General features: G+C 69.0%; 113 protein-coding genes and 1 tRNA gene (1 of these 114 cut by a window edge). 53 read left to right on the forward strand and 61 right to left on the reverse strand.

Annotation, left to right across the window (positions count from 1 at the left end; genetic code table 11):
• Positions 1 to 2081, reverse strand: partial view of an alpha-glucan family phosphorylase gene (glgP, locus tag C8D81_RS05505; protein ID WP_094357204.1) — the 5' portion only. 514 nt of this gene lie to the left of the window's left edge; the window shows 2081 of its 2595 coding nt (coding positions 1-2081); it begins with the start codon at positions 2079 to 2081; its stop codon lies off the left edge, out of view.
• Positions 2082 to 2143: 62 nt separating this feature from the next.
• Between glgP and C8D81_RS05510 the strand changes: the two genes are divergently transcribed.
• The 6 genes from C8D81_RS05510 to C8D81_RS05535 all read left to right on the forward strand — a co-directional run bounded on the left by C8D81_RS05510 (position 2144) and on the right by C8D81_RS05535 (position 11553).
• Positions 2144 to 4225 carry an alpha-1,4-glucan--maltose-1-phosphate maltosyltransferase gene (locus C8D81_RS05510; protein ID WP_324252402.1) on the forward strand — a complete coding sequence of 694 codons (2082 nt, stop codon included), beginning with the start codon at positions 2144 to 2146 and terminating at the stop codon, positions 4223 to 4225.
• Positions 4226 to 4292: 67 nt separating this feature from the next.
• On the forward strand, positions 4293 to 6053 hold the full coding sequence (treS, locus tag C8D81_RS05515; protein ID WP_094431965.1) for a maltose alpha-D-glucosyltransferase: 1761 nt from the start codon (positions 4293 to 4295) through the stop codon (positions 6051 to 6053).
• A complete protein-coding gene (locus tag C8D81_RS05520) occupies positions 6034 to 7446 on the forward strand; it encodes a maltokinase N-terminal cap-like domain-containing protein (protein WP_094431778.1) in 1413 nt (470 codons plus the stop codon). Before treS ends, C8D81_RS05520 begins: the two co-directional genes overlap by 20 nt.
• Positions 7443 to 9377 (forward strand): 1,4-alpha-glucan branching protein GlgB, encoded by a 1935-nt coding sequence (gene glgB / locus C8D81_RS05525; protein WP_094431781.1) that lies wholly within the window; start codon positions 7443 to 7445, stop codon positions 9375 to 9377. The genes C8D81_RS05520 and glgB overlap by 4 nt, the downstream gene beginning before the upstream one ends.
• Positions 9378 to 9433: 56 nt before the next feature.
• The gene (locus C8D81_RS05530; protein ID WP_229119608.1) at positions 9434 to 10192 is read left to right on the forward strand and encodes an NUDIX hydrolase; all 759 of its coding nucleotides are present in this window, start codon (positions 9434 to 9436) and stop codon (positions 10190 to 10192) included.
• A gap of 314 nt (positions 10193 to 10506) precedes the next feature.
• Positions 10507 to 11553 carry a M14 family zinc carboxypeptidase gene (locus tag C8D81_RS05535; RefSeq protein ID WP_094400986.1) on the forward strand — a complete coding sequence of 349 codons (1047 nt, stop codon included), beginning with the start codon at positions 10507 to 10509 and terminating at the stop codon, positions 11551 to 11553.
• A gap of 135 nt (positions 11554 to 11688) precedes the next feature.
• On the opposite strand, the gene C8D81_RS05540 is transcribed toward C8D81_RS05535, so the two are convergent.
• Complete coding sequence (locus C8D81_RS05540) at positions 11689 to 12636, reverse strand: tetratricopeptide repeat protein (protein WP_133625683.1); 948 nt, start codon at positions 12634 to 12636, stop codon at positions 11689 to 11691.
• 42 nt (positions 12637 to 12678) lie between these two features.
• Here C8D81_RS05540 and pgm point away from each other — a divergent pair, with 42 nt between their 5' ends.
• The 11 genes from pgm (at position 12679) to C8D81_RS05595 (ending at position 24581) form a co-directional block, all read left to right on the forward strand.
• Entirely contained in the window at positions 12679 to 14310 is a 1632-nt protein-coding gene (pgm, locus tag C8D81_RS05545) for a phosphoglucomutase (alpha-D-glucose-1,6-bisphosphate-dependent) (RefSeq protein WP_094431786.1), read from the forward strand.
• 240 nt (positions 14311 to 14550) lie between these two features.
• Positions 14551 to 15294, forward strand: a complete 744-nt coding sequence (locus C8D81_RS05550) for a GntR family transcriptional regulator (protein WP_094400980.1) — start codon at positions 14551 to 14553, stop codon at positions 15292 to 15294.
• A gap of 40 nt (positions 15295 to 15334) precedes the next feature.
• The gene (locus C8D81_RS05555) at positions 15335 to 16366 is read left to right on the forward strand and encodes a DctP family TRAP transporter solute-binding subunit (RefSeq protein WP_094431788.1); all 1032 of its coding nucleotides are present in this window, start codon (positions 15335 to 15337) and stop codon (positions 16364 to 16366) included.
• A gap of 16 nt (positions 16367 to 16382) precedes the next feature.
• Complete coding sequence (locus tag C8D81_RS05560; protein ID WP_094355338.1) at positions 16383 to 16964, forward strand: TRAP transporter small permease; 582 nt, start codon at positions 16383 to 16385, stop codon at positions 16962 to 16964.
• Positions 16961 to 18253 (forward strand): TRAP transporter large permease, encoded by a 1293-nt coding sequence (locus tag C8D81_RS05565; protein ID WP_094431790.1) that lies wholly within the window; start codon positions 16961 to 16963, stop codon positions 18251 to 18253. The genes C8D81_RS05560 and C8D81_RS05565 overlap by 4 nt, the downstream gene beginning before the upstream one ends.
• Positions 18254 to 19432: a CaiB/BaiF CoA transferase family protein gene (locus C8D81_RS05570; RefSeq protein WP_229117765.1), complete on the forward strand. Its 1179-nt coding sequence runs from the start codon at positions 18254 to 18256 to the stop codon at positions 19430 to 19432.
• Entirely contained in the window at positions 19429 to 20646 is a 1218-nt protein-coding gene (locus tag C8D81_RS05575) for an MmgE/PrpD family protein (RefSeq protein ID WP_094431793.1), read from the forward strand. The genes C8D81_RS05570 and C8D81_RS05575 overlap by 4 nt, the downstream gene beginning before the upstream one ends.
• Positions 20643 to 21809 carry an acyl-CoA dehydrogenase family protein gene (locus C8D81_RS05580; protein WP_094355342.1) on the forward strand — a complete coding sequence of 389 codons (1167 nt, stop codon included), beginning with the start codon at positions 20643 to 20645 and terminating at the stop codon, positions 21807 to 21809. Before C8D81_RS05575 ends, C8D81_RS05580 begins: the two co-directional genes overlap by 4 nt.
• Positions 21806 to 22666, forward strand: a complete 861-nt coding sequence (locus C8D81_RS05585; protein WP_094431795.1) for an HpcH/HpaI aldolase/citrate lyase family protein — start codon at positions 21806 to 21808, stop codon at positions 22664 to 22666. The genes C8D81_RS05580 and C8D81_RS05585 overlap by 4 nt, the downstream gene beginning before the upstream one ends.
• The gene (locus tag C8D81_RS05590) at positions 22663 to 23475 is read left to right on the forward strand and encodes a hypothetical protein (RefSeq protein WP_094431797.1); all 813 of its coding nucleotides are present in this window, start codon (positions 22663 to 22665) and stop codon (positions 23473 to 23475) included. Before C8D81_RS05585 ends, C8D81_RS05590 begins: the two co-directional genes overlap by 4 nt.
• Positions 23476 to 23492: 17 nt before the next feature.
• Positions 23493 to 24581 carry a YihY/virulence factor BrkB family protein gene (locus C8D81_RS05595; protein ID WP_094431799.1) on the forward strand — a complete coding sequence of 363 codons (1089 nt, stop codon included), beginning with the start codon at positions 23493 to 23495 and terminating at the stop codon, positions 24579 to 24581.
• Between the two features lie 129 nt (positions 24582 to 24710).
• On the opposite strand, the gene C8D81_RS05600 is transcribed toward C8D81_RS05595, so the two are convergent.
• Positions 24711 to 26414: an acyl-CoA mutase large subunit family protein gene (locus tag C8D81_RS05600; RefSeq protein WP_094405199.1), complete on the reverse strand. Its 1704-nt coding sequence runs from the start codon at positions 26412 to 26414 to the stop codon at positions 24711 to 24713.
• A gap of 219 nt (positions 26415 to 26633) precedes the next feature.
• Between C8D81_RS05600 and C8D81_RS05605 the strand changes: the two genes are divergently transcribed.
• The 5 genes from C8D81_RS05605 to C8D81_RS05625 all read left to right on the forward strand — a co-directional run bounded on the left by C8D81_RS05605 (position 26634) and on the right by C8D81_RS05625 (position 34324).
• The gene (locus C8D81_RS05605; protein WP_208109119.1) at positions 26634 to 27863 is read left to right on the forward strand and encodes a phosphodiester glycosidase family protein; all 1230 of its coding nucleotides are present in this window, start codon (positions 26634 to 26636) and stop codon (positions 27861 to 27863) included.
• Positions 27864 to 27905: 42 nt separating this feature from the next.
• Positions 27906 to 29624, forward strand: coding sequence for an AMP-binding protein (locus tag C8D81_RS05610; RefSeq protein WP_094431801.1), 1719 nt, complete (start codon positions 27906 to 27908; stop codon positions 29622 to 29624).
• Between the two features lie 176 nt (positions 29625 to 29800).
• Positions 29801 to 30931, forward strand: a complete 1131-nt coding sequence (locus C8D81_RS21190) for a hypothetical protein (RefSeq protein WP_208109120.1) — start codon at positions 29801 to 29803, stop codon at positions 30929 to 30931.
• 237 nt (positions 30932 to 31168) lie between these two features.
• Positions 31169 to 32797 carry a DUF222 domain-containing protein gene (locus C8D81_RS05620; RefSeq protein ID WP_094431804.1) on the forward strand — a complete coding sequence of 543 codons (1629 nt, stop codon included), beginning with the start codon at positions 31169 to 31171 and terminating at the stop codon, positions 32795 to 32797.
• A 294-nt stretch (positions 32798 to 33091) separates the two neighbouring features.
• Entirely contained in the window at positions 33092 to 34324 is a 1233-nt protein-coding gene (locus C8D81_RS05625; RefSeq protein ID WP_094431806.1) for an acylneuraminate cytidylyltransferase, read from the forward strand.
• Here the strand turns inward: C8D81_RS05625 and C8D81_RS20835 are convergent.
• The 6 genes from C8D81_RS20835 to C8D81_RS05650 form a co-directional block, all read right to left on the reverse strand.
• Positions 34313 to 35476, reverse strand: coding sequence for a DUF6716 putative glycosyltransferase (locus C8D81_RS20835; protein ID WP_094431808.1), 1164 nt, complete (start codon positions 35474 to 35476; stop codon positions 34313 to 34315). The two genes, C8D81_RS05625 and C8D81_RS20835, sit on opposite strands and share 12 nt — an antisense overlap.
• A gap of 17 nt (positions 35477 to 35493) precedes the next feature.
• Positions 35494 to 35991: a MarR family winged helix-turn-helix transcriptional regulator gene (locus C8D81_RS05635; RefSeq protein WP_229117768.1), complete on the reverse strand. Its 498-nt coding sequence runs from the start codon at positions 35989 to 35991 to the stop codon at positions 35494 to 35496.
• Positions 35988 to 36524, reverse strand: coding sequence for a PH domain-containing protein (locus C8D81_RS05640; protein WP_094400962.1), 537 nt, complete (start codon positions 36522 to 36524; stop codon positions 35988 to 35990). Before C8D81_RS05640 ends, C8D81_RS05635 begins: the two co-directional genes overlap by 4 nt.
• Before the next feature lie 7 nt (positions 36525 to 36531).
• A complete protein-coding gene (locus tag C8D81_RS20840; RefSeq protein WP_166646683.1) occupies positions 36532 to 36687 on the reverse strand; it encodes a hypothetical protein in 156 nt (51 codons plus the stop codon).
• A gap of 119 nt (positions 36688 to 36806) precedes the next feature.
• Complete coding sequence (gene meaB, locus C8D81_RS05645; protein ID WP_094355351.1) at positions 36807 to 37781, reverse strand: methylmalonyl Co-A mutase-associated GTPase MeaB; 975 nt, start codon at positions 37779 to 37781, stop codon at positions 36807 to 36809.
• Positions 37778 to 38989 (reverse strand): acetyl-CoA C-acetyltransferase, encoded by a 1212-nt coding sequence (locus C8D81_RS05650; protein ID WP_172421918.1) that lies wholly within the window; start codon positions 38987 to 38989, stop codon positions 37778 to 37780. Before C8D81_RS05650 ends, meaB begins: the two co-directional genes overlap by 4 nt.
• A gap of 103 nt (positions 38990 to 39092) precedes the next feature.
• On the opposite strand from C8D81_RS05650, the gene mce reads away from it, so the two are divergent.
• From mce to C8D81_RS05665, 3 genes are all read left to right on the forward strand, one after another.
• Positions 39093 to 39536 carry a methylmalonyl-CoA epimerase gene (mce, locus tag C8D81_RS05655; protein WP_094431810.1) on the forward strand — a complete coding sequence of 148 codons (444 nt, stop codon included), beginning with the start codon at positions 39093 to 39095 and terminating at the stop codon, positions 39534 to 39536.
• 100 nt (positions 39537 to 39636) lie between these two features.
• Entirely contained in the window at positions 39637 to 40965 is a 1329-nt protein-coding gene (locus C8D81_RS05660) for a coiled-coil domain-containing protein (protein ID WP_094431812.1), read from the forward strand.
• The gene (locus tag C8D81_RS05665) at positions 40962 to 42185 is read left to right on the forward strand and encodes an AI-2E family transporter (protein WP_133625684.1); all 1224 of its coding nucleotides are present in this window, start codon (positions 40962 to 40964) and stop codon (positions 42183 to 42185) included. The genes C8D81_RS05660 and C8D81_RS05665 overlap by 4 nt, the downstream gene beginning before the upstream one ends.
• An 86-nt stretch (positions 42186 to 42271) precedes the next feature.
• On the opposite strand, the gene nucS is transcribed toward C8D81_RS05665, so the two are convergent.
• Genes nucS through C8D81_RS05705 form a run of 8 tightly spaced genes read right to left on the reverse strand, consistent with a single transcriptional unit; the run spans position 42272 to position 48448 of the window.
• Entirely contained in the window at positions 42272 to 42982 is a 711-nt protein-coding gene (gene nucS, locus C8D81_RS05670) for an endonuclease NucS (RefSeq protein WP_094355355.1), read from the reverse strand.
• Between the two features lie 16 nt (positions 42983 to 42998).
• The gene (locus tag C8D81_RS05675; protein WP_133625685.1) at positions 42999 to 43631 is read right to left on the reverse strand and encodes an LON peptidase substrate-binding domain-containing protein; all 633 of its coding nucleotides are present in this window, start codon (positions 43629 to 43631) and stop codon (positions 42999 to 43001) included.
• Positions 43632 to 43649: 18 nt separating this feature from the next.
• Positions 43650 to 44732, reverse strand: a complete 1083-nt coding sequence (locus tag C8D81_RS05680) for an NADH:ubiquinone reductase (Na(+)-transporting) subunit F (protein WP_133625686.1) — start codon at positions 44730 to 44732, stop codon at positions 43650 to 43652.
• 5 nt (positions 44733 to 44737) lie between these two features.
• Positions 44738 to 45082, reverse strand: a complete 345-nt coding sequence (locus C8D81_RS05685; RefSeq protein WP_166646684.1) for a phenol hydroxylase subunit P4 — start codon at positions 45080 to 45082, stop codon at positions 44738 to 44740.
• A 1-nt stretch (position 45083) separates the two neighbouring features.
• Positions 45084 to 46625 carry a YHS domain-containing protein gene (locus C8D81_RS05690; protein ID WP_133625688.1) on the reverse strand — a complete coding sequence of 514 codons (1542 nt, stop codon included), beginning with the start codon at positions 46623 to 46625 and terminating at the stop codon, positions 45084 to 45086.
• 2 nt (positions 46626 to 46627) lie between these two features.
• On the reverse strand, positions 46628 to 46948 hold the full coding sequence (locus C8D81_RS05695) for an MmoB/DmpM family protein (RefSeq protein ID WP_094355360.1): 321 nt from the start codon (positions 46946 to 46948) through the stop codon (positions 46628 to 46630).
• A 1-nt stretch (position 46949) separates the two neighbouring features.
• Entirely contained in the window at positions 46950 to 47996 is a 1047-nt protein-coding gene (locus tag C8D81_RS05700; RefSeq protein WP_094355361.1) for a ferritin family protein, read from the reverse strand.
• Positions 47997 to 48013: 17 nt separating this feature from the next.
• Complete coding sequence (locus tag C8D81_RS05705; RefSeq protein WP_094428511.1) at positions 48014 to 48448, reverse strand: hypothetical protein; 435 nt, start codon at positions 48446 to 48448, stop codon at positions 48014 to 48016.
• Between the two features lie 293 nt (positions 48449 to 48741).
• Between C8D81_RS05705 and C8D81_RS05710 the strand changes: the two genes are divergently transcribed.
• Positions 48742 to 51045, forward strand: coding sequence for an ATP-binding protein (locus C8D81_RS05710; protein ID WP_133625689.1), 2304 nt, complete (start codon positions 48742 to 48744; stop codon positions 51043 to 51045).
• Positions 51046 to 51396: 351 nt separating this feature from the next.
• Here the strand turns inward: C8D81_RS05710 and C8D81_RS20845 are convergent, their stop codons facing one another.
• A complete protein-coding gene (locus C8D81_RS20845; protein WP_166646685.1) occupies positions 51397 to 51540 on the reverse strand; it encodes a hypothetical protein in 144 nt (47 codons plus the stop codon).
• 256 nt (positions 51541 to 51796) lie between these two features.
• Here C8D81_RS20845 and C8D81_RS05715 point away from each other — a divergent pair, with 256 nt between their 5' ends.
• Complete coding sequence (locus C8D81_RS05715) at positions 51797 to 52402, forward strand: HNH endonuclease signature motif containing protein (protein WP_267873114.1); 606 nt, start codon at positions 51797 to 51799, stop codon at positions 52400 to 52402.
• A 54-nt stretch (positions 52403 to 52456) separates the two neighbouring features.
• Here the strand turns inward: C8D81_RS05715 and C8D81_RS05720 are convergent, their stop codons facing one another.
• From C8D81_RS05720 to C8D81_RS05740, 5 genes are read right to left on the reverse strand one after another with little or no spacing between them, the layout of a single operon-like run.
• Positions 52457 to 53239 carry an amino acid ABC transporter ATP-binding protein gene (locus C8D81_RS05720; RefSeq protein ID WP_133625691.1) on the reverse strand — a complete coding sequence of 261 codons (783 nt, stop codon included), beginning with the start codon at positions 53237 to 53239 and terminating at the stop codon, positions 52457 to 52459.
• Positions 53236 to 54210: an amino acid ABC transporter permease gene (locus tag C8D81_RS05725; RefSeq protein ID WP_133625692.1), complete on the reverse strand. Its 975-nt coding sequence runs from the start codon at positions 54208 to 54210 to the stop codon at positions 53236 to 53238. Before C8D81_RS05725 ends, C8D81_RS05720 begins: the two co-directional genes overlap by 4 nt.
• A 3-nt stretch (positions 54211 to 54213) precedes the next feature.
• A complete protein-coding gene (locus tag C8D81_RS05730; RefSeq protein ID WP_133625693.1) occupies positions 54214 to 55170 on the reverse strand; it encodes an ABC transporter substrate-binding protein in 957 nt (318 codons plus the stop codon).
• A 25-nt stretch (positions 55171 to 55195) separates the two neighbouring features.
• On the reverse strand, positions 55196 to 56011 hold the full coding sequence (locus C8D81_RS05735; protein ID WP_208109121.1) for a nitrilase-related carbon-nitrogen hydrolase: 816 nt from the start codon (positions 56009 to 56011) through the stop codon (positions 55196 to 55198).
• Positions 56008 to 56997: a substrate-binding domain-containing protein gene (locus tag C8D81_RS05740; RefSeq protein WP_133625694.1), complete on the reverse strand. Its 990-nt coding sequence runs from the start codon at positions 56995 to 56997 to the stop codon at positions 56008 to 56010. Before C8D81_RS05740 ends, C8D81_RS05735 begins: the two co-directional genes overlap by 4 nt.
• A gap of 86 nt (positions 56998 to 57083) precedes the next feature.
• Between C8D81_RS05740 and C8D81_RS05745 the strand changes: the two genes are divergently transcribed.
• The 6 genes from C8D81_RS05745 to C8D81_RS05770 are packed head-to-tail and all read left to right on the forward strand — an operon-like array spanning position 57084 to position 62722.
• The gene (locus C8D81_RS05745; protein ID WP_166646687.1) at positions 57084 to 58487 is read left to right on the forward strand and encodes an aminotransferase-like domain-containing protein; all 1404 of its coding nucleotides are present in this window, start codon (positions 57084 to 57086) and stop codon (positions 58485 to 58487) included.
• A complete protein-coding gene (locus C8D81_RS05750; RefSeq protein WP_208109122.1) occupies positions 58484 to 59710 on the forward strand; it encodes a 3-hydroxyacyl-CoA dehydrogenase in 1227 nt (408 codons plus the stop codon). Before C8D81_RS05745 ends, C8D81_RS05750 begins: the two co-directional genes overlap by 4 nt.
• A gap of 13 nt (positions 59711 to 59723) precedes the next feature.
• A complete protein-coding gene (locus C8D81_RS21510) occupies positions 59724 to 60002 on the forward strand; it encodes a hypothetical protein (RefSeq protein ID WP_094428523.1) in 279 nt (92 codons plus the stop codon).
• Between the two features lie 28 nt (positions 60003 to 60030).
• Positions 60031 to 60849: an alpha/beta fold hydrolase gene (locus tag C8D81_RS05760; protein ID WP_094428525.1), complete on the forward strand. Its 819-nt coding sequence runs from the start codon at positions 60031 to 60033 to the stop codon at positions 60847 to 60849.
• Positions 60846 to 62066 (forward strand): sensor histidine kinase, encoded by a 1221-nt coding sequence (locus tag C8D81_RS05765; RefSeq protein ID WP_094355372.1) that lies wholly within the window; start codon positions 60846 to 60848, stop codon positions 62064 to 62066. The genes C8D81_RS05760 and C8D81_RS05765 overlap by 4 nt, the downstream gene beginning before the upstream one ends.
• A complete protein-coding gene (locus C8D81_RS05770) occupies positions 62063 to 62722 on the forward strand; it encodes a response regulator transcription factor (protein WP_094428527.1) in 660 nt (219 codons plus the stop codon). Before C8D81_RS05765 ends, C8D81_RS05770 begins: the two co-directional genes overlap by 4 nt.
• A 93-nt stretch (positions 62723 to 62815) precedes the next feature.
• Here the strand turns inward: C8D81_RS05770 and C8D81_RS05775 are convergent, their stop codons facing one another.
• Together C8D81_RS05775 and C8D81_RS05780 are read right to left on the reverse strand one after the other, a co-directional pair.
• Positions 62816 to 63046 carry a type II toxin-antitoxin system Phd/YefM family antitoxin gene (locus tag C8D81_RS05775; protein WP_208109123.1) on the reverse strand — a complete coding sequence of 77 codons (231 nt, stop codon included), beginning with the start codon at positions 63044 to 63046 and terminating at the stop codon, positions 62816 to 62818.
• A 58-nt stretch (positions 63047 to 63104) separates the two neighbouring features.
• Complete coding sequence (locus tag C8D81_RS05780; protein ID WP_229119613.1) at positions 63105 to 63809, reverse strand: peptidylprolyl isomerase; 705 nt, start codon at positions 63807 to 63809, stop codon at positions 63105 to 63107.
• Positions 63810 to 63868: 59 nt separating this feature from the next.
• Here C8D81_RS05780 and C8D81_RS05785 point away from each other — a divergent pair, with 59 nt between their 5' ends.
• Both C8D81_RS05785 and C8D81_RS20850 read left to right on the forward strand, forming a co-directional pair.
• On the forward strand, positions 63869 to 64474 hold the full coding sequence (locus tag C8D81_RS05785) for a cob(I)yrinic acid a,c-diamide adenosyltransferase (protein ID WP_094428529.1): 606 nt from the start codon (positions 63869 to 63871) through the stop codon (positions 64472 to 64474).
• Entirely contained in the window at positions 64471 to 64647 is a 177-nt protein-coding gene (locus C8D81_RS20850) for a hypothetical protein (RefSeq protein WP_166646688.1), read from the forward strand. The genes C8D81_RS05785 and C8D81_RS20850 overlap by 4 nt, the downstream gene beginning before the upstream one ends.
• Before the next feature lie 13 nt (positions 64648 to 64660).
• Here C8D81_RS20850 and C8D81_RS05790 read toward each other — a convergent pair whose 3' ends face one another.
• From C8D81_RS05790 to rpmE, 20 genes are all read right to left on the reverse strand, one after another.
• Positions 64661 to 65113, reverse strand: a complete 453-nt coding sequence (locus C8D81_RS05790; RefSeq protein WP_094428531.1) for a DUF2550 domain-containing protein — start codon at positions 65111 to 65113, stop codon at positions 64661 to 64663.
• A gap of 177 nt (positions 65114 to 65290) precedes the next feature.
• Positions 65291 to 65710 (reverse strand): F0F1 ATP synthase subunit epsilon, encoded by a 420-nt coding sequence (locus C8D81_RS05795; RefSeq protein ID WP_094355378.1) that lies wholly within the window; start codon positions 65708 to 65710, stop codon positions 65291 to 65293.
• A gap of 5 nt (positions 65711 to 65715) precedes the next feature.
• Positions 65716 to 67173 (reverse strand): F0F1 ATP synthase subunit beta, encoded by a 1458-nt coding sequence (gene atpD, locus C8D81_RS05800; RefSeq protein ID WP_094355379.1) that lies wholly within the window; start codon positions 67171 to 67173, stop codon positions 65716 to 65718.
• Between the two features lie 3 nt (positions 67174 to 67176).
• Complete coding sequence (locus C8D81_RS05805; RefSeq protein WP_094355380.1) at positions 67177 to 68088, reverse strand: F0F1 ATP synthase subunit gamma; 912 nt, start codon at positions 68086 to 68088, stop codon at positions 67177 to 67179.
• 6 nt (positions 68089 to 68094) lie between these two features.
• Positions 68095 to 69735, reverse strand: coding sequence for a F0F1 ATP synthase subunit alpha (atpA, locus tag C8D81_RS05810; protein WP_094355381.1), 1641 nt, complete (start codon positions 69733 to 69735; stop codon positions 68095 to 68097).
• A 65-nt stretch (positions 69736 to 69800) separates the two neighbouring features.
• Positions 69801 to 70595 carry a F0F1 ATP synthase subunit delta gene (locus tag C8D81_RS05815; RefSeq protein ID WP_166646689.1) on the reverse strand — a complete coding sequence of 265 codons (795 nt, stop codon included), beginning with the start codon at positions 70593 to 70595 and terminating at the stop codon, positions 69801 to 69803.
• Between the two features lie 8 nt (positions 70596 to 70603).
• On the reverse strand, positions 70604 to 71161 hold the full coding sequence (locus C8D81_RS05820) for a F0F1 ATP synthase subunit B (protein ID WP_094428638.1): 558 nt from the start codon (positions 71159 to 71161) through the stop codon (positions 70604 to 70606).
• A gap of 31 nt (positions 71162 to 71192) precedes the next feature.
• Positions 71193 to 71414: an ATP synthase F0 subunit C gene (locus C8D81_RS05825; RefSeq protein ID WP_094355383.1), complete on the reverse strand. Its 222-nt coding sequence runs from the start codon at positions 71412 to 71414 to the stop codon at positions 71193 to 71195.
• Positions 71415 to 71474: 60 nt separating this feature from the next.
• Entirely contained in the window at positions 71475 to 72284 is an 810-nt protein-coding gene (atpB, locus tag C8D81_RS05830) for a F0F1 ATP synthase subunit A (RefSeq protein ID WP_094405217.1), read from the reverse strand.
• Positions 72281 to 72586 (reverse strand): AtpZ/AtpI family protein, encoded by a 306-nt coding sequence (locus C8D81_RS05835; protein WP_229117773.1) that lies wholly within the window; start codon positions 72584 to 72586, stop codon positions 72281 to 72283. The genes atpB and C8D81_RS05835 overlap by 4 nt, the downstream gene beginning before the upstream one ends.
• Positions 72587 to 72639: 53 nt before the next feature.
• Positions 72640 to 73122 (reverse strand): hypothetical protein, encoded by a 483-nt coding sequence (locus C8D81_RS05840; protein ID WP_094355385.1) that lies wholly within the window; start codon positions 73120 to 73122, stop codon positions 72640 to 72642.
• A 208-nt stretch (positions 73123 to 73330) separates the two neighbouring features.
• Entirely contained in the window at positions 73331 to 74494 is a 1164-nt protein-coding gene (locus C8D81_RS05845) for a glycosyltransferase family 4 protein (RefSeq protein WP_094355386.1), read from the reverse strand.
• A 3-nt stretch (positions 74495 to 74497) separates the two neighbouring features.
• Positions 74498 to 75298 carry an L-threonylcarbamoyladenylate synthase gene (locus tag C8D81_RS05850; protein WP_229119614.1) on the reverse strand — a complete coding sequence of 267 codons (801 nt, stop codon included), beginning with the start codon at positions 75296 to 75298 and terminating at the stop codon, positions 74498 to 74500.
• A 34-nt stretch (positions 75299 to 75332) separates the two neighbouring features.
• Positions 75333 to 76175: a peptide chain release factor N(5)-glutamine methyltransferase gene (prmC, locus tag C8D81_RS05855; protein ID WP_208109124.1), complete on the reverse strand. Its 843-nt coding sequence runs from the start codon at positions 76173 to 76175 to the stop codon at positions 75333 to 75335.
• Entirely contained in the window at positions 76172 to 76582 is a 411-nt protein-coding gene (locus tag C8D81_RS05860) for a DUF7674 family protein (protein ID WP_094431840.1), read from the reverse strand. The genes prmC and C8D81_RS05860 overlap by 4 nt, the downstream gene beginning before the upstream one ends.
• A gap of 1 nt (position 76583) precedes the next feature.
• Positions 76584 to 77078 carry a WXG100-like domain-containing protein gene (locus C8D81_RS05865; protein ID WP_094355389.1) on the reverse strand — a complete coding sequence of 165 codons (495 nt, stop codon included), beginning with the start codon at positions 77076 to 77078 and terminating at the stop codon, positions 76584 to 76586.
• On the reverse strand, positions 77078 to 77419 hold the full coding sequence (locus C8D81_RS05870; RefSeq protein WP_094355390.1) for a hypothetical protein: 342 nt from the start codon (positions 77417 to 77419) through the stop codon (positions 77078 to 77080). Before C8D81_RS05870 ends, C8D81_RS05865 begins: the two co-directional genes overlap by 1 nt.
• Positions 77412 to 77819 (reverse strand): hypothetical protein, encoded by a 408-nt coding sequence (locus tag C8D81_RS05875; RefSeq protein ID WP_094355391.1) that lies wholly within the window; start codon positions 77817 to 77819, stop codon positions 77412 to 77414. Before C8D81_RS05875 ends, C8D81_RS05870 begins: the two co-directional genes overlap by 8 nt.
• A gap of 18 nt (positions 77820 to 77837) precedes the next feature.
• Positions 77838 to 78917: a peptide chain release factor 1 gene (prfA, locus tag C8D81_RS05880; RefSeq protein ID WP_133625696.1), complete on the reverse strand. Its 1080-nt coding sequence runs from the start codon at positions 78915 to 78917 to the stop codon at positions 77838 to 77840.
• 89 nt (positions 78918 to 79006) lie between these two features.
• Positions 79007 to 79231, reverse strand: a complete 225-nt coding sequence (gene rpmE / locus C8D81_RS05885; protein ID WP_094355393.1) for a 50S ribosomal protein L31 — start codon at positions 79229 to 79231, stop codon at positions 79007 to 79009.
• A 195-nt stretch (positions 79232 to 79426) separates the two neighbouring features.
• Between rpmE and aqpZ the strand changes: the two genes are divergently transcribed.
• Positions 79427 to 80197, forward strand: coding sequence for an aquaporin Z (aqpZ, locus tag C8D81_RS05890; protein WP_133625697.1), 771 nt, complete (start codon positions 79427 to 79429; stop codon positions 80195 to 80197).
• On the opposite strand, the gene C8D81_RS05895 is transcribed toward aqpZ, so the two are convergent.
• Entirely contained in the window at positions 80185 to 81114 is a 930-nt protein-coding gene (locus tag C8D81_RS05895) for a LysR family transcriptional regulator (RefSeq protein ID WP_208109125.1), read from the reverse strand. The two genes, aqpZ and C8D81_RS05895, sit on opposite strands and share 13 nt — an antisense overlap.
• 64 nt (positions 81115 to 81178) lie before the next feature.
• On the opposite strand from C8D81_RS05895, the gene C8D81_RS05900 reads away from it, so the two are divergent.
• Positions 81179 to 82108: a DMT family transporter gene (locus C8D81_RS05900; protein WP_166646690.1), complete on the forward strand. Its 930-nt coding sequence runs from the start codon at positions 81179 to 81181 to the stop codon at positions 82106 to 82108.
• Here the strand turns inward: C8D81_RS05900 and C8D81_RS05905 are convergent.
• Entirely contained in the window at positions 82056 to 82613 is a 558-nt protein-coding gene (locus C8D81_RS05905; protein WP_094400909.1) for a TetR/AcrR family transcriptional regulator, read from the reverse strand. The two genes, C8D81_RS05900 and C8D81_RS05905, sit on opposite strands and share 53 nt — an antisense overlap.
• Before the next feature lie 61 nt (positions 82614 to 82674).
• On the opposite strand from C8D81_RS05905, the gene C8D81_RS05910 reads away from it, so the two are divergent.
• Both C8D81_RS05910 and C8D81_RS05915 read left to right on the forward strand, forming a co-directional pair.
• A complete protein-coding gene (locus tag C8D81_RS05910) occupies positions 82675 to 83175 on the forward strand; it encodes a hypothetical protein (RefSeq protein ID WP_094460049.1) in 501 nt (166 codons plus the stop codon).
• 4 nt (positions 83176 to 83179) lie between these two features.
• On the forward strand, positions 83180 to 83632 hold the full coding sequence (locus C8D81_RS05915; protein ID WP_094428553.1) for a DUF3806 domain-containing protein: 453 nt from the start codon (positions 83180 to 83182) through the stop codon (positions 83630 to 83632).
• Between the two features lie 96 nt (positions 83633 to 83728).
• On the opposite strand, the gene rho is transcribed toward C8D81_RS05915, so the two are convergent.
• The 4 genes from rho to lysA form a co-directional block, all read right to left on the reverse strand.
• Positions 83729 to 85693 carry a transcription termination factor Rho gene (gene rho, locus C8D81_RS05920; protein ID WP_407644065.1) on the reverse strand — a complete coding sequence of 655 codons (1965 nt, stop codon included), beginning with the start codon at positions 85691 to 85693 and terminating at the stop codon, positions 83729 to 83731.
• Positions 85694 to 85960: 267 nt separating this feature from the next.
• Complete coding sequence (gene thrB / locus C8D81_RS05925; protein ID WP_094431852.1) at positions 85961 to 86881, reverse strand: homoserine kinase; 921 nt, start codon at positions 86879 to 86881, stop codon at positions 85961 to 85963.
• Positions 86881 to 88203, reverse strand: coding sequence for a homoserine dehydrogenase (locus C8D81_RS05930; RefSeq protein WP_094355403.1), 1323 nt, complete (start codon positions 88201 to 88203; stop codon positions 86881 to 86883). The genes thrB and C8D81_RS05930 overlap by 1 nt, the downstream gene beginning before the upstream one ends.
• A gap of 64 nt (positions 88204 to 88267) precedes the next feature.
• Positions 88268 to 89692 carry a diaminopimelate decarboxylase gene (gene lysA / locus C8D81_RS05935; RefSeq protein WP_094431854.1) on the reverse strand — a complete coding sequence of 475 codons (1425 nt, stop codon included), beginning with the start codon at positions 89690 to 89692 and terminating at the stop codon, positions 88268 to 88270.
• A 64-nt stretch (positions 89693 to 89756) separates the two neighbouring features.
• Between lysA and C8D81_RS05940 the strand changes: the two genes are divergently transcribed.
• The 5 genes from C8D81_RS05940 to C8D81_RS05960 all read left to right on the forward strand — a co-directional run bounded on the left by C8D81_RS05940 (position 89757) and on the right by C8D81_RS05960 (position 97427).
• Positions 89757 to 89831, forward strand: a tRNA-Arg gene (locus tag C8D81_RS05940).
• Positions 89832 to 89921: 90 nt separating this feature from the next.
• Positions 89922 to 91241, forward strand: coding sequence for a DUF2029 domain-containing protein (locus C8D81_RS05945; RefSeq protein ID WP_166646691.1), 1320 nt, complete (start codon positions 89922 to 89924; stop codon positions 91239 to 91241).
• Positions 91242 to 91356: 115 nt separating this feature from the next.
• Positions 91357 to 95277, forward strand: a complete 3921-nt coding sequence (locus tag C8D81_RS05950) for a multifunctional oxoglutarate decarboxylase/oxoglutarate dehydrogenase thiamine pyrophosphate-binding subunit/dihydrolipoyllysine-residue succinyltransferase subunit (protein WP_229237922.1) — start codon at positions 91357 to 91359, stop codon at positions 95275 to 95277.
• Between the two features lies 1 nt (position 95278).
• Entirely contained in the window at positions 95279 to 95464 is a 186-nt protein-coding gene (locus C8D81_RS05955; protein ID WP_094355407.1) for a DUF6104 family protein, read from the forward strand.
• Positions 95465 to 95798: 334 nt separating this feature from the next.
• Complete coding sequence (locus C8D81_RS05960) at positions 95799 to 97427, forward strand: hypothetical protein (RefSeq protein WP_094431859.1); 1629 nt, start codon at positions 95799 to 95801, stop codon at positions 97425 to 97427.
• A gap of 93 nt (positions 97428 to 97520) precedes the next feature.
• Here the strand turns inward: C8D81_RS05960 and C8D81_RS05965 are convergent, their stop codons facing one another.
• On the reverse strand, positions 97521 to 98063 hold the full coding sequence (locus C8D81_RS05965; RefSeq protein ID WP_094431861.1) for a TetR family transcriptional regulator: 543 nt from the start codon (positions 98061 to 98063) through the stop codon (positions 97521 to 97523).
• 31 nt (positions 98064 to 98094) lie between these two features.
• Here C8D81_RS05965 and galK point away from each other — a divergent pair, with 31 nt between their 5' ends.
• The 4 genes from galK to C8D81_RS05985 all read left to right on the forward strand — a co-directional run bounded on the left by galK (position 98095) and on the right by C8D81_RS05985 (position 102008).
• Positions 98095 to 99243 (forward strand): galactokinase, encoded by a 1149-nt coding sequence (gene galK, locus C8D81_RS05970; protein ID WP_229237923.1) that lies wholly within the window; start codon positions 98095 to 98097, stop codon positions 99241 to 99243.
• 61 nt (positions 99244 to 99304) lie between these two features.
• Positions 99305 to 100222 carry an ABC transporter substrate-binding protein gene (locus C8D81_RS05975; protein WP_094355411.1) on the forward strand — a complete coding sequence of 306 codons (918 nt, stop codon included), beginning with the start codon at positions 99305 to 99307 and terminating at the stop codon, positions 100220 to 100222.
• 11 nt (positions 100223 to 100233) lie between these two features.
• The gene (locus C8D81_RS05980) at positions 100234 to 101205 is read left to right on the forward strand and encodes an amino acid ABC transporter permease (RefSeq protein ID WP_094355412.1); all 972 of its coding nucleotides are present in this window, start codon (positions 100234 to 100236) and stop codon (positions 101203 to 101205) included.
• Positions 101202 to 102008, forward strand: a complete 807-nt coding sequence (locus C8D81_RS05985) for an amino acid ABC transporter ATP-binding protein (protein ID WP_324614818.1) — start codon at positions 101202 to 101204, stop codon at positions 102006 to 102008. The genes C8D81_RS05980 and C8D81_RS05985 overlap by 4 nt, the downstream gene beginning before the upstream one ends.
• Before the next feature lie 23 nt (positions 102009 to 102031).
• On the opposite strand, the gene C8D81_RS05990 is transcribed toward C8D81_RS05985, so the two are convergent.
• The gene (locus C8D81_RS05990; RefSeq protein WP_094355414.1) at positions 102032 to 102442 is read right to left on the reverse strand and encodes a hypothetical protein; all 411 of its coding nucleotides are present in this window, start codon (positions 102440 to 102442) and stop codon (positions 102032 to 102034) included.
• 221 nt (positions 102443 to 102663) lie between these two features.
• Here C8D81_RS05990 and C8D81_RS05995 point away from each other — a divergent pair, with 221 nt between their 5' ends.
• Positions 102664 to 102915 (forward strand): WhiB family transcriptional regulator, encoded by a 252-nt coding sequence (locus C8D81_RS05995; RefSeq protein ID WP_094355415.1) that lies wholly within the window; start codon positions 102664 to 102666, stop codon positions 102913 to 102915.
• A 121-nt stretch (positions 102916 to 103036) separates the two neighbouring features.
• Here the strand turns inward: C8D81_RS05995 and C8D81_RS06000 are convergent, their stop codons facing one another.
• From C8D81_RS06000 to C8D81_RS06020, 6 genes are all read right to left on the reverse strand, one after another.
• A complete protein-coding gene (locus tag C8D81_RS06000; protein ID WP_094355416.1) occupies positions 103037 to 104503 on the reverse strand; it encodes a sensor histidine kinase in 1467 nt (488 codons plus the stop codon).
• Positions 104504 to 104580: 77 nt separating this feature from the next.
• On the reverse strand, positions 104581 to 104655 hold the full coding sequence (locus C8D81_RS21920) for a 50S ribosomal protein bL37 (protein ID WP_369797015.1): 75 nt from the start codon (positions 104653 to 104655) through the stop codon (positions 104581 to 104583).
• Between the two features lie 99 nt (positions 104656 to 104754).
• On the reverse strand, positions 104755 to 105081 hold the full coding sequence (rsrA, locus tag C8D81_RS06005; RefSeq protein WP_229117778.1) for a mycothiol system anti-sigma-R factor: 327 nt from the start codon (positions 105079 to 105081) through the stop codon (positions 104755 to 104757).
• Complete coding sequence (locus tag C8D81_RS06010; RefSeq protein WP_094355417.1) at positions 105078 to 105704, reverse strand: sigma-70 family RNA polymerase sigma factor; 627 nt, start codon at positions 105702 to 105704, stop codon at positions 105078 to 105080. The genes rsrA and C8D81_RS06010 overlap by 4 nt, the downstream gene beginning before the upstream one ends.
• Positions 105705 to 105775: 71 nt before the next feature.
• On the reverse strand, positions 105776 to 106456 hold the full coding sequence (locus C8D81_RS06015; RefSeq protein ID WP_208109126.1) for an alpha/beta hydrolase family protein: 681 nt from the start codon (positions 106454 to 106456) through the stop codon (positions 105776 to 105778).
• On the reverse strand, positions 106453 to 107184 hold the full coding sequence (locus C8D81_RS06020; protein ID WP_094431865.1) for an SOS response-associated peptidase: 732 nt from the start codon (positions 107182 to 107184) through the stop codon (positions 106453 to 106455). The genes C8D81_RS06015 and C8D81_RS06020 overlap by 4 nt, the downstream gene beginning before the upstream one ends.
• A 98-nt stretch (positions 107185 to 107282) precedes the next feature.
• Here C8D81_RS06020 and C8D81_RS06025 point away from each other — a divergent pair, with 98 nt between their 5' ends.
• The 4 genes from C8D81_RS06025 to C8D81_RS06040 are packed head-to-tail and all read left to right on the forward strand — an operon-like array spanning position 107283 to position 111184.
• Positions 107283 to 107876 carry a DoxX family protein gene (locus C8D81_RS06025; protein WP_094355419.1) on the forward strand — a complete coding sequence of 198 codons (594 nt, stop codon included), beginning with the start codon at positions 107283 to 107285 and terminating at the stop codon, positions 107874 to 107876.
• A gap of 17 nt (positions 107877 to 107893) precedes the next feature.
• Positions 107894 to 109294, forward strand: coding sequence for a 3-phosphoshikimate 1-carboxyvinyltransferase (gene aroA, locus C8D81_RS06030; protein WP_094431867.1), 1401 nt, complete (start codon positions 107894 to 107896; stop codon positions 109292 to 109294).
• Entirely contained in the window at positions 109291 to 110328 is a 1038-nt protein-coding gene (gene rsgA / locus C8D81_RS06035) for a ribosome small subunit-dependent GTPase A (RefSeq protein ID WP_407644066.1), read from the forward strand. Before aroA ends, rsgA begins: the two co-directional genes overlap by 4 nt.
• Positions 110329 to 110344: 16 nt before the next feature.
• Positions 110345 to 111184: an inositol monophosphatase family protein gene (locus C8D81_RS06040; RefSeq protein ID WP_094355421.1), complete on the forward strand. Its 840-nt coding sequence runs from the start codon at positions 110345 to 110347 to the stop codon at positions 111182 to 111184.
• On the opposite strand, the gene C8D81_RS06045 is transcribed toward C8D81_RS06040, so the two are convergent.
• Positions 111185 to 112201: an aldo/keto reductase gene (locus tag C8D81_RS06045; RefSeq protein WP_133625700.1), complete on the reverse strand. Its 1017-nt coding sequence runs from the start codon at positions 112199 to 112201 to the stop codon at positions 111185 to 111187. It lies immediately after the preceding gene.
• Entirely contained in the window at positions 112198 to 113400 is a 1203-nt protein-coding gene (gene serA, locus C8D81_RS06050; RefSeq protein WP_094400877.1) for a phosphoglycerate dehydrogenase, read from the reverse strand. Before serA ends, C8D81_RS06045 begins: the two co-directional genes overlap by 4 nt.
• Positions 113401 to 113479: the final 79 nt, after the last annotated feature.

Here is a 113479-nt window from a genome sequence, read left to right on the forward strand (position 1 = left end):
TCGCGGATCATCTGGATCCAGCGCTGCGGCAGGCCATTGGCGTCCACGTCGTAGTAGCGCGGCACGATCTCGTTCTCGATGATCTCGTAGAGCGAGCGCGCCTCGGCGGCGTCCCGGGCGGCCGGGTCGCTGATCCCCTCCGCGGACGGGATCTCCCAGCCCCAGCGCGGGTCGTACCACTCGTCCCACCAGCCGTCGCGGATCGACAGATTCGCCGCCCCGTTCAGCGCCGCCTTCATCCCCGAGGTGCCGCACGCCTCATAGGGCCGCAGCGGATTGTTCAGCCAGACATCACACCCCGGATAGAGCGGCCGGGCCAGCGAGATGTCGTAATCGGGCAGGAACACGATCCGGTGCCGGATCTCCTCGTCGTCGGCGAACTGCACCATCGTCTGGATCAGGGCCTTGCCGGTGTCGTCGGCCGGATGCGATTTGCCGGCGATCACGATCTGCACCGGCCGCTGCGGATCCAGCAGCAGCCGCTTCAGCCGGTCCCGGTCGGTGAGCATCAGCGTCAGCCGCTTGTAGGAGGCGCCGCGGCGGGCGAAGCCGATGGTGAGCACCTTCGGGTCCAGCGCGCCGCCCACCCAGTCGGCGGAGATGCCGCGGTTGCGGCAGGACGCCGCCAGCCGCTGTCGCGCCTCGGAGATCAGATCGCCGCGCATCTGCCGTTTCAGCGACCAGATGGTGTTGTCATCGACATCGTCCAGGCCGGACCAGTCGTAGCCGTCCAATACCGTGTCGGCGTCCCCGGTCGGGCTCTGCAGCAGCTCCAGCAGCTCGGGGTGGATCCAGGTGCGGTGGTGCACCCCGTTGGTGATCGCGCCGATCGGCACCTCGGAGACGTCGTAGGCCGGCCACAGGCCGTGGAACATCTCCCGGGACACCTCGCCGTGCAGCTGGGACACCCCGTTGGCGCGCTGGCCGAGCCGGAAGCCCATCACCGCCATGTTGAACCGGCCCGGGTCCCCGCCTTCGTAGTCCTCGGCGCCGAGCGCCAGGATCCGGTCCAGCGGCAGTCCGTCGAAGTGCTGGAACTGGTCGACGATCAGCTCGCGGGGGAACCGGTCGATACCGGCCGGTACCGGGGTGTGGGTGGTGAACACATTGCCCGCCCGGGTCCGTTCGACCGCGGCGTCGAAGTCCATCCCCTGGCCCAGATATTCGCGGATCCGTTCCAAGCCGAGGAATCCGGCGTGGCCCTCGTTGGCGTGGTGGACGTCGGGTTCCGGATGGCCGGTGATCCGGCAGTACGCGCGGACCGCGCGGACGCCGCCGATGCCGAGCAGCACCTCCTGGGCGAGCCGGTGCTCGGTGCCCCCGCCGTAGAGCCGGTCGGTGATCATCCGCTGGTCATCGGCATTGCCCTCGATGTCGGCGTCCATCAGCACCAGCGGCACTCGGCCGACCTGCACCACCCAGAGCGCGGCCCGCAGCGTCCGGTTGCGCACCTCGACCTCGATGGTCACCTGCTCACCGTTCTCGGTCAGCGGCGAGACGGGCAGCGCGCTGGCGTCCAGGGTCGGGTAGCGCTCCTGCTGCCAGCCGCTGGCATCCAGCGACTGCCGGAAGTAGCCGTGTCGATAGAACAGTCCGACACCGATGATCGGTACGCCCAGGTCGGAGGCCGCCTTGAGGTGGTCGCCGGCCAGGATGCCCAGGCCGCCGGAATAGATCGGCAGCACCTCGGAGATGCCGAATTCGGCGGAGAAGTACGCCACCGCCCGCGGCGCGGGCGTCCCGGCGGCGTCCCGGCCAGCGTCCTCGCCGTCCTGGCCCGCGGCGTACTGCTGGAACCACAGCTCGGCGGATCGGTATTCGGCCAGGTCCTCACGGGCCCGGTCCAGGTTGCGGACGAACTTGGGGTCGGCGCTCAGCTTCTGCAGCCGGGCCGGATCGACCTGGGAGAGCAGCCGGATCGGGTCGTGTCCGACGGCGTCCCACAGCTTCGGGTCGACCGCACGGAACAGTTCGCGGGTGCCCTGGTGCCAGGACCAGCGCAGATTGGTGGCGAGTTCTTCCAGGGGACGCAGCGGCTCGGGGAGGACCGGCTGCACGACGAAACGACGAATTGCACGCACGGGGTCAACCTACCGGCCGTCCCCATCCTGACAGCGTTCGACGTGGCCGCTACGTTGGTCACGTGACTGCCAACAGGCCCGACAGCACCCTGCCCGAGACGAACCAGCCGGCCCGGCGCGCCGTCGAGGAGACAAGCCCCGCGCCGCATGCGGACACGACCGTGGTCGCCGACCTCGGCCACATCATCGGCCGGATCCCGGTCAGCAAGGTTTCCCCGGTCATTGAAGGCGGCGCCTATTCGGCGAAGGCCACCGAGGGCGAGCGGATCCCGATCCGCGCGACCGTGCTCCGCGAGGGGCACGATTCGGTGAACGCCGCGGTGATCCTGACCGATCCCGATGGCGTCGAGCACCGCGTCGACATGGCCCCCGGTGAACCGGTCGGCTTCGACCGCTGGGAGGCGTACGTCCGCCCCGACCGGCCCGGGAACTGGACCTTCCGCATCGAGGGCTGGGACGACCCGTGGGCGACCTGGCTGCACCATGCCGAGATCAAGCTGCCGGTCGGGCTCGATGTGGCGCTGGTGCTCGCCGAGGGCAAGCAGTTGTACGCCGAGGCGGCGGCCGCCGCGCGGCAGGCCGGTGACGAGGCGGCCACCCGCCGGCTGGAGCAGCTCGAACCGCTCTGCGACCCGGACTCGCCGGTCGGCGACCGGCTGGAGCAGTTGACCCACCGGGACGTGCGCGCGCTGATGACGAAATACGGTCCGCGCCGGCTGGTCACCCCCACCCCGGACTACCCGTTGTTCGTGGATCGTCGCCGCGCGCTGTTCAGCGCCTGGTACGAGTTCTTCCCCCGCTCCCAGGGCGCCCGCTACGACCAGGAGAACAAGCGCTGGATCTCCGGCGGCTTCGACTCCTCCCACGAACGGCTCGAGGCGGCCGCCGAGATGGGCTTCGACGTCGTCTACCTGCCGCCGATCCACCCGATCGGCTCGCAGTTCCGCAAGGGCCCGAACAACACCCTCACCCCCGGCCCGGCCGACCCCGGCTCGCCGTGGGCGATCGGCAACACCGACGGCGGCCACGACGCCCTGCACCCCGAGCTCGGTGACTGGGACGCCTTCGACCGGTTCGTCGCCCGGGCCAACGAGCTGGGCCTGGAGGTGGCGATGGACTTCGCCCTGCAGGCCTCCCCGGACCACCCATGGGTCACCGAGCATCCCGAATGGTTCACCGAGCGCATCGACGGCACCATCGCGTACGCGGAGAATCCGCCGAAGAAGTACCAGGACATCTACCCGATCAACTTCGACCGGGACCGCTCCGGGATCTACAAGGAGTCGCTGCGGCTGCTGAAGCTGTGGATGTCGCATGGGGTGCGGATCTTCCGCGTCGACAACCCGCACACCAAGCCGGTGGAGTTCTGGGCCTGGCTGCTCGCCGAGGTCCGGCGCACCGATCCCGACGTGCTCTTCCTCGCCGAGGCGTTCACCAAGCCGGAGATGATGCACCTGCTCGGCAAGGTCGGCTACCAGCAGTCCTACACCTACTTCACCTGGCGCAACGAGAAGTGGGAGCTGGAGGAATACCTCGGTGAGCTGACCACCGAGATGGATTCCTTCTATCGGCCCAACTTCTGGGTGAACACCCCCGACATCAACCCGAAGTTCCTGCAGACCTCCGGGCCGGCCGGGTTCGCGATCCGCGCGGTGCTGGCGGCGACCCTGTCGCCGAACTGGGGACTGTATTCGGGCTACGAGCTGTTCGAGGGCGAGCCGCTGCGCGTCGGCGGCGAGGAATACCTCGATTCGGAGAAGTACCAGTTCCGACCGCGGGACTGGTCGGGTGGCGAGCAGGGCAACCTCAACGGGTTGATCACCATGCTCAACAAGGTCCGCAACGAGCAGCCGGCGCTGCAGCAATTGCGTGACATCACCTTCCACCACGTCCCGAACAGCCAGATCATCGCCTATTCCAAGACCGATGGGGATTCGACGGTGATCGTGGCCTGCAGTCTCGATCCGCACGCCACCCAGGAGTCCGAGGTCTATCTGGACATGGCCGCCCTGGGCCGCGCCCAGGACTCGGTGCTGGAGGTCCACGACGTCATCACCGGCCAGGATTTCCGTTGGGGTGCACGCAATTTCGTCCGACTGACCCCGGCCGACCCGGCCCACGTGCTGGTCGTCGAGAATCGGTGATCCATCTGTGACTGAGACGGTCGACACCCATCCGACGGAGGAGCCGCTGCTGCCCGCGGACGCCGGCATGGATCCCACGGACCACGAGTGGTTCAAGAAGGCGGTCTTCTACGAGGTCCTGGTCCGCAGCTTCCACGACTCCAACGGTGACGGCATCGGCGATTTCGCCGGCCTGGCAGAGAAACTCGACTATCTGCAGTGGCTCGGCGTGGACTGCCTGTGGCTGCCGCCGTTCTTCCCCTCCCCGCTGCTGGACGGCGGTTACGACGTCAGCGACTACACCTCGGTGCTGCCGCTGCTCGGCACCGTCGATGAGTTCCGGCAGTTCGTCGAGGGCGCCCACGAGCGCGGCATCCGGATCATCATCGACTTCGTGATGAACCACACCTCCGATCAGCATCCGTGGTTCCAGCAGTCCCGCAGCGATCCCGACGGGCCCTACGGCGACTACTACGTCTGGTCCGACGGCGGCCCCGCCGAGGGCCAGGTGCCCGAGGCGTACTCCGATGCCCGGATCATCTTCGTCGACACCGAGGCCTCCAACTGGACCTATGACGAGGTCCGCGGGCAGTACTTCTGGCACCGCTTCTATTCCCACCAGCCCGACCTCAACTTCGAGAACCCGAAGGTGCTGGTCGAGATGCTGGAGGCGATCCGCTTCTGGCTGCGGATGGGCATCGACGGCTTCCGGTTGGACGCGGTCCCCTATCTGATCGAGGAGGACGGCACCAACTGCGAGAACCTGGGCGGCACCCATCGGATCCTCAAGGCGGTGCGGCGGATGGTGGACACCGAGTTCCCCGGCCGGATCCTGCTCTGCGAGGCCAACCAGTGGCCGCATGATGTCGTCGAATATTTCGGCAACGACGACGAATGCCAGATGGCGTTCCACTTCCCGGTGATGCCGCGGCTCTACATGGGGCTGAAGCAGCAGTCCCGCGCCTGCATCTCCGAGATCCTCGCCGACACCCCCGAGATCCCGCCGGGCTGCCAGTGGGGCACCTTCCTGCGCAACCACGACGAGCTCACCCTGGAGATGGTCTCGGAGGAGGACCGCGACTACATCTGGTCCGAGTACGCCCCGGACCCGCGGATGAAGTGCAATATCGGCATCCGCCGCCGGCTGGCGCCGCTGGTCGACGGCGATCTCAAGCAGGTGCATCTGCTGCATGCGCTGCTGCTGGGTCTGCCCGGGTCGCCGGTGCTCTACTACGGCGACGAGATCGGGATGGGCGACAACATCTGGTTGCACGACCGCGACGGGGTGCGTACGCCGATGCAATGGTCCGCCGAGCCGGGCGCCGGTTTCTCCGAGGCCGAGGAGGATTCCTTCCATCTGCCGCTGGTCCAGGACCCGTGGTACGCCAAGGAGGGCGTCAACGTCGAGCAGCAGATGATGGATCCCGGTTCGCTGCTGATCTGGCTGCGCGCGATGCTGGTGATCCGGCGCAACCATCCGGTCTTCGGTCTGGGTGACTTCACCGACCTGGGCGGGGCGAACGAGAAGGTGTTCTCCTTCCTGCGTTCGCATCGCGGCGAGGACGGTACGCGGATGTCGGTGCTGTGTGTGAACAACCTCTCCCCCGATCCGCAGACCGTGCACCTGGATCTGTCCCGGTTCCGCGGGTTGGTGCCCTTCGACCTGCTCCGCGACGACGATCACCACCCGATCGACATCGAGACCGCGCACGACTACCAGATCGACATCGCCGGCCACGGGTTCCTCTGGCTGCGGATCATGGCCGACGATCCCGATCTGACCGAGCCCGAGCCGACCGAGCCCGAGCCGACCGAGCAGGAGGGTGCCGATGACCCCGAACCGTCCTGACCTGGAATCGCCGGAAACCCTGCTCTGGCAGCACATCCAGCAAGCTCGCTGGTATGCCGGCAAGGGCCGCGACGCCGAACTGGTCGCCCTGCACCCGCTGCCCTGGTTGACCCCGCCCGGGGGCGCCGGCGCGGTCCGGTTGCTGGTCGCCGAGGTCGCCAACCGCGACGGCGACGCCGAGACCCACCACTACCTGCTGGCGCTCAGCTACCACGGCGCCGACACCACCGGTGACGCCGATTCGGCGATCGGCCGCTGCGCCGACCCCGAGCTCGGCGAGGTCGTGCTGCACGACGCGACCCGCGACCCGTTGGCCCAGGAGCTGCTGCTGGCCGCCGTCCTCGGCGCCGGTGAACGCAGCGACGACGACGCCCGGCTGGTCGCCGAGTTCGTCGACGGCAGCGAGGTCTCGGCGAGCCTGCCGCCGCGGATCTTCGGCGGCGAACAGTCCAACACCTCGATCATGTATGGCGAGGTGGCGATGCTGAAGCTGTTCCGCCGCCTCGAGCTCGGCGACAACCTCGACATCGAGATCCATCGCGCGCTCGCCGACGGCCCGGCCGCGGCCGATGTGGCCCGGCTCTACGGCTGGCTGACCGCCGAATGGCACGACACCGGCGGGGCGAGCTGCCGGGCCGATGCGGCGATGCTGGTCGAGCAGCTGCGTGAGGTCAGCGACGGCTGGCAGGTCGCGGTCGCCGCCGCCGGCTCCGGCGACGACTTCACCGGCCCGGCCGAGGAACTGGGCCGGGCGCTGCGCCAGGTGCACGAGGCGCTCGCCACCGCCTTCGGCACCGGCAACCGCACCGGTGCCGGCGCCGCGGAGCAGATGATCCGCCGACTGGCGGCCGCGGTCCGCGAGGTGCCCGCGCTGGCGGCGTACCAACCGGGCCTGGCAGCGATCTTCGGCACCCTCGCCGACACCGAGCTGGACACCCAGCGGGTGCACGGGGACTTCCATCTGGGCCAGACCCTGGTCGGCGCCGACGGCGGCTGGAAGATCATCGACTTCGAGGGCGAACCACTGAAGACCCTCGACGAGCGGCGCGAACCCGATACCGGCTGGCGGGATGTGGCCGGGCTGCTACGGTCGCTGGACTACGCCGGTGGCTTCGCGGAGCGCAGCGCCGGCACCGACCCGGCGACCGCGCGGGGTTGGGTGCAGCAGAACAGCAACGCCTTCCTGCGCGGATACACCGCGGGGCGGGCACTGACCGACGCCGAGCACACCGTGGTGGCGGCGTACCAGGCGGACAAAGCGGTCTACGAGGTGGTCTACGAGGCCCGGAATCGACCAGACTGGCTACCGATCCCGCTGACCGCGCTCGGCGCCCTCGCCGAGCACCGGTCGACCGACGATCCGCCCCACCACGACAGGGAGGCAGCACGATGAGCACCGAGACCCTTGGCGGCCTGACCGGCACCGAGCTGGAGGGATTCCACTCCGGCGGCGACACCGAGGTGTGGCGCCGCCTCGGCGCGCATCTGGTGGAGCAGCCCGGTGCCGACGGCGTACCCGTGAGCGGGGTGCGCTTCGCGGTCTGGGCGCCGAACGCGAACGAGGTCCGCGTCTACGGTGACTTCAACGGCTGGGACGGTGACTCGCATCCGATGCAGCGCGTCCCCGGCACCGGGGTGTGGGCGCTGTTCGTGCCCGAGGCGCACGCCGGTTCGGTCTACAAGTTCCGGGTGCACGGCGCCGACGGCCGCTGGATCGACAAGGCCGACCCGATGGCCCGCTTCGCCCAGTCGGCACCGGAGACCGCCTCGATCGTCTTCGAGAGCTCCTATGAATGGAGCGACGACGAGTGGCTGGAGAGGCGCGCCAAAGCGCAGGCGCACGCCGAGCCGATGAGCATCTACGAGGTGCATCTGGGCGGTTGGCGACCGGGCAAGACCTATGTCGAGCTGGCGCATGAGCTGGTGGAATACGTGACCTGGCAGGGATTCACCCATGTCGAGTTCCTGCCGCTGGCCCAGCATCCGTACGCCCCCAGCTGGGGCTATCAGGTGACCGGCTACTTCGCACCGATGTCGCAGTTCGGCACGCCCGATGAGTTCCGCTACCTGGTGGACACTCTCCACCAGGCCGGTATCGGAGTGATCATGGACTGGGTGCCGGGCCATTTCCCCAAGGACGAATGGGCCCTCGGCCGCTTCGACGGCACCGCGCTCTATGAGCATGCCGATCCGCGACAGGGCGAGCAGCCCGACTGGGGCACCTATGTGTTCAACTTCGGCCGCAACGAGGTCAAGTCGTTCCTGGTCTCCAACGCGCTCTACTGGATCACCGAGTTCCACATCGACGGGTTGCGTGTCGACGCGGTCGCCTCGATGCTCTATCTCGACTACTCCCGTGGCGACAACTGGGTGCCGAATGTCCACGGTGGCAGGGAAAATCTCGAAGCGGTCGACCTGCTGCGCTATGTGAACTCGCACCTCTATGCGCGGGTGCCCGGGGTGATGACGATCGCCGAGGAGTCCACCTCCTGGCCGGGGGTGACCCGGCCGGTGCACCACGGCGGGCTGGGCTTCGGCTTCAAATGGAACATGGGTTGGATGAACGACACCCTGCGCTATCTGGAGGAGGAGCCGGTCCACCGGCAATACCACCACAACCTGATGACCTTCGCGATGGTCTATTCCTTCTCGGAGAACTTCGTGCTGCCGATCAGCCACGACGAGGTCGTGCACGGCAAGGGCTCGATGGTCAACAAGGTGCCCGGGGACGACTGGCAGAAGTTCGCCTCGCTGCGCGCCTACTACGCGTTCATGTGGTCCCATCCGGGCAAGCAGCTGATCTTCATGGGCAACGAGTTCGGGCAGCGCTCGGAGTTCGATGAGTCCAAGGGTCTGGAGTGGTGGGTCTCGGATCTGTGGGGCCATGACGGGCTGCAGAAGCTGTTCCGCGATCTCAACAAGACCTACAAGGAACTGCCCTCCCTGTGGAAGCTGGACAACGACCCCAAGGGCTTCCGCTGGATCGACGCCAACGACGCCCAGGGCAATGTCTTCTCCTATCTGCGCACCGATGACCAGGGCCAGTGCCTGGCGGTGGCGGTGAACTTCTCCCCTGTCCCGCGGACCGGTTACACCCTGGGCCTGCCGCATGCCGGCGTCTGGCGCGAGGTGCTGAACACCGATTCGCCGGATTACGACGGCACCGGTCAGTGGGGCAACCTGGGTCAGGTCGAAGCGCGGGAGGTGCCGGCGCACGGACTGGAAGCGAGTGCGGAGATCACCGTGCCGCCGCTGGGTGCGGTCTGGCTGCTCTGGGATCCGCGCGAGACCGCCGAGCTGCCCGGCGACCCGGGGCTGCAGTGAGCGATCAGGGGCCTGCGGGTCAAGAGCCACAGCAGCCGGGTGAGTTCACGATCAATGTGCAGGTCGTCGACGACGGTATCGGTGTGCTGCAGTGGAATGCCGCGACCGATTCGGACACCCTGACCCGCGGTGTCGGCCTGGCCGCCGACGATGCGCTGATCGGGCGCGGGTTGCGTCGGGTCGAGGTGGCGCTGCCGTCGACCGATGCGATGGCGCGGCGGGCGATGCATCGGGCGGGTTTCCGGCGCGAGGGGGTACGCCGCCAGGCCCTGCGGTTGGCGAACGGCGAGCTGGACGATGTGGTGCTCTATGCCCGGCTGGTCGATGACATCACCACCGGCCCGTCGGGCTTCTCCGGGGTGATGAACTCGGTGCTGCCGACCAAGCGGGTGATCGGGCATGTGATCTTCCGTGACTCGGCCGGCCGGGTGCTGTTGTGCGACACCCATTTCAAGGCCGACTGGGAATTGCCTGGCGGCGTGGTCGAGCCGCGGGAGTCGCCGCGGGTCGGCGCGATCCGCGAGGTCGCCGAGGAGCTGTCACTGGTCGTGGACCAGCTCCGGCTGCTGGTGGTGGACTGGATGCCGCCCTACCTCGGTTGGGACGACGCCCTGGAGTTCATCTTCGACGGCGGCGTGCTGACTCCCGAGCAGATCGCCTCGATCGTCAAGCAGGACAGCGAAATCGTCGCCGTGCACTGGGTCCCCGTGGAGCAGATCGCCGACCACGTCTCCGAGCTCTCCGCCCGCCGCCTGCAGATCGCGCTCTCGCTCTCCCCCGGTGAGGTCGCCCTCACTGAGAACGGCACCCGCTGACCCGACCTCCCGGTCCTCGAGTAGCAGTCCCGGCGCAGCGAAGCGGAGCCGGGACTGCGTGTCGAGAGGCCGCCCCACCTGATACCCGACCCCGCAACCCGTCTGCTGCGTACTCGGACGTGCAGTGCCCGCGCCGGTCCATGATCAAACCCAGTCCCACTGGGTTCCGACAGCAGGCTGGGCGAGGTACTGCACGTCCGATTACGCAACCTCCAGACCCCTGCCCGGGAGTGATCGGACAATTGACCCACTCCGGCGGTGTTGGTTGACTGGTCAGACAACTCCCCAGCGACCCCGATAAGGATCCCGTTTCAATGAAGAAATTCGCTGCCTCCCTTGCCGTCTGCGCCCTGATCGGCTCCGGCGCCGCACTCGCCACGACCCCTGCCAACGCCGTCGGTGGTGGACCGAACTGCTGCACCGGCACCGTCAACACCTCCATCCTGAGCACCCACGAGTCGATGGTGGCCGAGCTGAAGAAGCAGGACGCCAAGCAGTCCGCGATGGAACTGGAGGTGATCGGGCAGAGCGTCAAGGGCCGCGACCTGATGCTCGCCAAGTTCATCACCAACCCCGCCAACCCGACCGTGCTCTATTTCACCCAGCAGCACGGCAACGAGGCGCTGAACACCGAGGGCGCCCTGGACTTCATCAAGTCGCTCGGCAACTCCAACAAGCGCCTGCTGGACAAGGTGAACATCCTCGTGGTGCCGATGGTCAACCCCGATGGCGCGATGGGCGATGTGAACTTCCCGCTCGATGACTACATCGCCGCCGGTGACCGGAATCTCACCCGCTACAACGCGAACAAGGTCGACCTGAATCGCGACCACGTCGCCAAGTCCCAGCCGGAGACCCAGGCGCTGCACCGGATGATCACCAAGTACCAGGCGCAGCTCGGCATCGACTACGCCGTCGACCTGCACCATCAGGCCACCCGCTCGGCCACCGACGGCGAGCTGGTCTCCGGCTCGATCCTCTATCCGACCTCACCCGAGGTCGACCCGGCCGTGGTCGATGGCTCCAAGCGGCTCGGATCGGTTGTCTACAACGCGATCGAGCCGACCGGCTGGGGCCACATCGGCAAATACGACGGCGGCAGCGCGACCACCATCAGCCGCAATGGGATCGCCGCCGAATACGGGATCTCCACGCTGCTGTTCGAGATGCGCGGGATGGCCGATCACGAATACGAGCAGTACGTGCTCGGGCAGAAGTCGAACGGTTACCTGATCAAGCAGACCGTCGTCACGATGGAGTCCACCGCCAAGGCGATCGGCGACGGCTCGATCAACACCGCCGATACCAGCTTTTGGGACACCCTGCCGGTACAGGAGAACCTGCCGCCGAAGAAGGGCTGAACTGCCCAACGCACCAACTCATCTCGACACGCACCGCCGGCGTCGCTCCGCGGCGCCGGCGGTACTACTCGATGAACGTGATGAACCCTGGCTCCGCAGGCGGAGCCGGGGTTCTGCTACTCGATGAGCGTGGGGTCAGAAGAGGGCGGTGGAGAGCTTGCGGCGGAACTTGAGCACCACCGGGTTGCTGTTGCCCAGGGTCTCGAAGAGCTCGAGCAGGCGGAGGCGTACCTTCTCCCGATCATCACCGCTGGTGTTGCGCACCGTCTCGATCAACCGACCGAAGGCCGCCTCGGGGTCGCTGCCGACCAGCTCGGCGTCGGCGGCGGCGAGCTGGGCGTCGACATCGGTCGGCGCGGCGTCGGCCTTGCCGATCTCGGAGCCGTCCAGCTTGCTGCTGCGATCCAGCAGCCCGGCCTGCGCCCGCCCGGCGAGCGCCTCGGCATCACCCGGGCTCTGCGCCAGCACCTTGTCGAACTCGTCCCGGGCGGTGGCGAAGTCGCCCTTCTCCAGCGCTTCGTCGGCGGCGGCGAAGCGGGGATCGATGCCGCCGGCGCCATCTTCCTCACCGTCACCGTCGCCCTGACCGGCAGCCGGCCCGACCGGATCGGCCTTGCCCATCACGCCGCTGGCGGCCGCGGCCTGCAACACCTGGTCGAGCACCTGCTTGATGTTCTCCTTGGGCTGCACACCCTGGAACAGCGGGGCCAGCTGGCCGCCGATCACCGCAACCACCGTCGGCACCGCCTGGATGCCGAGCGCCTGGGCGATGTCGGGCGCGGACTCGGCCGCCACCCGCACCAGCAGGAACTTCCCGGCGTACTCGTCGGCGAGCGCGCTCAGGTCCGCCGACAGCTGCTCCGAACCCTGCGCCCGCGGGCTGTAGAACTCCACCACGATCGGGTACTGCATCGAGCGCTGCAGCAACTGCTCGAAGGCGGCGATGTCGGTGACCTCCATGACGTACGCCCCAGCGCCCCCGCCGCCCGGCGCGCCGGGAGCCCCCGGAGCGCCCGCGGAGGCCCGGGCCTTGAGCCCGGACAGGTCGATGGCACCGGGACGATTGAAACTCGCAGCAGTCATGGTGCCTATTCTTGCAGCCACCGGAAGTCCTAGGCTCATCCCATGGCACACGAACGCGCTGGTACGCCCGCACTCCCCGAGGACCTGATCGATGTCGGCGCGGTACTGGGCGCCTATTACGACCGCACGCCCGATCCGGACAACCCCGATCAGCAGGTCGTCTTCGGCACCTCCGGGCACCGCGGCTCGAGCCTGGACACCAAGTTCAACGAGGCGCACATCGCCGCCACCACGCAGGCGATCGTCGAATACCGCGCCGGCCAGGGCATCACCGGGCCGCTCTATCTCGGCAAGGACACCCACGCACTGTCCGGTCCGGCCTGGCAGACCGCGATCGAGGTGCTGGTCGCCAACGGGGTCGCCGTGCGTGCCGAGCGGATCGACCAGTACACCCCGACCCCGGCGGTGTCGCGGGCGATCATCGCGCACAATGCCACCGAGCCGCTGGCTCGGGCGGACGGCATCGTGGTCACCCCCTCGCACAACCCGCCCCGCGACGGCGGCTTCAAATACAACCCGCCGCACGGTGGTCCGGCCGATTCGGATGCCACCAGCTGGATCGCCGACCGGGCCAACCAGCTGCTCCGCGATCCCTCGAGCATCAAGCGGATTCCCTTCGACCGTGCGAAATCCGAGGTCGAGACCTTCGACTACCTGACCGCCTACGTCGACGACCTGCGCAACGCGATCGACATCGATGCGATCCGCAGCGCCGGCGTACACATCGGTGCCGATCCGATGGGTGGCGCCTCGGTCGAATACTGGGGCCGGATCGCCGAGCGGCTGGGGCTGAACCTGGAGGTGGTGAACCCGGTCGTCGATCCGCAGTTCGCGTTCATGACCCTGGACACCGACGGCAAGATCCGGATGGACTGCTCCTCCCCCGATGCGATGGCCAGCCTGATCCACAACAAGGACCGCTACGACATCGCCACCGGCAATGACGCCGATTCCGACCGGCACGGCATCGTCACCCCCGACGCCGGGTTGATGAACCCGAATGCCTATCTGGCCGTTGCGATCGAATATCTGTTCAGTCACCGCGACCAGTGGCCCGCCGAGGCGGGGGTCGGCAAGACGCTGGTCTCCTCCAGCCTGATCGACAAGGTGGCCGCCGAACTGGGCCGCACACTGGTCGAGGTCCCGGTCGGCTTCAAGTGGTTCGTGCCCGGGCTGCAGAGCGGCGAGATCGGCTTCGGCGGTGAGGAATCCGCCGGCGCCTCCTTCCTGACCCGGACCGGGAAGACCTGGACCACCGACAAGGACGGCATCCTGCTCGCCCTGCTGGCCAGCGAGATCAAGGCGGTCACCGGGTCCTCACCGAGCGAGCGGTACGCCGACATCGAGCGTCGGCACGGGTCCTCGGCGTACGCCCGGATCGACGCCGAGGCGAATCGTGAGGAGAAGGCCCGGCTGGCCGCGCTCTCCCCCGCCGACGTCACCGCCACCGAGCTGGCCGGCGAGCCGATCGAGAACATCCTCACCGAGGCGCCCGGCAACGGGGCCAAGATCGGCGGGCTGAAGGTGACCACCGCCGATGCCTGGTTCGCGGCCCGCCCCTCCGGCACCGAGGACAAGTACAAGATCTATGCCGAGTCGCTGAAGGGCCCCGAGCACCTCGCCGAGGTGCAGTCCGAGGCGAAGGCCGTCGTCGACCAGGTGCTCAAGGGCTGACGGACCCCCACGCTCATCGAGTAGCAGCCCATGCGGAGCGAAGCGGAGCAATGGGCTGCGTGTCGAGATGATCTGAGCCGGCCAGGCTCCTCTCGACACGGCAACCCCGGCTCCGCTCCGCTGCGCCGGGGTTGCCTACTCGAGGAGCGTGGGGGTCGCATCGTGAGACAACCCTTGCCGGATTTGTACGGCCAAATCTAGATTGGCCGCACATTTCATCGAGCAGGGGACGGGGAGGGCATGGACTGGGGTGAGCGACGCGTCGGCGAGACGGCGTACCAGCACCTGGCCCGCGAGCTCCGCGACCGGATCCTCGACAACGCCTTCCCACCCGACGAACCGCTGCCGACCGAGACCGCGCTGGCCCAGCAGTTCGGGCTGTCCCGGCAGACCGTGCGCCGGGCCTTCCTGGAACTGGTCAACGAGGGGCTCGTCACCCGGCGCGCCGGCCGCGGCACCTTCGCCTCTCCCCCGGGACGCCGCTACCAGCGCCATTTCGGCTCGATCGCCGATCTGATCGGGTTGAGCGCGGACAGCCAGCTCGAGGTGGTCACCCCGCTCGCCGGCGGCTACGACCCCCAGGCCGCCGAACGGCTCAAGGTCTCCGAGCGACTGCTCTACACCGTCACCTTCCGCCGTTGGCACGAGGGCGAGTGCTTCTGCGCCACCACGGTCTGGCTGCCGCCGAAGCAGGGTGCGGCGCTGGAACGCGTACCGGCGCTGAGCACCCCCGGCGCGCGCGTCGACCGCACGATCATCGGCCTGCTGGAGGAGCACGGATTCGCGCTCCGGGATGCCGAGCAGCGGATCACCGCCGCCCTGGCCACCGAGCAGGCCCGGGCCCTGCTCGACTGCCACAGCGGCGACCCGGTGCTGCACATCGAACGCACCTACACCGACCACACCGATACGCCGATGGAGTACGCCGTCAGCGACTATCTGCCCTCGCACTACACCCACGTGCTGCATCTCGGCCGAGCCTGAAACGCCAATCGACAAAGGAAAGACCACGACAGGAGGAACGATGAAGTTCCGCAGAACCCTCACCGCAGCAGCGGTCGCCGTGCTCAGTCTGAGCGCGACCGGCTGCGTCCGCGGCGCCCTGATGAACGCGGGCGGCACCTACACGATCAAGTTCGCCCACGTGACCACGGCCGCCACCCCCAAGGGTCAGGCCGCCGACTTCTTCGCCGCCGATGTGGAGAAGCGGACCAACGGCCGGGTCCGGGTACAGGTCTATCCGAACTCCGAGCTCTATGGCGACAAGGACGAGATGCAGGCCATCCAGTCCAACTCGGTGCAGATGCTCGCACCGGCCAGCGCCAAGTTCACCACCGTCGCCCCGGCCCTGCAGGTGCTCGATCTGCCCTATCTGTTCGAGACCCCGGACGAGATCCCGCAGGTCGCCGCCCCCGACACCCAGGTCGGCCGGGCGATCTATGCGAACAAGGATCTGGAGGCCAAGGGCATGAAGGTGCTCGGCCTGTGGGACTCCGGGATGAAGCAGATCCACTCGAACAACCGCACCGTCAGCCCGTCCGACATGGTCGGCAAGAAATACCGCATCCAGCCCTCGGACGTGCTGCGCACCCAGTTCGAGAAGTGGGGTGGAATCCCCACCCCACTGGCCTTCGCCGAGGTCTACAACGGGTTGCAGCAGGGTGTCATCGACGGTGGTGAGAACACCTGGTCCAACATCCAGTCACAGAAGATGCACACGGTGCAGAAATACATCACCGCCTCCGACCACGGCTACATCGGCTACGTGCTGATCATCAACAAGTCCTTCTTCGACGAGCTTCCCCCCGATCTGCAGCGCGATGTCGAGGCCAGTGCCACCGAGGCCAGCCGGGTGAACCGGGAACGCTCCGCCCAGCTCGAACTCGAATCCCGCAAGAAGATCGAGGCGACCGGGAACACCGAGATCGTCTCCCTCACCCCAGAGCAGCGGCAGACGCTGCGGGACGCGGTGCTGCCCTCGGTCTATCTGCAGTATCGCGACGCGATCGGCCCGGAGATCGTCGACGAACTGCTCGCCCGCAAGAAGCTGCGCTGAGGGAGGTGAGTCGATCATGAAGCAGTTGAACAGAATCCTCACGTCGGTGGAGAACACCCTGGCGGTGGCCACCCTGGCCGCCGCGGCGGTCATCGCGATCGTCTCGGTGGTGCTCCGCAACCTCACCGGCGCGGTCGTCTTCTGGGCCGAGGAGGCGACGATCTATCTGATCATCTACTCCACCTTCATCGGCGCGGTCGCCACCCTGCGCTCCGATGAACACGTCAACATCGACATCCTGCCGGTGCTGCTGAAAGGCACCGCCCGCAAGGCGATCACGCTGATCGGCCGGCTGGTCACCATCGGCTACATGGTCAGCCTGGCGGTGCTCTCCTGGATGCTGATCGCCGAACCGTTCTCCCGGCGCACCATCACCCCGGCTCTGAAGCTGCCGTTGTGGGTGCTGGAGCTGTCGGTGGCGATCGGTTTCACCCTGATGGCGCTGCGTTCGCTGGAGCTGGCCTGGCGGACCTGGCGTACGCCCCGCGACGAGATCGGTCGCGACGTGTACGCCGACGAGCTGGCCGCGGCCGGGTTCGACCAGAGCGATCTGGCCGCCCGGAATCCCAATCTCGACGGCGATCGGAGCGACCGATGACTCTCGCCACCATCCTGCTGCTGGTCCTGCTGTTCCTGCTGCTGCTGTCGTCCGCGCCGATCTCGGTGGCCCTGGGGCTCACCTCGATCTTCTACATCTTCTATTTCACGCTCACCCCGATGACCCAGGTCCCGGAGCGATTGTTCAACGCGTTGAACAGTTTCCCGTTGATGGCCATCCCGTTCTTCGTGCTGGCCGCCAACATCATGTCCCGGGGCGGGATCTCCAGACGGTTGACCGACTTCGGCGCCGCCCTGGTCGGTCATCTGCGTGGTGGGCTCGCGATCACCGCGGTGCTGTCCTGCATGTTCTTCGCCGCGGTCTCCGGCTCCTCACCGGCCACCGTCGTCGCGGTCGGCACGATCATGATTCCCGCGATGGTCGCGCACGGCTACAGCAAACAGTTCTCCACCGGCCTGATCGCCAGTTCCGGATCGCTGGGCATCCTCATCCCGCCGTCGATCCCGCTGATCGTCTTCGGCATCGCCACCGAGTCCAACATCGGTGACCTGTTCGTCGCCGGCATCATCCCCGGCATCCTGGCCGGGTTGATGCTGATCGCGGTCGCGCTGGTCATCTCCCGCCGCAAGGGTTACGGCGACAACTCCAGCACCCTCGGGGTGAAGTCCGCCAAGGACCGGTTCAAGGCATTCCAGAGCGCGATCCTGGCGCTGCTGCTGCCGGTCATCGTGCTGGGCGGCATCTACAACGGCTTCTTCACCCCCACCGAGGCGGCCGCGGTCGCGGTGCTCTATTCGCTGCTGGTCTCGCTGGTCATCTACCGCGAGCTGCCGTTCAAGCGGCTCGGTGAGATCACCCTGGCCTCGGCGAAGACCTCGGCGATGATCATGTTCATCATCGCCAACGGCATCCTGTTCTCCTTCGTGCTCACCCAGGAACGGATCCCGCTGCAGATCTCCGGGGCCATCGAGGAGATGAACCTGCGCCCGTGGCAGTTCCTGCTGCTGATCAACGTGATCCTGCTGATCGTCGGCTGTTTCATGGAGACCTCCTCGGCCATCTTGATCCTGGCCCCGATCCTGCTGCCGATCGCCACCCAGATGGGCATCAACCCGATCCATCTGGGCATCATCATGGTGATGAACCTGGAGATCGGCATGGTCACCCCGCCGCTCGGATTGAACCTGTTCGTCGCCTCCGGGCTGTCCCGGATGAGCGTGCTCAAAGTGGCCAAGGCAGCCCTGCCCTCGGCCCTGGTGCTGCTCGCCGGCCTGCTGATCGTCACCTTCGTACCCGCCCTGTCCACCGCTCTCATCGGGGGTCAATAGATGCCAGCGCTCGGAATGCGCGCCCTGGAAGGAATCACCGTCGTCGCCGTGGAGCAGGCCGTCGCCGCTCCGTTCGCCACCCGCCAGCTCGCCGATCAGGGCGCCCGGGTGCTCAAGATCGAGCGCCCCGAGGTCGGTGATTTCGCCCGCGGTTATGACGAGACCGTGCACGGGCTGGCCAGTCACTTCGTCTGGCTGAACCGCAGCAAGGAGTCGGTCGCCCTTGACCTGAAGAGCGACCGGGGCCGGGAAACGCTGCAGGCGTTGGTCGACCGGGCCGACGTGTTCATCCAGAACCTCGCCCCGGGTGCCGCCGACCGACTCGGTTTCGGTGCCGCGGAGCAGCGTGACCGCAGACCGGAACTGATCCATGTCTCGATCTCCGGTTACGGGTCCACCGGCCCGTACGCCACCAAGAAGGCCTACGACCTGCTGGTGCAGTGTGAGGCCGGTCTGGTCTCGCTGACCGGTACGCCGGAGACACCGAGCAAGGTCGGCATCTCGGTCGCCGACATCGCCGCCGGGATGTACGCCTATTCCGGCATCCTCTCTGCGCTGCTGCGCCGGGAGCGGGGTGGCGGCGGGGCGACCATCGAGGTGCCGATGCTGGAGGCCCTCGGCGAGTGGATGGGATTTCCCTACAACTACGCCGAATACGGCGATTCGCAACCGCCCCGAACGGGTGCCTCGCACGCCGCCATCGCCCCCTATGGGCCGTTCCACTGTGCCGAGCAGCAGCAGATCTTCCTCGGCATCCAGAACGAACGCGAGTGGGCGCGGTTCTGCGAACAGGTGCTGCGTCAGCCCGAGCTGGCCACCGATCCCCGGTTCGTCCGCAACAGCGACCGGGTCCGCAACCGGGCCGAGCTGACGGCATACCTGGAGGCCGTCTTCACCGAACTGCCGATCGATGAGGTGGAGCGCCGGTTGGAGGCCGCCCAGATCGCGAACGCCCGGTTGCGGGACATGGCACAGTTCTCCGCCCACCCACAGCTCGAAGCGCGGGATCGCTGGCGCAGCTACGACTCCCCCGCCGGACCGCTGCGTGCGCTGCGGCCGCCCGCGATGCTCGATGACCAGGAACCGGTGCTCGGTCCGATCCCGCGGGTGGGCGAGCACACCGATGCCGTGCTCGCCGAGTTCGGCGTACCGACCACCACCGAGGAGGAGGCCCGATGATGACCGCACGTGCCCTCGCCGACTGGGCCACCACGTTCGAACCGAGCACCGAGGATCTCGCGCTGGCCGACCGCCAACTGGTCGACACCGTCGCCGTCGGCCTGGCCGCGCATTCCCATCCGGTGCTGGAAAAGGTCGGCGCCCTCGATCAGGCGGGCCGGTGGGCGGTCGCCTGCCACGTGCTCGACTTCGACGATCTGCACATGCCGTCGACCACCCACATCTCCACCGTCTGCATCCCGGTGGTGCTCGCCCTCGGCGGTGGCCCGCGGGACTTCCTGGCCGGGGCCGGTGTGATGGCCCGGATCGGGACCGCACTGGGCTGGCGGCACTACTCCGCGGGCTGGCACGCCACCACCACCGCCGGTGCACTGGGTGCCGCCGCCGCGGCGGCCTCCTGCTTCGGCCTGGACACCGAGGCGACCATGATGGCGCTCGCCCTGGCCGTGCCCGCCGCCGGCGGGGTCCAGGACGCCTTCGGCACCGATGCCAAGTCGATCCAGATCGGGCTGGCCGCCGACGCCGGGATCCGCGCCGCCCGACTGGCCCGCGACGGCGCCCGCGCCAACCCGGCAGCGGTGCAGCGGTGGCTCACCCTGCTCGGCGGCGATCCGGCGGATCCGGTGCTCTCGCAGCGATCCCCGGCGGTCCCGGACGGTCTGGCGATCAAGATCCACCCCGCCTGCTATGCCCTGCAGCGGCCGATCACCGCGATCGCCGGGCTGCGCGAGGGTCTCGACCCGGAGTCGGTGACCGGCATCCGGCTGCGCACCCCGGCCGCCTCGGTAGTGCCGCTGCAGTCGCACCGACCGCAGACCGGGTTGGAGGGCAAGTTCTCCCTCGAGTACGCCGCCGCCACCGCCCTGCTGGACGACTTCCCCGGCTTCTGGGAGTTCGGCGACGAGGCGGTGAACCGGCCCGCGGCACAGCGCCTGCTGCAACTGGTCGAGACCGAACTCACCGACGGCGGTGAAGGTCTGCTGACCGGTCGGGTGCACATCACCGTCACCGAGGATCGGGGTGAACGCACCGCCGAGCTCGACCTGCCACCGGGCTCACCCACCCGGCCGCCGACCAAACAGGAGCTGCGCCGCAAGGTCGAAGAATGCCTGCGTGGCCTGGACATCCGGCCCGAACAGCTCACCTGGCAGGAATCCGCGGAGCTGTTCCGCGGCACCCTGCCCCGCCCACGAACCGAAGGAGAAACCGCATGACCGAGGAGGAGCGCGAGATCATCGCGGTGATCCGCGACTGGATCACCCGCGATGTCCGGCCGAAGGTCAACGAGGTCGAACACGCCAACAGCTACCCCGAAGAATGGATCGAGCAGATGAAGCAGCTCGGTATCTTCGGGCTGGCGATCCCCGAACCCTGGGGTGATACCGCACTCTCCACCCCGGCGTACTGCCAGATCACCGAAGAACTCGCCACCGGCTGGATGACGCTCGCCGGAGCGATGGGCGGGCACACCGTGGTGAGCAAGCTGCTGCTGGCCTACGGCACCGACGAGCAGAAGGACCGCTACCTGCCGCGGATGGCCACCGGGGAACTGCGTGCCACGATGGCGCTCACCGAACCCGGCGGGGGCTCGGATCTGCAGGCGATGCGCACCCATGCCCGGCGCGACGGTGACGACTATGTCGTGAACGGATCCAAGATGTGGATCACCAACGCCCGCCGCTCCGGGTTGATCGCGCTGCTCTGCAAGACCGACCGGGAGGCCGACCCGCCGCACCGCGGCATCTCGATCCTGCTGGTCGAGACCCACCCCGACGACGGTGGGCTGGCGGGGTTCACCGTCTCCCGGGATCTGTCCAAGCTGGGTTACAAGGGGGTGGAGACCTGCGAGCTGTCCTTCGACGGTGCCCGGGTCCCGGCCTCGGCCCTGCTCGGTGGTGAGGAGGGCCGCGGTTTCGCGCAGATGATGCGCGGGCTGGAGGTCGGCCGGTTGCAGGTCGCCTCCCGGGCGTTGGGCGTGGCCCGCGCCGCCCTGGAGGATTCGATGCGCTATGCCACCGAACGGGAGACCTTCGGCAAACCGATCTGGAAACACCAGGCGGTCGGCAACCTGCTGGCCGACATGGCGACCGAACTGGAGGCCGCCCGGCAGCTCACCCAGCATGCGGCCCGCCGCTACGACTCCGGTGAGCGCGCCGATCTCGAGGCGGGGATGGCGAAACTCTTCGCCTCCGAGGTCGGCCTGCGCAACGCGACCAGTGCGCTGCGGATCCACGGTGGCTATGGCTATTCCACCGAGTTCGATGTGGAGCGCTACTTCCGCGACGCCCCGCTGATGATCGTCGGCGAGGGCACCAACGAGATCCAGCGCAATGTCATCGTGGGCCAGCTGATGAAGCGTGGCACGGTGGCCCCGTGAGCGTGGCTCTCGGCTCGGCACGCTCGCTGCTGTTCGTACCGGGTGACCGCCCGGATCGCTTCGACAAGGCGCTCGCCGCCGGCGCCGATGCGGTGATCCTCGATCTGGAGGACGCGGTCGCCCCCGACCACAAGGACCAGGCCCGGGACGCGGTCACCACGGCGCTGGTTGAGCGACCGAGGAACGAGGGAGTCGAAGCCACCGGCGTGCCGATCGTGGTCCGCATCAACGCCGCCGGTACGCCCCAGCACGCCGCCGATCGTGCCGCCCTGACAGGGATTCCCGCCGACCGGCTGACGGCGGTGCTGCTGCCCAAGGCCGAGGATCCACAGCAGATCCGGTCCATCGCGGAGGCGACCGGCCGGCCCGTGCTGGCGCTGATCGAGACCGCGCTCGGCCTGCATCGGGCCGTCGAGGTCGCCGCCGAGCCGGCGGTCACCCGTCTCTGCCTGGGCCATCTCGATCTCGCCGCCGACCTGGGCTGCGCGCCCTCACGGACCGCCATGCTCACCGCCCGCAGCACCCTGGTGCTGGCCTCCCGGCTGGCGGACAAGCCGGCGCCGATCGACGGCGTCACCTCGGCCCTGGACGATCCCGCCGCCCTCACCGAAGACATCCACCATGCCGTCGAGCTGGGGTTCACCGGCAAGCTGCTGATCCACCCCCGGCAGGTCGAACCGACCCATGACGCCCTGCGTCCGGAGCCGGCCGAGCTGGACTGGGCCACCCGGGTGCTCGCCGCCGACGGCACGGGGGCGGCACGGGTGGACGGGGTGATGGTGGACGCCCCGGTGCTGACCCGCGCCCGGCAGCTGCTGGCCCGCGCAGATCCCACCGGGAAAGGAATCCGGCAATGACCGAACAACTCACCCGGACCGAGGTGCTGGCCCCCGAGCCCGCCGAGGCGCTGGCCGCGCTCCTCGACATCGACCCACCTGCGGACGAGCTGTTGCCGCCGTTGTGGCACTGGCTGCATCTGCTGCCGCGCCCCCGGACCGCCGACCTCTCCCCCGACGGCCACCCCACCACCGGCATCCCGGCACCCCCCGGACCCGGGCGGCGCCGGATGTTCGCCGGCGGCCGGATCACCACGCTGCGACCGCTGCGGCTCGGCGTACCCGCCACCAAGGTGACCGAAGTGGTCGACGTGCGGGAGAAGCAGGGCCGCTCCGGTCCGCTCACCTTCGCCACCGTGCGGAGCACGATCAGCCAGGCCGACCGACCCGGTGTCGTCGAGGAGCAGGACATCGTCTACCGCGCTCCCGGCGGCGCCGCGCTGCCGGCCGAGGATCCCGAACCCAGCAAGGAATCCTGGCCCGGCCCGCGGTTGGAGCTGGGCGTGGATGAGGCGCTGCTGTTCCGCTTCTCCGCCCTCACCTTCAACGCGCACCGGATCCACTACGACCTCGGCTGGGCCGCGCACGAGGGTTATCCGGGGCTGGTCGTGCACGGCCCGCTGCAGACCCTGCTGATGGCCGAACTGCTGCGCCGCGAGGGCATCGAGCTGGTCGGCCACACCTTCACCCACCGCCTGCTGGCACCGCTGGTCGGCGTACCCCGACCGCTGGTCGCGGCCGCCGGAACCGACGGGCTCGCTGCGGGCGTACGCGCCGGTGACGGCACCGGACTGGTGTCCGCGGTCGCCTCCCGGAGCAACCCCGGCTGACCTGCAAAAATGGCGGCATGGCAGTCGAAGGTTCCGCAGCGGTCCGGGCCAGCGCCCCGGATCCGGACGACCCGCGCAAGCCGCGCCGCTGGTACCAGCTGAGTCGCATCGGCTGGCGGTCCGCGGTGCGCCGGGCCGGTGCGGAGTTCCTCCGCGACGAGTGCACCGATCTGGCTGCCGGGCTCACATACTACGGCGTGCTGGCGCTCTTCCCGGCCCTGCTCGCGGTGGTGTCACTGCTCGGCCTGCTCGGTCAGGCGCGCAGCACGGTACCGGCGCTGCTGCAAGTGCTGACCGCGATCGCCCCGGCCGACATCGTCGGGATCATCGAGGGGTTGCTGCTCAGCCTGGTCCAGTCCGATTTCTCCGGTTGGACGCTGATCGCGGGTCTGCTCGGCGCGGTCTGGTCCGGGTCGGCCTATGTCGGCGCGTTCGCCCGGATGATGAACCGGGTCTACGAGGTCGACGAGGGCCGCCCGTTCCTCTGGCTGAAGGTGCAGCAGCTGGCGATCACCATCGTGGTGCTGGTGCTGGTCGCGGTGCTGCTGGTCGGCCTGGTGATCTCCGGCCCGATCGCCGAACGGGTCACCTGGCTGCTCGGTCTCGGCGTGCTCGGCCGGCAGGTGTTCAATCTGGTCAAGTGGCCGCTGCTGTTGCTGGTCGCGGTGGCACTGATCGCGGTGCTCTACTACTGGACGCCGAACGTGCGCCAGCCGAAGTTCCGCTGGCTCAGCCTCGGTGCCGGGATCGCGCTCGGCTCCTGGCTGCTGGTCTCGGCCGGCTTCGGCATCTATGTGTCGAATTTTTCCAACTACAACAAGATGTACGGCACCCTCGGCGGCATCATCGTCTTCCTGCTGTGGATCTGGCTGTCCAACTGTGCCCTGGTCTTCGGGGCCGAGTTCGACTCCGAACTGGAGCGCTCCCGCGAGCTGCAGGCGGGCCTGCATGCCGAGCGTACGCTGCAGCTGCCGCCCCGCGATGCGCGCGCCTCGACGGCGAACCGGCAGGCCCGCGAACGCCGGGTCGCGCGCGCCCGCAAGATCCGCGAACAGGCCGATGCCGAGCGGAAGAAGGCCGAACAGGTCACTCAGACCGAGGCTTGATCCGCACCCAGGATCCTCGAGTAGGCCGCCCGCGGCCGTGTCGAGAGGACTCGAGCGAGCGGAACCGGTTCATCTCGACACGCAGCCATTGCTCCGCAAGCTCCGCATGGACTGCTACTCGATGAACGTTCAGAAATTCGCGGGTTCGGTGTATTCGCCCCATTCGGCGCGCAGGGTGTTGCAAATCTCGCCGAGGGTGGCTTCGGCGCGGACCGCCTCGAGCATCGGTTCGATCATGTTCTCGCTGCCGCGGGCCGCGCCCAGCATCCGCTCCAGGGCGGCGTCCACCCGGGCCTGGTCGCGGGTACCGCGCCGCTCGGTGAGCAGGCGTACCTGCTCGCGCTCGACCTCGTGCGAGACCCGCAGGATCTCCAGCTCCCCGGTCACCGAGGAGGTGTGCGCATTGACGCCGACGATCCGCTTCTCGCCCTTCTCCAGCAGGGTCTGCGCGATGAACGCCGAATCGGCGATCTCACCGGTGAACCAGCCCTCCTCGATCCCGCGGAGCAGCCCGGAGGTGACCGGGCCGATCTCGTGCTCGCCGTCCGGCTGGGCCTGCTCGCCGAGCTTGAGGATCTGCGCGAAGATCTTCTCCGCCTCCGCCTCGATCCGGTCGGTGAGCGCCTCGACGTACCAGGAACCGCCGAGCGGGTCGGCCACGTTCAGCACCCCGGTCTCCTCGGCGATCACCTGCTGGGTGCGCAGCGCGATCTCGGCGGCCCGCTCACTGGGCAGCGCCAGGGTCTCGTCGAGGGCATTGGTGTGCAGCGAGTTGGTGCCGCCGAGGACCGCGCTGAGCGCCTCCAGCGCGGTGCGGACCACGTTGTTGTAGGGCTGCTGCGCGGTCAGCGAGACGCCGGCGGTCTGGGTGTGGAAGCGCAGCCACTGCGCCTTGGGCGAGGTGGCGCCGAAGTGGTCGCGCATCCAGCGCGCCCAGATCCGGCGGGCGGCGCGGAACTTGGCGATCTCCTCGAAGAAGTCGATGTGCGCGTCGAAGAAGAAGCTCAGCCCGGGCGCGAACACGTTGACGTCCAGCCCACGGGACAGGCCCAGCTCGACGTAGCCGAAACCGTCGGCGAGGGTGAACGCCAGCTCCTGGGCGGCGGTCGCCCCGGCCTCGCGGATGTGGTAGCCGGAGACCGACAGCGGCTTGTACGCCGGGATGTCGCGGGAGGTGTATTCCATCAGGTCGCCGATCAGCCGCAGATGCGGTTCGGGGGCGAACAGCCACTCCTTCTGGGCGATGTACTCCTTGAAGATGTCGGTCTGCAGGGTGCCGTTCAGCCTGGTGATGTCGCGGCCCTGCCGCTCGGCGGCGACCAGGTACATGCAGAACACCGGCACCGCGGGACCGGAGATGGTCATCGAGGTGGTGACCTGTTCCAGGTCGATCTCGTCGAACAGGATCTCCATGTCGGCGGCCGAGTCGATGGCCACCCCGCAGTGCCCGACCTCACCGAGCGAGCGGGGATCGTCGGAGTCGCGGCCCATCAACGTCGGCATGTCGAAGGCGACCGAGAGCCCGCCGCCGCCCGCGCCGAGGATCATCTTGTAGCGCTCGTTGGTCTGCCGGGCGTTGCCGAAGCCGGCGAACTGCCGGATCGTCCAGGGACGGCCGCGGTAGCCGGTGGCGTACAGACCGCGGGTGTAGGGGTACTCCCCCGGCCAGCCGATCCGTTCCATCCGCTCGTCCGCAGCCTCGTCGGCGGGACCGTAGACCGGTTCCACCTCGAGCCCCGACAGCGTGCTGAAGTCGGCGTCGCGCACCTTGCCCGAGTCGACGGCCTGCTGCCAGGCGGCGAGCCAGCGGTCGTGTCCGGTCGTCTCAGCCATCACTACCTCCGTCGGTACATGCCTCACGCACCATTGTGCGCGACATCTCACTCCAAAATACTAGGGCCTCCTACTATTTTCCATCCGCGGTGCGGCGAGGGTTCCCCGATGAGCCGAGTCTCACCAAGGCGTCACCTGCCGGACACCCGGAGTACGCCGGGATGCCGGTTTCCGCTGATGGATTGGGCACCGCTCGCACCCACCCCCAGGAGTCATCTGATGCGCGTACGCCCCGCCCGCCTGCTCGCCGGCGCCCTCACCTCGATGCTCGCCCTCACCCTCGGCGTACCCGCCGCGCAGGCCGCACCTGGCCCGAGCGCACCGATCGCCGACCGCCTGCGGCTCGGCGACGCCGATCTGCCGGAGACCCGCACCAGCACCGACCTGGCCCCCGGGGTCACGCTGACCCAGGTGGTGCGCGGCAGCGGGACCGCGGTGCCGGCGGAGTACGAGACCACCACCCGAGGCCCCTGGCGGGTCTGGGCGCTGCGGATCGATCCGCAGCGTGCGAAGGGCCAGCTCGTCGCCACCGACGGCCCGGACATCGCCCGCACCGAGACCGTGGACGTGCTGAACCGCTACGCCGGCGGACTGGCCGCGGTGAACGGCAGCTTCTTCACCTTCACCGCCGACCGGCAATACCCGGGCGATCCGGTGGGCCTGTCGGTGCGCGCCGGCGAACTGCTCAGCGAGCCGACGACCTATGACCGCGAGTCGGATCTGATCTTCGACGCCAAGCAGAACCGGTTGCGGATCACCCGAACCTCCTGGACCGGCACCCTGACCGACCGCGAGAGCGGCACCCGCACCCCACTGGAGGCGATCAACCATCCGCCGGCCGTCGACCAGACGGTGCGCTTCACCCCCGAGTTCGCGGCGCGTACGCCCGAGGGCGCGGGTCTGGAGCTGGTCCTGAACCGGGACAACTGCGTGGTGCGCAGCGCTCCGGTCCGCGGCACCGCTCTGGCCGCCGGGGAGACCTCGATCCAGGCGACCGGTGCGGACGTGGCCGCCCTGCAGCAACTCGCCACCGGCTGCATCGACATCGCCAGCCAGCTGCGCGACGCCGCGGGTGAGCCGATCAAGCTGAAGCCGCACACCTATGCGGTCAACGGCCGCGTGGAGCTGCTCCGCGACGGCAAGGACCTGACCACACCGATCCCCGGGGATTCCTTCTATGCCAGGAATCCGCGCACCGTCGCCGGTACCGACGCCAACGGCGTCATCACCCTGATCGTGATCGACGGTCGCCAGCCGACCAGCGTCGGCACCACGATTCCGGAGACCGCGCAGGTGGCCCGCGACTTCGGGTTGACCGATGCGCTCAACCTGGACGGCGGCGGTTCCTCGACGATGGTCGCCCCCGATCAGATCGTGAATCAGCCGAGTGGCACCGCACCGCGACCGGTCGGTGACGCCCTGGTCTGGCTCCCCCGCCGCGGCAACTGACGGGTCTCGTGGGCCCGGGTGGCCCTGTGGTTTCATGACGATGTGAGCGACAGCGACGTCAACGACAGCCAGCCGAACGACCCCACGACGGCCTACCGGGCCGCCCGCGACCAGCTGCTGCGGCTGCGCACCGATCAGCCGCGCGCGGTGGCCGAGTTCACCTGGCCACGGATCGGCGACCGCTTCAACTGGGCCCATGACTGGTTCGATGTGGTCGCCGCCGAGCATCCGGAGCGGGCGGCGCTGACCATCGTCGAGGACGACCTGTCGGCGCACCAGGCAAGTTATGGCGAGCTGTCCCGCCGCTCCCACCAGCTCGCCCGCTGGCTGTCCGAGCTGGGCATCGGCCGCGGTGATGCGGTGTTGGTGATGCTGGGCAACCAGACCGAGCTGTGGGAGATCATGCTGGCGGTCTTCAAGCTCGGCGCGGTGGTGCTGCCGACGACGACCGCGCTCGGGTCGGCCGACCTGGCGGACCGGGTGCAGCGCGGCAACGTCCGCGCGGTCGTCTGCACCCCCGACGAGGTGGCGAAGTTCGACGGACTGGCCGATGATCTGGTGCGGATCTGTGTCGGTGCGGCACCGGCGGGCTGGCAGGCGTACGCCGATGCGGACCGGGTGGACGATGCACCGGTGCCGCATCCGGGGACCGCCCCGGATGATCGGATGCTGCTCTACTTCACCTCTGGCACCACCAGCCGGCCGAAGCTGGTCGAGCACACCCAGGTTTCCTATCCGGTCGGGCATTTCTCGACGATGTACTGGCTCGGACTGCAGCCGGGCGATGTGCATCTGAACGTCTCCTCGCCGGGCTGGGCCAAGCACGCCTGGTCGAACTTCTTCGCACCGTGGATCGCGCAGGCCACCGCGGTGGTGTTCAACTACGCCCGGTTCGACGCCGCGACCCTGTTGCGGGTGCTGACCGAGCAGGGGGTCACCTCCTTCTGCGCACCGCCGACGGTGTGGCGGATGCTGATCAAGAACGATCTCGGCGAGCGGCCGGGTTCGCTGCGCGAGGCACTCGCCGCGGGTGAGCCGCTGAACCCCGAGGTGATCGCCCAGGTGGATCAGCACTGGGGGCTGACGGTGCGCGACGGGTTCGGCCAGACCGAGACCACCGCGCAGCTGGCGAACGCTCCGGGGCAACCGGTACGCCCCGGTTCGATGGGCCGGCCGCTGCCCGGAATCCCTTCGGTGCTTGTGGATCCGGTCAGCGGGGAGCGTGTCGACGGGGTCGGTGAGGGCGAGTTGTGCCTGGATCTGGCCGACCACCCACTGGCGCTGATGACCGGTTATCTGGGTGACGACGGCCGCAATGACGAGGCGATGGCCGGCGGCTTTTATCACACCGGTGATGTGGCCAGTCGGGACGCGGAGGGTTACATCACCTACATCGGGCGTACCGACGATGTCTTCAAGGCCAGCGATTACAAGATCTCGCCGTTCGAGCTGGAGTCGGTGCTGATCGAGCATCCGGCGGTCGCCGAGGCGGCTGTCGTGCCGGCGAGCGATCCGGTACGCCTGGCGGTGCCGAAGGCGTACGTCGCGCTGGCCGCCGGTCACGAACCGAGCGAGGAGACCGCGCTGGCGATCCTCACCTTCGCCCGGGAACGATTGGCACCCTTCCAGCGGATCCGGAAGCTGGAGTTCTTCGAACTGCCGAAGACCGTGTCCGGCAAGATCCGCCGCGTCGAACTGCGGGCCCGCGAGGAACAGGGCTCCGCCGGCCCCGAATACACCGACGACTCCCTGCGCGGCTGATTCACGCTCATCGAGTAGCGCGGCATGCGCAGCGAAGCGGAGCAATGCCGAGCGTGTCGAGATGAGAGGCGCGGAGAAGCGGTGAGCCACATCGTGAAACACCGTTCCACAACTCTGGACGAACCCGGGGTCAGGGTGGCACGGTGGTACGGGTCACCAGCGATCCGAGGAGAACCATGCCGATCACCCGTCGTACCCTGCTGGCCGCCACCTCGCTCGGCGCACTCGCCGCCGGTGGCTTCACGCTGACCGCGAAGGCGGCTGCGACGTTCTACGCCAAGATCGTCCAGGAACCCGGTGACTACGAGGCCCGCTTCCCCGACATCCTGAAGCTGAACGACGGCCGATTGATGGCCGTCTGGCACCGCGCCACCTCACACGCCGGCAGCATCGGCACGATCCAGCTCTCCTTCGGTTCCACCGATGGCAGAACCTGGTCCACACCGACGCCCGCGCTGGCCAACCCCGGCACGATGTCCGGCATCGACACCCGCGATCCGAAGATCGGCAAGATGAACGACGGCAGCGTGGTGATGACCTTCTTCACCCCCGCCGGCAAGGTCTATCAATCCGCCTGGAAGCCCGGCTGGACCCGGTTCACCGATCCCGTCGAGGTCGTCACCAGCGGCATCACCGTGAAGTATTCGCACGGCTCCCCACTCGCGCTGGCCGCCAGCGGCACTCGCACCAACGAGGTGCTGGTGCCGTTCTACACCACCGGTACCAGCGGCGGTGCCTGGTTCGTCCGGACCCGCTGGGATGCACCGACGAACAAGCTCATCACGATCGAATCGCCCCAGCGGATCATCCAGAACAACAACCCCGTCGGCCGTGCCTACCAGGAACCCAGCTTCGTCCAGTTCGGCAACACCATCGTCTGCGGCGTCCGGGCCGAGCAGGACGGCGGTGGCTCGCCGGTCATCATCGCCTGGTGGGACGCCTATGTGGCCACCCCGACCTACCGCTACCAGTCCTTCACCGGCGTACTCGCCAACTCCCACCATCTGCTCAAGACCAGCGACGGCAAGGTCCTGTTCACCTATGGCGACAAGGCACAGGCCCGCCGACCCACCGTCGGGATGATGATCAGCAACCCCACCCAGAACTGGGTCAAGGGCACGGTGGTGCCGATCTACGACTCCGGTGCCGACGACCAGGCGAATCCCTCGAGCGTCGAACTGTCCGCCGGCACCTACCTCACCCTCGGTTACAACGCCAAGGCCAAGGGGACCACCGACACCGCCTCCACCTCACCGAGCGGTGGCACGTTGTGGGTGCTGCGCACCACCAGCGCCGACTACGCCTGAGGCCCACGTTCATCGAGTAGGTCGCCCAGCGACCGTGTCGAGATGAACCCCGCACACCCCCACGTTCATCGAGTAGGTCGCCCAGCGACCGTGTCGAGATGAACCCGAGTACGCCGGTTGAGCGAGGAGCGCAGCGACGAGTCGAAACCAAGCCCCAGAAAAGATCAAAACCTTTGGGTGCAGAGTCGTACATGTGTGCTATTGTTAGACGTGGCAGATGAGAGGAGGTGACCAGAGATGACCACCAACCCACGAGCCGAAGTGTTCGCCGCGATCCGCGCCGAAAGCGAGCAGATCGCCCAGACCGAAGCCCGCCGCCTCGTTGCGATCGCCGCCGCCTGCGACACCTACTCCGGCCTCAACACCCACACCGACGAACTCACCGCGAGAGTCCTGCACGGCGAACAGCTCGTCTTCCCCGGCGCGGACGGCACCCCCGGCATCACCGAGTTCTTCCACCTCGAATTGGCGATGTCACTGGGCTGCTCGCCCGAGACGGCGCAGGTCTGGACCGCCGACGTACTCAACCTGCGGCATCGGCATCCGATCCTGTGGCAGGCCACCTTGGACTGCGACATCCCCGTCTGGGTCGCCCGCGATGTCTCCCGCGCCGCGCTGCAGCTGTCCTTCACCCAGGCCCGCGAGTTCGACTCCCTGTGGTCACTCCGGCTGGTGCCCCTCACTCCGAAGCGCGCGGTCGCGACGACCGAGGCCCAGGTCGCGTTGATGCTCAACGACAACAAAGAAGCCGAACGCCAGGCCGCGAAGAAGCAACGCCGCGTCGAATTCACCCCCAGCCGGCATACTCCCGGCATCACCGACCTCTACGCCAACCTCGACGCCGGTGACGCCGCCCACCTGAACGGCACCCTGGATCGCCTCGCCGACATCCTCAAAGCCGGCGGTGCCGACGGGTCCAGGGACGAACTCCGCGCCGAAGCCCTCGGCCATCTCGCGCATCCCGACCGGGCCCGGCAACTGCTCCAGCCCTCGCTGTTCGACGGCGCGACCGTCACGCCTACGGGTGAGGTGGTCAACAAGCACGGGGAGATCGTCACACCCACCTCCGAACGGTGCCGGCACGGCGCGGAGCTGATCCTGCACGTCCACCAGAAAGACCTCGCCAACCGCCGCGGCGGCGAAGGCGAAAAGCTCGGCCCGGTCACCCTCCAGCACCTGAAGGAACTGCTGGAGCGCTGCACCGGGACCGTGAAAGTGCGGCCGGTGATCGATCTGGCCGCCCCGGTGATGGTGAACACCTACCGACCCAGCGACGAGCTCGCCATGCGCGTCAAACTCCGCGACCGGTATGTGATGTTCCCCCGCTCGAATCGCTCCGCGTTCGGCCGCGGCATCGACCTCGATCACACGATCCCCGCACCCGAGGGTCCGACCAGCTCGGACAACCTCGGACCGTTGAACCGGACCTCGCACCGCGCCAGAACCCACGCCGGGTTCATTCTCGAGCAACCCTCACCCGGGGTGTTCCACTGGAAAACACCCGCAGGGCAGGAAGCATGGGTCAGCCACCACGGCACCTGGAACCATCCACCACCCGATCACCTGATCAACGACCCGGCCGCCTCACTCTCCCGAACCGAACAACTCCTCCGCGACACCCTCGGCAACGGGCGAACCCAGCTGGATAGGGAACAGGCCGAAGCCGAACAAGCAGCCGACGAAGCCCGCGAACGCGAGCGACTCCGCCGCGCCCGCAAGAACCAACGCCTCCGCGACCTACGCCAGGCTGCCCGCGACCAGGCAAACCACCGAGCCGCATCGGAGCAGTCCGCGAAGCAGACGAAGCGACCAAAGAAGCCGGCTCCGCCGGAATCCCAACCTGCCCTGATTCCCCACCAGGAATAGGATTCCGCACGCTCTCGCCCGCTCAGCCCACCGAAATTTGCGGCTCGATCTCCAACCGGTACCCAGATCGGCCGATTCTGCGATCGAGCCGCAGATTTCGCAGACCGCTCTGGTAGGACCGGGCCCAGCACACCAGGGCCCGGGGCGGTGCAGCCGTCCCGATCACGCGGCCAACACAACCAGGCCAGCCACCGCCACGGCACCACCACCATGACTGCCCATGCCCAGATCCCTTCGACTCGCTGGCGCTCGCTCAGCCGGCGCGGGCGGGCATCTGCCCTAGATTAGGGGCCTATGAGTGTGGTGGCGATCATCCCTGCCCGCGGCGGCTCCGTCGGCGTCCCGGGCAAGAACCTGCGGCCGATCGGCGGCATCCCGCTGGTCGCGCGGGCCGTCCGGGCCTGCCGAGCGGCGCGGCGGATCGACCGGATCTTCGTCAGCACCGACGATGCCGAGATCGCCCGGGTGGCCCGCGAAGCCGGTGCCGAGATCATCGAGCGGCCGGCGGATCTGTCGGGCAGCACCGCCAGCAGCGAATCGGCCCTGCTGCACGGCCTGACCGTGATCACCGAGCGGGGGGTCGATCCGACCACACTGGTCTTCGTGCAGTGCACCAGCCCCTTCATCTCGGGGCAGGACCTGGACACCGGCGTCGAGCTGGTGGCCGGCGGCCGGGCCGATTCGGCCTTCTCCGGGGTCGAGACCTATGAGTTCCTGTGGCGGGACGCCGATCCGGGTGTCGAACCCGGCACCGGCACGATGGTCGGTCAGAACCACGACGCCGCGTTCCGACCCCGCCGCCAGGACCGCCGCCCCGACTACCGGGAGACCGGTGCGTTCTATGTGATGCGGGTGGACGGGTTCCAGGCCGCCCAGCACCGCTTCTTCGGGCGTACCGAGGTCGTCAAGGTCTCCGAGCTGGCCTCGCTGGAGATCGACACCGCCGAGGAACTGGCCCTCGCCGATGCCTTCGCCGGCGTCCTGGATCGAGTGCCGGCCGCCGACGGCCAGGGCCCGGTGGACGCCATCGACGTGGCCGCGGTGATCACCGATTTCGACGGCGTGCACACCCCCGACACCGCCTACCTCGGGCAGGACGGGCACGAATCGGTCCGGGTCTCCCGCTCCGACGGGATGGGTGTCTCGCTGCTGCGCCGCGCCGGGATTCCGCTGCTCATCCTTTCCAGGGAAAGGAATCCGGTGGTCACCGCCCGCGCCGCGAAGCTCGGTGTCGAGGTGCTGCAGGCGGTCGACGACAAGTCCCGCGCGGTCCGCGAGTGGGCCGAGGGCGCCGGCATTCCGCTGCAGCGGATCGCCTATGCCGGCAACGACGTGAACGATCTCGGCCCGATGTCCCTGGTCGGCTGGCCGGTCGCGGTCGCCGACGCGCATCCGCAGGTGCGCAGCCGGGCCCGGGTGGTGCTGCAGCACAACGGTGGCGAGGGTGCGGTCCGCGAGCTCTGCGAACGGGTGCTCGCCGCCCATCCCGACGGCGCCCGGGTGCTCCAGGAGATCTCAACCAGCTGAGCGATTCCGCGGATCCGGCAGCAGGCGCAGGAACCGACGTGCCTGCGGAAGCAACCCGCCCAGCCCGCGAAACCGCACCGGCGGCAGCGCGGATCGCTGCTGGACAAGGGTTTCCAGCCGTTCCCGCCAGGTGTTGTCGGACTCGGGCTGGAAGTAGTTGTCCCGCAGCCAGCTCGGATCGGGATCGCGGAACCGCCCGGCCGACAGGTCGTCGAGGGTGCCGATCAGGCCGGAATCGGTGAACACCAGATTGATCAGCTCGGCACTCACCCCGAAGTCACCGAGCACCAGACTGGGCACGCCGGCCGCGATCGCCTCGATCGCGGCGGTCGAGGAGACGGTGGCGAACCCGTACGCCCCGGCCAGCGCGTCGGCCATCCGGCCGGCCCGGAAATCCAACTTCCGCAGGTGATCCGGGCGTTCCGCCCAGAGCCGCTGATAGGGGTACGCCTCATTGTGCGCCTGCCGCTCCCCCGCCACCGCTCGCACCTTGACCACCGGATCGAGCTCGGTCGGCAACCGCTCCAGCGCGGTGAGGATGCGCTGCCGGTCCGCGGGTGCCGCCGGCACCAGCGACTGGGCCGCGAACACCACCGCCCGCCGATCCCGCACCGGGGCCGCCGATGCCAGCCCCCGGCGCACCTCGGCCAGGAACGGGAGCGTCGCCAGTGCCAGCTCGGGGCCGCCGAGGCGCCCCACCACCTCGGCGTAGGCCGCCACCTCACGATGCGAGTGCAGCAGCATCAGGTCCAGATCGCGGCGGTGCCGGATCGCCAGATCGTTGGCCGGATAGGAGATCCCGGGCAGACCGCCGACCAGCACCGGCCGCGGTCGCCCCGGCCGCGCCCGCAGCGCACCACTGCGCGCCAGCACCGACATCACGACCTCCAGCGCCGGCCCCGTGCACGCCAGCACGATCGCATCGGGCCGACGCCCCGCCGGCCCGGAACCACCGGCCAGCTCGACCAACCGGCGTACCCCGCCCCGCTCGGTCGGGAACCCGCCACGCACCGCGGCCACCTGGGCCGCCGACGGCGCGATCACGTTGTCCAGCACCAGATGCCGCACCCGCCAGTCCGCGGGCACCTCCTCGAAGGTGGCCGTGGCCCATTTCAGGAAGGAGTCGGAGTCACTGACGGTGAGGATCCGCATCGGGCGCTCCGCCCCGCTCAGAAGTCGCCGGCGGCCGAACGGGCGTCGGCCAGGATCGCGGACAGCTGGTCGCACTGCTCCTCGCTCAGCGCACCCAGCCCGAACCGGGCCCCGACGATCGCCGCGGTGGCCTGCTCCAGCACCGCACGCCCGCGATCGGTCAACGAGGCGAGCACCGCCCGGCCGTCCTCGGGATGCGGTCGGCGATCGATCAACCCCGCCTCGGCCAGCCGCTTCACCACCGGCGTCACCGAGGTGGCATGCACCTGCAGCCGTTCGGAGATCTTGCCCAGCGGCAGCGATCCGCGCCGGGAGAAGGACAGCAGCACCAGCACCTCATAGCGCGCGAAGGTCAGCCCGAAAGGACGGACCAGCTCATCCAGCTCGGTCAGCAGCAGCTGCTGCACCCGCATCAGTGAGGTGACCGCCCGCATCCGTGGCATCTCGCCATAGGTGCGCTCCCACTGCTCGGCACCCCGCTCGATCGGGTCGAACGGCAACGGCCCCCGACTCACTGGGTCCCGCCGAGGTTGGTGAAGCTGCGGCGGGCACCGGAGCGCTGGATCACCCGCTGGATGGTCAGATCCCGCTCGTCGGGGCGACCGACGAAGCGGATGTCACGCAGGCCCTGGTCCTGGGCCGCGGACTCGAAGATGAAATGCCCGTAGCCGAAGATCCGACCCAGCAGGGGCTTGTTCACCGCGATGTCGAGGATCCGCTGCATCGGCATGGTGGCGGTGTGCTGGGAGAACACCCCATGCACCCGGAAGACCCGCATGTTGGTGATCACGAACCGGTCCATGTGCTCGGAATGGATCCGCCACAGGCAGCGGGCCAGCAGCGCGATCCCGATCACCCCGGGGATGAACCAGGCCTGCCCGAGATAGGGCATCGCGATGAACAGCACCATGCAGCCGAACAGCCCGACCACCGGCCAGGCGATCGCCATCGGATGCCGGCGGACCTCGTCGACGATGACCTCACCCTCGTCGGCGATCAGGTGACGCTCGACCTGCGGGTCGAAGAACTGCGTCAGCGCGCCGAACACCGCGGCCTCACCGGGCCAGTGTGGTGAAGAACCGGAACAGGGCGTCGAAGGCGCCGAAGAACCCCCGGACCGCGTTCGCCGCATCCTCGGGCCGGGTCACCAGGTAGAACAGGCAGAAACCGACGACCAGGAACACCAGGATCTTTTTCACTGCGCCTGACATACACCCTCCGTCTGTGCCGCGGCATGGGGAAGTAGGGAAGTGCCGCAGTACTGGGGCCCCTTTCTACCGCAATCGCGGCGATCCCCCGGTCAGGGCACGCCGGGCGGGACCGATCGACATCAGCTGGTGATCTCCACCTGGTCGGCGCCGACCTCGGCCAGCAACCGGTCCGCTGCGGCGTACGGGTCGAGGCTGCCGTCGCGCACCTGGGCCGCCAGCTCGTCCAGCCCGCGGCGGCCGCCGGCCAGGAAGCTGGCCCGGACGCTGGCCAGCGCCAGCTGCTGGATCTCGTCCCGGGAGCGGGCCAGTCGACGTTCGGCGAGCCGCCCGGTCTCCTCACCGTGCGCGCGGTGGGCGGCGATCTTCTCGACCAGTTCGTCGATGCCCTCCCCCGCGCTGGCCACGGTCCGCACGATCGGCGGCTTCCAGTCCTCGGGTGTCCGCTCGGCCATCGCGATCATCGTGCGCAGCTCCCGGACCAGGTTCTGCGCACCGTCCCGGTCGGCCTTGTTGACCACGAAGAGGTCACCGATCTCCAGGATCCCGGCCTTCGCGGCCTGGATCCCATCCCCCATCCCGGGGGCCAGCAGGACCAGCGTGGTGTCCGCGGTGCCGGCGATCTCGACCTCGGACTGCCCCACGCCGACGGTCTCGACCAGCACCACGTCGAAGCCGGCCAGGTCGAAGACGCGCAGCGCCTGCGGGGCGGCGGTGGACAGGCCGCCGAGGTGCCCACGGGAGGCCATCGAGCGGATGTAGACCCCGGAATCGGTGGAGTGCTTCTGCATCCGCACCCGGTCGCCGAGCACGGCGCCGCCGGAGAAGGGTGAGGACGGGTCGACGGCGAGTACGCCGACCTTCAGCCCCTGGTCGCGGTACGCCGCGACGAGGGCCGTGGTGGTGGTCGACTTGCCCACCCCGGGCGATCCGGTCAGGCCGATCACATGTGCACGCCCGGTGTGCGGCGCGAGCAGCCGCAGCACCTCCGGCAGTTCCGGGGCGTTGTTCTCGACCAGGCTGATCAACCGGGCGATGGCCCGGACCCGGCCGGCCCGGGCCGCCTCGACCAGCTCGGCCACCCGGGAATCGGTCACGCCGGGTTCGACTTCTCGCCGGGCACGGTGATGATCAGCGCATCGCCCTGGCCGCCGCCACCGCAGAGCGCGGCCACGCCGGTGCCGCCGCCACGGCGCTGCAGTTCCTTGGCCAGGGTGTAGACCAGTCGCGCACCGGACATCCCGATCGGGTGGCCGAGCGCGATCGCACCGCCGTTGACGTTGACCTTCTCATCGATCTCGGTGTCGCTCATCCCCAGATCGCGGCCGCAGGCCAGTCCGACCGCGGCGAACGCCTCGTTGACCTCGTAGAGATCGAACTTCACCGGGTCGACACCCTGCTTCTTGGCGGCGGCGACGATGGCGTGCGAGGGCTGCAGTTGCAGCGAGGAGTCGGGGCCGGCGACCATGCCGTGGGCGCCGATCTCGGCCAGCACCTCGACGCCCAGCTCGGCGGCCTTCTCCTTGCTCATCACCACGACCGCGCAGGCACCGTCGGAGATCGGCGAGGACGAGCCGGCGGTGATCTCGCCGTCCTTGGCGAAGGCCGGGCGGAGCTTGCCCAGTCCCTCGGCGGTGGTGTCGCCGCGGATGCCCTCGTCGGCGGTCACCACGATGTCGTCGCCGCGGCGCTGCGGGATGCGCACCTCGACGATCTCCTCGGCGAGCTTGTCCTTCGCCGCCGCGGCCCGCTGGTGCGAGCGGGCGCCGAAGGCATCCATCTCGGCCCGGGTGAAGTGCGGCTGCTTGTCCTTGTTGACCTCTTCGGTCAGCGCACCCATCGACTGGTCGGTGAGCGCGTCCCAGAGCCCGTCGTGGGACATCGAGTCCTGCAGCGTCGCATCGCCGTATTTCACGCCCTCCCGGGACTTCGGCAGCAGATGCGGGGCATTGGTCATCGACTCCATGCCACCGGCGACCACGATGTCGGCTTCACCGGCGCGGATCAGCTGGTCGGCCATTGCGATCGCATTCAGTCCCGACAGGCACACCTTGTTGATGTTCACCGCCGGGGTGGACATCGGGATGCCGGCCTTCACCGCGGCCTGCCGCGCGGGCATCTGGCCGGCGCCGGCCTGCAGCACCTGGCCCATGATCACGTACTCCACCTGATCGGGGGCCACGCCGGCGCGCTCCAGGGCACCGGAGATCGCCACCGCACCGAGGTCGACGCCGCTGAGCGACTTCAGCTCACCGAGCAACTTGCCCATCGGCGTACGCGCACCACCGACGATCACCGAACCCATCAGATTGCCTCCTCCCGGGCAGCAGTGCCCGCGCCTGCGAAACGATCGTTGCCAGCCCACCCTAGCGCTGCGTACCCGGTCGCGACGTGCCAGTGTTGGGCCCATGCAGAACATCAGCGACCTCTTCGTGTGCATCGATCACGTCGGGCTGGCGGTGCCCGACCTGGATGAGGCGATCCGCTTCCACACCGAGACCCTCGGCTGGCGGTTGCTGCACCGGGAGCGGAACGAGGAGCAGGGTGTCGAGGAGGCGATGCTGGGCACTGGTGCGCAGCAGCCGGAGAGCGCCCAGCTGCAGCTGCTGGCGCCGATCAGCGAGAGCTCGGCGATCGCGAAGTTCCTGGACCGCTCGGGTGCCGGAATCCAGCAGCTCGCGTACCGGGTCGAGGACGTCGACCGGGTGGGCGCCGTGCTCCGCGAACGGGGGCTGCGGCTGCTCTATGACGCACCCCGGCGGGGTACCGCGGGGTCGCGGATCAACTTCGTCCATCCCAAGGACACCGGTGGGGTGTTGCTGGAACTCGTCGAACCGGCACGGCAACCCTGATTCGCGGCCCGATCCGGGTAGGGTTTCCGCGTCGAGCCAGCGCCGGCGCACACCGCGGGCGTGAATGCTTCCGGGGCCGACAGGGTACGGAGGAGGAACCATGAGTGACGAATCGGGGCTGAGCCTTTTCGACAACACCGCGAGCGCCGCCGGCCACTTTCCCTCGGCCCGCCGCGGTTATCACCGCGAGGCCGTCGATGAATACGTGCTCAATCTCGAGGGCCAGCGCAGCAAGCTCCGCGATCAGGTCGCCCAGTTGCAGACACAGCTCCGCGAGCTGACCAATCGCCCCGCGCCGCGGCCGGAGGACGCCGACTACACCCACCTCGGCGGGCATGCCACCGAGATGCTGCGGATCGCCCAGGTGCAGGCCAAGGAGCTGGTCGACAAGGCCCATGGCGAGGCCGCGCGGATCAAGGAGGAGGCGCGCCGGGAGGGTCAGCAGGCCCGCGCGCTGAGCGAGCGCGAGGCCGAGGACATCCGGATGACCTCGATCGGCGAGCTGCGCCAGCTCCGCGCCAACCTGGAGCGTCAGGTCGGCGAGCAGGTCAGCATGGCCCGCGCCGAGGGCGAGCAGCTGGTCGTCTCCGCGCAGCAGCATGCCGAGGCCGTGGTCCGCGAGGCGCAGCGCAAGTCCGGTGCGATGCTCGAGGCGGCGCGCCGGGAGGCGGCCTCGATCCGCCAGACCGCCGAGGCGGAGGCCGCACAGGTGCGCGCCAGCTCGGCCGCCGAGCGTGAGCAGCTGCTCGCCCGGTTGGCCAGCGAGCACGAGGAGGCGACCCAGCGCACCCAGCAGCTGCTCGCCGACAGCACCCGGGCGCATGAGGAGGCGCAGCGGTTGCTGAGCTCGGAGATCGAGCACGCCACCCGGGTCCGCACCGAGTCACTGGCCGAGGCGGAGCGGGTCCGCATCCAGGCCGCCCGCGAGGGTGACGCGCATCTGGCCGCGTCCCATCAGAAGGCCACCGAGCTGATGCAGCAGACCGAGCAGAAGGCCGCCTGGCGCGCCGATGAGCTGAACCGCGAGAACGAGCGGCTGTTGCAGCGCAAGGAGTCGATCCTGGCCCAGCTGAACAGCCTGTCCTCGCTGGCGGACCAGACCGCCAACGAGCAGCAACAGTTCCTCGACGACGCCCGGCCCCAGCAGCAGACGCCGCGGGATTCCCAACCCCAGCAGCCGATCCCGCCGCGTCCGGGTGGTCAGTCGGGTCAGTCGGGTCAGTCGGGGCAGTCCGGTGCGTCCGGTCAGTCCGCGCCGTCCGCGCGGTCGGCCCAGTCCGCCCCCCGATCGGCCCAGTCCGCCCCCCGATCGGCCCAGTCCGCACCGCCGACCCAGCAGCGGACGGGGCAGAAGCAGCCGGGTACGAACCGGCAGCCCCAGCAGGGTCCGCAGGGGCGTACGGGTGAGGGCGGGCAACCGCGTCGATGACCGAGACCCCAGCCCACCCCGAGCCCTCGGAATCCGAACCGGAGCGGAACGGACGCCGCACCGGCCGCCTGCTGCGCCGACTGAAGCGGGGCGCGATGGCGACCGTCGAGGGACCACGGGGATCGGCCGAGGAGGTCACCGAGCCGCCTCCGGTCCCGACCGGCGACGACTCAGATCGCGGCTTCAGCCTGGCCCGGATGTCGCCCTTCGCGATCGGCTTCTTCGGCACCCTCGGCGCGGTGGTGGCGTACGCCCTGATGATGATGCTGGGCGAGGTCCAGACGCTGCTGGTGCTGGTGGTGGTCTCGCTCTATCTGGCGCTCGGTCTGAACCCGCTGGTCGAACTGCTGAACCGGCAGGGCCTGCGCCGTGGGATCGGCGTGCTGGTGGTCGCCGTGCTCAGCCTCGGGGTGCTGGTGCTGATCGGTTCGGCGGTGCTGCCGGTGTTCACCGAGCAGGTGACCACCCTGGCCACCAACGCACCGAGTCTGCTGCAGGGGTTGCGGGAGAACCATCAGATCAGCGAGCTCGACGAGCGTTTCGGGATCATTGACAAGATCACCACCTTCCTGTCCGGGGAGAACCTGGTCAACAACGTGCTCGGGGGGTTGCTGGGCGCCGGCCGGGTGGTCGCCAACGCGGTCTTCTCGATCGTGGTGACCCTGGTGCTGACGCTCTACTTCCTGGCCTCGCTGCCCTCGATCAAGGACACCATCTATCGGCTCGCGCCGGCCTCCCGGCGGCCGCGGGTGCGCTATCTGGCCGATGAGATGTTCCGCCGGATCGGTGGCTACCTGAGCGGCATGTTCGTGGTGGTGCTCTGCTCGGGCACCTGCTCGTTCATCTTCATGAACATCATCGGCCTGGGGAAGTACGCCCTGGCGCTGGCGGTGATGACGGCACTGTTCGCTTTCATCCCGCTGATCGGTACCAACATCTCGATGGTGCTGGTCGCCCTGGTCGCGCTCTCGGTGCTCGGCCCGATCCAGGCACTGATCACCGTGGCCTACTACCTGCTCTACCAGCAGTTGGAGGCCTACATCATCCAGCCGCGGGTGATGCGCCGCTCGGTCGACGTGCCGGGCCCGGTGGTGATCGTGGTGGCGCTGGCCGGTGGCGCGCTGTTCGGCATCGTCGGCGCGCTGATCGCGATCCCGACCGCGGCCGCCCTGCTGCTGCTCTACCGCGAGGTGCTGATCCCCCGCCTCGACCGCAGCTGAGGGCTACGTTCATCGAGTAGCCCAGCGGTGCCGCAGCGAAGCAAGGCAGCGCTGGGCGTGTCGAGATGAGCGCCTGACGCGCGGGCTCAGAACAACCGGTCCTCGGCGTTGTCCATCCCGCGCAGGGCGTCGTAATCGACGGTGACACAGGAGATCCCGCGATCGGTCGCCAGCACCTTGGCCTGCGGTTTGATCTGCTGGGCCGCGAAGATCCCGCGTACCTCACCGAGCAGCGGATCGCGATTCAGCAGCTCCAGATAGCGGGTCAACTGCTCGACGCCGTCGATCTCGCCGCGGCGTTTCACCTCGACCGCGATGTGCGCCCCGTCGGGGTCGCGGTACATCAGATCGACCGGGCCGATCGCGGTCGGATACTCGCGCCGGACCAGCGTCCAGCCCTCGCCGAAGGTCGCCGGCTGCTCGGCCAGCAGCTCCTGCAGGTGGGCCTCCACGCCGTCCTTCTGTAGGCCCGGATCGACACCGAGCTCATGGCTGGAATCGTGCAGCACCTCGAAGATCGAGATCTGCAGGGTGTCACCATCGCGGCCGGTCACCTCCCAGACCTCGCTGACCTGGTCATCCAGGTCGGCGGTCACCGCGGCCTCGTCGGCCTCCGGTTCGCGGACCTTGAGCGTGCACGGCGGGCTCATCCAGTTCAACGGCTTGTACGCCCGGTCGTCGGCATGGATGGAGACCGAGCCGTCCGCCTTGACCAGGATCAACCGCTTCGCGGGCGGCAGATGGGCGGTCAGTCGGCCGGCGTAGTCGACCTGGCAACGGGCAATCAGCAGACGCACCGGGACACCCTACCGCTCAGCTGCGGTCCATCCGGAACGGGACGCTGTGGGTGTGGGTGACCAGGGCGGTCTCCCGCTGCAGGGCCTTGGTGAGGACCCGCAGCCGGTGCACCGGGTCGGGGTCGGCGAGCAGCTCCACCCCGGTGCTCAACGGGAACGGCCCGTCGCGGGCGATCAACCAGGCCAGCTCGTCGGGTGCTTCGGGCAGCTCGAGATCGTCCGCGCCGAGCGCCGCGGCGTACGCCTGCATCGCCTGACGCAACCGCTCCGCCGGCGCGACCAGCTCCTCCGGGCTGACCTCCCGGTCCCGGATCCGGGTCACCTCGGCGGTCAGATAGGGCTTGTCGGGGTCCTCAAGCAGCCGGTCGATGCTGAACCGCCAACTGCCTGCCGCGGTGACCAGCATCCGCTCCCCCGCCGGCTGCGCGCTCAGGATCCGGACCGCGCACCCGGCCTCGGCGATCGACTGCAGATTCTCCGGACCGACCTCGTGGCCCTGCCGGATCGGTACCACGCCGAACTCCCGCTGCTCGGGGGACAACTCGGACAGGTCGGAGAGCAGTTCCAGATAGCGCGGTTCGAAGATCTGCAGCCGCAGCACCGCCCCCGGCACCTGCAGCGTGCCCAGCGGGAACAGTGGGAACTCCATACCCCAACGATAGGTGGCTCACCGTTTGATCAGCGGCGACCCCACCCCCGACGCCTTGTCGCCCTCGTTGAAGAAGTCCTCATGGAAGATGTCGCGCGGGAACAATCGCTTGCCCATCATCGACTTCAGGCAGGCCTCCACCATCCCCGGCGACCCGCACATGTAGCCCTGGTAACCCTTGAGGTTCTCGAAGTCCGCCTCCATCACCTGGTTCACGAAACCGACCCGGTAACCGTCGCCCTCCTCACCCTCGGCCCCGCCCCCATCGGCGACGCAGGCATGGAAGGTGAACTGGTCGGCGTACTCCTCGGCGAGCTCGCGGAAGACCTCGACGTCGTAGAGGTGGTCCCGGGTCGCGGCACCGGCGTAGAGCACGATCTCCCCCTCGTACGCCTCGTTCTCCAGCGCGTGCCGGACCATCGACGCCAGCGGCGCCAGCCCGGTGCCGCCGGCGAGCATCACGATCGGCTTGTCCTCCTCCCAGGTGCGCAGCACGAACCGGCCATAGGGCCCGGAGAGCTTCACCTGATCGCCGACCGCGGCGTTCTTCCACAGCCAACCCTCGGTGGCCAACCCGCCGGGCACCAGGCGTACCTGGAACTCCACGATCCGGCTCTCGGTGGGTGGGTTGGCCATCGACCAGGTGCGGTCGATTCCGTCGGTGCCGGGCACCTCGACCCGCAGGTACTGGCCCGCATTGAAACCGAGGTCGCGGTCCAACTCGATCCGCAGCCGCTTCACATCGGCGGAGATGTCGGCGAGTTCGACGATGGTGCCGGCGAAGTCCTCCACGGGGAAGACCTCGAGCTCCTCGTCCACGTCGATGTCGGCCTCCAGGGTGACATCGGTCTCCGGCCGGGCGCAGCAGGTCAGCGTCTTGCCCTCCTCGCGTTCGAAGTCCATCAGCGCGAACCCGGAGGCCTCGCCGTGGTCCACGTCGCCGTCGAGCAGCTCCACCTTGCAGGTCGCGCAGGTGCCCTGCGTGCAGGAGTGTGGCAGCCACACCCCCGCCCGCAGGCAGGCGTCCAGGATCGTCTGGTCCTCCCGGCACTGCACCTCGCGACCGAGCGGCTCCACCGTGATGGTGTGGGTCCCGGTCATCGTTCTCAGCCCTTCGTGTTTCCGACCGGCGCGATGTCGATCGAGACGGTGTTCTTGTGCCGGATGCCCAGTTCGGCCAGCGTCTTGTCGTCGCTGGGGGTGAAGTCCTCCTCGACGAGCTGCCAGCGGAACGGGCCCTCGGCGTCGAAGTCCGGATCGGAGGTGCACCAGGGCAGCACCTGGCTGTCCACGAATTCCTTCCAGGTCATCGTCTGGGGCACCCGGACCGCGACCGCGGAGCAGAAGAGCATCGAGTCGCGCCGCAACACGTGCACGAGCATGTCGTCGCCGTAGAGCTTCTGCGCCGAGCGGGATTCGAACTCATACGGCGCCAGGGACTTGATGGCCATCTCAGGACTCCTTCTGCTGTGCGTGCCACTGCCGCCAGTGGCGCTGGTCCAGCGAGCCTTCGTACTCGCCGTTGTCACCGTCTTGGATTCCGTACCACTGCAGGACATCCGGGACGGTCGGCCCGCCGCAGTTGCCCTGGAAGATCTGGTGCACCGGCAACCAGGCCTGCACGAACTTCTCCGGCTCCCGGTCGAAGATCCACTGGCAACCGTCGGAGCAGAAGTTGAAGTGCTCCCCGTTGTAGTCGCTGCTGCGCTGGCAGATCTTGGTCGGGTCGCCGTGCTCGGGGAACGCCATCGGGATCTGGCAGACCTGGCAGAGCTGCGGCAGCCCGGGGAAGAAGAATCGGTTGCCGTCGGCGGCCATCTTCTCGAGCTTGTCCCAGCGCGGCTTGTAGTGCTCCTCGTAGGTGTCGGGGTACGCCTCCGCGAGCCACCTGCTGTGCTCGGCACTCGGTGTGCTGGTGGTGAAGTTGGCGGCGAAGGAGAACTGGTAGAGCACGTTGTAGGTGACGTGGCTCAGGTGGTCCTTCTCCCAGATCGCCTGGTCCACGTGCTTCGGCGGCCGGATGCCGTAGTACTCCAGATCCGGGAACAGCCCGCCGAGCATCTGCTGCTCGAAGTAGAGCTCGAAGGCCTCCTTCCAGCTCATCACCGGACGCGGCAGCATGTAGTCCAGCATCTGCGCGATGATCGCGGTCACCCGGTAGCCGCGCCAGAACCACTTGTCCACCCACTCCTGGACGATCGGCACGTTGTCCTCGTCCTGCTCCAGCAGGAATTTGATCGCCTCCAGACCGAGGGTCATGTGCCGGGATTCGTCCGACTGGGCGGAGAAGCCGAAGGTCATCGTCGGCAGGTCACCGTTGAAGGAGGCGGCCGACATGAACGGCACGAACAGCAGGTTGGTCAGCAGGTATTCGAAGGAGAACCCGATCGCGATCAGGAACTCGAACGGCCCCGCGGACAGCGCGTCGTCGAAATAGGACTTCGGCACCGACAGGTACCAGACCCGGTCGTGCTGCTGGGCGAAGTTGTGGAAGCCCGAGTAGTACTTGTTGTAGTTCGACAGCGTGTGGATCTCGGTCTGCGCGTGCCGCATCTCGTCGGTCGACTGGCAGAGTGCGGCGAATCGCGGGCCGGGGCCGTTGTAATGCCTTGCCAGGTAGGCGAAATGCCGATGCGCCTGGTATTCCAGCGGCGTCACCCCACCGAGGAAGACCTTCATCGCGTTCAGGTAGCTGGCCTCGGAGAGCGTCAGGTGCCCCTGGGCCTGGGCGAAGCCGTCGAGCACCGAGTAGAGCCGCTTGTCCTTCTCGGCCTGGTAGCGGTAGTAGGCGTCCACGGTCAGCCGGAACGGGTCGTCCCACTTGGACCAGTCATGGATCTTGATGCCCTCGTAACGGGTGTGCGGGAAGAGCTCCTCCTCCGAGACGTAGCTGGGCTCCCAGTCGAGGTCGCGGGTCAGCGCCGAGTAGCGTTGCTTCATCGACAGCTTCTTGGGCGGTCGCTGGGCCTTCGGGGTTTCCTTGATGTCGGTCATGCTCAGTACTCCTCGTCCTCGTCGTCGGCCACCGCGTGTCCCCAGGACACGACGATCCGGTCTTCGTCCCATTCGCTGATGTTCCCGGCCAGCGACACGACGGCCATCTGGAACTCGTGCGTCTCCCAGGGCCGGCCCAGCCGGCTCTCCACGCTCTCCCGGTTGATCTCCAACCGGCCGGGTGCCTGCAGCTTCACCAGGCCCGGGAAGTGCTGGGCGACGCTCTGTTCGTTGTCGGCCTCGATCGCATCGATCAGGGCCCGGTTGTCCTCGGTCTCCTGCAGATCGACACTGACGATCCGCTCACTCGCATCCACGACCATCTCAGTTCTCCTGTCCCTGCAGCGATTGCGGGCTCTGCTGGATCTCCAGCCCGAGCTCCCGGTATTCGGCGGCGATCTGGTCGGCGGCGGCGCGGACCGCCTCGACGCAGTTGGCGTCGACGATGCCGTCGGCCTTCTCGGCGAGCAGGGTGACCGCGGCCACCGCCTGCGGGAACCAGGTGTCGACCGCCTCGGTGAAGTGGGCGCGGTTCTGTTCGCCGTACTGCTCATCGGCCAGCCAGGTCCGGTAGAGCGCATCCAGCCACTTGCGCTGGTCGGCGTACCAGGTGCCGATGTGCTGGGCGAGCAGCGAGTACGCCCCGGCGCCGCCCATGATCGCCTCCTCGTCGAGGTTGCGATAGATCATCGCGTCGAGCAGCTTGTCGATCAGGTCCAGCCCGATCACCGCGACCGCCCAGTCCTCGACGACCAGCAGTTCCTCGATCATCTTCCGCAGACCCTGCCAGGCGGGGTCGGAGACCCAACCCTGCTTGGCGCTCTTCAGCACCGACGCGGTCTGCTCACCGAGCGCGATCCCGATCCGGCTGAGCAACTGGGCGTTGCCGATCCGGTCGAAACCGGCGTACCCGCAGCACTGGGAGATCGTGGTGCCATAGGCGAACCGGCAGGCACCGGAGTAGAGCATCTGGGCACCCGACTCGAGATGCCGCAGCGGGATGATCACCTCGGCGATCAGCCGCTGCCACTCCTGGGGGGCGCGGCCCAGCAGATCCTTGTCGCTGACGTAGTCCAGCGACTTGCCGAACCCCTCATGCATCGCGGAGCGATTGGTCACGTATGGGGTGTAGTAGTACTGCCGCGGATCTGCGTAGGAGTAGGGATCGGCGAGCTTGAAGTTGCTGTAGTCGGCGTCGTAGAGCTCCTTGTCCGGAGCCCAGGTCGGGCGGTAGTGGAAGTTCTCCACCGGCTGCAGGTCGTAGGTGCCCTCCTGGTAGCGGGTGGCGGGCTTGTCACCGAAGCGCTTGGCGATGTGATCGAAGGTCTGCCGATCGGGTTCGATGATCTGGGTCTTCAACTCGTATTGCATCGGGCCGTCTCCTCTTGTCAGCTCAACTGCGTCGTTCGCTTGTTCTGCAGGCCGGCGACCAGGCAGAGTCGGATGATCAGATCCGGCAGGGCCTCCGGGCCTTCGAGTTCGTACGCCTCGGCGCCCGGCAGATCCGCCGAGATGATCTGGCCATAGGCGGTGTCGGCCTCGATCAGCGTGCTCACCCGGGCCAGGTGGTCGCGGCAGCTGACCACGAAGGCCAGCTCGTTGCCGCCGACCTCGTCGCGCAGCTCGAGGTGATCGGCCGGGTCCTCGATCACCGCATTCGCCTCGCTGACGTACTGCTCGGCCAGCGACCGCAGGATCACCTGCTTGTCCACCCCGTCACCACGCGCACCGGGCCGGCTCGGCCGCAGCTGCGGGGCGGGGATCTCGTCATCGCTCGGCCTGGTGCCCAGCACCTCGGCCAGTCGCTCCATGAAGAAGGTCACCGAACTCCTCCTCGAGTTCGTCGGATCATGTGCCAAGAACGCTAGGCCGCGGGGTCCGGCGCCCACTACCCGTAGAACTACCCGTCTTTGCCCGACCCTCCCACACGCTCATCGAGTAGCCAGCCATGCGGAGCGCCAGCGGAGCAATGGCCGGCGACCCACACGCTCATCGAGTAGCCAGCCATGCGGAGCGCCAGCGGAGCAATGGCTGGCGTGTCGAGATGACTCCGTTCATCTACCATGGGCCCCACCTCGGCCACACCACGGCGGTGCGGCCGTTTGCGGGAGGTGCGGTGGAACCCAGTCATGGTGGACAGCTGGCCGCGCCGATGACCCGCTTCATCGGCCGCCGCAGCACCGTGCCCCAGGCCGAGCAACTGATCCGCGAGCACCGCCTGGTCTCGCTGACCGGGCCCGGCGGGATCGGCAAGACCCGGTTGGCGCTGGAGCTCGCCGGCCGCCTCGGTGAGGAGTTCGCCGACGGCCATGTGGTGGTGGCCCTCGATGTGGTCACCGAGGGTGACGGTGTCGCCTGGCGGGCCGCCTCGGCGCTGGAGATCACCGATCTGGCCAGCCGGACCGCGACCGAGCAGCTCACCCGCTTCCTGTCCGACCGCGAGCTGCTGCTGGTGCTGGACAACTGCGAGCACCTGCTGAGTGCGGCGGCCGAGCTGGTGCTGACGATCCTGACCGCCTGCCCGGGCGTACGGGTGCTGACCACCTCCCGGGAGCCGCTCGGCCTGCCCGGTGAGCACGTGCTCGGCGTACCCCCGCTGCAGCTGCCCGATCCGGAGGCGGAGCTGGCCGAGGTGGCCGCCGCCGAGTCGGTGGTGCTGTTGCTGGAGCGGGCCGAGCAGGCCGGCGGTCCGGTGACGTTGACCGAGGACAACCGGGCCGAGGTGGGTGAGCTGGTACGCCGGTTGGACGGGATGCCGTTGGCGCTGGAACTGGCCGCGGTACGCCTGCGCAGCCTGTCCCCCGGTGAGGTGCTGGAACGCCTGGACTCGCGCTATTCGTTGCTCCGCGGCACCGGCCGGGGCGTACTCCCCCGGCACCAGACGCTGCGCGGCCTGGTCGACTGGTCCTATGAACTGTGCACCCCGGCCGAGCAGCTGCTCTGGGCGCGGATGTCGGTCTTCGCCGCCGGCTGCGATCTGGCGGCCGCGGAGGCGGTGGCCGGTTTCGGCGAACTGCGGCCCGAGGACGTGCTCGATCTGCTCGATTCGCTGGTCGCGAAGTCGATCGTGATCGCCGAACACGGCGGCCTGGGTACCCGTTATCGGCAGCTGGTCACGATCCGCGACTACGGTGGGGAACTGGCCGAGGCGGCCGGGGAGACCGCCGAGCTGCGGCGCCGGCATCGCGACCTGCTGCTCACCCGGACCCGGGCGATGCTGCGCGACTGGGTGGGCCCGGACCAGCAGCGCTCGCTGGCCCTGCTGCGCGCCTGGCACGCCGACGCGGTGCTCGCGCTCGAGTGGAGCCTCGGCGTACCCGGGGAAGCCGTGCCCGGTGCCGAACTGGCGTCACTGCTCCGCTTCCACTGGGTGTCCGGGCGCTTCCTGACCGCCGGCTGGCACCGGTTGGCGCGGGTGCTGGATTCGGCGGAGGTGACCGGGCGGCCGCGTGCGGAGGTGCTCTGGGTGATGGCCTGGGTGACGCTGATCTCCGGCCACCACGACGAGACCGCGGGCCTGTTGCGCGAGGCCGCCGAGCTGGCCGAGGAGCTCGACGACGACGGGTTGCGCGGCCAGGTGCACAACTGGGGCGGGCTGCTGGATCTGTTCACCGGGGACGCGGTCGGCGCGGTGGCGCACTACCGGGAGGCGGATCGGATCTTCACCACCAGTGGGGATCTGGCCGCCCTGGGCACCGCACTGTTCCAGCGAGCGCTGTCGGAGGTCTATGGCGACTCCCCCGGTGCGGCGCTGGCGACCTGCGAGCGATTGATCGCGCTGAGCCGGGAGCACGGTGAGACCTGGTTCCAGGCGTACGCCTGGTGGGTACGCGGGTTGGCGCTGACCAAGCAGGGTGACCTCACCGGGGCCCGGGAGGCGGTGCTCGCCGCGCTGGGCATCCAGGCCGACAATCTCGATGGGATCAGCATCGCGCACCTGATCACCCTGGCCGCCCAGATCGCGGTCGCCTCCGGGGATCCGCGCCGCGCAGCCCGGTTGCACGGGCTGGCCGACCGCACCTGGCACACCCTCGGTACCGAGGTGGCCGCCTTCGGGCCGGCGCTGGCGACCGACGATCAGCAGGCGCGCTCGCGGACCCGGAAGGGGTTGTCCGCCGACGCCCATCGTGAGGCGCTGGCCTGGGGCACCTCGCACGCCACCGATCACCGCGCCGCGGTCGCCGGCGCGCTGGCCGAGCTCGGTGCGCTCACCCCGCCCGCCAACGGCCACCCCGCCGGCCTCACCCGCCGCGAGGCGCAGATCGCCGAACTGGTCGCCGACGGCCTGTCCAACAAGGAGATCGGCGCCCGGCTGACCATCTCCACCCGCACCGTCGACGGCCACGTGGAGAAGATCCTGCACAAGTTCGACGTGCACACCCGCGCCCAGGTCGCGGTCCGGATGCGCCAGGGCGGTTGACCCCACGCTCATCGAGTAGGTCGCGCAGCGACCGTGTCGAGATGCCCCCACGTTCATCGAGTAGCCAGCCATGCGGAGCGAAGCGGAGCAATGGCTGGCGTGTCGAGATGAACCCGTACGTCGGCGGAGCGACGAGGAACGAGGAGACGAAGCCACTTCCCCGAAAAGTTGTCCACAGATTTCAAAATCTTCTTCGTGGGCAGGGAATCCGGCCGAAAACTGTCAGACCCCTCCTCTTGAATAGAAGGCATGAACGGCAGCGCAGCCACCCTCCTCGAGACCGTCACCACGGTCAACGAGTTGCTGCGTTCTGCCCTCGCCCAGACCGACGAACTCTTCACCGACGAACAACTACTCGAACTCGGCGAACTCAACGAACAGCTCACCGCCCGCACCCATGCCCTGACCACCCGCACCCTGGCCAGCATCGAGACCCGCGAAGCCGCCCAGCACGTCCACGGAGTCCGCACCACGACCTGGCTGCGGGAACGCCATGGCTACGCGTCGAACCAGGCCGCCGGCGTACTGCGCGAGGCGATCCGCACGGTGCGCGCACCGATCGTCTGGCAGGCGTTGGCCGACGCCGCCATCTCACCGCGGCAGGCGACCGCGATCCACCGCCGAAGGCGAAAAGCTCACCGCCCTGCTCGACTCTGTGGTGGAGAAGAACCAGACCGACGAACCGCCACCGTGCGGATCGTTCTGTCCCGGCCCCTCCTGCGGGCTGTGCGGCGGCCGCCCGTCGCGGGCGATGCGCCGCGCCGACGCACTGATGGAACTCGCCCAGGCGTACGCCGACGCGAACCACTCCGCTGCCCGTGGCTCCGATCGCGCTCGGGTGAACGTGACCGTCGACCTCGACACCCTCCGCCGCGGCATCGGCTGCACCGAAACCACCGCCGGACCGATGTCGGCCCAACAGCTCCGGCTGCTCGCCTGTGATGCCGAGATCATCCCGATGGTCCTGGGTGGCCTCGGCATCCCCTTGGATGTGGGTCAGCTCCACCGGTTCTTCGACGGCGAGCTTCGTGCCGCCCTCGTGGCCCGCGACGCTGGCTGCGTCTTCCCCGGCTGCGACCAACCCGCCCGGCGTTGCGATGCCCACCACATCAGACCGTTCTGGTGGGGCGGATCGACCTCCCTCGACAACGGCGTCCTGCTCTGCCCTCACCACCACGCTCTTGTCGAACCCTCGCATACCCAACTGCACAACAAGAACCGCTGGGAAGTGAGACTCAACCCCGAAGACCGCCTGCCGGAGTTCCTACCACCACAGGCACTGGACCCGAACCGGCGACCCCGACGCCACCTGCGGCATCGCCTTCGGCAGCACCCCATCGGGGACGAGGATCATTGACCGGTTCATCTTGACACGGTCGCTGCGCGACCTACTCGATGAACGTGAACGGGGTCAGAGGAAGCGGGCCAGGAACTCTCGGGTCCGCTCGTGCTGCGGATCGCGCAGCACCTGGTCCGGGGAGCCCTCCTCCAGGACCCGACCCTCGTCCATGAAGATCACCCGGTCGGCGGCCTGGGCGGCGAAGTTGATCTCGTGGGTGACCACGATCATCGTGTATCCCTCGGCGGCCAGTTGACGCATCGTGCCCAGCACCTCACCGACCAGCTCGGGGTCGAGCGCCGAGGTCGGTTCGTCGAAGAGCAGCAACTGCGGCTGGATGGCCAGCGCACGCGCGATCGCGACCCGCTGCTGCTGGCCGCCGGAAAGCTGTTTGGGATAGGACTTCTCGCGGCCGCCCAGGCCGACCAGGTCGAGCAGCTTGCCGGCCCGCTGGACGGCCTCGGCCCGGCGTACCCCATGGATCCCGACCGGGGCCTCGATCAGATTCTCCAGCACCGTCATGTGCGGGAAGAGGTTGAACTGCTGGAACACCATGCCGATGCTGGTGCGCTGCCGGGCCTCGACCTTCGAGGAGACCCGGACCAGGCGATCACCGTGCCGCTGGTAGCCGATCTGGGTGCCGTTGACGGTGATCGACCCGGAATCCATCTCCTCCAACCGATTGATGCAGCGCAGGAAGGTGGACTTCCCCGACCCGGAGGGACCGAGGATCACGATCACCTCACCGCGGCGCACCGTCAGGTCGATCCCGCGCAGCACCTCCAGCGGCCCGAAGGACTTGTGCACATCGTGGGCCACCACGACCGCCGACTCTTTCGTCTCCGGCACACTCATCGCTGGTCCCCCACTTCGGTCTCGGCCACCGGGGCGGCCACCGGTCGGCGCCGCCCGGCGAAGCGCTCCATCACGATCGCGGCCAGCGTCCGCTGCTGCCCGGCCGATCCGCGCGCGTAGTGGTATTCGATGAAGGACTGCACCACGTTCAGCACCGAGGTGACGATCAGATACCACAGCACCGCGACCACCAGCAGCGGGATCGTCTGGAAGGTGCGGTTGTAGACCGACTGCACGGTGTAGAGCAGATCGCTCATCGCGATCACCGACACCTGCGAGGTCGCCTTCACCATGCTGATCAGCTGATTGCCCGTGGCCGGTACGATCGAGCGCATCGCCTGCGGCAGCACGACCCGGCGCAGCGCGCGCAGCGGCGTCATTCCGTACGCCGCAGCGGCCTCCCGCTGCCCATGGTCGACCGAGAGCAGCCCGCCGCGGACGATCTCGGCCATGTAGGCCGCCTCGTTGAGCGCCAGCCCGAGGATCGCCGCGGTGAGCGGGGTGATCACGGTGTTGGTGCTCCACTCGATCAGCATCGGCCCGCCGAACGGGACACCGATGCCCAAGGTCGGCTGCAGCGCGGCCAGGTTGTACCAGAAGATCAGCTGCACCAGCAGCGGCGTACCCCGGAAGAACCAGATATAGGCACCGGCGATCCCCGACAACAATCGGTTGTGCGACATCCGCATCACCGCGAGCACCACGCCGAGCAGCGAACCGAGCACCATCGACACGGCGGCCAGCCCGAGGGTCACCCCGAGCGCCTTGGTGATCGACGGCGCCCGGAACCAGGCGAACACCACGTTCCATTCGAGGCGATCGTTGGTGATCAGGAAATGCGCCAGCATCGCGGCCAGCAGCAGGGCGACGGCGCGGCCCAGCCACTGCCCCCAGTGGATCGGCTGGTGCGCCGCGGCGACGTCGATCCCGACCGGGTCCGGGGCCGTGGGCGGAGCGGTGGAGGAAGCCATGGCTCAGCTGACCGCCAGATTCTTGCCCGGCTTGTCGATCATGTTGCCCTCCAGGCCCCACTTCTTCATGATCGTCTCGTAGGTGCCGTTGTCGTAGAGCACCTGCAGGGAATCCTGAAGCACCGGCCCGAGCTCGGACCCCTTCTTCACCACTGCACCCTGGTAGAGCTTGTCGAATCCATTCGCCTGGCCGGTACCGGCGAGCTCGAGCTTGCCGCCGGCCTCCTTCACGAAGTACGTCAGCGGGGCCTGCGACGAGAAGAAGGCGTCGGCCCGGCCGGACTGCACGGCCAGGATCGATTGCGGCTGATCCTTGTAGGACTGGACTTCCAGCGGTTTTCCCTGCTGTTCACACTTGGTGGCCTGGTCCTTGATCACCTTCTCGGCCGAGCCGCCGGCCTGGACGGCGATCTTGGTGCCGCAGGTGGTGTCCAGTCCGGTGATCTGCTTCGGATTGCCGCTCAGCACGGCGAAGACGACGAACTCCTGCACATAGTCGATGAAGTCGTTCTGTGCCTGCCGGGACTTGAAATCCCCGATCGGGCCGAAGGCGAGCTGGTAGCGGTCCGCGGACAGCCCGGTGAGGATCGAGGAGAGCCCGTCGACGGTCTGGTGCTCGACCTTCACCCCCCACAACTCCCCGACCGCCTTCATCAGATCGGCGCTCGCCCCGGTGGGTTCGGCTCCGGTCTGGATGATCTCATACGGCGGGAACGAACCGGAGTTCACCGCGGTGATCGTCCCCGCGTCCCGGATGGAGGCGGGCAATCGGTTGCGCAGGTCCTCGTTGCGTTGCTGGGTCTGCGCCTGCGCACCCGGTTGGGCCGAGGCGGCGGGCCGGGCATCCGGATCCTGGGCCGAGCATCCGGCCAGGAGCAGGGCGAGTACGCCGGCGCCGACCGCGGCGCGGCGCCAACCAGTGCGGGTCGAAACGGCGGAATTGCTGGGTGTGCGGGACATGGTGACTCCTCCGGCGATGTGTTGGTCAGCGGCGCGTCGGCTCGGGGCTGGGCTCTGGTTGGCCGGGTGCGGGCAGGCGGCGGTTGGCCAGCACCGGCAGTCGGCGGCGGGCCTCGGCGACCCGCTCGGTGTCGATCTCGGTGATGAACAGGGTGGGTTCGGCTCCGGCGCCGGCGACCCGGACACCGAGCGGATCGACCACCAGCGAGTTGCCGATGTTCCGGGCACTGGCCTCACCGGCGCCGATCACCCAGCAGGTGCTGTCCAGGGCTCGGGCGGTGACCAGGGTCTCCCAGTGGTGCTCCTTCAGCGGTCCGCGCACCCATGCGGCCGGGCAGAGCAGCACCTCCGCCCCGGCCAGCGCCAGGGCCACCGACAGATCGGGGAACCGCAGGTCATAGCAGATGATCGGTGCCAGGCGTACGCCGTCGAGCTCGACCACCTCGGGCAGCCGGTCGCCGGGTGCCACCCGCTCGGATTCCCTGTCACCGAAGGCATCGTAGGGATGCAGCTTCTGGTACGAGCCGAGCGTGGTGCCGCGATCCAGCAGCAGGAAGACGTTCCGCACCCGCCCGTCGGGTTCGCGCAGGTGCACGGTGCCGGCGAGCGCGATCCCTGCCTGGGCGCTGATCCGGCGCAGTCCCTCAACGAACGGACCTTCCGCGTCCTGGGCCATCTCCGCGGTGTATCCGTTGTCCGCCGGGTCGCGGGCGATGATCCCCTCGGGCAGCACCAGCAACCGCGCATCCGCGGCGGCGGCCCGGGCGGCCCAGTCGGCGATGGTGGCCAGGTTCTGCTCCGGGTCGCGCTGCACCTGCAGCTGACCGACGGCTATCTTCACGATGTCCCCTCCAGGAGTCGATGGTCGATGGCGGTGGCGAACAGTTCCTCCGGGTCGGCGACACGGTCGGTGATCCCCTGATCGCGCTGCTGCCGGGTGAACTCGGCGATCCCGGCCCGTTGCGCGCCGAACTCCGGGGCGTCCCAGTCGGGCGGCAACCGCTCCGCCTCGGTGAGCAGATCGGCAGCCAACCACATCGAGGTCTCGGCATAGCGGCGCCGTCGCTCCCGCCAGATCCGGCGGCTCTCGGCCAGGGCCCGGGAGACCGCCGCCGCCAGGTCGGGATCGAATCCATCCGCGGCGAACCCCAACAGATGGTGCACCGGCACCAACCCCCACCGGTCGGCGTAGTCCAACTCGGCGGCGCGGACATCGGCGTACAGGGGCCGCCAGGGCGCGTCCGGAGCGAAGAAGCCCGGCGGCATGAACGGCGTGCAGACCGCATCCAGTTCCCCCGCACTGAGCAGCGCGGTCATCCAGGAACCGGCGGGTGCCGCCTCGATCCAACCGGGTCGGCCGTGCCCGTCGAGGCGATCCTGTTCGGGGTGCGCGGCGGTGAGCCGGCCGGCGACCCAGCGGGCCGCGGAGATCGGTACGCCGGCATCGGCCAGCACGGCGCGGGTCCAGGTGTTGCCGGAGTCGATCCAGCCGGTCACCCCGATCCGCCCGCCGCGCAGATCCTGCGGGGTCTGGAACGGGCTGTCCCGGGCGACGATCAAGCAGCGCTGCCGGAACGACTGCATCAGCGGATGCGGCAGCGCCACCACCCGATGGTCACCGGTGAGCACGGCACGGTTCAGCCGTGCGAGCGAGATCTCGAAACCGGCGTACGGGCCCGGCCCGTCCTGCCAGGGATCGATCAGCGTGCCCACCCGGTCGATGACCAACCGTGCCTCGAGGGCGTCCAGGGCCGGGGTCGGCACCTCGTGCAGCAGCAGGGGCGTGAGCCAGTCCCAGTCCCGCAGCGCCAGCCTGACCGTGTGCACCCTCGTCACCCCTTTTCGCGTTCGAACGAAAGTACATTCCAGATCGGGTGATGTACATTGTTTATTTGTTCTTGTACATTACGTCTGTGTCTCAGGTACCCACCCCGTGGCTGTCCGCGCGACTCAACGACCCCTCCGCGCAGGGGATCGCGGCCGATGTCGGCCAGCTGATCAAGCACGGCGATCTGGCCACCGGCGCCCGGATGCCCCCGGTCCGCGAACTGGCCGCCGCCCTCGGCACCAGCCCCTCGACCGTGTCCGGTGCCTGGCGACAACTGCGGGCCCGCGGCATGCTCACCGGTGGCGGACGGGCCGGGATGGTGGTCGGTGATGACGTCCGGACCCCCCGACCGATCCGTTACGGCGACGACGGCCAGGAGGGTGACTGGGGCCAGGGGGCCCGCTTCCCGCTGAACCGCTCGGTGCCCGACCCGGGGTTGCTGCCCGACCTGCACACCGCGTTGATCGAGGCGCCCGCCTCCGACGACCTGAACCACTACACCCGGATCCCGATCGTGCCGCGCCTGGCGGCGGCGGCCCGCGCCGAGTGGCCCTATCCCGCGGGTGACCTGATGGTCGCCAACGGTGGTTACGAGGGCCTGATGCTGGCCGTGCACACCTTCCTGCGCCCCGGTGACCACGTGCTGCTGGACAACCCCGCCACCCCACGCACCCGGGACATCCTGGACGCGGTCGGTTGCCGGATCCACTTCCTGGACAGGGATTCCGAAGGCATCCGACCCGACGCACTGGCCGCAGCGCTGCCGCTGCGCCCGGCCGCTCTGCTGCTGCAGCCGGCCTGGCACAACCCGGCCGGCACGATGATGAGCGAGCGTCGCCGCGACGAACTCGCGGCCATCATCGCCGACCATCCGCTGCTGGTGATCGAGGACGACGGTCACGGTCCGTTGGTGGGTGAACCGGTGCACTGCCTGGGCGCGGTGCTGGATCAACAGCATCTGCTGGTCCGCTCCTATTCGAAATCGCACGGCCCCGACCTGCGCATCGCGATCGTCGAGGGCGACCGGGACTCGATCGAGCGGGTCCGCGCATTCCGTGACTACGGGTCGGGCTGGACCAGCCGGCCGCTGCAGGAGGCGCTGGCCTGGCTGCTCACCGACCCCGCCACCCAGCGCTCGGTGGCGCGGGCGCGGGACACCTACCACCGGCGGCGGCGGGCCCTGCACGCCGAACTGGTCCGCCGGGGCGTACCGGTCGAGGAGGGGTGCGGGCTCGAACTGTGGGTGCCGGTGCGGGACGAGCGGTACGCGGTGGTCACCCTCGCCGCCCATCAGATCGCGGTGGTCTCCGGCTCCCGGTTCACCCCGGCCGATCGCCCACCCCACGTCCGGGTCTCCACCGGCACCCTGGCCGAGGCGGATGCTCCCGAGGTGGCGGAGGCGCTGGCGAGGGCGGCCCAGCTGCCCTTCGACTCGTCGCTGCGCTCCTCGCTCAGGGAACGTGGCGGGTCGATAGACTCACGCGGGTGACGACTGAAACCCCGACCAACGATCAGATCCGTACCGTCGCCGTGATCGGCCTGGGCACGATGGGGGCCGGCATCGTCGAGGTGTTCGCTCGCGCCGGGCTGACCGTGCGCGGCATCGAATACAACGACCAGGCGCTGGAGCGCGGCCGGGCCATCCTGCAGAAGTCCACCGATCGCGCGGTGGCCAAGGAAAAGCTGACCGCCGACGAGCAGGCCGCCCTGCTCGGCCGGATCGAGTTCACCACCGACACCGCGGCCGGGGTCACCGACGCCGACCTGGTGATCGAGGCGGTGAACGAGAACCTCGAGCTGAAGACCAGCATCTTCCAGACCATCGACGAGGCCGCCCCGAAGACCGCGATCCTGGCCAGCAACACCTCCTCGCTGTCGGTCACCGCGATCGCTGCCGCGGTCGCCGACCCGAGCCGGGTGCTCGGCGTGCACTTCTTCAACCCCGCCCCGGTGCAGACCCTGGTCGAACTGATCCGTACCGTGCACACCAGCGACCAGACCATCCAGCGGATGGCCGACCTGCTGCGCGGCCTCGGCAAGTCGCCGATCGTCTGCGGTGACCGCGCCGGGTTCATCGTGAACGCGCTTCTGGTCCCCTACCTCGGTTCGGCGATCCGGCTCTATGAGAACGGTTTCTGCACCCGCGAGGAGCTCGACCAGGCGATGGTCGAACAGGCCGGCTACCCGATGGGCCCGCTCACCCTGACCGATCTGGTCGGCAACGACGTCACCCTGGCGGTGCTGGAGCGGATGTATGACGAGACCAAGGACCGGCTCACCGCTCCCCCGTCGCTGCTGCGTCAACTGGTCACCGCCGGTTGGCACGGCCGCAAGTCCGGCCGCGGCTTCTATTCGTACGCCGCGGAGGGCGCCGACGATCCCGGCCCGGTGCCGCCGCCGCGCGGCAGCCGCGCCGGCGAGCTGCCCGATCGGCTTGTCGCGGAATATCTGAACAACTGCCTGCGGATGGTCGAGGTCGGTTACGCCTCGGTCGACGACATCGACACCGGGATGGTCGAGGGCTGCCGGATGCCGCCGCCGTTCGAGGTGCTCGCCACCCTCGGCCCGAAGCACGTCCTCGACGTGCAGCGGCGCACCTTCGACGAGACCGCCGAACCCGGCCACCGGCCCGCGCTGCTGCTCGAACAGCTTGCCCAGGTGGAGAATCCGGCCGCCGCCATCGACGAGCTCCGTCGCGCGACGGCGGCCTGACCCGGAGCTCACGGTGCCGAACGGTCGCCGCCGCTCCAAGCACACCCGGGAAGCCCGACCGCTGTCCGGGCACCATCCGATCGCCGAGACCCGCGGCGACGGCGAATGGCTGGTGCGCGGGATTCCGGCCGAGCGGGCGCTGAAGGCGTACACCTGTCCCGGGTGCGGCGGCATCATCCCCCCGGGCACCGCGCACGTCGTGGCCTGGCCGCGGACCCCCTCGATCGGCAGCGCCTCGGCCGTCGAGGAACGGCGGCACTGGCACAAGCATTGCTGGCAGCGCCGCCGCTGACCGCTTTCCCAAGCAGCCAAGGAGAATCATGGATCTGCACGCCACCCGTATCGGCGACGGCCCGGGACGGCTGGTGGTGTTCTGCCACGGGGTGTTCGGGCAGGGCAAGAACTGGACCTCGATCGCCCGCGCGCTGGCCACCGACACCGACGGGCCGCCGCACCGCAGCCTGCTGCTGGACATGCCGAACCACGGCCGCTCGGGCTGGTCGGAGACGATGGACTATCCGACGATGGCCGATCAGGTGGCCGCCGCGATCGAGGCCGAACCGAGCCGCGACGGTGAGCCGGTCGCCCTGGTCGGGCATTCCATGGGCGGCAAGATCGCGATGCATCTCACCCTGCGCCACCCGGAGCTGGTCGACCGGCTCTGCGTGGTCGACATCTCCCCCGTCGGCTACGGCTCGATGCGCGACTTCCACCGTTATGTGCAGGCGATGAGCTCGCTGGACCTGACCGGACTGCGCAACCGCGACCAGGCCGAGGCCCACCTCGGTGAGAACGGCGTCGACACCGCGGGGGTCCGCTCCTTCCTGCTGCAGAACCTGCGCCGGGACCAGCAGGACGGTCAGGTGCAGTGGCGGTGGCAGCCCAATCTGGCGTTGATCCGGGAGGCGATGGCGGACCTGGGTGACTGGGTCGAGCCGACCGAACCGGCCTGGCCCGGTCCGGTGCTCTGGGTCGCCGGCGCGGACTCCGAATACGTCCGGCCGGAGTACGCCGAGGCGATGCACACGCTCTTCCCGCGGACCCGGTTGGTCACCATCAAGAACGCCGCCCACTGGGTGCACGCGGACCAGCCGAAGATCTTCACCTCGGTGCTGCGCCGGTTCCTGGACACTCCGTGACCGAGCAGCGGACCGGCACCCTGCGGCTGCTCACCTGGGCCCTGCACGCCGCGGTGGCGGTCCTGCTGCTGATCGGGGTGATCCGGTTGCTCGGCGGCCCGAGCGGGGGCGCCACCGAACGCGGTGGCTGGCAGATCGCGCTCGGCTGTGCCACCGCGGTGCTGTTCGCCCTGGCGTACGCCTGGGGTTCGGTGCCGAACCGGTTCACCAGCCCGCGGGCGGCGCGCTGGTGGCTGGCCGGGGTGACCGCCTGCTGGGTGCTGCTGATGGTCTTCGCCGCAGAGTTCGCCTGGCTGGCGTTCCCGCTGTTCTTCCTGCACCTGCACCTGTTGCGCCGCTGGCATGCGGTGGTAGCGATCGTGGTGATGACGATCATGGTGATCGCCGCCCAGGGGCTGCACGCCGGCCGGTTGCAGGTCGCGATGGTGCTCGGGCCGATCGTCGGGGCGGCGTTCTCGGTGGTCGGCGCGCTCGCCTACGAGGCCCTGTACGCCGAGTCGGCGGCCCGGGCCGCCTCACTGGCCGAGCTGCGCGCGACCCGCGCCGAACTGGCCCGCAGCCAGCGGGAGGCCGGCCGCCTGGGCGAGCAGGAGCGACTGGCCCGCGAGATCCACGACACCCTCGCCCAGGGCCTCAGCTCGCTGGTGCTGCTGGGCCGCAGTGCCCGCACCGAGCTCGCCGCCGGCACCCCGGAGGGGCGGGACCGGGCGGCGGGGTTGCTCGCCGAGATCGAGCAGGTGGCCGGCGACAACCTCGGTGAGGCCCGCCGTTTCGTCCGCGAGCTCACCCCACCGGATCTGGGCGAGGGTGACCTGGTCGCCGCCATCGGCCGGCTGGTGGACCGCGAACAAGCGAGTTCGCAGTTGCGTTGCGAGCTGCGGGTGACCGGCCGGCCGACCGTGTTGCCGACGCCGATCGCGACCGGTCTGCTGCGCGCCGCGCAGGCCAGTCTGGCGAACGTGCGCCAGCATGCCCGGGCCGCGCATTGCGTGCTGACACTGGGATTCCTCGGTGATCAGGTGACCCTGGACGTCTTCGACGACGGCATCGGTTTCGATCCCGAGCGGGCCGCCTCGCCGGAGAGTTTCGGGCTGCCGGGGATGCGGGGCCGGATCGAGCAGCTGGGTGGCCGGGTCGAGGTCGAGTCGGCACCGGGTGCCGGCACCGTGATCGGCATCCGGGTCCCGCTGCCGACCGGGCATGGTTCGACATCGTGAGCACGCTGCGGTTGCTGCTGGTCGACGATCATCCGGTGGTACGCCGGGGACTGCGGGCGGTCTGCACCGACCCGGGTGCCCGCAGCGGCGTACCCGAACTGGCGGAGGTGCTCGTCGTCGGCGAGGCCGGCGATGGCCAGCAGGCCCTCGACCTGCTCTTCGGCCCGGCGCCGCTACCGGTGGACGTGGTGCTGATGGATCTGCAGATGCCGGTGCTGGACGGGGTGACCACGATCGGCCGGATCACCGCACACGAGCCGCATCCGGCGGTCCTGGTGCTCACCACCTACGACTCGGATGCCGACCTGGCCGCCGCGCTCGATGCGGGTGCCTCCGGATATCTGCTCAAGGACGCCGCTGCCAACGACATCGTCGCGGCCGCCTGGGCCGCTGCGCGCGGCGAACGCGCCCTGGCACCCGAACTGGAACGCCGGCTCGCCGCCCGAGCCACGGCACCGGACCTCACGCTGACCGCCCGTGAGCTGGAGATCCTCACCGCGATCGCCACCGGGCAGAGCAACCGTGAGGTCGCCCGCGAACTGTTCATCTCCGAGGCGACCGTGAAGACCCACCTGGTGCACATCTTCGACAAGCTCGGGGTGGACAACCGCACCCAGGCGGTCCGGGTCGCCCGCGAGCGGCGGATCCTGCGCTGAGACGGATGTCGCCGAGGCTCAACCGTCGGTGGTCGCCGCCCAGGGATCGATCGCTGCGGAATTCGCTGAGGACAGTGGCGCCCAGCAGGTACGTCACACCTCAGGCACCCGCAACCGCAGGTCGACCGGATCGAACTCGACGTCCAGGTCGTTATCCATGCTCAACCGTTCCACCAGATTCGCGCCCCACTCGCCCAGCCGGCGGTACTCCTCGATCGAGAGCAGTACGAATGCGGGCTCGCCGCGATCGGTGATCACCACCGGACCGTCAGCGGCCTTCCGCTTGGCCGCGCTCACGTCTCGATTGAACTCGCCGGCGGTCATGGTCGTAATCACCGCTCCCCCAATGTAGGTACGTACCCACGTTACCTCCCCGCCTGCGCTAGCTCTTCTCGGCGACCGAGATGATCCGCGCCTCGTTGTTGGGCTTGCCGGAACCGTCCTGGCTGGAGCCGTCCTGGCCCTCGGCGGCGATCCGGGCGACCACACCGAGCGACTCCTGATCCATCCGGCCGAAGACGGTGTAGTCGGGCGGCAGCTGGGAATCCGCGTACACCAGGAAGAACTGGGAACCGTTGGTGTCCGGACCGGCGTTCGCCATCGCGACGGTGCCGGCCGGGTAGCGGTCGCTGCTGGAGACCTCGTCGGGGAACTGATAACCGGGACCGCCGCGGCCGGTACCGGTCGGGTCACCGCACTGCAGCACGAAGATGCCGGAATCGACCAGCCGGTGGCACTGGGTGTTGTCGAAGTACTTCTGCTTGGCCAGCGACTCGAAGGAGTGCACCGTGCAGGGCGTCCGCGAGCGGTCCATGGTGATCGTGATCGGACCCTGATTGGTGGTCAGCGTCCACACCGCCTCACCGGTGGTCTGCACATCGGTGGTCGACGGCGGATCGACGGGCTTGGCCGGCTCCCCCGCCGGCTGGTAGACGCAGCCACCCGGCCCCGCCGAGGCGGCAGCACTCGCCCCGGCACCGGTCGACGAACCGCCCGAGCCACCGGGCGTCGACGGCGCACAGCCGACCAGACCGAGCGGCAGCAGAACGACGGCCGAGGCGGCCAGGACACGCAGGGGAAGACTCACCCGGGCAGCATAGCCAGCGGGGTACGCCGCCAGCGCGTCCGCCGCGCTAGAGTCGCAGCATGGTGGTGCTGAATCGGATCTACACCCGTACCGGCGATGGGGGCGAAACGCGGCTCTCCGACATGTCGGTGGCCCGCAAGACCGACCTGCGCGTGCAGGCGTACGGCGATGTCGATGAGACCAACTCGGTGATCGGGGTGGCCCTGGCCACCGGCGGCATCGCCGAGCCGATCGCCCGGGCGCTCGCGGTGGTGCAGAACGAGCTGTTCGATCTCGGCGCCGATCTGTCCAACCCGTTGCGCGCCGATCCGAAATATCCGCCGCTGCGGATCGAGCAGGCCTCGGTGGACCGGCTCGAGGGCTGGTGCGACGAGTTCGGCGACCCACTGCCCAAGCTGCGCTCGTTCATCCTCCCCGGTGGCAACCCCGCCGGCGCCCAGCTGCATCTGGCCCGGACCATCTGCCGGCGCGCGGAACGCTCCGCGTGGCTGGCGCTGGAGGCGTACGGCACCGACGAGGTGCCCGCCGACGACGACCGCCCCGGCGGGGTCAACCCGATCGCGGTCACCTATCTGAACCGGCTCTCGGATCTGCTGTTCATCGCCAGCCGTGCGGTCAACGGCACCGACGACGAGGTGCTCTGGGTCCCCGGCGGCGACCGGTGACCTATTTCCGGGTCGGCGTCGGGCTCACCCTGCTCTTCGGCCTGCTCTGCGCCCTGGTCCAGGCCTCCGGCCGGCAGGACTGGTGGGGCGGCCCGGCGATGGCCGGGGTGATGGTCGCCCTCTACTGGGCGCTCGGCCGGGAACTCTTCCCCGAAAGGGAAAACGGCAAGTAGGGCGCGCTCGGCGTCACTGCTGGAAGCGGCCGATCCCGGGCGGTGCGGCCTCCAGCCAGGAGAGCAGGCCGGTGGTCGATTCCGGGGCCATCGCCAGCTCCCAGCTGTGCTGGCCGCCGACGAGCACGGTGGACTCCAGGCGCACGACCCGCGGCGTACCGTAGAGCACCTCGATCTCACCGGGCTGGGCGTGGCGCTGGGTGTCCACGGTGGTGCTGGTACGCCGGAAGCGCACCTTGGGGCGGAGCGAGAGCGAGAGCGCCCGGAACCACTCCAGGTCCTCGCCCTGGTACCGGGCCACTCCCAGCGCCCAGCGGCTGCCACCCTGCGGGGATTTCAACGCACAATCAAAAATGCCGCCCTGGCGGGAGAGCCAGCGGCGGCGGAGGAAGAGCCAGACGAGCGGGATCAGGCAGGCGAGCAGGAGGGCACCAATCACCAGCTCGGCAATGATCTCCCACCCCATAGCGGCACATTAGCCACCCCATTGGCCAAAGACAAAAATGAGGGCGACAAGCAACCGTCTCACCGGTCGCCGAACGATCCGGCCAGCCACCGATCGATCCGGTCCGACCCCACACACGCGACAGGGCCGCCGCACCCGGGTGGGTACGGCGGCCCTGTCGGCCGGCTGGTTCGATGCTCAGCCGAGGGTGTTGCTGCCCTGTCGCTTCTGGGCGGCCTTCAGCTGGCCGGCCGCGCGCAGGTAGTGGCGGCGGGTCTCCTCGGAGTCGTCACCCTCGTCCATCTTGCGATTGGCGTCGGCGAGTTCCTTCTCGGCCTGGTCGAGGGAGATCTCCTCGCCCAGCTTGGCGTACTCGCTGAGGATCGAGACCCGGTTGTGGTCGACCGAGATGAAGCCGCCGTCGACGGCCACGATCTCCCGCTCCCCGTGGGTGGCGAAGATCACCACCGCGCTGGGCACCAGCACGCCCAGCATCGGCGAGTGGTTGGGCAGGATGCCGGTGTCGCCCTCGCTGGTCCGGGCGATCACCTGGTCGGCCTCACCGGACCAGACCTCGCGGTCCGCGGCGACGACCTTGACCTGCAGGGTGTCGGCCATCCGGATCAGCCCTCCTTCTGCATCTTGTCCCAGTTCTCCATCACCATGTCCATGCCACCGACGTTGAAGAAGGCCTGCTCGGCGATGTGGTCCACGTCGCCGTTGCAGATCATCTGGAAGCCCTCGATGGTGTCCTCCAGCGGCACGGTGGAACCGGGCACGTTGGTGAACTTCTCGGCCATGTAGGTGTTCTGCGACAGGAACTGCTGGATCCGGCGGGCCCGGTTGACGACGATCTTGTCCTCTTCGGAGAGCTCGTCGACACCCAGGATCGCGATGATGTCCTGGAGTTCCTTGTTGCGCTGCAGGATCTGCTTGACCTGCACCGCGGTGTCGTAGTGGGTCTGACCGATGTACTGCGGGTCCAGGATCCGCGAGGACGAGGTCAGCGGGTCCACCGCCGGGTAGAGACCACGCGAGGCGATCTCTCGGGAGAGCTCGGTGGTCGCGTCCAGGTGGGCGAAGGTGGTCGCCGGGGCCGGGTCGGTGTAGTCGTCGGCGGGCACGTAGATGGCCTGCATCGAGGTGATCGAGTGACCCCGGACCGAGGTGATCCGCTCCTGCAGCTGGCCCATCTCGTCGGCCAGGTTGGGCTGGTAACCCACCGCGGACGGCATCCGGCCCAGCAGGGTGGACACCTCCGAACCGGCCTGGGTGAACCGGAAGATGTTGTCGATGAACAGCAGCACGTCCTGGTTCTGCACATCGCGGAAGTACTCCGCCATGGTCAGCGCGGACAGCGCCACCCGCAGCCGGGTGCCCGGCGGCTCGTCCATCTGGCCGAAGACCAGGGCGGTGTCCTTGAACACCCCGGCCTCTTCCATCTCGTTGATCAGGTCGTTGCCCTCACGGGTCCGCTCCCCCACACCGGCGAACACCGAGGTGCCACCGAAGTTGTGCGCGATGCGGTAGATCATCTCCTGGATGAGCACGGTCTTGCCCACGCCGGCGCCGCCGAACAGGCCGATCTTGCCGCCCTGCACGTACGGGGTCAGCAGGTCGAGCACCTTGATGCCGGTGTTCAACATCTCGGTCTTCGACTCGAGCGCGTCGAACTTCGGCGGCTCGCGGTGGATCGGCCAGCGCTCGTCGATCTGCAGGGTGGCCGGGTCGGCATTCAGCACATCGCCGGTGGCGTTCCAGACGTGGCCCTTGGTGACATCACCGACGGGCACGGTGATCGGGGCGCCGGAGTCGCGCACCTCCTGGCCGCGGCGCAGGCCGTCGGTCGGCTTCAGCGAGATGGCGCGGACGATGTTGTCGCCCACGTGCAGCTCGACCTCGAGCACCATGGTGCGCTTCTCGCCGTCGGTCTCCACATCGACGTGCAGCGCGTTCATGATGTCGGGCATCTGGTCCGGCGGGAACTCGACATCGACGACCGGGCCGATCACTCGCGCGATCCGACCGATCTGGATGTCCTTGCCCTCGGTGCTGTTGGCATCGTTGACGGTGGCGGTCATCTCTCACTCACTCTCTGCTGTCGCGTCGGCCAGCGCGTTCACGCCACCCACGATCTCACTGATTTCCTGGGTGATCTGCGCCTGGCGGGCCTGGTTCGCCTCACGGGTCAGACGTTCGATCAGTTGCTCGGCGTTGTCGGTCGCCGACTTCATCGCACGCTGCTTGCTCGCCAGCTCGGAGGCCGCGGCCTGCAACAGGCAGAACTGGATCCGGCTGGCCACATAGAGCGGCAGCAGCTCGTCCAGCACCGTCTCGGCGTCCGGTTCGAAGTCGTAGAGCGGGAAGGTGTCCTCATCCTCCACCGGCTCCGCGGCCTCGACGACCTCCAGCGGCAGCAACCGGATCACGGTCGGCTGCTGGGTGATCATCGAGACGAACCGCGTGAAGACGATGTGGATCTCATCCACCCCGCCCTCGCTGGTCGGGGTCAGGAACTTCCCGATCAGCGCGTCGGCGATCTCCCGGGCATTGGCATAGGTCGGGGAATCGGAGAACCCGTCCCAGGTCTGCTCCACGTAGCGGTTGCGGAACTGGTAGAAGCCGATGCCCTTGCGTCCGCAGAGGTAGGGCACGACCTCCTTGCCCTCACCGTGCAGCAGCTCGGTCAGCTGCTCGCCCTGCTTGATCACCGAGGAGCTGTACGCCCCCGCGAGACCGCGGTCGGAGGTGATCAGCAGCACCGCGGCCCGGGAGGGGTTCTCCTTCTCGGTGGTCAGCGGATGGTCCACGTTCGAGAACGTGGCCACCGCCGACACCGCCCGGGTCAGCTCGCGGGCGTACGGGGCCGCCGCATTGGCCCGCTGCTGGGCCTTGACGATCCGGGACGCCGCGATGAGCTCCATCGCGCGGGTGATCTTCTTGGTCGTGGAGACCGAGTTCCTCCGCGACCGCAGCTCACGAAGACTGGCTGGCATCTGGTATCAGCCCCGCTTCTGCTTGACGATCTGCTCCTGATCGACCTCATCCGACTCCAGCGCCTCGTGCTCCTCGCGACCGGCCTTCAGCATCTTGCCGTCCGAGGTCTGGAAGCCCTGCTTGAACTTGTCGATCTCGGTGCCGAGCGCGTTCGCGGTGTCGTCGTCGAACTTGTTGGTCTCACCGAGGGTGGTCAGGATGTTGGTGTTGTGCCGCAGGTGATCGAGCAGCTCCTGCTCGAAGCGCAGCACGTCGTCCACCGGCACGTCGTCGAAGTAGCCGTTGGTACCGGCCCACACGCTGACGACCTGGTCGGCCACCGGGTACGGGTGGTACTGGCCCTGACGCAGCAGCTCGGTGAGCCGGGCACCGCGATCGAGCTGGCGCCGGGAGGCGGCGTCCAGGTCGGAGGCGAACATCGCGAACGCCTGCATGTCGCGGTACTGCGCCAGGTTGATCTTCAGGGTGCCGGCCACGGTCTTCATCGCCTTCACCTGGGCGGCGCCACCGACGCGGGACACCGAGATGCCCACGTCCACGGCGGGCCGCTGGTTGGCGTTGAACAGGTCGGACTGCAGGAAGATCTGGCCGTCGGTGATCGAGATGACGTTGGTCGGGATGAACGCCGACACGTCGTTGGCCTTGGTCTCGATGATCGGCAGACCGGTCATCGAGCCGGCGCCCAGCTCGTCGGAGAGTTTGGCGCAACGCTCCAGCAGACGGGAGTGGAGGTAGAACACGTCACCGGGGTACGCCTCACGGCCCGGCGGGCGGCGCAGCAGCAGCGACATCGCCCGGTACGCCTCGGCCTGCTTGGTCAGGTCGTCGAAGACGATCAGCACGTGCTTGCCCTGGTACATCCAGTGCTGGCCGATCGAGGAACCCGAGTAGGGCGCGAGGTACTTGAAGCCGGCCGGCGCGGACGCCGGGGCGTGCACGATGGTGGTGTAGTCCATCGCACCGGCCTCTTCGAGGACACCCTTCACCTCGGCGACGGTGGAGCCCTTCTGGCCGACCGCGACGTAGATGCAGCGCACCTGCTTGGTCGGGTCACCGGACTCCCAGTTCGCCTTCTGGTTGATGATGGTGTCCAGCGCGATCGCGGTCTTGCCGGTCTTGCGGTCACCGATGATCAGCTGCCGCTGGCCGCGGCCGATCGGGATCATCGCGTCGATCGCCTTGATACCGGTCTGCAGCGGCTGGCGGACCTCCTGGCGATCCATCACGCCGGCGGCCTGCAGCTCCAGCTGCCGGCGGCCGTCGATCGGGGTGATCTCGCCGAGACCGTCGATCGGGTTGCCGATCGCATCCACGACGCGGCCGAGGAAGCCGTCGCCGACGGGCACCGAGAGCACCTCGCCGGTGCCCTTGACCTTGGAGCCCTCCTCGATGCCCTCGGAGTTGCCGAGCACCACGACGCCGATCTCGCGGACGTCGAGGTTCAGCGCGATACCCATCACGCCGTTCTCGAACTCCAGCAGCTCGTTGGCCATGCAGGACGGCAGGCCCTCGACCCGGGCGATGCCGTCACCGGAGGTGACCACGGTGCCGACCTCTTCGCGCGAGGAGGTCTCCGGCGTGTAGTCCTGGACGAAGGAGTCCAGCGCGTTCCGGATCTCCTCCGGACGAATTGTGAGTTCCGCCATCGTTGCGTCCCTGCTCTCGTTTCCCAGTTGCGTTGGTCTAGTTGTTGTTGGGGGCGTACGCCGGCTCAGCCGAGCCTGCGCCGCGCCTGATCGAGCTTGCCGGCCACGGTGCCCTCGATGACCTCGTCACCGAGCTGGACCCGCACGCCGCCGAGGACCTGGGGGTCCACGATGACCTGCAGATCGACCTCGCGGCCCACCTGCCGGCTGAGCGCCGCGCGCAGCCGTTCGTGCTGCTCGCTGCTCAGCGGCTGGGCCACGTGCACGGTGGCGATGCCGCGGTTGCGCAGCGCCGCCGCCTGGCCCAGGTAGTCCTCGATCGTGTTGCCGTAGTTGCCGCTGCGGGAACCGACCGCACGCCGGGCCAGCACCAGGGTGGCCTCGTTGACGCGGCCGTCCAGCAGCCGGGTGACCAGCGTCTCGCGCCGCGCCGCCGGCACGCTGCGATTGCCGAGCGTCTCCACCAGTCCCGGGTCACCGGACACGGTGCGGGCGAAGCGGAACAGCTCGTCCTCGGTGTCGTCGAGCTGCCCGGCGGCCTGGGCCGCCCGCAGTTCGGCGCGTACGCCCAGTCGCTCGAGCGCCGCGGCGAAGGATCGCCCGCCGCCCCAGCGCAGGGCCGCGGTCTCCTCGACCAGACGCACCGCCTGGTCGGAGACCTTGCCCGTGAGCAGCTGCCGGGCCAGCCCCTTGCGCTGGTCGACCGACAGTCCGGGGTCGGTGAGGCCGCGACGCAGACCGGGCTGCGCCTCCACCGCATCGACCACCGCGAACAGCTCACCGGCCAGCGTCGAGTTGGGCTCCTGGGCGTCCAGGACGCGATCCAGGGAACCCAGCCGGGCCTCCTCGGCAGAGCTCACGGGGGCGCTCACAGCGACCCCGTCCCCTGGCCCGCGGAATCCCGGTTCGGCTGCGACTCGAGGTCGGCGATGAAGCGGTCGATCGTGCGCCGGGCCCGCTCATCGTCATCGAGGGACTCCCCGACGATCCGACCGGCCAGGGTGGTGGCCAGGCCGCCCACCTCGGTACGCAGCTGGTTCACCACCTGGGTACGCTCCGCCTCGATCTGGGCGGTGGCGTTGGCCACGATCCGAGCGGACTCGGACTCGGCCTGTTCACGCATCTCGGCCTTGATCCGGGCGCCCTCGTTCTTGGCGTCCTCCCGGATCCGGGCGGCCTCCTGGCGCGCCTCGGCGAGCTGCTCCTGGTACTGGCGCAGCGCGGCCTCGGCCTCCTCCTGCGCCTTCTCGGCCTTCTCCATCCCGCCCTGGATGGCCGTTGCACGCTCGGCGTACATCTTCTCGAAGGCGGGCACCACCTTCGCCCGCAGCACCAGGTAGATGAGGATCATGAGAATGATACCCATGATCACCTCGGAGAGGTGGGCCGGCGCGAGCGGGCCGAGGTTGATTGCCATCGGCACCATCATCGTCGTCCTTTCGACAGCCTCGGTGGGATCAGTTGATGACGAAGGCGAAGGCGAGCGCCAGGATGAACAGGGCCTCGACGATGGCCATGCCGATCCAGGCGGTGCCCATCATGGCGCCACGGGCCTCGGGCTGACGGGCGGTGCCCTGGATGACGGAGGCGAAGATCAGGCCTACGCCGATACCGGAGCCGATGGCCGCCAGGCCGGCGCCGATCATGTTCACCGAGCCGGCGATTTCCATGGGGGTCATGTGGGTTTCCTTTCGGATTTCCGTTTTATTGGACGGTCTTTGTGGTGGTCAGGTGGGCGGTCAGTGTTCCTCGGCGAGCGAGGAGGCGACGTACTGAGCGGTCAGCACGGTGAAGATGTAGGCCTGCAGGGTCGCGACCAGCAGCTCGAGGGCGAAGATCGCGAAGCTGAACACCAGCGACACCCCGCCGGCGAACTTGTAGAACAGGCCCTGGGACTCGGTCAGCAGGTAGGTGCCGCCGACGACGAACACCAGCACCACCAGGTGGCCGGCGAACATGTTGCCGAAGAGTCGCAGACCGAGGGTGACCGGGCGGACGATGAAGTTCGACAGCAGCTCGATCGGGGTGATCAGGATGTAGAGCGGGGCCGGGACGCCGGCCGGGAAGAGGCTGTTCTTGAAGTACTTCCCGCCGTGCCGGGCGATGCCGGCGGCGTTGTAGATGATCCAGCTGAGGATGGCCAGACCCCAGGCGTACCCGACATTGGAGAAGGTCGGGAACATGAACAGCGGGAAGACCCCGAAGACGTTGTTCACCCAGATGAAGGAGAACAGCCCGAGCAGGTAGGGCAGGTAGCGCCGGAAATCGTGACCCAGCGCATCGCGGGCGACCCCGTTGCGGATGAAGTCGTAGATGTACTCCCAGAAGAACTGGCGCTTGCTGGGCAGCACGGTGAGCTTGCGGGAGGCGAGCAGCCAGACCACGATCACCAGCACCGCAGCGATCACGGCCATCACGAAGGGCTTGTTCAGCCACGCCGGGGCGGAGTCCCACCAGCCGGGCAGACCGTTGAATCTGAAGTCCTCGAGGCTCGGCGGCTTGTAGCCCCCGCCGCCTTCGAGCGGGAGCAGCGGCGTGGACGGGTTCACCGGCGTTCCTTCCCAGTGGTAGTGGACTTTCCGTCCGTCGCAGTCTCGGACTGCTCGTGCGACATCCGGCGAATCACGATGTAGACACCCAGTCCGGCGCCGAGCACCAGACCGATCGGCATCAAGAAGCTTGTCTGCAACCAGCGGTCCAACAACCACCCGAGCCCGCCGTAGCAGAGCAGTCCGGCGATCAGGTAGGACAGCACCCGCATGGCCTCGTTCTGACCCCGGGCATCGGCGGCCCGATCGGCCGAGGAGCGCGCCTGCGGCTCGCGATCGTCGCGTGCGGTGGCCAAGGTCACCGATCCCTCCTGCTGGTTCCGCAGCGGAACATTATCAGTCCGTACGCCGATGGTCACTTCGCCTCACCCCCACTGGGGTCTGATGAGTCGGGCGCCTGGGTCGGCTCATCGAAGTAGGGCACGCGGAGCCGGTGCAGGGCGTACGCCTCGGCCGCCAGCCACCCGGTGACGGTCAGCGCGGCGCTGACCACCAGCGGCACCCGGGCCAGGCTGGCCGGGTCGCTGGCCAGGTTGAACCAGGCGTACAGCACGAAGAGCATCAACCCGACGCGGAAGCCGAAGGAGGCCAGCGTGGCGGCCAGCACGGTACGGGTGTCGGCGGCGGCGAAGCGGACCTGGACGGCCTGCCCGATCACCTGGAAGACGATCACCAGTGCGGCGCCGAAGAGGGCGGCGAACAGGCCCCGCTTCCCCATCGCGACGGCCGAGACGCCGATCGCGAGCAGGGCGGCGGCGTGGGCGCCGAGCAGACCGGCGAAGAGCAGGGTACGGGCACGCTGGATCGCGATGACACCACCGCCGTGGGAGGCACCCACGGAGGAGGCTGGCCCAGGGGGCACGGCACCGGTCACAGTCGTCATCGTCCCGCACATCTCGAGGTCATTCCACCCCGGCGGGGCCCGCCGGAGGATTGCTTGTGAAACTTAGCACAAACGGTCGGGGTGCTGCGACACGGCACACTCCTCCACCGTCCCGACCCCGGAGGTCGGGGTTCTACCAGGTGGTCAGGCGCGGCGGGGTGCCTCAGACGGGCGGGGTCTCCTGGACGCGGGCCTCGGCCTCGCGTTCGGCCTGCCGGGTCGCCACCGAGGAACCGGGGGTGCCGCCGGGGGCGCCGAGCGTGAAATAAGTCACCACACCGATCAGCCCGACGACGATGGCGACGATCTCCCAGCGCGGGGTGATGCCGATCGCGATCACGCCGAAGGAGATCAGCGCGGTCCAGACATACATCAGCAGCACCGCGCGCCGGTGTGAGTGCCCGCGCTCCAGCAACCGGTGGTGCAGGTGTTGCTTGTCCGCCACCCAGAACCACCTGCCGGCGTACGTCCGCCTGATGAAGGCCAGCAGGAAATCCAGGAACGGCAGCGCCAGGATCGCCAGCGGCAGGATCAGCGGCAGGTAGGCCGCCATCAACCCCGACCCCTCGGCCTGCAGCTTGGCGGAGTCGATCTGGCCGGTCAGCGAGATCGTGGTGGTGGCCAGCATCAACCCGAGCAGCATCGCCCCGGAGTCACCCATGAACATCCGCGCCGGGAAGTAATTGTGCGGCAGGAAGCCGATGCAGATGCCGGCGATCGCGATGCTCAACAGGCTGGCGGTCTGCGCCCGCGGCAGTGCCTGGGTGTAGACCAGCTGATAGGAGTAGGTGAAGAAGGCCATCGCCCCGATCGCGACGACTCCGGCGGCCAGCCCGTCGAGCCCGTCGACGTAGTTGACCGCATTGGTGCAGAGCACGATGAAGAACACCGTGATCGCGATGGATTCCGAATCGCCCAGCGAGATGATCGTGTTCGGCAGCGGGATCCAGAGCATCTTCACGCCCTGGGCGACGACCAGGCCGGCGGCGAGCACCTGCCCGGCGAGCTTGGCGATCGCATTCAGCTCGAACAGGTCGTCGAGGACACCGACGATCGAGATCACCACCGCGGCCAGCAGGATCGCCCGGAAATCGTGCTGGATCAAGACATTGCGGCCGAGGAACGGCAGATGGGTGGACAGCACGTAGGCCGCACCCACGCCGAGCAGCATCGCGACCCCGCCGAAATACGGGATCGGGATCGCGTGCACATCGCGGTCCCGGACCTTGGCGACCGCCCCGGTGCGCAGCGCGACGCGACGCGCCAACCCGCTGAGCAGGTAGGTCGTCGCCGCCGTCACCAGCAGCACCAGGAGATATTCGCGCATCGCTCAGCCGGCCCCGTTGCTCTCGTTCTCGTTCTCGGCGATCGGCCCGGGGGCGGGCTCGGGCTCGACCTCGGGACCGGCGGAGGCCGGTGCCGGTGCCCGGTCGTCGAGATAGGGCACGGTACGCCGCAGCTCGTCGATGCTCAGCGCGCCGTGGCGGACCACCGCCCCGTAGTCGGAGCGGGTGAAGTCGACGATGGTGGACGACTCGGCACCGCGGGTCGGCCCGTCGTCGAGGTAGACCGCGACCCGGTCGCCGAGCTGGTCGGCGGCGACCTCGGCATCGGTGGCGGCGGGCCGGCCGGTGCGGTTGGCACTGGAGACCGCCAGCGGGCCGGTGGCCCGGAGCAGCTCCCGGGCCAGCTCGTGGTCGGGTACCCGGACCGCGATGGTGCCACGGGTCTCCCCCAGGTCCATCTGCAGCGACGGCTGGGCCTGCAGGATGATCGTCAACGGACCCGGCCAGTGCTGCTCGGCGAGCCGCTTGGCCGGCTCGGGGATGTCCCGGCCGAGCGCCATCATCACCGACGGCTCGGCGATCAGCACCGGTGGCGGCATGTCGCGGCCCCGGCCCTTGGCGTCCAACAGCCGCTGCACCGCGCTGGCGGAGAAGGAGTTGGCGCCGATGCCATAGACGGTGTCGGTCGGCAGCACCACGCACTCCCCCGCCTCCACGGCTCGCCGGGCCGCGTCGATGCCGGCGGCGCGCTGGTCGGGCTCGCGGCAGTCGAAGCGCTGGTAGCTCGGTGCGTCATCGGGCGCGGCGGCGCCGATGGGCTCGTTCTCGGGTTCCTCCTCGGTCACGGCGTCAATCCTGCCACCTCGGCGGCCCCGCCACTCACCGGCGACGCGCGGTGACGAAGCGCGGCCGGTCGGTCAGGTCGCGGTGATCGCGGACCTGATCGAACCCGCCATGGGCGAGGAACACCTCCGCGGCGCTGCGCTGCTGCACCTCGGCGTGCTCGGCGCAGACCAGCCCGCCGGGCCGCAACAGTCGGGCGGCGACGTCGGTGAGCACCCGGATCGCGTCCAGCCCGTCGGTGCCGGAGAAGAGGGCGAGTTCGGGATCGTGGTCACGGACCTCGGCCGGTACGCCCTCCCAGGCGGTGAGCGGGATGTAGGGCGGGTTGCAGATCACCAGGTCGACGGTGCCGTCCAGATCGCCGAAGGCGTCGGCCATGTCACCCTGGCGCAGGTCGACCCCGGTGCCGGTGAGGTTGCGCGCCGCCCAGGCGTACGCCTCCTCGGAGAGTTCGACCGCGTGCAGCTCGGTCTCCGGCGCCTCGGCGTGCAGGGCCAGGGAGATCGCCCCGGACCCGGTGCAGGGTTCGACGACCCGCGGCCGCTCGGCGCCGGCGGCGCGCAGTTCGGCGAGCCGGTCGAGCGCCCAGCCGGTCATCACCTCGGTCTCCGGGCGGGGTACGAACACGCCCGGGCCGACCGCCAGGCGTACCGTCCGGAAATGCGCCTCGCCGGTGAGGTGCTGCAGCGGCGTACCGGCCGCCCGCTCGTGAATCAACTCGTCGAACAGTGCCTGCTGGTCGGGGGTCGGATCGTCGGCGAGCACCAGCCGCGTCGTGGGTACGCCGAGCACGTGCGCCAGCAGGGTCCGCGCCTCGGCGTCGGCCGACGGCCCGGGCAGCCGACCGGCCGCCGCCCGGATCAGCTCCGGGATCCTCACAGCAGTTCGTCGCAGAGCGCGGCCAACAGTGGCGGAGCGATCCGCCGCACCTCTGCCGCGTACGTTTCGCCGCCGAGGCTCTCCACGAACCCGACCGAGATCAGGTTGTCCGATTCGGCGGGATGGTCCCGCAGTTCCTGCTCCAACGCGTCGAGTACCGGCCTGGCTCGGCCGGGATGCCCCTCCGAAACCTGCTCACCCACCCAATCGGCCACCTCGGCAAGGACGACCGTCGGAAGGATCTCGCCGTAGTAATCGACGTGTCGACCCAGCAGGCGACGAATCGGCTCGGCGCTGGCCAACCGGTCGATCACCCTCACGTCCTGTGGATCGACTTCATCCGGTACGGGCTCGTTGAGCCACGATCGGGGGCCGATGAAGCCCATCCCCGCCTTCCCGAGCTTCATCTCAAGCGAGCAACTTCTCGATGGTGAAGTTGATCGCGAACTGGATGGCCCGGCCGGCGATGATCTTGGCGACCGGGATCCAGGCCAGGGAGGCGCCGGCGGTCGGTACGGCGGCGGCGATGGCGGAGGCGATCTGGATGGCCAGGGCGACCAGCTGCACCACCACGACGATCTTCAGCGCGATCACCAGGGCGCCGATCACGAACAGGCAGCCGCCGATGATCCCGGCCGCGGAGCCGAGATCGGTGACGACCTGCATCACGTTGTCCTGGCTCTCGTAGAACTGCTTCTTGAACGCCTCCATGCCGGCGTCGCGGTTCTCCAGCAGCGCGGTCCGGGCGCCCTCGTCGGCGCCGCCGCGCGGGCCCTGCACCTCGTTGCAGAACGAGACCCAGCGCCCACCCCAGTCGAACATCTTGTCCTCGTTGACCTCGGGCCATTCGAAGCCGAGCAGGTTCAGCAGATGCGAGACCTCACCCGGGAGCATCACCGCCATCAGACGGCCCTCGTCCCGCCACCACTCGAGGTGGAGTTGGCGATCTGGCTGTTGTCCTGCTCGCCCTGATCGTAGATGTCGGCGGCCAGGTTCATCTTCTCGCCGAAGTCCTTGTAGGACCCGGCCGAGCTCTGCACGGTCTCGGTGACCCGTTCCAGCACGGCCTGGTAGATCATCTGGGCGATCGGGCCGACGGTGTCATTGCCCGGGCCGAAGACCGACATGTCGCTGCACTCGTTGAGCAGGTTCTGGAACTTCTGCTCCAGGTCGGCGCCGGCGTCGCTGACGCCCTTGCCGCCGGCACGCAGCTGCGCGGTGTTGTAGTTGAGCTGGTCAGCCATTGCGCTTCACCTGGTTCAGGGCGTCGAACAGGGATTCGGTGTAGGCCTTCATCGCGCGCAGGCTGTCGTTCTGCAGCTGCCGGGTGGAGGTCATCAGCGACCCGAAGTCGGTGGTCTCGGTCTCGGTCAGCGCGGCGGTGATCTTCTCCGCGTAGTCGGCGAGCGCCGCGTTCACCGCGGTGGTCACGTGTTCGGCCAGGTCGGCGTTGCTGAGCCGCATGGCGAGGGGCTGGATCTCCAGGTCGGTCACCTTGCCGGCGCGTACCTTGACGCTGATCCGGTCGTCGTAGGCGGCGGCCTCGCCCTCGACCTCGGGCAGCTCACCCAGCTCGGGCGAGGTGGCGGCCTGATCGACGGTGTCGTTGAGCCGGGACAACACGTCCTCGAAGTCAGCGGTCATGGCAGCGAGGGTATCGGCTCAGGGGTTCTGCCCGGCGGCCTGCAACCGGGCGGAAAGATCCGCTTCCTGCAGGGCTGCGACGACCCCGGACAGGTCGCCGGCGAGCACCTGGTCGAGGTTGTAGGCCTTGTAGCCGATCCGGTGGTCGGCGATCCGGTTCTCGGGGAAGTTGTAGGTGCGGATCCGCTCCGAGCGGTCGACGGTACGCACCTGCGAGGCGCGGGCGGTGGACGCCTCGGCGGCGGCCTGTTCCTCGGCGACGGCGGCGAGCCGGGCGCGCAGCACCCGCATCGCCTGCTGCTTGTTCTGCAGCTGGGAGCGTTCGTTCTGGCAGGAGACGACGGTGCCGGTGGGCAGGTGGGTGATCCGGACCGCGGAGTCGGTGGTGTTGACACCCTGGCCGCCCTTGCCGGAAGAGCGGAAGACGTCGATGCGCAGGTCCTTCTCGTCGATCTCGACGTCGGTCTCCTCGACCTCGGGCATCACCAGGACACCGGCCGCGGAGGTGTGGATGCGGCCCTGGGTCTCGGTCACCGGGACCCGCTGCACCCGGTGCACCCCGCCCTCGAACTTCAACACCCCGTAGGGCAGGTTGTCCGGGTCGGCGTCACCGCGGGCCTTCACCGCGACGGTGACCGATTTGAACCCGCCCAGGTCGGTCTCCTGGGAGTCGAGCACCTCGAGGTTCCAACCGCGGGTCTCGGCATAGCGGGTGTACATCCGCAGCAGGTCGCCGGCGAACAGCGCCGATTCCTCCCCGCCCTCACCGGACTTGATCTCCAGCAGCGCATCGGCGGAGTCGTTGGGGTCGCGGGGGGCGAGCAACCGGGTGAGCCGTTCGGTCACCTCGCTCAGGCGTACGCCGAGGGTGTCGGCCTCCGCGGCGAAACCGGGGTCCTCGGCGGCGAGCTCCTGGGCGGCGGCCAGGTCGTCGGTGATCCGGGCGTGTTCGTCGAGGGCCTTCACCACCGGCATCAGCTCGGCGTAACGGCGGCCGGTACGCCGGGCGCGCACCGGGTCGGCGTGCACCTCGGGGTCGGCCAGGGCACGCTCCAACTCGGCGTACTCGGCCCGCAACGGCTCCGCCGACTCGAACACCCGATCTCCGTTCCTGCTCCGACCTGCTGACCAACGACGAGGCGCCGGGTCCGGACCACTGTCCGACCCCGGCGCCCGCGATGAAGAAGTTACTTCTTCTTGTTCGCACCGGCCTTGGCGTAGCGCTTCTCGAACCGGGCGACGCGGCCGCCGGTGTCGAGGATCTTCTGCTTGCCGGTGTAGAACGGGTGGCAGTTGGAGCACACCTCGGCGCGGATCACGCCGCCCTCGGCGGTGCTGTTGGTGACGAAGGTGTTGCCACAGGTGCAGGTCACCCGGGTCTCACCGTAGTTGGGATGGATCCCACTCTTCATGTTCTCTCCTTGGTCTTGTGTGTCCGGGTCCCCGATCGGAGATGTGGGGTGAACCGGACCGACTCGCTATTGTGCCCCAACGCCGACGCAGGTCCAAATGTTCCCGGCCACAGGCCGTAGGCTGTGCAGCGCTCCACGGGTCAACGACGACCACCCCGACGGACTTTCCCCTCACTCCCGACCTCGGAGGTCTCCATGAAGAACCCAACTCTCGGCAAACGCCTGGCAGCCGAATTCCTCGGCACGTTCTGGCTCGTCTTCGGCGGCTGCGGCTCGGCGATCTTCGCCGCCGTGGCGATGGGCAAGACCGGTGACGGTCAGCCCTTCCAGGTCGGCATCGGTTACGTCGGCGTCGCGCTGGCGTTCGGCCTCACCGTGCTCACCATGGCGTACGCCGTCGGTCACGTCTCCGGCGGTCACTTCAACCCCGCGGTCAGCATCGGTACCGCGATCGCTGGGCGTACCCCGTGGAAGGACGTGCTGCCCTACATCGTCACCCAGGTGATCGCCGGTCTGGTGGCGGGTGCGGTGCTGCTGCTGATCGCCTCCGGCAAGCCCGGCTTCAGCGCCACCGGCAACATGGCTGCCAACGGGTACGGCGCGAACTCCCCCGACGGCTACAGCCTGGTCGCCGCGCTGGTGATCGAGATCGTGCTGACGATGTTCTTCCTGTTCGTGATCCTCGGCGCGACCGACGCGCGGGCCCCGAAGGGCTTCGGGCCGATCGCCATCGGTCTGGCGCTGACGCTGATCCACCTGATCTCGATCCCGGTCACCAACACCTCGGTGAACCCGGCCCGCTCCACCGCGGTCGCGTTCTTCAACGGCGCGGGTGCGCCGGGTCAGCTCTGGCTGTTCTGGGTCGCGCCGATCGTCGGCGCCGCGCTCGCCGGCGTGCTCTACAAGGCGCTGCTCGGCTCCGGTGCCGATACCTCCGACCGGGTCGAGGAGGGTCAGGCCGCCTGAGTCACGCTCTCGCGGCAGGCCTCGATGCAGGCGCGGATCGCCGGGGTGGCCCGGTCGGTGACGTGGGCGACCACCAGCCGCCGGGTGACCCGGGTCCGGCAGGGCCGGAAGGCGATCCCCACCGGGGCGGTCCGGCGGGCCAGCTCGGGTACCAGGGAGACCGCGTGCCCGGCGGCCACCAGGGCGAGCTGACTGGTGTAGTCGGTGAGCTGATGGCGTACGCCCGGCTCCGCGCCGGCGTCCCGGACGGCCTGCACCAGCGCCTCGTAGGCGTCGGTACCGGCCGGGCAGGCGGTCCACGGGTCCTCGGCCAGCTCGGCGAGCGGGACCTCGTCGCGGCCGGCCAGCGGGTGGGCTTCGGGGAGCGCGACGAAGACCTCCTCGTCGCTGATCACTTCCCCGCCGATCCGGGCCGGCAGGTTCAGCGGCCGCGAACTCCAGGACTCGATCACCAGCAGGTCCAGTTCGCCGGTGCGCAGCTTCGGGATCATGTGCACGCCCTCGCCGTCGAAGAGCTGGGGTTGCAGCCCGGGGTGCCGCTCGGCGAGCCGGGTCAGCGCCTCGGGGACGATCCCGCGGATGACGCTGCCGACCGCGCCGAGGCGTACCGGCCCGATCGCCTCACCGTCCAGCTCGGCGAGCGCGCGGACCGCCGCCTGCACCGCCTCCGCGGCCGTGCGCGCGTGCCCGGCGAGCATCCGGCCGGCGGCGGTGAGCCGGATGCCGCGGCCGTCGGGCTCGACCAGCCGGGTCCGGCACTCGCGTTCCAGTTTGCGGAGCTGCTGGGAGACCGCGGGTGCGGTGACGTGCAGCGCCGCGGCGGCGGCCGCCACCGATCCGTGCTCGGCGAGCGCGTCCAGCACCCGTAACCGGTCCCAGGTGAGCCTTTCCCGGGCGGCCAGCAATTCTTCACTCACGCTTAGCACTCTAGGTCAGCAATACGAACTGGTGCTATGGGTTGGTTCGGCTCAGACTGGACCGGTGACCACGACGAGCGAGCAGACCCGGACCGGGAGCACGACCGCCCCGACCCTGGCGGTCCTGCTCGGCGTGCTCTGCCTCTCGGTCTCGCCGATCCTGGTCGGCCTGGCACCCGGCATCCCGGCGGCCACCGTGGCCACCCTGCGCTGCGCGCTGGCGCTCATCCCGCTGGTACCGCTGGCCTGGCTGGAGGTACGCCGCCGCGGGGCGTTCGACCGCCGGGCGCGCTGGATCGCGATCATCGGCGGGGTCTTCCTGGGCGCGGACTACGTCGCCTGGGCGCAGGCCGTGCACGATTCCGGCGCCGGGGTGACCACGGTGCTGATCAACGTCCAGGTGGTGGTGCTGCCCCTGCTGGCGCTGCTGCTGGACAAGGAGCCGGTGCGACACCGCTTCTGGGTGGCGCTGCCGCTGATGCTGGCCGGCGTCGGACTGGTCGGCCTGGGCGGCGGCTCAGGTTCGGTGAGCGTGCGCGGGGTGCTGCTCGGGTTGTTCTCCGGGATCACCTACGGCGTCTACATGTACGCACTGCGGCGGGCCGGTGCGTACGCACCGCACACCGTGACGCCGGTGGCCTGGGCGACCGCGGGCGCCGCCGGGACCGCCGGGGCGTACGCGGTGCTCAGTGGGGCGAGCTTCCGCCTGGAACCGGCCGGTTGGGGACTGATGGTCGCGCTGGCGCTGCTCGGCCAGACCGCACCGTGGTTGCTGATCGGCCGTGCCGCGCGGCGCCTGGAACCGGCCGTCGCCGGGTCGCTGATGCTCGCCCAGCCGGTGCTGGCGGTGCTCCTCGGGGTGCTGGTGCTCGGTGAGCGGGTCGGCCCGGTGCAGTTGCTCGGCTGCCTGGTGACGGTGATCAGCATCGGGATCGTCACCCTCAGGGCGCCCCGAGCACGGCGACGACCTCATCGATCAGCTCCTCGGCGGTGACCGCACCCGGCTCGGGATAGCCGAGCTGCAGGCTGCCCAGATAGGTGGCGTACGCCACCCGCGCCCGCGCCCGGGCCCGAGCCGCCGGCAACCCGGTCGCGGCGAACAGTTCCTCCAGATAACCCACCCGCGCCCGCCGGACCCGCTCCACCACCGGGGCGACCAGCCGATGATCGGCGGCGGCCAGGACGGCTCGTTCGGTGCGCCCGTCCGCATCGGCCGAACTGAGTCCGAAGGCGTTGCGCACCAGCTTCCGCAGCCGGTCGGCGGGTTCGCGGGCCTCGACGTCGGTGATCACCCCGGCCGTGTGCTCCCGCTCCCAGGCCTCGAGCATCGCCTGCAGCAACTCGTCGCGGGAGCCGAAGTGCCAGTAGAAGCTGCCCTTGGTGGTGCCGAGCCGGGCGGCGAGCGGCTCCACCGCGACCCGGTTGAACCCCTCCTCGGCGCAGAGCGCGAGTGCACCGGCGATCCAGTCGGTGCGGGAGAGACGAGTGCGCGAGGTCACGTTGTCAGGTTACCGTACGCCGCCGTATGGTCATTCCATACGCAACCGTATGGAGGCCATCATGGGCACGCGTCACACCACCCGGACCGACACCGGGATCAGCAACGTCCATCAGCGCACCGTGCCGGGAGACCTGGCCCGCTCCCGCGCCCTGTTGGCCACCCTGGCCACGCCCGGTGATCGGGTCTGGCCGAAGGATCGCTGGCCGCGGATCTGGTTCGGCGACCAGGGCCCGGTTCCCGGCGCCGACGGCGGCCACGGCCCGATCCGGTACCGGGTCGTCGAGGTGACCCCGGATCGGATGGGATTCCGGTTCACGAAGGATCTGACCGGCGATCACCGCCTGGAACTGACCGAGGAGCCCGACGGCCGGGTTCGCTGGACGCACACGATCAACCTGGTCCGTCCGAACCTGCTGCTGCGCCACGGCATCGTGCCGCTGCACGACGCCTGCCTGGAGGATCTGCTCGACCAGGTCGAGGCGGAGCTGAGCGACCGCCCGCTGACCCGCCCGGACTTCGGCGTCGGCGTACGCCTGCGGCTGGCGCTCGTGCGAGGATGACCACATGGTGGAACCGGGGACGTCCAACCAGCAGATCAGCGAACTCGATGACGGCCAACGGGATTGGCTGGATCAGTTGCTCGCGACCGCGGCCGAGCAGGGCATCGACACCGATGTCGACCGGTTGGCCGCCTTCTTCGAGGAATATCGCAGCGAGTGGTTCGCGATGCCGGACGCCGAGCGTCCGGATCCGAACCCGCTGATCACGGTCTGCGGTGCGGCGATGGGCCGGCTGCTCGCCGACGAACTGCGGCTGCGTTGGGTGGTGCTGCACGACGACCTCGGTACCGACCTGGCCCTGGTCGACATCGACCCGCAGCCGATGCAGGCCACCTTCTTCCCGCTGGAGCTGGTCGGTCGCCGCTGGACCGACGACGAACCCGACGACCTGGCCCCGATCTTCCACACCCTGGCCGGTCAGGTCCGCGAGATGCGCGCCAACCCGCACCAGCCCTGACGTCCATCGAGTAGCGCCCCCGGCGCCGCGAAGCGGTGCCGGGGGCGCGTGTCGAGATGAACTGCTGTCTCGAGATGAATCCAGACGCGAGCAGCGTCAGTCGTCGCGCCCCGGGGTGGTCTTGGAGATCGCCATCAGGAACTCCGCGTTCGAGCGGGTCTTCTTCATCCGGTTGAGCAGCATCTCCAGCGACTGCTGGCCGTCCTGGCTGGACAGCACCCGGCGCAGCTTCCAGATGATCGCCAGCTCCTCGCGGCTGAGCAGCAGCTCCTCACGGCGGGTGCTGGAGCCGACCGTGTCGATCGCCGGGAAGATCCGCTTGTCGGCGAACTCGCGGCGCAGCCGGAGCTCCATGTTGCCGGTGCCCTTGAACTCCTCGAAGATCACCTCGTCCATCTTCGAGCCGGTCTCGATCAGCGCGGTGGCCAGGATCGTCAGCGAACCGCCGTTCTCGATGTTGCGCGCGGCACCGAAGAACTTCTTCGGCGGATAGAGCGCGGCCGAGTCGACGCCACCGGAGAGGATCCGGCCCGATGCCGGGGCGGCGATGTTGTACGCCCGGCCGAGCCGGGTGATGCCGTCCAGCAGCACGACCACGTCATGACCGAGCTCGACGAGCCGCTTGGCCCGCTCGATCGCCAGCTCGGCGACCGTGGTGTGGTCGCTGGCGGGCCGGTCGAAGGTGGAGGCGATGACCTCACCGGAGACGGTCCTCTCGAAGTCGGTGACCTCCTCGGGCCGCTCGTCCACGAGGACCACCATCAGGTGCACCTCGGGGTTGTTCAGCGTGATCGCGTTGGCGATGTTCTGCATGATCATCGTCTTGCCGGCCTTCGGCGGCGAGACGACCAGACCACGCTGGCCCTTGCCGATCGGCGAGACCATGTCGATGATCCGGCCGGTCATGTTGGTCGGCGTGGTCTCCAGCCGCAGGCGCTCCTGCGGATAGAGCGGGGTCAGCTTGTTGAAGTCCGGCCGCTGCTTGGCCTGCTCGGGATCGGCGCCGTTGATGGAATCGATCCGCACCAGCGGGTTGAACTTCTCCTTGCGCTCCCCCTCGCGCGGCTGGCGCAACGCACCGGCGACGACGTCACCCTTGCGCAGCCCGTATTTGCGGACCATGGAGAGCGAGACGTACGCGTCCTCGGGACCCGGCAGGTAACCGGTGGTGCGCACGAAGGCGTAGGAGTCGAGCACGTCGAGGATGCCGGAGACGTTGATCAGCACATCGTCGGGGCTGATCTGCGGCTCGGCGTCCATCCGGTCCATGCCCGATCCGCGGTTGCGGCGGTTGTTCCGGTCCCGGTTGCGGCGCCGACGGCTGCGGCGGGAACCGCCCTCGTCGTCGTTGTCGCGGTCCCGGTTGTCGTTGCGGTCCCGGTTGTCGTTGCGATCCCGGTTGTCGTTCCGGTCCCGGTTGTCGTTCCGGTCCCGGTTGTCGTTCCGGTCCCGGTTGTTCTCGCGGTTCTCGCGGTTGCTGTTCTCGCGGTTGCCGTCGCGGTCGCGCCCACCCTCGCGGTTGGTGTCGCGGTCCCGATTGCCGTCGCGGTTCTGGTCGCGGTTGCGGCGCTGGTCGCGGTCCTCGCCCTGCTCGCGCCGGGGCTGGTCCTCGCGGCCGCCCTGGTCTGGCTGCTCGCCCTGGCGGTTCTCGGCGTTGCGCCGCTCGGCCTCCAGCCGGCGCGCCAGATCCCGCCGAGTGTCCTCCGCCGGCAGTTCCTGCTGCTCGCCACGCGGCTGCTCGGTGCGCTCGGTGCGCTGCGGCTGCTCGGGCGCGCGCTCCTCCCGGGGCTGCTCGGTGCGCTCGGCGCGCGGCTGCTGATCGCGCTTCGGCGCACCGCCGCCGTCCGACTGCCGGTTCTGACCGCCCTGGCCGCCCTGGGCGGCCTTGATGGCTTCGATGAGTTGGCCCTTGCGCATCGCGCCGGTGCCCTTCAGACCGAGCGAGGAGGCGAGCTGCTTCAGCTCGGGCAGCACCATCGCGTCCAGGCCCGAACCCTTGCGACGCCGTCCCGTGGGGGCCTGCTCGGTCCCGGTGGTCGGCATCTCGGTGGTTTCTGTCACTGGTTTCCTTTCCCGGCCAGCCGCGTCGTTCCCTTTGAACCCGCTCGGCTGTGTGGGGTCACACCACCTGTGGTGGTCTTTCGGATCAGGCCCCGGTCCTATGCCCCGCCACCGGCGGGACACGGTCCTCAGACGATCCGGACACGCTCATCGTGATCGAATGCGGAGGATCGTCGCGCCTGACCTGTGAGGCGCATCGAGAGGACCGAAGGGTCCCTCGTCACCACCGAGGCTAGCACTCCCGGCAAGAGATGGGCCACTCAGTCCTCACGACTCGCTGGTCGCACCCCGGCCGAGGCCCAACCGGTGCAGGGTGAACCCCGGCGCCTCCGAGCCGTCCAGCTGCGCGGCCCGGTCCGCGTCGGTGAGCACCAGCACGGTCGGCCCGGCACCACTGATCACCGCCCCGAATCCCTTTGCTCGCAGGGATTTCAGCAGATCCAGCGACTCCGGCATCAGCTCGGTGCGCTGGTCCTGGTGCAGCCATTCGCGGGTCGCCGGGAGCAGCAGTTCCGGGGCGCGGCCGAGGGCGTGGGTGAGCAGTGCGGCACGGGCGGCATTGGCGGCGGCCTCGGCGTGTGGCACCGATTCGGGCAGGACGCCGCGGGCGGTCCGGGTCGCCACCGGCTCGGCATGCACATAGGCCAGGATCCGGACGTCGGGATGCACCGGTGCGGGCACCGCATGCACCCCGGCACCGGTCTCGTCATCGACCCAGGTGAGCACGAAACCGCCCAGGATCGCGGCGGCGACGTTGTCGGCATGGCCCTCGACGGCGTACGCCTGCTCGAGCAGCCAGCTCTCATCGACGGGCGCCTCCGGCCGGGCCAGTGTCCAGGCGGCCCGCAGGCCGGCCACCGCCGCAGCGGCCGAGGACCCCAGGCCGCGGGTGTGCGGGATCGTGTTGTGGGCCACCAACCGCACCCCCGGGGCGTACGCCCCCAGGGCCGCCAGGCCGCGATCCAGACAGGCGATCACCAGATGCGTCCGGTCGCTCGGCACGGTCTCGGCACCCTCACCGGTGACCCGCACCTCGACCCCCTCGGTGAGCACCTCGAGCTCGCAGTCGTCGTACCAGTCGAAGGCCATCCCGAGGCTGTCGAACCCGGGCCCGAGATTCGCACTGTTCGCCGGGACCCGGATCCGGGCGGTGCGCCCCGCCGGCAGCGGCTCGGCCGCCGGTGCCATCACTCGCCCTCGACGCGCATCACCGAGAGCACCTCGTGCACCACCGGCAGCTCGCGCAGGGCGGCGACGGTCGCGCTCAGGGCGGCATCGTCGGCGGTATGGGTGACCACGACCAACCGGGCGCCCTCCCGGCCCGGCCGCGGCGAGCTCTCCTGGCGCAGCGTCTGCACCGACACCTGGTGGGTGGCGAAGCAGTTGGCGATCTCGGCCAGCACACCGGCCTGGTCGTTGACCTCGAGGGAGAGGAAGTAGCGGGTGGCGACCTGACCGATCGGCACCACCGGACGCTGGGCGTAGTTGGACTCCCCCGGCCCGGCCGCGCCGCGGACCCGGTTGCGGGCCACCGTGACCAGGTCGCCGAGCACCGCGCTGGCGGTCGGCGCACCGCCGGCGCCGGGACCGTAGAACATCAGCCGGCCGGCATTGCGGGATTCGACGAAGACCGCGTTGTAGGCCCCGCCGACCGAGGCCAGCGGATGGGAGTTGGGGATCATCGCCGGATGCGTGCGGACCGAGATGGTCTGCTCGCCGTCCTCACCCGGTTCCAGCCGACAGATCGCCAGCGCCTTCACCGTGCAGTCCATCGCCTCGGCGGCGGCGACATCGGACTGGCTGATCTCGGTGATCCCCTCCCGATGGACGTCGGCCGCGGTGACCCGGCTGTGGAAGGCCAGGCTGGCCAGGATCGCCGCCTTGGCCGCGGCGTCGAAACCCTCCACGTCCGCGGTCGGGTCGGCCTCGGCATAGCCGAGGGACTGGGCCTCGGCGAGCACGTCGTCGAAACCCGCGCTCTCGGTGTGCATCTTGTCCAGGATGAAGTTGGTGGTGCCGTTGACGATGCCCATCACCGCGGTGATCTCATCGCCCACCAGCGACTCGCGCAACGGCCGGATGATCGGGATCGCACCGGCCACCGAGGCCTCGAAATAGAGGTCGACACCCGCCTGCTCGGCCGCGGCGAACAGTGTCGCCCCGTCCTCGGCCAGCAGCGCCTTGTTCGCGGTGACCACCGAGGCACCGCCGCGCAGCGCGGTCAGGATCAGCGAGCGGGCGGGCTCGATGCCGCCGATCAGCTCGACCACCAGGTCCACGTCGTCGCGGGCCACCAGCGACTCGGCGTCGGTGGTGAACAGCGCCGGGTCCAGGCCGGGCCGCTCGATCCCGGTCCGCCGGACCGCGATCCCGGTGAGTTCCAGCGGTCGCCCGATCCGGGCGGTGAGGTCCTCCGACTGCTGGGTGATCACCCGGGCCACCTCGGAACCGACCACGCCGCAACCGAGCAGCGCGACCCGCAGCGGGGTCTGGGGGGCGGCGTTGGTCATCGGTGTGCCTTTCGTTTGCGATGCGTCCCGGCGCGTGATTGTTGCAGGGTTGGCGGGTCGGCGCTCATCGCGTCCACTCGGCGGCGTCGACGCCGGGGTCGAGGGAGAGCAGATCAGCGAGCGACTCGCGCCGGATCAGCGTGCCCACCTCGCCCTCGCGCACCGAGAGCACCGGCGGGCGCAGGGCATGGTTGTAGTTGCTGGCCATCGAGCGGCTGTACGCCCCGGCGGCGGGGACCGCGATCAGGTCGCCGGGGGCGATGTCGGCGGGCAGGAACTCATCGCGTACCAGGATGTCGCCGGACTCGCAGTGCTTGCCGACCACCCGGCAGAGCACCGGGCCGGCCTCGGATCGCCGATCGGCCACCGTGGCGGAGTATTCCGAACCGTAGAGCGCGGGCCGGATGTTGTCGCTCATCCCGCCGTCGACCGAGACGTAGCAGCGCCAGGCACCCTCGGAGACCTCGACCATCTTCACCGTGCCGACGGTGTAGAGCGCCATCCCGGGCGGGCCGCTGATCGCCCGGCCGGGCTCGATCGACAGGTGCGGCACCTCGATCTCCAGACCGCGGCATTCCCTTGCCACCAAGGATTGCAGCGCACCGGCCAGATAGTCCGGGGAGCGCGGGGTGTCCGCGGAGATGTAGGCGATGCCGAAGCCACCACCCAGATCGAGCTCGGGCAGCACCACCCCGGTCTCGTCGGCGAGCTGCTTCTGCAGCTCGAGGGTGCGCCGGATCGCCACCTCGAAGCCGGCGGTCTCGAAGATCTGCGATCCGATGTGGGAGTGGATGCCGCGCAGGTCGAGATGCGGATTGTCCGCGCAGCGCCGCAACGCCTCCAGCGCCTGCCCGCCGACGATCGAGAGACCGAATTTCTGGTCCTCGTGGGCGGTGGCGATGTATTCGTGGGTGTGCGCCTCGACCCCGGCGGTGACCCGGACCAGCACCTTGGCGCGGGTCTGGTGCTCGGCGCAGATCTCGGCCAGCCGGTCGATCTCGCTGAGCGAGTCGACGATGATCCGGCCCACCCCGTGCTCGACGGCCAGCTCCAGTTCGGCGCGTGATTTGTTGTTGCCGTGCAGGCCGATCTTCGCCGGGTCCATCCCACCGGCCAGCGCGACGACGAGCTCGTTGCCGGAGCAGACGTCCAGGCACAGCCCCTCCTCGGCGACCCAGCGGACCAGACCGGCGGCCAGCAGGGATTTGCCGGCGTAGTAGACGTCCCAGCCGGCGAAGGCCTCGGCGTACGCCCGGGCGCGTTCGCGGAAGTCGAGTTCGTCGATCACGTACGCCGGGGTGCCGTAGCGCTCGGCGATCTCGGTCACCGGCACTCCCCCGACCTGCAGCACGCCGTCCGCACCGCGGGTCACCGTGCGGGACCAGAGCTTGGCCTCCAGGGCATTCACATCGGCGGGTACCTGCAACCACTTCGGCGCCGGAGTCAGGGTGTCGGCATGGATCGATCCGGCGACATGCATGTGGGTCATGGACGAAACTGTGCCAGATCCGGACGAATCCGCTATAGTCTTCGTCGGCCCTGAAACGGGTCACGCCCCCGTAGCTCAGGGGATAGAGCACCGCCCTCCGGAGGCGGGAGCCTAGGTTCGAATCCTAGCGGGGGCGCCAGTTTCTCTCCCGGCCCGTGAGCGGGCCGGCCCGGGTGATCAGCCAGTAGGCTGCAGGCACGCTCGGCTCGATCACCCGGAGGAAATACAGGTGACCCAGACCTCGGAGCGGACCTCGTCCGCCACCAGATCGTCAGGTGACCTTCCCGGCGCCGTCGTCCTCACCGTGCTGGTCCTCTCCCGGCTCGCTCTCTTCGCGGTCTGGTACTTCGTCCGCGCGCTGGAGTACGGCGATCTCAACTACTACTGGGAGAAGACCTTCCACCTCGGCGAGACCGGGTTGGCGACCACCCTGCGGGAGTACCCCACCCCGGTCGTCTGGCTGCTGGATCTGCCGCAGCTCCTCGGTGGTGGTTCGCGGCCGGCGTACGCCGCCTGGTTCGTGATCGGCATCCTGATCCTCGACCTCGCCTTCTGCTGGGTGCTGTGGCGCTTCGGCGGCCGGTTCCGCGGCTGGGCGATCGCCTTCTGGTCGGTCTTCCTGCTGCTGGTCGGGCCGCTGGTCTGGAACCGATTCGACCTGGTGCCCGCGGTGCTGGTCGGTGCGGCCGCGGTGCTGGCGGTCCGGCATCCCCGCACCAGCGGGGCCCTGCTCGGCATCGGTGCGGCGATCAAACTCTGGCCGGCGGCCCTGATCCCGCTGCTGGTGAACGGCCGCAACCGCGGCAAGGCACTGGTCGGCTTCCTGATCACCGGCGGCGGGCTGGCGCTGATCAGCCTGGCCGCCGGCGGTTGGCCGCGGCTGATCTCGCCGCTGGTCTGGCAGGGCGACCGGGGTCTGCAGATCGAGTCGGTGTGGGCGACCCCGCTGATGTTGTTCCACGCCTTCGAACCCGACCGCTGGGAGATCCGGATCTCCTCCTACCAGGCCTTCGAGATCTTCGGTCAGGGTGTCGGCAAGCTGCTGCTGCTGAGCAATGTGGCCACCGTGCTCGGCGGCCTGGTGGTGCTGGCGATCCTGATCCGCAGCTTCTTCGCCGCGGGCACCTCGGGGCAGCACGTCGACTCCCGGGGCCTGGCGATCGCGATGCTGGCGGTGATCGCGATCATCATCATCACCAACAAGACCCTCAGCCCGCAGTACATCCCCTGGCTCGGTGGCCCGCTGGCCGCGCTGGTCAGCTGGACCGGGCTCGGCCGCGGCCGCCGCGCCGAACCGGACCCGTTCCGGAGCATGGCCACCCGCTGGGTGGTCGCACTGCTGGTGATCGCCTTCGCCTCCCAGCTGGTCTTCCCGACCCTCTACGACGCGATCAACGACCTCCACGTCGACGATCCCTGGACCCCGCTGGCCACCACCGCGCTGGTCGTTCGGAACGGATTGCTGGTGCTGTTCACCCTCGACCTGATCTGGTCGGTCTGGCGTACGCCGCAGGCCCTGGCCCGCGAACGGCGTACCGCCGCGGAATGAGCCCGATGGCACGCCGACGGACCAGTTGCGGGCTGGTATCAATATTTGGGTAGCATCGTAAGAAGGCACTGAGCCCTGACACGTCACATAGCGACACCACCGGAAGAAGGCGATTGTGGCCCCCGCGCCCGACCAAGAGCAGTCCGACTTCGGCGCCAACGACTGGCTCCTCGAAGAGATGTACGACCAGTACCGTCAGGATCCGGGATCCGTGGATCCCAGCTGGCGGGACTATTTCGCCAAGCAGGGTGAAGGGGGTGCTCAGACCGCCACGGCCACCAAGCAGCAGACCACCGCCTCTTCCGCACCGCCGACCAGTGCCCCCGAGACGAAGAAGTCCGAGGCCAAGAGCTCGGATGCCAAGAAGTCGGAGACGAAGAAGTCCGACTCCGGGAAGTCGGAGCCGGCGAAGGCCGATCCGAAGAAGACCGACGCGAAGAAGACCGACAAGAAGCCGGTCACCAAGAACGTCGATGACAAGAAGGCCGGCGACAAGAAGACCGGCGAGAAGGCGACCAGCGCGCCGCGTGCCTCGGTCGAGGCCCCGAACATCGTCCGCGAGATGCGCCCGGCCAAGCCCGGCAACCCCGGCGGCCTGCCGGCCGATCCGCCGAACCCGACGGTCCGCACCGCGGAGACGAAGGCGGAGCCGAAGCGCACCGTGATGAAGGGCGCCCCCGGGCGTACCGCCAAGAACATGGATGCCTCGCTGAGCATCCCGGTCGCCACCAGCGTCCGCGCGGTCCCGATGAAGCTGATCATCGACCAGCGCACCGTGATCAACAACCATCTCCGCCGCGCCCGCGGTGGCAAGGTGTCGTTCACCCACATCATCGGGTACGCGATGGTGCAGGCCCTCAAGGCCGTGCCGGCGATGAACAACTCTTTCGACCTGACCGACGGCAAGCCGACCCTGGTCGAGCCGCAGGAGGTCAACTTCGGCCTGGCGATCGACGTGCCGAAGTCCGACGGCACCCGGCAGCTGCTGGTCCCCAACATCAAGGGCGCCGACGATCTGGACTTCGCCCAGTTCTGGGCGGCGTACGAGGACGTGGTCCGCAAGGCCCGCGACAACAAGCTCGCCGTGACCGACTTCCAGGGCACCACGATCACCCTGACCAACCCCGGTGGCATCGGCACCCAGCACTCGATCCCGCGGTTGATGATCGGCCAGGGCTGCATCATCGGCATCGGTGCGATCGACTACCCGCCGGAGTTCGCGGGCACCGATCGGGAGCGGCTGAACGAGCTCGGCATCTCCAAGATGATGACCTTCACCTCGACCTACGACCACCGGGTGATCCAGGGGGCGCAGTCGGGTGAATACCTGAAGAAGCTGAACGAGCTGCTGCTCGGCGCGGACGGCTTCTACGACGACATCTTCCGGGCGCTGCGGATCCCCTACTCCCCGATCCGCTGGGCCGTCGACGCCTCGGTCAGCCACGAGGCCCAGGTCGGCAAGCAGGCCCGGGTCTTCGAGCTGATCAACGCCTACCGCACCTCCGGTCACTTCATGGCGGATGTGGATCCGCTGGAATACGTCCAGCGCTCGCACCCGGATCTGGAGATCGAGACCCACGGGCTGACCCTGTGGGATCTGGACCGGCCGTTCGCGACCGGTTCCTTCGGCGACGAGAGCAAGCAGTTCATGCAGCTGCGCGACATCCTCGGTGTGCTGCGGGACTCCTACTGCCGCCAGGTCGGCATCGAATACATGTACATCCCCGATCCGAAGCAGCGCCGCTGGATCCAGGACCGGGTGGAGCACCGTTCGGAGAAGCCGCCGCGTGAGGAGCAGCTGCGGATCCTCGACAAGCTCAACGAGGCCGAGATCTTCGAGACCTTCCTGCAGACCAAGTTCGTCGGACAGAAGCGTTTCTCCTTGGAGGGTGCGGAATCCGCGATCGTGCTGCTGGACGAGATCTGCGAGGCGGCGGCCGATGCCGGGCTCGACGAGGTCTGCATCGGCATGCCGCACCGCGGCCGGCTGAACGTGCTGGCGAACGTGGTCGGCAAGTCCTATGCGCAGATCTTCCGCGAGTTCGAGGGCAACCTCGACCCGCGTTCCTCGGAGGGCTCGGGTGATGTGAAGTACCACCTGGGCGCCGAGGGCGAGTTCAAGTCGATGTCGGGCAACACCGTGCTCACCTCGGTCGCGGCGAACCCGTCGCACCTGGAGGCGGTCAATCCGGTGCTCGAGGGTGTCGTCCGCGCCAAGCAGGACATTCTCAACAAGGGCACGGAATTCCCGGTGCTGCCGCTGCTGATGCACGGCGATGCGGCCTTCGCCGGTCAGGGCGTGGTCTTCGAGACCATGCAGATGTCGCAGCTGCGCGGCTACCGGACCGGTGGCACCATTCATGTCGTGGTGAACAACCAGATCGGCTTCACCACCGCCCCCGACCAGTCGCGGTCCTCGGTCTACTCGACCGACGTGGCCAAGGCGGTCGGCGCCCCGGTCTTCCACGTCAACGGCGATGATCCCGAGGCGGTCGCCTGGGTGGGTCGGTTGGCATTCGACTTCCGGCAGGCGTTCAACAAGGACGTGGTGATCGACGTCGTCTCCTACCGTCGTCGCGGTCACAACGAGGGTGACGACCCGAGCTTCACCAACCCGTTGATGTATGACCTGATCGAGCGCAAGCGGTCCACCCGCAAGCTCTACACCGAGGCCCTGATCGGTCGTGGCGACATCTCCACCGAGGACGCCGAGGCGGCGATGAGCCGCTTCCAGCACCGACTGGAAGAGGTCTTCAACGAGGTTCGCGAGGACGGCGACACCGACGGCGACGACTACGCGCGGGTGCCGCGGTACCCGGCCAAGCCGGGTCGGTCCGAGCCGCACAGCTCGATCGACGCCGACATGCTGGCGGTGATCTCCGACGCGCACGTGAACACCCCGGACGGCTTCGTCGGCCACCCGAAGGTACTGCCGCAGTTGGAGCGTCGGGCCAAGGCGATCGTGAACGGTCCGATCGACTGGGCGACCGCCGAGATCCTGGCCTTCGGTTCGCTGCTGCTGGAGGGGCATCCGGTACGCCTCACCGGCCAGGATTCCCGCCGTGGCACGTTCTCCCAGCGGTTCGCGGCCATCATCGACCGGGTCACCGGCGAGCCGTGGGTGCCGCTGCGGAACATGCAGAAGGGCCAGGAGAAGTTCCAGGTCTTCGACAGCCTGCTCAGCGAGTACGCGGTGCTCGGCTTCGAATACGGCTACTCGGTGGCCCGCCCCGAGGCGCTGGTCGCCTGGGAGGCCCAGTTCGGTGACTTCGCCAACGGTGCGCAGATCATCACCGATGAGTTCATCTCCGCCGGTCAGGCGAAGTGGACCCAGAAGTCCGGCATCGTGATGCTGCTGCCGCACGGTTACGAGGGCCAGGGCCCGGACCACTCCTCGGCCCGGCTCGAACGCTGGCTGCAGCTGTGCGCCGAGGACGCGATGGCGGTGGCCCAGCCGTCCACGCCGGCCAGCTACTTCCACCTGCTGCGTACCCACGCGCAGGTGCACTGGCACCGGCCGCTGGTGGTCGCCACGCCGAAGTCGATGCTGCGCAACAAGCGCGCGGTGTCGCAGCCGGAGGACTTCACCGACGGGTCCTGGAAGCCGATCCTGGACGACCCGACGATCACCGACAAGTCGAAGGTGAAGACGCTGATCTTCTGCTCCGGCAAGGTTCGCTGGGATCTGGTCACCGCCCGGGAGAAGAACAAGCAGGAGGGCGAGGTCGCGATCATCGCGTTCGAGCGGCTCTACCCCCTGCCGGGTGCCGAGTTGGCCGAGGCGATCAAGGGTTACGAGCACGTCACCGACATCCGCTGGGTGCAGGACGAGCCGGAGAACCAGGGCGCCTGGCCGTTCATGGCCTACAACCTGCCGGCCGCGCTCGATGAGAACATGCCGTCGGGGTATGAGTTGAAGATGACCCCGATCACCCGACCCGCGTCCTCGGCCCCGTCCGTCGGCTCGGCCAAGGTGCACCAGGCCGAGCAGGCGGAGCTGGTCAAGCGGGCACTGGCCCCGGCCACGGAGAAGTAGGTTGTACTTCACCGATCGCGGCATCGAGGAGCTGCAGCGACGCCGCGGTGAGGAGGAGGTCAGCCTCGACTGGGTGGCCGAGCAGTTGCGTGCCTTCGTCGACCTGAACCCGGAGTTCGAGACGCCGATCGAGCGGCTGGCCACCTGGCTGGCCCGCCTCGACGACGAGGACGACGACCTGGACTGATCGGTCGCATTTCCTGCCGACACAGCGATCCCGCGCACCCCTCGGTGCGCGGGATCGCTGGCTTCCGCACCACTTCCCCCCGTTCATCGAGCAGGTCGCGCAGCGAGCCCTCCCCCGTTCATCGAGTAGGTCGCGCAGCGAGCCCTCCCCCGTTCATCGAGTAGGTCGCGCAGCGACCGTGTCGAGATGAACCCGTGCGCCGGTTGAGCGACCGAGGAACGAGGGAGTCGAAGCCAAGCCCACAGATTCGCCCAAGAACTTCTCCAAACCCTCTTGACTGAATCGAACACAGTGACTATTGTTGGATGCAGCAGATGAGAGGAGGTGACCAAAGATGACCACCGAACGAGCCCAGGTCTTCGCCGCGATCCGCGCCGAAAGCGACCAGATCGCCCAGGCCGAAGCCCGCCGCCTGGTCGCGATCGCCGCCGCCTGCGACACCTACTCCGGCCTCAACACCCACACCGACGAGTTGACCGCCCGCGTGCTCCACGGTGAACAACTCGTCTTCCCCGGCGCGGACGGTACGCCCGGGATCACCGAGTTCTTCCACCTCGAACTCGCGATGTCGCTGGGCTGCTCACCGGAGACCGCGCAGGTCTGGACCGCGGACGTATTGAATCTGCGCCATCGGCATCCGATCCTGTGGCAGGCCACCCTGGACTGCGACATCCCCGTCTGGGTCGCCCGCGATGTCTCCCGCGCCGCCTTGCAGCTGAACTTCACCCAGGCCCGCGAGTTCGACTCCCTCTGGTCACTCCGGCTGATCAACCTCACGCCCAAGCGAGCGGTCGCGACGACCGAAGCCCAGGTCGCACTGATGCTCAACGACGACAAAGAAGCCGAACGCCAGGCCGCCAAGAAGCAGCGCCGCGTCGAGTTCACCCCCAGCCGGAACACCCCGGGGATCACCGACCTCTACGCCAACCTGGACGCCGGTGACGCCGCCCAGTTGAACGGCACCCTCGACCGCCTCGCGGATGTGTTGAAGGCCGGTGGCTCCACGGCCAGTCGTGATGAGTTGCGTGCCGAAGCGTTGGGCCATCTGGCGCATCCCGAGCGGGCCCGGCAACTCTTGCAACCCTCACTGTTCGACGGCGCCACCGTCACCCCTACCGGTGATGTGGTCAACAAGCATGGTGAGATCGTCACGCCCACCTCGGAGCGGTGTCGGCACGGTGCGGAGCTGATCCTGCACGTCCACCAGAAGGACCTCGCCAACCGCCGCGGTGGTGAAGGCGACGCGCTCGGGCCGGTCACCCTGCAGCACTTGAAGGAGCTGCTCGCCCAGTGCGCTGGCACCGTTCGGGTGCGGCCGGTGATCGACCTGGCCGCGCCGGTGATGGTGAACACCTACCGACCGAGCGACGAGTTGGCGCAGCGGGTGAAGCTGCGGGACCGATATGTGATGTTCCCCCGCTCCAACCGCTCCGCCTTCGGCCGCGGGATCGACCTGGACCACACCATCCCCGCACCGGAGGGACCGACCAGCTCCAGCAATCTGGGGCCGTTGAACCGGCCAGCCCACCGCGCCAGAACCCATGCCGGGTTCATTCTCGAGCAACCCTCACCCGGTGTGTTCCACTGGCGAACTCCCGCAGGGCAGGAGGCCTGGGTCAGCCACCACGGGACCTGGGACCATCCACCACCCGATCATCTGATCAACGACCCCGCGGCTTCGCTGTCCCGGACCGAAAAGCTACTTCGGGACACCCTCGGCAACGGGCAGACCCAGTTGGAGAAGGAACAGGCCGAAGCCGAACAAGCAGCCGACGAAGCTCGCGAACGCGAGCGACTCCGCCGCGCCCGCAAAGCCCAACGCCTCCGCGACCTACGCCAAGCTGCCCGCGAACAAGCCGAGGCGGCGAAACAGAAGAAGGCGAAGAAGCCGGTTCACCCGGAGCACCAGCCTGCCCTGATTCCCCACCGTGGCAGCGAATCGGCCGAGCCCCTACCATTCTGACCCGGCTCAGGAACGGGGGGCATCTCGACACGGTCGCTGCGCGACCTGCTCGATGACCATGGAAGGATCCTCGCGCGCTCAGCCGACGGGACGTCAGAGGCCGGTGACCAACAGGCGTACCCCGCCCGCGAACGTCGCATCAGGATCCGGAGCCGCGCCATCCGGCGCCACCACCCCGAGCTCGACCAGTTGCGCATGACCCTGCTCGTCGATCACATGGCCGAGGACCAGGTGCACCACCGTCGCCGCCACCACGCGAGCATCCACCTCCACAGCGGCCGGTGATCCCGCCAGCAATCCCGCCAGATGATCCACCGGCGAGGTCTGCGCCAACCGCATGCTCAGCACCGACGCCACCAGCTCCGCCCCATCGCGGTGTGCCAGCAGCGCCGCCCGGAAGGCATCCGCCCAGACCGTGACGATCTCCCCCGGCGTACCGATCGGCTCCGGCAACCCGGCGAGGATCTCATCGGCCAGGGCAGCCAGCAGCGACTGCTTGTTCGCCACATGGTGATAGAGCGCGCCCGCCTGCACGTCCAACGCCCCCGCGATCCGGCGCATCGTCAGATCGGCCAACCCGTACTGATCAAGGATCCCGAGCGCGGTGACGACGACATCACGGCGGCGCAACGGCATGATGGGGACCCTACCGAAAGGACCTTCGCCTGTGCCCACGTTCGACCTGCCCGCCGCCGACGGCCACTGGTTCGCCCCCGGGCGGGTCAACCTGATCGGTGAGCACACCGACTACAACGACGGCTTCGTGCTCCCCTTCGCCCTCCCCCTCGGCATCCGGGTCGCCGCCCGGCTCCGCGACGACGACCGGGTCACCTTCGCCTCCACCAGCGAGGCCGACGGCGCGCACCTCACCCTGGCCGACCTCGGCGACCCGGTCCCCGACACCTTCCCGGGCTGGTACGCCTATCCCGCCGGTGTGCTCTGGGCACTGGGGCAGCAGGACCTCCCGCTCCGCGGCCTGGACCTGGTCTTCGACTCCAACCTGCCGGTCGGCGCCGGCCTCTCCTCCTCCGCCGCCATCTGCTGCGCCACCGTCGCCGCGGTCGCCGACCTCTGCGAACTGGACCTGACCCGGATGCAGCGCGCCCAGACCGCCCGGCAGGCCGAGAACGACTACGTCGGCGCCCCCACCGGCTTCATGGACCAGGCCGCCTCCACGCTCTGCACCGCCGGCCACGCCCTACTGCTGGACTGCCGCGACCTGGGCACCGAACAGGTCCCCCTCGATCTCCCGGCCGCTGACCTGGAGCTGCTGGTCCTGGACACCCGCACCCCGCATTCCCTGGTCGACTCCGCGTACGCCGAACGCCGCCGCTCCTGCGAACAGGCCGCCGCCGCCCTCGGCGTACCCGCCCTGCGCGACATCACCGACGTCACCGCCCTCGCCTCCCTCACCGACCAGCCCGACGGTGACCTGCTGCTGCGCCGCGCCCGGCACGTGGTCACCGAGAACGCCCGGGTGCTCGCGGTCGCCGATCTGCTGCGCGCCGGCCGGGTCGCCGAGATCGCACCCGCACTGGACGCCTCGCACGCCTCGATGCGTGACGACTTCGAGATCACCGTGCCCACCGTCGACCTGGCCGTCGAGACCGCCCGCAGCGCCGGCGCGCTCGGCGCGCGGATGACCGGCGGCGGATTCGGTGGCTGCATCATCGCGCTCTGCCCCACCGGCAGGGCCGAGCCGATCGCCCGCCAGATCGCCGCCGCATTCGCCACCAACGGCTTCGGCGCACCCGAGTGGTTCACCGCCGAACCGGCCGCCGGTGCACACCGATTGGACAACGATTCGGCATCGTGATTTCCCCAGACCCCGCCGTAGTGGAAATATTGCCCACCTGTTCCAACCCCTGGAGTTGACCATGCGCACTCGTTCCCTGGCCACCACGGCCGCACTCGCCACGCTCACCCTGACCATGGCCGCCTGCGGATCCACCTCGCTCAGCGGTGGCAGCGGCGCCGGCGGCGCCGCCACCCCGGCCGGTGGCACCCAGGAACCCGTCCAGGTCGACCAGGCGCTGGCCGCCAAACTCCCGGAGAAGATCAAGGCCGACAAGAAGATCGTCGTCGGTACCGACGCCACCTACGCGCCCAACGAATTCCTGGACGCCGACGGCAAGACCGTGATCGGCGCCGACATCGACGTGCTGAACACCGTCGCCGCCCGCTTCGGCGTCACCGTCGAATACCAGCCGGCCGGCTTCGACACCATCATCACCGGTGTCCAGGGCAAGAAGTACGACCTGGGCATCTCCTCGTTCACCATCACCGACAAGCGGCTCGAGCAGGTCAACATGGTGAGCTACTTCAACGCCGGCACCCAGTGGGCCACCGCCCAGGGCAATCCCAAGCAGGTCGACCCGGAGAACGCCTGCGGCAAGACCGTCGCGGTCCAGACCGGTACCACCCAGGACCAGGACGATCTGCCCGTGCGGCAGGAGAAGTGCGGCGCGAACAAGATCAACGTGCTGCAGTTCGACGGCCAGGACCAGGCCACCGCCGCCGTCGTCTCCGGCCGCGCCGACGCGATGCTCGCCGACTCGCCGGTGGTGGCGTACGCCGCCAAGCAGTCCCAGGGCAAGCTCGCCCCGCTCGGTGAGATCTACGACGCCGCGCCCTACGGCATCGTGGTGCCGAAGGATCAGACCGACTTCGCCAATGCGATCGCCGAGGCGCTCACCAAGGCCAAGGCCGACGGCAGCTACGAGCGCGCGCTGCAGAAGTGGGGCACCGAGAACGGCGCGATCAGCTCCTTCCAGGTGAACCCGGCCGCCTCCTGAGGCAGGGCGCGATGAGCAGCCAGGTCCCCGATACCCGCGAGGCAGCCGACACCGCCGAGCGCCCCGGTCGCATCGACGCCGTCCCGGTACGCCACCCGTGGCGCTGGGTGGCGGTCGCGGTGATCGCGGTGCTGGCGCTGATGTTCCTCAACATGGTGCTGTTCAACCCGGCCTTCGACTGGCCCTTCATCGCCGAGGCGATGAATCAGAAACCGGTCATCGAGGGGTTCATCAAGGGCACCCTGCTGGTCACCGTGTTCAGCATGTTCTTCGGGGTGCTCGGCGGGGTCGTGCTGGCGGTGATGCGGCTCAGCGACAATCCCATCCTCAAAGCGGTTTCCTGGGCCTACACCTGGTTCTTCCGGGCCGTCCCCCGCTATGTGCTGCTGACCATCATGGGCGCCCTCGGCATCGTCTTCCAGCAGGGCCTCGCCTTCGGTGTCCCCTTCGACTGGAAGATCATCTCGTGGCTGGGGTTGCCCGAGGGCACCAGCTGGCGCTTCCTCACCCTCGATGCGAACGCGATCTTCGCCGGCTTCGCCGGTGCGGTGATCGGGATGGCGGCCTCCGAGGCGGCGTACATGGCCGAGATCGCCCGCGCCGGCATCCTCTCGGTCGACAAGGGCCAGTCCGAGGCCGCCGAGGCCCTCGGGATGAGCCCCGGCAAGGCGATGTGGCGGATCATCCTGCCGCAGGCGATGCGGGTGATCGTGCCGCCGACAGGCAACGAGACCATCGCGATGCTCAAGGACACCTCGCTGCTGCTCGCGATCCCGTTGTCCACCGAGCTGTTCTTCCAGCTCAGAGCGATCGGGTCGCGGACCTATCAGACCTTCCCCGTGCTGATCTCGGCCACCCTCTACTATCTGATCGCGACCAGCGTGCTGATGGTCGGGCAGGCCTGGCTGGAACGCCACTTCGGCCGCGGCTTCGGCGGCGAGGCCGACACCCAGCGCCGGTTGATGATGGGAGCCGACCATTGAGCGACACCGCCGCCACCGCGCAGCCGCTGGTCCGGGCGCTGAACGCCACCAAGTTCTTCGGCGACAACGAGGTGCTCAAGGGCATCGACCTGGAGGTGCACTCCGGTGAGGTGGTCTGCCTGCTCGGCCCCAGCGGTTCGGGCAAGACCACCTTCCTGCGGTTGATCAACCAGATGGAGATCCTCACCGGTGGCCGGATCTGGGTCGACGGCGAGCTGATCGGGATCACCGAGAAGAACGGCAGGCTGCATCGCCGCCACGTCCGCGACATCGCGCGGCAGCGCGCCGAGATCGGGATGGTCTTCCAGCGGTTCAACCTGTTCCCGCACCTCACCGCGATCGGCAACGTGATGGAGGCCCCGATCCACGTCAAGGGCATCGGCAGGCAGCAGGCGCGGACCCGGGCGACGGAGTTGCTCGATCGGGTCGGGCTGGCCGACCGGGCCGACTACTATCCCTCCCAGCTCTCCGGCGGCCAGCAGCAGCGGGTCGCGATCGCCCGGGCGCTGGCGATGGAACCGCGGTTGATGCTCTTCGACGAGCCGACCAGTGCGCTCGACCCCGAACTGGTGGGTGAGGTGCTGTCGGTGATGAAGCAGCTGGCCGCCCAGGGCATGACGATGATCGTGGTCACCCACGAGATGGAGTTCGCCCGCGAGGTCGCCGACCGGGTGGTGTTCATGGCCGACGGTCAGGTAGTCGAGTCGGGTACGCCGCAGCAGGTGCTCGGCGATCCGCAGCAGCAGCGCACCATGGATTTCCTGACCCGGGTGCGCCAGGGCGTGGACGCCGACGACGCCTGACCCGGCGGCCGGCCCGGTCCGCCTCAGTCCGCGGCGTCGCGGACCAGCACCCGGGTGCTGGCCGGATGCAGCACGCAGCCGATCACCACGATCGAGGCGGCACCCAGCGCCACCGCGATCGGCCAGGTCGCACCACCGAAGAAGGACCACGCGATCGGCAGGTTGATCAGCTGGGTGGCCACCACCGGCCCCCGGCTCCAGGTCCGCATCCGCAGCAGCCCGCCGGCCAGCAACCCACCCAGGGCGAGGCCGTAGCCGATCAGGATGATCGCCCCACCGACCCCGACCACCGGCCGGTTCCCGCGGACGTTGAACGCATCCAGCACGCCGAGGACCACACAGACCAACCCCTCCAGCAGCAGGATCAGCGCGGCCACGATCAGGGTGCGCGGCCGGCTCGCGGCGGGGGCGGTCGTCTCGGGTGTTTCGGGCACCGGCCCAGACTACCGGCATACCCCCGTCTGATCGACCGCCGAACCGGGTAACCCACGCAGTCAGAGCCGATTAGTGTGAGCAAACCGACCTGTCAAGATCTTGTTTTCATCGGACTTACTTGCCAGTCTTGTCAGGTCACAATGAGCAGGGCCCCCAGCTTCCCCCGCAGCGCCGCGATCCGGAGACGTGGGCCCGAAACCTGAGAGGAGGGGACCAAGGCATGGATTGGCGCCATGAGGCAGCCTGTCTGGACGAGGATCCCGAACTCTTCTTCCCGATCGGAAACACCGGACCCGCGCTGCTGCAGATCGAAGAGGCCAAGCAGGTGTGCAAGCGGTGCACGGTGCGAGAGCAGTGCCTGCAGTGGGCACTGGAGGCGGGCCAGGACCACGGTGTGTGGGGCGGCCTGTCCGAGGACGAGCGTCGCGCGATGAAGCGCCGCGCCGCTCGGTCCAGAATCCGCAGCGCGTGAGCGCACGAATCGGACACGCCTGAGATCGCCTGGCGATCGATCAGCACGAAGAAGCACGGAGCCCCGGGGATGGATCCCCGGGGCTCATCGTGTTCCGGGGCCCATCGTGCCCGGGGCTCGATCAGGAGTCGTTCGCCATCGGCAGCCGGACCCGGGCCAGCGATCCCGGCGCGTCCGGATTGTTCATCAGCTCGAAGGTGCCGCCCAGGTCGCGGACCAGGGTCGAGACGATGCTCAACCCCAGGCTCCGCGAGGTGGCCAGCTGGAAGTCCTCCGGCAGCCCCGTCCCGTCGTCGACGACCTCGACCTCGAGCCAGCCCGCATCGGTGCGCGGGCGGACCGTGACCGTCCCGCCGCTGGAGCCGCTCAACCCATGCTCGATGGCGTTCTGGCAGAGTTCGGTGACCACCAGCGAGAGCGCGGTCGCGACCGGGGCCGGGACCATGCCGAAGCTGCCCTCGCGGCGCGCCCGCACCCCCTCGGGGTGATCGTGCTGGGTCGCCACCGCGCCGACCATCTGCAGCACCCGGTCGGCCACATCGTCGAAGGGCACCGATTCGTCGAAGGTCTGGGAGAGCGTCTCGTGCACCACCGCGATCGCGGCCACCCGCGACATCGCCTCGGTCAACGCGACCCGCGCCTCGGGCGAGCGACGGGCCTGCATCCGCAGCAGCGCGGCCACCGTCTGCAGGTTGTTCTTCACCCGATGGTGGATCTCCCGGATGGTGGCGTCCTTGGTGACCAGCTGACGCTCCCGCAGGCTGATCTCGGTGATGTCGCGACAGAGCACGATCAGCTCGTCCGAACCGTCCTCACCGCGCAGCGGCACCAGCCGCAGCCGGATCGTCACATTCCCGGCGATCGCCTCCACCTCGGAGATCTCGGTGGTGAAGTACGCCTCATCGGCCGGCGCGCTGCCCCCGGCGGCCTCGGCCAGGCCGCGCAGCAGCGAGGGCAGGTGCTCGTCCTCGGGATAGGAATCCAGACCCAGGCGACGCAGCGCGGTGATCGCGTTCGGGGTGGCGTAGGCGACGTTGCGATTCTTGTCCAGCCGGTACACCCCGTCACCGACCCGCGGGCTGAAGACCATGTCGCTCGGCGTACCCGTCGGGTATTCCCCGCGCGAGACCATCTCGGTGAGGACCTCGGCCATCTCCAGATAGTTGTCCTCCAGCGCACCGGGCGCGCGGACCCCCATCTGGTTGGTGTGCCGCTCGATCACCGCCAGCACCTTGCCGTCGCGATGGATCGGCACCGCGTGCACGTCGACCGGTATCCCGGCCTGCAGTTTGTTCTCCGAGGTCTCAACCTCGGTTCCGGTGAGGTACGCCTCCGGCACCCCGTGTTCGGGCAGGTAGGCGATCTCGTCGCCGGCGACGTCGAACTCCAGCGCGGTGGGGCCGGTCGCCGGGCGGACCTGGGCGGCGGCCCAGAAGATGTTGGGATCGGTGTCGGGGATCCAGAGCACCAGATCGGAGAAGGAGAGATCGGCGAGCAGATGCCACTCCGCGACGAGCCGGGTGAGGAACTCCTCGTCCTCCGGCCCGATGTCGGTGTGATCGCGGACCAGGGTGGACAGCAGCGGCATGGGCACCAACCTACTCACTGGTCACAAGACGCCGCGAGCCCGGGTCGATGACCCGGGCTCGGTGGTTGAGCGTGTGCTCAGGCGTTGGGGCGCTTGCCGTGGTTCGCGCCCTTCTTGCGACGCGCGCGGCGCTTGCGGCCGGTCTTGCCCATGTCAGCCTCCTGCTGTCTGTGATGATCGACAGGTAACCCTATCGCGTCCGGACCCGGATCGCGGAATCGCCAGCCCCGAAACCCTCAGCCCCGACGCCCTCAGCCGCGACGCCACGTGGTGATCGAGGTCATGATGCTCACCCGCAGCTGCTGGGGCGCCTTCTCCTCGGGGCAGCAGCGGTTCACCAGCTGCTTGATCGCGTGCTCGGCGTCGAAGTCCTCGACACAGCGCTCACAGGCCTCCAGATGCAACCGGATCACCTCGGTGGACGCACCGTCGAGCTCGTGGTCCAGGAAGGCGGTGACCCGCTGCAGCACCACCGAGCAGTCCTGCTCGGCGAGCCGACGCAATTCCTCGGCGTCGGCACCGTCCAGCTCGGGGCCATCCAGCTCGGGTCCGGGATCCTGCGGCTCGCGGGGCGTCACGATGCGTCCTGGGGCAGCATCCCGTGATCCCGGGCGTAATCGGACAGGGCCTTGCGCAGCTGGGCGCGGCCGCGGTTCAGCCGGGACATCACGGTCCCGATCGGCGTACCCATGATCTCGGCGATCTCCTTGTAGGCGAAGCCGTCCACATCGGCCAGATAGACCGCGGTCCGGAAGTCGTCGGAGAGGTTGTTCAGCGCGTCGGTGACGGCCGAATCCGGCATCCGGTCCAGCGCCTCCATCTCGGCCGAGCGCAGCCCGGTGGAGCTGTGCGACTCGGCGCGGGCCAGCTGCCAGTCCTCGACCGATTCCCCGTCGGAGATCTTCGGCGAGCGCTGCGCCTTGCGGTAGCTGTTGATGTAGGTGTTGGTGAGGATCCGGTAGAGCCACGCCTTCAGGTTGGTGCCCGGGGTGTACTGGTGGAAGGACTGGTACGCCTTGGCGTAGGTCTCCTGCACCAGGTCCTCCGCATCGGAGGGATTGCGGGTCATCCGCAGGGCCGCGCCGTAGAGCTGGTCCAGATGCCCCAGAGCGTCCCGCTCGAAGCGCGCGGAGCGCTCGGCCTCGGTCTCGGTCGACAGATCGAGTTCCGGGTCGCGCAGTTCATCGCTCGGCAGTGTCATCACGTATGACAGTACCGGTGCCGGGAAAGTTGTGCTCGTCATCACCCGGCACAACGGGACCGGGTCGCCGGTTATTCCCCGGCTCTCCCCCGCCCGCCGACGATCCGGTCGACGAAGTCGGTGACATCGGAGGTCAGCACCGCCGCGATCTGCGCGGGCGTGCTGGCCGCCCGGGCCGGTGGTTTCAGTTCGTGCGCGCAGTTCGGGACCACCACGACGCGGATCTGGTCGGCACCCGCCTCGTCGACGACGGCCGCGACCTCCGCGGGGGTGCCGAAGGGGTCGCGCTCGCCCTGCAGCACCAGCACCGGGGCGGTGGCGCCGAGCAGTTCGGGAGCACGGGACTTCTCCGGTTTCCCCGGTGGGTGCAGTGGGAACGACAGCGCGACCACCCCGGCGACCGGGTGCGCTGCCGCCCAGCGGACCGCGACCCGCGCCCCGGCGCTGCGGCCGCCGACGAACAGCGGCAGCCCCGGATGGGTCTCCTCGGCGTACGCCACCGCGGGCGCCCAGCCCTCGTCCAGCCGGGCCGGGGCGGGCGCGATCTTCCGGCCGGCGGTCCGCCACGGCTGCTCGAAGCGGAGCACCACGATGCCCTGCTCACCCAGTCCGGTCAGCGCGACCAGGTCGGGGGCGTCGACTCCCCCGCCGGCGCCGTGGCCGAGCAGCAGCACCGCCCGCGGATCGCCCGCGGTGGGCGCTGCGGCGTACATCCGGGAGGGGCCGAGCGGGGTCTCCAGGTCGACGATCACGGCGCCTCGACCGGCTCGACGAGTTCGGGTGAGTTGTTGCGGATGTTGCCGACCGCCTTCGCGACCGGGTACGCCGCCAGCAGCTCGGCATCGGTGACCCGCAGCAGCTCCTGGGCCGCCGCCGGGTCGGTGAGCCCGGGATCGAGCCAGTCGTCCCAGGCCTCCCGGGCGATCACCATCGGCATCCGGTCGTGCAGGTGGCCCAACGCGTCGGTGGCGCTGGTGGTGATGATCGAACAGGTGCTCAACCAGGCGTCCGGGTCACCGGAGGGCCGGGAGTCGTCGCGCCAGAACTCATAGATCCCGGCCATCACCAGCCGGCCGCCGTCACCGCGGTGGATGAAATACGGCTGCTTGCCAGGTTTGCCACCGGGCGGCGCCTCGGTGGCGTACCACTCGTAGTAGCCGTCTGCCGGCAGCAGGCAGCGCCGGGCCGCGAAGGCCTTGCGGAACGACGGCTTCTCGGCCACGGTCTCGGCGCGGGCGTTGATCATCCGGGCGCCGCCCTTCGTGTCCTTCGACCAGGACGGCACCAGCCCCCAGCGCAGGGGCACCAGCTTGCGCCGGCTCTCCCCGTCATCCTTGGAGACCCGCTGCACGATGGCCGCGACCGGGTCGGTCGGGGCGATGTTCCAGCTGGCCGCGGGCAGCTCACCGGCCACCTCGTCGATGTCGAATTCCTCCACCAGCTCGGCCTCATCGGCCGAGGCCGCGTAGCGCCCACACATGCCAGCCAATCTACGACCAGTGGTCCAACGATGCCCGCGGGACCCGAGGGGACCCCCCGGCCTTTCCAAGCCAAACCCGACACGGTAGACATAGGCCTATGACTCTGATGCGCGCGCTCGCCAGGACCATGCTCGCCGGCTACTTCGTGGTCAATGGAGCCAAGGCCCTCAAGGACCCCACGCCCTATGCGGCGGAGCAGGAGAAGTTCGCCAGCAAGGTGGTGCCGCTGGCCAAGAAGGTGGCGCCGGCCGAGGTGGCCACCGCCATCCCCACCGACACCGCCAGCCTGGCCCGGATCTCCGGTGGCCTCCAGGTCGCCGGTGGACTCGGCCTGATCTTCGGCAAGGGCCGCCGCCTCGGTGCCGGCCTGCTGGCCGCCTCGATGGTGCCGCAGCTGATGAGCGGTGGCGCGGGCCAGGGTGCCAGCCTCGAGCAGAAGGCGGCCGCCCGCAACGAACTGCTGAAGAACCTGGCGCTGGTCGGTGGCGCACTGGTCGCCGCCGGTGACACCGAGGGGCAGCCGAGCATCGCCTGGCGCGCCCAGGACCAGGCCAACCGGATCGGCCGCCGGGTGGAGAAGGCACGGGCCCAGTTGGAGAAGGACGCCGAAGTGTCCAAGCGCGAGGCCCGCAAGCGGCTGAAGCGCGCCCGCAAGGACGCCAAGAAGCGGGTCAAGGAGATCTCCTCCTGACTGCCGGACGACCTCCGATGAGCACGCCCTCGCATTCCGACCTCTCCGGCGCCGACCGCCCCGCGCGGTCGGCGCCGCCGCGTCGCGCCGCGGACACCGGTCCCTGGCCCGCCCCGATCGCCGCCGAACCGGTGCACGCCACCGTCCGGGTACCGGGTTCGAAGTCCGAGACCAATCGGGCCCTGGTACTGGCCGCGCTGGCCGACGGTCCGAGCGCCATCACCGGTGGCCTGGACGCCCGGGACACCCGGTTGATGCGCGACGGCCTGCGCACCCTCGGCGTCGGCATCGACGACAGCGGGCCCAGCTGGCGGATCACTCCCCCGGCCGACGGCTTCAGCGCCGGCGGGGACATCGACTGCGGCCTGGCCGGCACGGTGATGCGCTTCCTGCCGCCGATCGCCGCCCTGGCACCGGGAACGGTGGGTTTCCGTGGCGACGCCGAGGCGACCAAGCGGCCGATGGGCCCGCTGCTGGACGCGCTCTCCGACATCGGCGCCGAGATCGACCCGGCCGACACCCAGCACCTGCCGTTCACCGTCACCGGTCGGCCCGACCTGCCCGGCGGGCCGGTGCTGGTGGACTCCTCCAGCTCCAGCCAGTATCTGTCCGCACTGCTGCTGGTCGGCGCCCGCTTCGCCCGCGGGTTGGACGTGCGTCACATCGGCCCCACCCTGCCCAGCCGACCGCACATCGAGATGACGGTGCTGATGCTGCGCGAGCGCGGCGTCCGGATCGAGCAGCAGGGCACCGACCGCTGGATCGTGCAGCCGGGGCCGATCGCGGCCCGGGACACCACGATCGAGCCGGATCTGACCAATGCCGCCGCCTTCCTGGCCGCCGCGGTGATCACCGCCGGTGAGGTGCGGGTGCTCGACTGGCCGGAGCGGACCAACCAGCCCGGGGATCTGGCCCGTGAGGTGTTCGAGGCCTTCGGGGCCAGCGTGGAGCGCCGCGACGGGGCCCTGGTGGTACGCGGCCAGGACCGGTTGCGGGGTGTCGATCTGGACCTGTCGGCCGCCTCCGAGCTGACCCCGGTCGTCGCCGCCCTGGCCTCGGTCGCCCGGGACACCTCGCATCTGCGGGGCGTCGCGCACATCCGCGGCCACGAGACCGACCGGCTCGCCGCCCTGGAGACCGAGCTGAACCGGCTCGGTTCGCACACCCGGCAGACCCACGACGGGCTGGTGATCCACCCGCGGGTGCTGCACGGCGGGGAGTGGCGGACCTATGCCGACCATCGGATGGCGCACGCCGGTGCGCTGCTCGGCCTGCTGGTCGACGACATCACCCTCGACGATGTCGGGTGCACCGCCAAGACGCTGCCGGAGTTCCCGATGCTGTGGACGAAGATGCTCGACGACTCCGACGAGTGGTCCGAGCGCGGGAACGGGTCCACCGGCGGGGTCCAGGCGTGATCCGTCGGGGCGGGATCCACTCCGACGACCACGCCGGTTTCGATCGCCCCCGCCGCCGGAGCCGGCCACGGACCAAGGACCGTCCCGACTATTCCGCCGCCGCGTTGGGCATGGTGATGACCATCGATCGCGGCCGTTACCGCTGCCTGCTGCTCGACGAGGCGGACCAACCGGGTCCCGATGCGGTCCCGGTGACGGCGATGAAGGCCCGCAACCTCGGCCGTCGCTCGGTGATCGTCGGCGACCGGGTACGCCTGGTCGGCGATCTGTCCGGGGCGGACGGCAGCCTGGCCCGGATCGTCGAGGTCACCGAACGCGACACCGTGCTGCGGCGTACCGCCGATGACGACGATCCCTATGAGCGCCCGATCGTGGCCAATGCCGACCAGCTGGTGATCGTCACCGCGCTGGCCGACCCACCGCCGCGGACCGGGATGATCGACCGGATCCTGGTCGCGGGTTACGACGCCGGGCTGGAGCCGCTGCTCTGCCTGACCAAGGCCGATCTGGCCTCCCCCGACGACCTGGTGGCGGCGTACACCCCCCTCGGTGTGCCGATCGTGGTCAGCGAACCCGGTGCCGACCTGGCCGAACTCAGGCAACTGCTGAGCGGGCGGATCTCGGTCTTCATCGGGCACTCCGGGGTCGGCAAGTCGACCCTGGTGAACGCACTGATCCCCGGCCTGGATCGGGCCGTCGGCGTCGTCAACGAGGTCACCGGCCGGGGCCGGCACACCTCCACCTCGGCGATCGCGCTGCGGTTGCCCGAACTCGCCGACGGGGAGCCCGGCGGCTGGGTGATCGACACGCCCGGGGTGCGGTCCTTCGGGCTCAGCCATGTCACCCCCGCCGATGTGATCAAGGCTTTCCCGGATCTGCTCGAGTTCACCGCCGACTGTCCGCGGGGTTGCGAGCATGGCTTCGACGCCGTCGACTGCGGGCTGGATGCCGCCGTGCAGGCCGGTGAGCTCCCGCGGGCCCGGGTCGACTCGTTCCGGCGGATGGTCGCCGCGCGCGCCCTGCCCTACGAGTGAGGATAGATTCGCCCCCATGCCTGCCAACACCGCCGACTACACCGACGATGTCCGCCTGGCCCACCTGATGGCCGACAACGCCGACTCGATCACCATGGACCGGTTCAAGGCGCAGGATCTCAAGGTCTCCGCCAAACCGGACCTGTCGCACGTCACCGACGCCGACGTGGCGGTGGAAGAGGTCCTGCGCAAGACGCTGTCCCGGGCCCGGCCCAGGGATGCGGTGCACGGTGAGGAGCTGGACGACACCGGCCACGGGCCGCGGCGCTGGGTCATCGACCCGATCGACGGCACCTCGAACTTCGTCCGCGGGGTACCGGTCTGGGCCACCCTGATCGGGCTGATGGTCGGTGACGAGGTGGTCGCCGGGGTGGTCTCCGCCCCCGCACTCGGCCGGCGCTGGTGGGCCTCGAAGGGCAACGGTGCCTATGCCGGCAAGTCACTGGCCCAGGCGAAACCGCTCCAGGTCTCCCAGGTGGCCGCGATCGCCGACGCGTCGCTGTCCTATTCCTCCTTGCACGGTTGGGTTTCCGCCGGCTGGGGGCAACACTTCGTCGACCTGATGCGGACCGTCTGGCGGTCCCGGGCGTACGGCGACTTCTGGTCCTACATGCTGGTCGCCGAGGGTGCCGTCGACGTCGCCTGCGAACCGGAGCTGGCGCTGCACGACATGGCCGCCTGCGACATCGTGGTCACCGAGGCCGGTGGCCGGTTCACCAGCGTGGGTGGGGATCCCGGCCCGCACGGTCCCGGCGCGGTCGCCACCAACGGCCTGCTGCACGATGTGGTGGTACGCCAGCTGCTCGCCGGCGATGCGGTCGACCCGAACGCCGAACGCGACCGCCCCGAGAACTGATCACTCCCGCCCGGAGCTGATCCACTTCGGGTCGCCGGTGATGTTGCGGTCTCCGCGGACGGCGCCGGCGATCTGATCGAGCCGGTCGAGCTGCTCGGCCGACAGCCGGACATCGACACAGCCCAGGTTCTCGATCATCCGCTCCGGGCGGCGGGATCCGGGGATCGGCACCGTCGCCACGCCGAACTGGTCACTCTTGGCGAGCAGCCAGGCGAGCACCACCTGGGCGTTGGTCGCATCGACCTGTTCGGCGACCTCGGTGACGATCGCGAGCGCCCGCTGGTTGTCGTCCCAGCCCTCACCCATCCGCTCGGTCTGGCCGCGAAAATCGCCGGCCACGTCGTCGCGGGTCAGCGTACCGGTGAGGAAGCCGCGGCCCAGCGGGCTGTAGGGCACGAAGCCGATGCCGAGTTCGGCGCAGGTGGGCATCACCCGGGCCTCGACGTCGCGGGACCAGACGCTCCACTCCGACTGCACCGCGGCGATCGGGTGGGTGGCGTGGGCGCTGCGCAGCTCCTCGGCGGTCACCTCGGAGAGCCCGAGCTGGCGCACCTTGCCCTGGGAGACCAGGTCGGCCATCGCGCCGACGGTCTCGGCGATCGGCACGTCGTGGTCGGGGCGATGCAGATAGTAGAGGTCGATGGTCTCCACCCCGAGCCGACGCAGCGAGGCCTCGCAGGCGCTGCGGACGTATTCCGGCCGGCCGTCGGTGCGCTTGGCCTTGCCGGCCTCCCCGGTGCGGATCGCGGTGATCCCGAACTTGGTGGCGAGTTGCACCTCGTCGCGGCGTTCGGCCAGCAGCGGTGCGAGCATCTCCTCGTTCGTACCGGCCGGGCCCTCGGCGCCGTCGCGCGGGCTGCCGTAGACGTCGGCGGTGTCGAGGAAGGTGATCCCGGCGTCGATGCAGGCGTTCACGGTGGCCCGCGCCTGCTCGTCGCTGATGTCGCCGTAGATGTTGGAGACCGCCATGGCGCCGAAGCCGATCGCGGAGACCTCCAGCTCACCGAGTCGGGTCATCGGCGTTCCACCACCTTCAGTCGCACGGTTTCGGGCTGGTTGCGCAGCGCGTCGGCGAGTTCGGCCACCCGGGCACCGCTGACGTCGGTCAGCACATAGCCCAGCGGTCCGCGGGTCGACAGCGTCTGCCGGTCGATGTTCACCTCGTGGTCGGCGATCACCTGGTTCAGCTTGGCGAGCACGCCGGGCACGTTGTGGTGCAGGTGCAGCAGGCGTACGCCGCCAGCGGTCTCGTCGAGCTGGACCTGGGGCAGGTTGACCGACATCGTGGTCGCGCCCAGGTCGGCGAAGTCGGAGAGCTTGCCGGCGACGAAGTGGCCGATGTCCTGCTGGGCCTCCTCGGTGGAGCCGCCGACATGCGGGGTGAGGATGACGTTCGGGATGCCCTGCAGCACCGAGGTGAACGCGTCACCGGCCGCCTTCGGCTCCGCGGGGAACACATCGACCGCGGCACCGGCGATGTGCCCGGACAGCAGGTTGTCGCGCAGCGACTCGTGGTCCACCACGAACCCGCGGCTCAGATTGAGGAACAGCGAACGCGGCCGCATCATCGCGAACTGTTCGGCACCGAAGAAGCCGCCGTTGCCGGCCCGGCCGTCGACGTGCAGCGACACGGTCTCGACCTTGCTGAGCAGTTCCTCCAGGCTGCCGCAGCGGCGGGCGTTGCCGAGGGCGAGCCGGTCCACGATGTCATAGAAATAGACCTGCAGGCCCAGCGATTCGGCGACCACCGAGAGCTGGGAGCCGATGTTGCCGTAGCCGACGATGCCCAGGGTCCGGCCGCGGACCTCGTGGGCGCCCTTGGCGGACTTGTCCCAGACACCGTTGTGCAGGGCCGCGTTCTTGTCTGTCAGGTGCCGGGCCATCGCGATGATCTCGGCGATCGCCAGCTCGACCACGCTGCGGGTGTTGGAGAACGGCGCGTTGAAGACCGCGACACCGCGCTCGGCGGCGCTGCTCAAATCGATCTGGTTGGTGCCGATGCAGAACGCGCCGATGGTCTCCAGCTGATCGGCCTCCTTGAGCACCCGCTCGGTGACCTGGGTCTTGGAGCGGATGCCGAGCACGTTCACCCCGGGCAGCGAGCGGATCAGCTCGTCCTCATCGAGGGCGCCGGAACGCACCTCGACATCGAATCCGCGGGACTGCAGGATCTCGACGGCGTCGCTGTGGATGTTCTCGAGCAGGAGTGCTTTCACGAGCGGTGAGTCTAGGCGCAATCCTCGAATTCGCGGCCCGGGTCCAGCCGGCGAACGGTGTCACCCCGCTACGCTGACC

Origin of the sequence: Enemella evansiae (genome assembly GCF_004362375.1) — a bacterium.
GTDB lineage: Bacteria > Actinomycetota > Actinomycetes > Propionibacteriales > Propionibacteriaceae > Enemella > Enemella evansiae.

Excerpts from the sequence above, each read along its gene's own strand:
- treS (WP_094431965.1), top strand. The coding sequence starts at position 4,293 with ATGGATCCCACGGACCACGAGTGGTTCAAGAAGGCGGTCTTCTACGAG.
- C8D81_RS05520 (WP_094431778.1), top strand. The coding sequence starts at position 6,034 with ATGACCCCGAACCGTCCTGACCTGGAATCGCCGGAAACCCTGCTCTGG.
- glgB (WP_094431781.1), top strand. The coding sequence starts at position 7,443 with ATGAGCACCGAGACCCTTGGCGGCCTGACCGGCACCGAGCTGGAGGGA.
- C8D81_RS05535 (WP_094400986.1), top strand. The coding sequence starts at position 10,507 with ATGAAGAAATTCGCTGCCTCCCTTGCCGTCTGCGCCCTGATCGGCTCC.
- C8D81_RS05540 (WP_133625683.1), bottom strand. The coding sequence starts at position 12,636 with ATGACTGCTGCGAGTTTCAATCGTCCCGGTGCCATCGACCTGTCCGGG.
- pgm (WP_094431786.1), top strand. The coding sequence starts at position 12,679 with ATGGCACACGAACGCGCTGGTACGCCCGCACTCCCCGAGGACCTGATC.
- C8D81_RS05550 (WP_094400980.1), top strand. The coding sequence starts at position 14,551 with ATGGACTGGGGTGAGCGACGCGTCGGCGAGACGGCGTACCAGCACCTG.
- C8D81_RS05555 (WP_094431788.1), top strand. The coding sequence starts at position 15,335 with ATGAAGTTCCGCAGAACCCTCACCGCAGCAGCGGTCGCCGTGCTCAGT.
- C8D81_RS05560 (WP_094355338.1), top strand. The coding sequence starts at position 16,383 with ATGAAGCAGTTGAACAGAATCCTCACGTCGGTGGAGAACACCCTGGCG.
- C8D81_RS05565 (WP_094431790.1), top strand. The coding sequence starts at position 16,961 with ATGACTCTCGCCACCATCCTGCTGCTGGTCCTGCTGTTCCTGCTGCTG.
- C8D81_RS05570 (WP_229117765.1), top strand. The coding sequence starts at position 18,254 with ATGCCAGCGCTCGGAATGCGCGCCCTGGAAGGAATCACCGTCGTCGCC.
- C8D81_RS05575 (WP_094431793.1), top strand. The coding sequence starts at position 19,429 with ATGATGACCGCACGTGCCCTCGCCGACTGGGCCACCACGTTCGAACCG.
- C8D81_RS05580 (WP_094355342.1), top strand. The coding sequence starts at position 20,643 with ATGACCGAGGAGGAGCGCGAGATCATCGCGGTGATCCGCGACTGGATC.
- C8D81_RS05590 (WP_094431797.1), top strand. The coding sequence starts at position 22,663 with ATGACCGAACAACTCACCCGGACCGAGGTGCTGGCCCCCGAGCCCGCC.
- C8D81_RS05595 (WP_094431799.1), top strand. The coding sequence starts at position 23,493 with ATGGCAGTCGAAGGTTCCGCAGCGGTCCGGGCCAGCGCCCCGGATCCG.
- C8D81_RS05600 (WP_094405199.1), bottom strand. The coding sequence starts at position 26,414 with ATGGCTGAGACGACCGGACACGACCGCTGGCTCGCCGCCTGGCAGCAG.
- C8D81_RS05605 (WP_208109119.1), top strand. The coding sequence starts at position 26,634 with ATGCGCGTACGCCCCGCCCGCCTGCTCGCCGGCGCCCTCACCTCGATG.
- C8D81_RS21190 (WP_208109120.1), top strand. The coding sequence starts at position 29,801 with ATGCCGATCACCCGTCGTACCCTGCTGGCCGCCACCTCGCTCGGCGCA.
- C8D81_RS05620 (WP_094431804.1), top strand. The coding sequence starts at position 31,169 with ATGACCACCAACCCACGAGCCGAAGTGTTCGCCGCGATCCGCGCCGAA.
- C8D81_RS05625 (WP_094431806.1), top strand. The coding sequence starts at position 33,092 with ATGAGTGTGGTGGCGATCATCCCTGCCCGCGGCGGCTCCGTCGGCGTC.
- C8D81_RS20835 (WP_094431808.1), bottom strand. The coding sequence starts at position 35,476 with ATGCGGATCCTCACCGTCAGTGACTCCGACTCCTTCCTGAAATGGGCC.
- C8D81_RS20840 (WP_166646683.1), bottom strand. The coding sequence starts at position 36,687 with ATGTCAGGCGCAGTGAAAAAGATCCTGGTGTTCCTGGTCGTCGGTTTC.
- C8D81_RS05650 (WP_172421918.1), bottom strand. The coding sequence starts at position 38,989 with ATGGGTTCGGTGATCGTCGGTGGTGCGCGTACGCCGATGGGCAAGTTG.
- mce (WP_094431810.1), top strand. The coding sequence starts at position 39,093 with ATGCAGAACATCAGCGACCTCTTCGTGTGCATCGATCACGTCGGGCTG.
- C8D81_RS05660 (WP_094431812.1), top strand. The coding sequence starts at position 39,637 with ATGAGTGACGAATCGGGGCTGAGCCTTTTCGACAACACCGCGAGCGCC.
- C8D81_RS05665 (WP_133625684.1), top strand. The coding sequence starts at position 40,962 with ATGACCGAGACCCCAGCCCACCCCGAGCCCTCGGAATCCGAACCGGAG.
- C8D81_RS05675 (WP_133625685.1), bottom strand. The coding sequence starts at position 43,631 with ATGGAGTTCCCACTGTTCCCGCTGGGCACGCTGCAGGTGCCGGGGGCG.
- C8D81_RS05680 (WP_133625686.1), bottom strand. The coding sequence starts at position 44,732 with ATGACCGGGACCCACACCATCACGGTGGAGCCGCTCGGTCGCGAGGTG.
- C8D81_RS05685 (WP_166646684.1), bottom strand. The coding sequence starts at position 45,082 with ATGGCCATCAAGTCCCTGGCGCCGTATGAGTTCGAATCCCGCTCGGCG.
- C8D81_RS05690 (WP_133625688.1), bottom strand. The coding sequence starts at position 46,625 with ATGACCGACATCAAGGAAACCCCGAAGGCCCAGCGACCGCCCAAGAAG.
- C8D81_RS05695 (WP_094355360.1), bottom strand. The coding sequence starts at position 46,948 with ATGGTCGTGGATGCGAGTGAGCGGATCGTCAGTGTCGATCTGCAGGAG.
- C8D81_RS05700 (WP_094355361.1), bottom strand. The coding sequence starts at position 47,996 with ATGCAATACGAGTTGAAGACCCAGATCATCGAACCCGATCGGCAGACC.
- C8D81_RS20845 (WP_166646685.1), bottom strand. The coding sequence starts at position 51,540 with ATGGCGTTCCCGCAGCCAGGTCGTGGTGCGGACTCCGTGGACGTGCTG.
- C8D81_RS05715 (WP_267873114.1), top strand. The coding sequence starts at position 51,797 with ATGCGCCGCGCCGACGCACTGATGGAACTCGCCCAGGCGTACGCCGAC.
- C8D81_RS05720 (WP_133625691.1), bottom strand. The coding sequence starts at position 53,239 with ATGAGTGTGCCGGAGACGAAAGAGTCGGCGGTCGTGGTGGCCCACGAT.
- C8D81_RS05725 (WP_133625692.1), bottom strand. The coding sequence starts at position 54,210 with ATGGCTTCCTCCACCGCTCCGCCCACGGCCCCGGACCCGGTCGGGATC.
- C8D81_RS05730 (WP_133625693.1), bottom strand. The coding sequence starts at position 55,170 with ATGTCCCGCACACCCAGCAATTCCGCCGTTTCGACCCGCACTGGTTGG.
- C8D81_RS05760 (WP_094428525.1), top strand. The coding sequence starts at position 60,031 with ATGGATCTGCACGCCACCCGTATCGGCGACGGCCCGGGACGGCTGGTG.
- C8D81_RS05775 (WP_208109123.1), bottom strand. The coding sequence starts at position 63,046 with ATGACCGCCGGCGAGTTCAATCGAGACGTGAGCGCGGCCAAGCGGAAG.
- C8D81_RS05785 (WP_094428529.1), top strand. The coding sequence starts at position 63,869 with ATGGTGGTGCTGAATCGGATCTACACCCGTACCGGCGATGGGGGCGAA.
- C8D81_RS05790 (WP_094428531.1), bottom strand. The coding sequence starts at position 65,113 with ATGGGGTGGGAGATCATTGCCGAGCTGGTGATTGGTGCCCTCCTGCTC.
- C8D81_RS05795 (WP_094355378.1), bottom strand. The coding sequence starts at position 65,710 with ATGGCCGACACCCTGCAGGTCAAGGTCGTCGCCGCGGACCGCGAGGTC.
- atpD (WP_094355379.1), bottom strand. The coding sequence starts at position 67,173 with ATGACCGCCACCGTCAACGATGCCAACAGCACCGAGGGCAAGGACATC.
- C8D81_RS05805 (WP_094355380.1), bottom strand. The coding sequence starts at position 68,088 with ATGCCAGCCAGTCTTCGTGAGCTGCGGTCGCGGAGGAACTCGGTCTCC.
- atpA (WP_094355381.1), bottom strand. The coding sequence starts at position 69,735 with ATGGCGGAACTCACAATTCGTCCGGAGGAGATCCGGAACGCGCTGGAC.
- C8D81_RS05820 (WP_094428638.1), bottom strand. The coding sequence starts at position 71,161 with ATGGTGCCGATGGCAATCAACCTCGGCCCGCTCGCGCCGGCCCACCTC.
- C8D81_RS05825 (WP_094355383.1), bottom strand. The coding sequence starts at position 71,414 with ATGACCCCCATGGAAATCGCCGGCTCGGTGAACATGATCGGCGCCGGC.
- C8D81_RS05845 (WP_094355386.1), bottom strand. The coding sequence starts at position 74,494 with ATGCGCGAATATCTCCTGGTGCTGCTGGTGACGGCGGCGACGACCTAC.
- C8D81_RS05860 (WP_094431840.1), bottom strand. The coding sequence starts at position 76,582 with ATGAAGCTCGGGAAGGCGGGGATGGGCTTCATCGGCCCCCGATCGTGG.
- C8D81_RS05865 (WP_094355389.1), bottom strand. The coding sequence starts at position 77,078 with ATGGCGGTGATGCTCCCGGGTGAGGTCTCGCATCTGCTGAACCTGCTC.
- C8D81_RS05870 (WP_094355390.1), bottom strand. The coding sequence starts at position 77,419 with ATGGCTGACCAGCTCAACTACAACACCGCGCAGCTGCGTGCCGGCGGC.
- C8D81_RS05875 (WP_094355391.1), bottom strand. The coding sequence starts at position 77,819 with ATGACCGCTGACTTCGAGGACGTGTTGTCCCGGCTCAACGACACCGTC.
- rpmE (WP_094355393.1), bottom strand. The coding sequence starts at position 79,231 with ATGAAGAGTGGGATCCATCCCAACTACGGTGAGACCCGGGTGACCTGC.
- aqpZ (WP_133625697.1), top strand. The coding sequence starts at position 79,427 with ATGAAGAACCCAACTCTCGGCAAACGCCTGGCAGCCGAATTCCTCGGC.
- C8D81_RS05910 (WP_094460049.1), top strand. The coding sequence starts at position 82,675 with ATGGGCACGCGTCACACCACCCGGACCGACACCGGGATCAGCAACGTC.
- C8D81_RS05915 (WP_094428553.1), top strand. The coding sequence starts at position 83,180 with ATGGTGGAACCGGGGACGTCCAACCAGCAGATCAGCGAACTCGATGAC.
- thrB (WP_094431852.1), bottom strand. The coding sequence starts at position 86,881 with ATGGCACCGGCGGCCGAGCCGCTGCCGGCGGGGCGCACCGCCCGGATC.
- C8D81_RS05930 (WP_094355403.1), bottom strand. The coding sequence starts at position 88,203 with ATGACCAACGCCGCCCCCCAGACCCCGCTGCGGGTCGCGCTGCTCGGT.
- lysA (WP_094431854.1), bottom strand. The coding sequence starts at position 89,692 with ATGACCCACATGCATGTCGCCGGATCGATCCATGCCGACACCCTGACT.
- C8D81_RS05960 (WP_094431859.1), top strand. The coding sequence starts at position 95,799 with ATGACCACCGAACGAGCCCAGGTCTTCGCCGCGATCCGCGCCGAAAGC.
- C8D81_RS05965 (WP_094431861.1), bottom strand. The coding sequence starts at position 98,063 with ATGCCGTTGCGCCGCCGTGATGTCGTCGTCACCGCGCTCGGGATCCTT.
- C8D81_RS05975 (WP_094355411.1), top strand. The coding sequence starts at position 99,305 with ATGCGCACTCGTTCCCTGGCCACCACGGCCGCACTCGCCACGCTCACC.
- C8D81_RS05980 (WP_094355412.1), top strand. The coding sequence starts at position 100,234 with ATGAGCAGCCAGGTCCCCGATACCCGCGAGGCAGCCGACACCGCCGAG.
- C8D81_RS05995 (WP_094355415.1), top strand. The coding sequence starts at position 102,664 with ATGGATTGGCGCCATGAGGCAGCCTGTCTGGACGAGGATCCCGAACTC.
- C8D81_RS06000 (WP_094355416.1), bottom strand. The coding sequence starts at position 104,503 with ATGCCGCTGCTGTCCACCCTGGTCCGCGATCACACCGACATCGGGCCG.
- C8D81_RS06010 (WP_094355417.1), bottom strand. The coding sequence starts at position 105,704 with ATGACACTGCCGAGCGATGAACTGCGCGACCCGGAACTCGATCTGTCG.
- C8D81_RS06020 (WP_094431865.1), bottom strand. The coding sequence starts at position 107,184 with ATGTGTGGGCGCTACGCGGCCTCGGCCGATGAGGCCGAGCTGGTGGAG.
- C8D81_RS06025 (WP_094355419.1), top strand. The coding sequence starts at position 107,283 with ATGACTCTGATGCGCGCGCTCGCCAGGACCATGCTCGCCGGCTACTTC.
- aroA (WP_094431867.1), top strand. The coding sequence starts at position 107,894 with ATGAGCACGCCCTCGCATTCCGACCTCTCCGGCGCCGACCGCCCCGCG.
- C8D81_RS06040 (WP_094355421.1), top strand. The coding sequence starts at position 110,345 with ATGCCTGCCAACACCGCCGACTACACCGACGATGTCCGCCTGGCCCAC.
- C8D81_RS06045 (WP_133625700.1), bottom strand. The coding sequence starts at position 112,201 with ATGACCCGACTCGGTGAGCTGGAGGTCTCCGCGATCGGCTTCGGCGCC.